A 115,343-nucleotide genomic window follows, 5' to 3' on the forward strand; every position below is an offset into this window, starting at 1 on the left:
TCTGTTCTTGTCTGAGCAATTGCTGATACTGCATGGAAGCTTGCTGTGTTTGTTGTGTCAGCTGTTGAGCCAGCTGAGTAATCTGCTGTGTTTGGGAAAATGGATTCATAATTGTTCCTCCTAAGTGTGTGAATTTACCTGTGTATTATGCTGAGAGGTTTAACGAAATATTCAGGGAGATGTTTTCGGTTGTTTAGGGAAGGCTATCTGTTGCGACGAATATAGATGGGAGAGGATTGACGAAATGGGTCAGGCTTCAGGAAAGTCATCGGATGAAAAAAAACTGAAATGGTGGCAGCTTAGTCTGCTGGGCGTTGCGGGCACCATTGGTACAGGCTATTTTCTCGGCTCCAGTCTAGCTATTAAGATTGGCGGACCCGCGGTAATTATAGCTTATGCACTTGCAGCGTTGGGTACATATGTTGTATTTGATGCATTGGCACGAATGACTTCAGATCACCCCGAGCAGGGGTCGTTTCGCTCTTATGCGAAGAAGGCCTTTGGCGCTTGGGCGGGTTTTGCCAGTGGATGGGTCTATTGGTTTGCCGAGCTTCTCATCATGGGCAGTCAACTGGCCGCACTATCCATTTTTTCACGCTTTTGGTTTCCTGCGGTGCCGCTGTGGATCTTTGCCGCGGGTTATGGCATTGTCGGTTTATGTATTGTTTTCTTTGGAAACAAAGGATTTGATCGGGTGGAAAACGTACTAGCGGTAATTAAAATAGCTGCTATATTCATGTTCCTTGTTCTCGCAATCGCACTGCTTGCAGGCTGGATTGGAGGCACAAAGTATGCACACAAAGTGCCGCTGGATATGGCCTCCATTTTCCCAAAAGGCGGTCTGGGGTTATGGGCTGCGTTCCTCTTTGCGTTCTATGCGTATGGAGGCATTGAGGTGCTCGGCATTATGTCGTACCGTTTGGAAAAACCAGAGGATGCACCTAAAGCGGGCAAGTTTATGCTTATTTCGCTGTCTGCCGTGTATGTCGTATCCATTGGACTTGCTCTAACGATGGTGCCGCTGTCTGCTTTTAATCCAAAAGAAAGTCCGTTTGTGCTCGCGCTGAGCAGCGATCATCTTGCTTTTGTGCCGCACTTGTTTAACGGTGTTCTCATTGTGGCCGGGTTCTCGACGATGACTGCATCGTTATATGCGGTAACTTCCATGATGATTACGCTGGCGCAGGAGGGGGATGCTCCAAAAATGTTTTCAAAGAAATGGAAGGAGAAATATCCGCTCTTCGCGCTTTCTCTTATCGGATGCGGTCTGATTGGAACGATTCTGATGTCACTGCTGCTGCCAGGGAAAGTCTATGAATATGTAACAACAGCTGCGGGTTTGATGCTGATGTATAACTGGCTGTTCATCCTGCTTTCGTCAGGAAGATTACTGAAATCAAGTACACTGGATGTGGTCAAACGATGGACCGGCCTAGTATTGATCAGCGCCGCTGTAACCGGTACTCTTTTTCACGGCTTAAGCCGGCCCGGTTTCTTTATCAGTCTGCTGCTTGTTTTCCTGATTGCTGTAAGTGATATCATCGTGCAGCGTGTGCGCAGGAAAAAACCATCCGCTGGAGGTAAAGGACAGCAAAAGAAGGCATCCTCGGAAGAGAGCAGCTTTTCGAAGCGAACCGGCTTTCACATTACAGGTATTCGCAAGCAGAAAAGCAAAATCAAGTGAAAAATAGAAACTGGAATGCTTTAAAACCGAAATAACATCCAAACGCAACCAGGGATAAGCCGGAAATAATCGCAAACCCTTTAAGTAATGATGGTGTAAGGTACTTCCGAAAAAAGCTGACGGCTGCTGCCATAAACAAATCCCACAACAGTACACCGAAAATAATGGCTGCACTGTAAAGAAGCAATTGATCCATTGTAGAGGTATGAACCGTTCTAGCCAGAACCGAGCCATAGATTCCCAGCCAAAACATGATGGAGAGAGGATTAAACAGCGACATCAGGAACCCCTGCAGGAAAGATCTGGACAGTTCCGAAGAGCCGCTGCGTATTGGCTCGGAGACCAGTGATCCTGATTTGACTATCCTTCGACCCCTGTATACAGCAATACAAAACTGCCGAACATCCATAAAAACACCTGCACATATGGAAGCTCCAGCAGATGAATGACCCCGAGATAAACGATCAATGTAGATGATAGCTGCTGCTGCGGCACCTAGTCCAATAAACCAGGCGGGCATGAAGCCTCCCCTTACACCTTTGTCCAATTGTGCGGCGTTAACGGGACCGATGGGGGCAGAAAGCGTTAATCCCAGAACAACATAGCCAATTAAAAAAGAAATAAACATGATCCTCCTTTCGTATAAACTATGTTAGTATGTTCAGCTTGCTGATTTTGTAGGACAAGAGCCAAGAAGCTGCTGAATCCGAGCTGGTGATATCGACGTCGACGGAAACGAGCATATTCCCATTGAAGTCGCTGATTTAGCGGCTTTTTATTTTATTGCCCTAAATTCTTGTCCCGAGCCAAGGACAAGAACTTGTACTGAACAGGACACAAGACCGCAGCCAATTAAAGATTAGATATATGTCTAATGATATTTATGGTTAATTGGAGAAGGTGCTTGATGAGCTGGAAAAGGCATCAACTGTTATATCATTCGATCAAACTCTTTTTATAATTAATTATGAGAAGATATTGTACAATTTCCTAAGGAGGTATGACAGATGCTGATTCATATTAATTTAGAAATTAGAGATGAGGAAGTTCCTTCTTTAAGAGAAGCAATTGGTTGGGAAAGAAGAGATGATGATTATCCAACCTTATTTCAGAGATGCAATTTTTGGGCTGGAGCGAGAGATCCTGAAGGAGTGCTCATTGCTTTTGGGTATATTGCTGGAACAGGCTTGGAACATGGGTATATGGAGGACATAATAGTACATCCAAAATATCAAAGGAGAGGAATTGGCCAACAGCTTGTAAACGAATTATTAAATGAGTCAACCGTACGAGGCTTAAGAATAGTAACTTTGACATACAGCAGGGTACACAAGGCGTTTTATGAAAAATGCGGATTCGCACCTACTCATGCTGGAATTTGGAAAGAGGACCCTATGTAGACTATCGGATAATAAAGACTTTGAAAGTTCTAATTTCAATCGCTATCATCCATATTGTTTTTTACCTTATATCTGGCCATCAGATCATCAAGGAAATTGTGGCTATATGGGGGAAACAATTCACCTTTTCCTGTTAGGTAGTTGGCCGACTTCGGTTAGTGTACAGATGGTGACGGAGGTGGAGATGTTGTGTTCATCAGCAGGTGGGGGACTCGGATAAAGAGACAAGGTTATGTGGATGAAGAATACTTGGATTACGAGTCTGGAAATGAGCTGCTTACTGAGTAAAAAAGGCAGAGATGAGGATTATCCCTGCCTTTTTAATGTTGTGTGTGTGTTGTGTGCCGTGTTAATACATTGTTAGATATCGCAATTACTAGTCTGACGATATTACGAACTTAAGGAAATCATCTTATTTACTTCCCATCCGGTCGTTTAACTTGCAGCGGAGGGGGAATGAGCCATCCTTTTTCTTTGCTCAATTGAAGGATTCGAACACCCAGTGCAGTCTTGGTAACATGATACTTGGCAAAAAGTGCACCGATATCCTCACGGATGGATTGACCAATGACTTGACTCGCAGCCACTAATCCAAGAGCTGTATCCGCCGCAATTTTGGCACCAATTTCCGGATCGGTGAATCTTGCACCGGGCGGAATATCTTCCAAAGCTACAGCAGGTCTCTCGGGAAGAGTTGGTGCGGGGGAGATGCCGTTTTCGGTAAGCAAAGCGTCACATTCCTTGATCTCCAGTCTGGCCTGATCGAGCATGTCATCCAGAATTTTCTTCAAATCTTTGTCTCCTGCATGATTCATATAAGCCTGATAACAAGAGACAGCGCCTTTAGCCGCCATGGAGCACTGCCAGACACTGAAAATTTCTCCATAATGCATTGGCTCATTTTTGGGATTACCGCTTAATATTCCCATTGATGATCCCTCCCCAGAAAGTAATTTTTTTCACTAGTTTAGGGTTCTCATGATCCACACATTTTATCCGGTTTGAAGTTAATATGAGTTAAGAATACATCATAATAATTATGTAAACTAATAACTGCTCGCTAGCTATTTGTATTTACAAATATGGAGCTGTCTAGATGCTGAAGTTTGCGTATAGGCGAAAAAGCCAGCAGTTTAGGCTGCTGACTTTTTCGATTAATGTAAGTTTTAAGCTTACGTAGAGGACGGAAACATAGGGTTGCCCTTCATTCCAATCCACAGTTCGGATGATTCGAGCTGCCCGGCCAGATGTAACAACCAATCTTCATGCCCTTTGGTCGCCATAACTTGCACACCCATTGGCAGACCTTCTGCAGTCAGATGCAGTGGAAGACTGATTGCAGGCTGACCTGTCAGATTCGCAAGCTGTGTAAAAGGGGTATAGGTCAGGCTGGGCTTGAACATATCATAGATCAGCTCTTGCTGCGCTGTTTTGCCCAGATCACTGACACACATCAATTGTTGGATTCGTTCTGCATGAGGTGTCAGTTCTCCTACCCGTGGTGCAGGATAAGCATTGACGGGTGAGATGTAAAAATCAAACCGTGCAAACAACGAGGACATCTGCGCAGCTGCTACGTCCCATTCTGCCAAGCTGTGCACAAATTCGGCAGCGGACACTTTTTTGCCGGCTTCAGCGAGTACCCATGATTCAATCTCCATATCATCCGCAGTGAGGGACCGTCCTAGGCCATGCTCCATAGAAGAGATCATCGCGGCCATCTCACCGCTGTTCATCATGTAATAATTCTCCATGAGCCGTACACCATTGACTGGACTTCGTTTTTCTTCCACATGGTGGCCCTGAGCGTCAAGGAAGTGAACAAGCTTCATTACGGCTTCTTTGGCGTCTTCGCTGACTGGTGTGCCAACCGGGGAGTCCGTAGTATAAGCAATCCGATATTTACGCTGATGCGGATAATTCATGTCCGCCAGATAACTTCCAGGAAATAACGGAGCTTGGAAGGCAGCCTCTGGTTGTATAACTTGCAGTGTATCGAGCAGTGCAGCACTGTCTCTCACCGAGCGGGATAAGGCAAAATCAATCGAGGCTCCCTGCCACTGCCGCCCTACACCTGGACCAACGGGAGTACGTCCCCGTGTCGGTTTCAGTCCGAACAATCCGCTGAATGAAGCGGGGATTCGAATGGAGCCTCCGCCATCGCTTGCGCCGGCAAGAGGTACGATGCCTGATGCTACAGCGGCAGCGGCACCGCCGCTTGAGCCGCCTGGGGAATGATTCACATTCCATGGATTGCGCGAAGGCCCATGCAGCCATGGCTCTGTTATATTTTTTAACCCGAACTCCGGCGTGTTTGTATGTCCTATCACAATAAAACCTGCTTCCTGCAGGCGGTTAACAAAATTGGAGCTTCGTTTCGCACGATGCTCATGGAATAGTCGAGAACCTGAAGTGAGTAACTCACCCTCCAGCGACTGAGAAATATCTTTAAGCAGCAGGGGAACACCCGCAAAAGGCTGTTCTCCGGGACGAACAGTGCCGGCTTGCTGCCGAGCACGGGTTTCATATGTACGAATAACCGCATTAAGCTGCGGATTCACTTCTTCCAGACGTGCAAAAGCCGCTTCGAGCAGTTCAACCGGGGATACTTCCCGGGAACGGATCAGCTCGGCCAAGCCAATCGCATCATAGGCTGTATAGGAGAATGAAGACATTAGTAATCGTTCCTCTCTAAAAATAGTTCCTGAATATTGTCCTCTGTAAATGTATGTTTCAAGTGCCATAAATCATCGTACCATCCTAAGAAGCAAAAGACAAAACAAGCCGGGAAGATCGTAAAAAAGCACTGCTCACCTCATAAGGTGAAACAGTGCTTTAGCTGCTTAAGCCGGGTGGTACGTCATGATTACTCCGTTCGAAGTTTTGGTGCGGCTTCTGCCATCGGTGCAGTACGTTCCTGCTGCTTCGAAATTGCAAACAGCGCAATCCAGATCAGGATAAAACCGAGGAGCTGCTCCCAAGTTACCAGTGTACGGAAAGCAATCCAGTTCACCAGCACGCCGGCCATCGGGAAGCTGAGCTCTGCAAGTGTGGCAACGGAAGCTTTCGTAGACGATAATCCTTTGTAGTACAGAAGCAGACTGAGCAAACCTGGCAATAGTGCCTGACCGAGAATGTTGAGTATAACGGCAGCTTGTGCCCCAGTACCTGCTGGAAGTGTCCACGGAGCGCCCTCGTTCCAGGTCATGAAAATCAGAAGTGGAAGTGCCACAACAAATCGGAGGGAGGTAACCGTTTCATACCTTGCCTGCCCCAGCATTAGTCGACCCATTACCGTAGATCCGCCCCATAAGGCTGCGGCACCAAGAGACAGCAGACTGCCTGCATGAATCCAGTTATTCCAACTGCCCAGCGGTAGTGAAAAGCCGAACGTAAGCAGGTATGTTCCTGCCAGCGCAATGATAAACAGTCCTCCGAAATGGCGCGGCAGTGTTTCTTTTAATAAAAGCTTTGCGAGAACAATCGCGAAGAGCGGCTGCATTTTTTGCAATAACAATACGGTGTTAGGATCATTATGGGTGAGCGCCAAAGTAAATAATACGGTCGCAAGTGCCGAACCACCCCATGAGATAAAGACGACAGCGATCCAGTGACGAGCACGCAGTTTTTTCAGATCATCTCGAAACTTCCAGAGTACCGGAATCGCGACAAGACTGACGATGATATGTTCGATCAGTACAATCTGTGTAGAAGTCATCGTTTTCAGCAAAATAATGCGAAATAACGGGTCTACCCCCCAAAGGGCTGCCCCTAGTACAACAAGCCAAAATCCGGTATTACTTCGTTCCTTGCGATACCTAGTTGGTGCTGATGATGTCTTTTCCATATTCAGGACTCCTTCGTCAGAACACGGAATCTTCAGTTGGCAAAATCGACAAAATCCCCCGTTCTGGCGTACGCCAAATAAACGGGGGACCATTCAAAGACAAGACGTCAGAGAAGAAAACTTCCCGTAAACGGCCTGCCATTGTGTTGATCTTCTCTCATCCGGACTGTACCGTCGGCCTTGGAATCTCACCAAGTCAGTCGCTGTCTGTAGTCATAACCACAAACAGCGAGTCGCGGGCTGGTTCTTCAAGAACATCACCGCCGGTCGGGAATTTCACCCTACCCCGAAGATCCTATTCAATTAATTAATATATAGTATTGAACAAGTTGTAACCTTATGAAGTCCATCTTATTCCTGTAAGCGCTAGCAGTTCAAGTGTTTTTTTAGAAAACGATACTCCAGCATCCCTGCTGTCTGCGGAGCAGCACGATCTGACCCGCATGATAAGCATCGTGCAGGACCCATCGGGCAAGGGTTTGAGCCCAGTTTTCTTCAGAATCCTTATAAGGTTCCTCAAGTTTAGACTCCTGTAATGCGGTAAGGTGATCACGCAGCTGCTCTGCCAGTGCACTGGTACGCCTCATGAGCATACTCCAGCCAGCATGGTTTGAAGGGTCGCCAGGTTCGCCAAACGTAGCTGCGTTCGATTCCGCAGCGGGTTCAGATGGAGTTTGGCCCTGAAGACGTTCCAGAATCAGCTGGTTGTAATAATACATATGATTGACCAGCTGCCATATGCTTAGTCCTCCTGGATAAGGAACCCAGGCTGCTTGCTCTGCGGTCAGCCCTTCAAGAGCCTTCGACAATGGAACGATCCAGTTACATTGATTCCAGGTATCTTCGTTCTGAATAACCAATACGTCTAATGCCGTTGTAACAGACTTTTTCAATGCGTTTCATTCCTCTCTTGTCGGACTCATCTCGTTCTTACGTCTTGATGCTTGTAACTAGCTATTATGAATTTAAATGGTTACAATTAATATAACACAATTCGAATAGATGTAACCATCTTATTGGTTTTAGATTGTTACTATTTTGATCGGAGGTACTCATGGATAGATTATGGACCGATTTTGTAAACAGCGATTACCATGATTGGCGCGGTGGGAACCGATCGGAAGACAGGCTGGGGAACGCAGGCTGGCAGCGGGATTTTCTGAATCGTTGGCAATTAGAAGCGCCAGTACCCGCATCGGCTGAAGAGGAATCCACCATGAGAAGATTCAGAGATGAACTGCAGTCTCTTGCGATTCGTGTGTCTGATGGAACTACCTTATCCGACCAGGATCAACAATGGTTGAATGATTTTATGCAGGCTGGCGGTGTTATCCGACAACTAGTCTCACAGAACCAAGGATTGAATGTAGTGCTGGTTCCCGTCCATACCCATTGGGTTCAAGTCCTGGCAGAGGTCGCTGCTGATTTTGCCATGACGCTGGTAGAGGGCGAAGGCAGGCGAATTCGAAGCTGTGATAACCCGGACTGTCGATGGATATTTTATGACGCTACTCGCAGCCGGACACAGAAATATTGTGATGATAAAATGTGCGGTAATTTAATGAAGGTAAGACGCTTCCGAGCTCAACGCAAAATGGATTCCAAAGAAGGTAAGTAGATAGCGGAATGATTTTCCACAATTTGATAATTATTTACACTTGATATATAATGTATATATACTAGCGAAATTATAGTCAAAAGAAGCAAGAAGCAAGAAGCAAGAAGCAAGAAGCAAGAAGCAAAGAAGAAACAAAGAAAGAAACAGTAAGCTGCGAATAGGAAAGAAAAAATGTACAGCAATGCGGATCAGATCATTTTACAAACCATTACGATTGGAGAGGTGTCTTATGGGGACAAGTTATCTATTGAAAAACGGTTGTGTATTATCGATGGATGCTCGTATTGGTCAGTATAACAGGGCAGACGTACTTATTCAGGGTAATTTGATTGCAGCCATTCAACCGAATATTGAGGCAGCAGCTGCAGATGTAGAAGTCATCGACGAGTCAGACATGATTATCATGCCTGGATTGGTGGACACACACCGACATATGTGGGAGTCACTTGTCAAAACCGCCGGAACCAACTGGTCGCTGCCCGTGTATCTGCAGAATCTGTACTATGGAGCCATGGGAAGTAAGCTCCGTCCTCAGGACAGTTACATCGCCAACCTGCTTGGATCATTGGAAGCGCTTAATGCTGGTGTGACAACGGTGCTGGATTGGAGCATGCCTTACTCCCCGGACCATACGGATGAGCTGATTCGAGGGCTGCAGGATGCAGGAATTCGAGCTGTGTTTGCCCACGGTGTTCCTGGAGAAACCGAGTATTGGAACCGGGAGAGCAGACTTTCCTATCCGGAAAATATCAGAAGCGTTAAAGAGCGATACTTCTCCTCCAACGATCAATTACTTACATATGGTCTTGCCATCCGTGGCCCGGAGTTCAGTCACTGGGATACCACGGTCAAGGATGTTCAGCTGGCAGAAGAACTGGACGCCATTTGTTCGATGCATGTCGGTTTTGGCAGTTGGGGGGCAGCCGATCGTTCAATCAGCCGAATGCATGAGGCGGGACTGCTGAGTCCCCGCATCAATGTTGTTCATGGAAATACGATGGGCATGGATGAATTCAAAATGCTGGCGGACAGCGGAGCATCCTTGTCGGTCACACCGGAAGTCGAGATGATGATGGGGCATGGCTACCCAGCCACGGGATATTTTCTGGAGCATGGGGGGACACCAACACTGGGGGTAGATGTAGTGACCTCGACTGGTGGAGACATGTTTTCACAGATGAAGTTCGCCCTGCAGGCGGAACGTTCCAGAACCAACGAACTGCTGCTGCAGCAGGGAGAGATGCCGGGTGAACTGAGCCTGCAGGCAAGTCAGGTACTGCGATTTGCAACGGCTGCGGGTGCGCGGGCTTTGGGACTGGAAAAGAAAACAGGCTCCCTTTCACCTGGAAAGGAAGCAGATTTGATCATGATTTGCTCAACAGATCTGAATCTGTTCCCTGTGCATGATCCGATTGGGGCGGTTGTGCAGTTTGCCAATCCATCGAATGTGGATACCGTTTTTGTCGCCGGGAAACCCGTGAAGCGAGATGGCAGGCTGCTGGATGTTGATCTGCATGAAATCCGCCGCAAAGGGATGCAGAGTACCGAATATCTGCTGACACAATATCGGATGTCTGACGCGGATCGGATTGTTTTTTCGTAAACAGGGTCAAGATAAAATAAAAAGAGTCGTCAATTCAAAACGGCTCTTTTCTTTAATAGATTATGCAAAGCGGCTATCTTAGATAACGAACGGAGTTAAATTTAGATATGTTGACAAATATAACGCTTTCCTCTAAGATAGCCATATAAGTTAATAATGAATTTAATCAGGATTGTTACTGATCAGCAGGCAAGACCGATTGATAATGCAAACATGAAGAATTGTATTTTTTCATGTCTGCATAATTAATGGTCTTTTTTTGTTGCTAAATTCTGTTAACGTTTCATTTTAAAAGGAGATTCCGATGAAGATCACACGAATTATTAACAATAATGTCGTCTGTGCAGTCAATGAACGGCGCCAGGAGATGATGCTTTTAGGCAGCGGTATTGGTTTTCAGAAGAAAAAGGGAGACGATGTGGACACAGTCAAGATTGAAAAAGAATTTTTTCTGAAATCCAAAAATGTTACAGGCAAATTATATGCCCTGCTGGCACAAATCCCGATGGAGTATATTCGTGTATCCGATAGTATCATTCAGTACGCCAAGCAGTCCTTAAACAAGGAACTTAATGAAAATATATATCTAACGTTAACGGACCATATTAATTTTGCAGTGGCACGTTATAAGCAAGGTATGAATTTCAATAATGCTTTATTGTCAGAGATTAAAGCGTTTTATTCCAATGAATTTCGCGTGGCTATGAAAGCCCGGGATATGATTAATGAGGAATTTAACATTACACTGCCTGAAGATGAGGCGGGGTTCATTGCGCTTCATATTGTCAATGCAGAACTGGGATCTGAAATGGAAGAAACCATGAAGATTACACAGTTCATTCATAAAGTTTTGAATATTATTCGGTATCAGTTTAATATACATTTTAATGAAAGTTCACTCCATTATTCCAGACTTGTTACTCATTTGAAATTTTTCGCCTATCGCTTGTTTAATCATACGGTTTTGAAAAGCGGTGACAGTGATTTTCTCCATATCATTAAAGAAAAGTATACAAATGAATATCAATGCAGTCTCCGAATTGCACAGCTGATTCGGGTCGATTATGGAAAAGAATTAACAGAAGATGAATTGGTATATTTAACGGTTCATATCAAAAGGGTCATTGATGAAGAGAAGGATTGATCCATCAGTCCACTATAATGAATATACTAGGATTGTTACTGGTGAGGCAGGCAAGACCTAGAGTTCCATCGTGTATAGAGCATATCTATATTCGATAGAATTCTAGGTCTTTTTTTATACCTAAAAAAGTTTGAGGGGGAGCAGTACATGAAACATGAAAGCACAGCCGCCGAGATTTTAAAACTGGTCGGCGGAGAAAAAAACGTAGATAGTGTAACACACTGTGCTACAAGATTGAGATTCAATCTGAAAGATGAAAAAGTTGCGAACAATGAAGCATTAAAAAATGTACAAGGTGTTGTGGGTGTTGCCAGCAGTGGCGGGCAGTATCAGGTCATTATTGGTAACGAGGTAAACAATGTGTATAAAGCTTTGACGAAGCTGGGGAACTTTGCAACGAACAATGATGCTCCTACTGTGAAAAAAGGAAAACTGACTACGCTTCTGGACACGATCTCCGGAATCTTTACACCGATCCTGCCAGCCATGATTGGTTGTGCGATGATCAAAGCCGTTCTTCTTATTTTGAAAACATTTGATCTCGTTGATCTGGATGGGCAATTCAATATGATTATGACCTTTATCGGTGATGCGGCTTATTACTTCTTGCCGATGCTGCTTGCCTGGAGTGCGGCTGTTAAGCTTAAAGCTAACGTGGGCTTTGCATTAACGATTGCTGGTGTTCTGCTGCATCCTTCCTTAGGAGCGTTGATGACTGCAGGTAAGCCAGTTGCTTTTTTGGGACTGCCTGTCACTCCGGCGACGTACACTTCGTCGGTTATTCCGATTATTTTAGCGGTATGGGTCTTGTCGTATGTTGAACGCTTTGCCGAGAAGTATTCTCCATCGGTTATCAAATCCATTCTCAAACCGTTGATTGTCATCCTTATTATGGCTCCACTTACGCTGATTGTCCTAGGGCCAATCGGTGCTATCGCGGGTAACTACCTTGCGACAGCCGTTTCTTTTGTCAATACACATGCAGGATGGTTAGTATCTGGTATTATCGGTGGGGCGTTCCCTTTCCTGATCATGACAGGTATGCATTATAGTTTGGGACCCGTTGTACTTACTGCCTATGCTCAGACGAAAACCGATAGCATCGTTGGTCCAGGTATGCTTGTGCACAATATTTCTCAGGGTGCCGCTGCGCTTGCAGTTGCTATGAGAACTAAAAATAAAGCATTTAAACAAGTTGCATATTCCACGAGCATAACTGCATTGCTTGGAATTACCGAGCCCGCTTTGTTTGGTGTAAATCTACGCTTGAAAAGACCGCTGATCGCTGTAATCGTTGGTGGCGCGGTAGCGGGTATATATGTCGGATTGTTCGGTGTAGCTCGATCGGCTCTTGGTATTGCAGGTATAGCTACGCTGCCGGCATTTATCACGGATCATCCATGGAATTTGATTCATGCCGCAATTGGCTGCGTCATTGCATTTGTAGTTACATTCATCATGACTCTTATCTTAGGATTTGAAGATGTACCTGAGGATGGAAAGAATCAAGCAGCACAAGAAAAATCATCTGCTGCGAGCAATCGTGTACCAGCAACCGGAGTTTCTGAACATGTTCTCACTGCTCCGTTGACTGGTAAAGTTTTGGAGTTATCCACGATTAGAGACGAAGCTTTTGCAACTGGCGCTATGGGAAAAGGAATCGCTATTGAACCTACGGTTGGAAAACTCGCAGCACCAGCAGATGGTGTGGTATCTGCGGTTTTCCCTACGTCCCATGCCATCGGTATTAGTTCAAATGATGGTGCGGAGCTTCTCATTCACATCGGAATGAATACGGTGAAGTTGAAAGGCGAACATTTCAAGGTCCACGTTCAAGAAGGGGATACTGTAAAAGCTGGAGATTTGCTTATTGAGTTTGACATGGATGCCATAGCGGCTAAAGGTTACGATCTGACTACACCAATTATCGTTACGAACTCCCATAATTTTGTAGATGTGATCAACACGGACAAGACATCGATTACGATTGGTGAAAAATTGATCAAAATTATTTAAAGGTGATTTAAGGAGGAATGATTCATGAATAACAAAAATGCTTTCCCTGAATCTTTCATGTGGGGCGGTGCAACAGCGGCGAATCAATATGAAGGTGCCTGGAACCTTGACGGAAAAAAAGCGAGTACAGCCGATATGATGACGGGCGGAACCCATACGGTTCCCCGTCGGATAACGATAACTACCGAAGAGGGGGTTCATTACCCTTCTCATGAAGCCGTAGATTTTTATCATCATTATAAGGAAGATATTCGGTTGTTCGCAGAGATGGGGTTCCGTTGCTATAGAATGTCCATCGCATGGTCCAGAATTTTCCCTAACGGAGACGATACAGCGCCGAATGAAGCAGGGCTTCAATTTTACGACAATGTGTTCAATGAATTGAAAAAGTATAATATCGAACCGATCGTTACGATTTCCCATTATGAAGCACCGTTTGCTTTAACCGAGAAATTCAACGCTTGGGCTTCCAGGGAAATGATCGATTGTTACGTAAAGTATTGCGACGCAATCTTTAATCGTTACAAAGATGTGGTGAAGTATTGGATCACCTTTAACGAGATTAATAGCCTGATTGTTCCCGCAGGTGCCTACTTGGCAGGAGGACTTCTGGTTGATAAAAATGGCGGTGTATTTAACAATACATCAGTCGACAGTACCCAGATGAGATTTCAAGCGCTGCACCATCAATTCGTGGCGAGTGCCAAAGCTGTCAAGCTTGCGCATGAGATCAATCCAGACTTCAAACTCGGTTGTATGATCAATTACAGTCATGGGTACGGAAGTACATGTAAACCGGAAGACATGTTGCAAGCGCTAAGAATGGATCAAATCAACAATATGATGAGCAGTGATGTACAAGTTAGAGGAGAATATCCTGACTTTGCCAAGAGATATTTTGCAGAGAAACATATTCACATTCAAATGGCTGAAGACGATGAAGAAGTTCTTAAACAAGGTTGTGTGGATTTCTATAGCTTCAGCTACTACAAATCTCATGTGGTAGGTACACGACCAGAGGGGGATGAGACGCAAGGTAACGTTTTTGGTGGATACAAAAATCCATATCTGAAAGCGACAGACTGGGGCTGGCAGATCGATCCGGTTGGACTTCGGTATGTGTTGAACCACGTCTATGATCGGTATCGCATTCCGATGATGGTTGTAGAGAACGGTCTGGGTGCAGTAGATGTCGTTGAAGAGGATGGCACCATTAACGATACGTACCGAATTGAGTTTTTGCGTGCTCACATTGAACAAATGAGAGAAGCTGTCCGTGACGGTGTTAACCTGATCGGTTATACAGCCTGGGGGTGCATCGATATTGTTAGTGCCTCTACAGGTGAAATGGCCAAGCGTTACGGATTCATTTACGTAGATAAGGATAACGAGGGCAAAGGCACGCTGAAAAGAAGTAAAAAGAACAGTTTCTACTGGTATAAAAAAGTAATCGAAACAAATGGGTCTGATTTGGACTGAGACTAAAATTTCATCGATTCATGGAAGCCGCTAAATTTTAGCGGCTTTTTTTGATGTTCTTAACGATTAGACCCATTAAGAGTTAAAATGACAGCAGAAAAAGACGAAAAAAAACGTCATTTGACTAAATTCATCTAACAACTATTTATCGTGTTATTTGCTATCTGCTAAGCCTTATAAAAACTGCGCATAATATAAATTATACGCAGTTTTCGTTTAAATCGATTTTCAATAAGAAGCGCGGGCAACAGATCATGATAAATTTCGCGAAAAAAGAACAAAATAAATGAGCCGCAAAAATAAATTTATTCTTTCACCGCGATAACGTGTAGAATTCGATAGGTTTTTATAGATGATCGATAAGATAGAACAAATGAGTTTTTCGTAGAACAGATGAAATGACCCTTCGTCTTTATTACGCGCAGCACATTCGAGGTTAATCATGAAAGGAACATGCCCATGCGCAGCAATGAAAACTTGAAATTATTATTCCGCAAGAAACCGATTGTCAGTGAAACGAATGAGGGCGGGGCATTGAAGAGAGCGCTTGGAGCTTTCGATCTAACTACGCTCGGAGTCGGAGCGATTATTGGGACAGGCATTTTTGTGCTGACAGGTGTAGCGGCTGCCAAGTATGCGGGACCCGGGCTTGTGTTATCCTTTTTACTGGCCGGTATCATCTGTGCATTTGCGGCCTTGTGTTACGCTGAATTTGCTTCGACAATTCCGGCATCAGGGAGTGCTTATACGTACAGTTACACCGCATTTGGTGAAGTTATCGCATGGATTCTGGGTTGGGACCTGATTCTGGAGTATGGTTTTGCCAGTGCAGCCGTCGCCAGCGGCTGGTCGGGATATTTCCAGACATTATTATCCGGATTCGGACTGGAGCTGCCTCATGCACTGTCGAGTGCGTTCAATCCGGATAAAGGTACGTATTTTGACATTACGGCCGCTGTGATCACCTTGATCATTACGTTTCTGCTCACTCGAGGAGTGAAAGAAGCCGCGCGAGCGAACGGTATAATGGTAGCGATCAAAATTGTCGTGGTCTTTATCTTCATTGGCGTAGGTGTGTTTTATGTTCAGCCAGCCAACTGGCATCCTTTTCTGCCCTTTGGTTTCTCGGGTGTAACAGCGGGGGCGGCGACGGTATTTTTTGCTTATATCGGATTTGATGCCGTATCAACCGCAGCCGAAGAGGTGAAGCGTCCGCAGCGGGATCTGCCCATTGGCATTATCGCATCCCTTGCCGTGTGTACTGTTCTTTATATCGTGGTATCTCTGATTCTCACGGGAATTGTGCCTTTCCATATGTTGAACGTCAGTGACCCGGTTGCTTTTGCTTTTGAATTTGTTCAATTAAACGGATTGTCCTGGATTGTGTCTCTCGGGGCGATCACAGGCATTACAACGGTATTGCTGGTGATGATGTATGGACAGACCCGTCTGCTCTACTCCATGTCTCGAGATGGGCTGTTGTCTCCGGTTTTCTCCAAGGTAAGCGGGAAAAGTCAGACCCCAGCCGTTGGAAGCTGGACTGCCGGTATTATCATTGCTTTGTTTTCCGGTTTTATCTCACTGGGGCACCTGGCAGAACTTACGAATATCGGAACGTTATTTGCATTTGCGGTAGTTAGTCTCGGAATTATCGTTTTGCGTAAAAATAACCCTGACCTCAAACGGGGATTCCGCGTTCCGCTGGTTCCCTTGATTCCGATTCTGAGCGCCCTCGGCTGCGTATATCTGATGACTCGCCTCGCGGCGCTGACGTGGATTACATTTTTCGGCTGGCTGATCATCGGATTAATGATCTATTTTGTCTATGGTCGTCACCATAGTCATCTGAACCCGCTAAGACGTAAATAATACGAAACGAGCGTGATTCGTCCCTGTTTCCATTCGCTGTGCGAAATGGACAGGGATTTTTTTTACTGTATTAAATCGGTGATCGGTAGGGGAACTAGTGTATGTAATAAGAAGTGATCCAAACCAGCAGTGGGGATTATTGAACGAACTTGAACGGGTTAGGCCTTTAATTTAAAGGGTAAGAGTTAGAGGATATATACTGAAAAATCAGGGAGAAAAGGCAGCTGGTCTACCGGGCTGGGGTTGCGGCAGAACGGAATATGAAATATATTGGGGTGGTGTGATATGACATCAGAACCGAAGAGAGGGGTTTACTTATGAATGAACCATTACATAACCATTTCAATGAAAAACTATCCCATTTTGGATTTGCACTTGCAGATTCAACCGTTCTCACAGAGGCGAAGCTAATCATATCACATGGGGATCGTGAAGAGGACTTACAGCTGGACATGGATCCGCAGCGGCATCTTGAGGACGGCCGCAAAGTATCTGTACTTGCACAGTACTTGCAAATGCCTGTGCAGCGAGAGGATGCAGTTATTTTATATGGACAGGAATTGTCTTACTTACAATATTCCGTTCACCTTGCCAAAGACAGCCGCATTTCTATTGCTTCAAATCGAGGGATAAGTCACCCTGTTGAACTGGACCTTGCACCTTATGAAGCAGGAGAGTATGAGTTACGTATAGCGCTGCACCGGAGAACGCCACGAATTGCTGAAGGGCCGTTAGAACCGGAGCAGCTCGCTATGGTAAAGTACGCGCAAGTGAATACAGTACACATCACTTTGTTCCCGGCAGCGGCTCCGCTGTTTGATGCGCCATCTACTGCAGCATGGACCCGAAATCATCATGTGTTTGACTCTTACGGCAGACGAGGATTCATCCTGGCAGACCTGCATCGGATGGCTGCACGAGTAGAGCAGCTGTTTGGGCCGGGTAATCATAATTTAATCGAATATTTCACAGAGGGTAAACTGGATGTATTGATGGAAGAAGGACTTATGATGGTCGTATGGGGGCTGACACCGTGGTGTTATTCCCTCTACTCTCCGCCAACCGAGCAGGCATCGGATATGCTCGCTTTGGACAAGCTCGGGGACGGACCTGAGCGGCAAGCGATATATTACATTGATCCGAAGGTACAGCAGTTAAGCATCGTTCCGGCGAACGAACTGGCAGTTTGGGCAGATTGTATACAGAAAGACTGGCCTGTTATTGATATTCCGGGCGAAGGGGAGACGCTGCATCTGGATTTGTATGTTCAAATTGCTGAATCGGTTAATGAGCTGCATGAAAATCCGATTCCGTCCTTTGTGCTCACACGCAGTACAGGCAAACCGGAGACGATTTTACTGATGGCCGATGTCGTGATTGTGGAAGAGGTTGATTTTCCACTGAGTTAAGTTCTATGAATGGAAATAGAGACGAAGATTGGGCTGGACAAGAGCAGTATTGGAGAAATCGACGGAGGTGACAAGTGCAGATGATCCACGAAGAGATTCGAGAGCAGTACGCTGATGAACTGGAGGCTTTTCATATCTGGATGAAAGATGCCGGATACACGGGACATACCGTCAAATCCTATACAGGAGATGTGTTGGAATTCCTCATATCGATCCAGGGGAAATCTTTGGAGCAGGTGAAAAAGCTGCATGTGCTGGCTTATCTTTCTCGCGCAAGGGAACGCGGCGTAAGTGACGCTACCCGGAATCGTAAACATGCGGCAGTCAACTGCTTCTACAAGTCCCTCATTGAACTGGAAGTGTTAACGAATAATCCGGCATCTGGCATCAAAAAGTCCAAAACGGAGAAAAACCGTGCCCCCGTCTTCCTGGATGAGGGCGGCTTGACCCGCTTTCTTCAATCGGTCGAGGGCAAGTACCGCACGCGTAATCTGGCCGTTTTTTTGCTTATGGGTTATATGGGACTCAGGGTTGGAGAAGTTCATGCACTCAACTGCAAAGACTACAACCCCGAGCGGCGCACGCTCGATGTGTTCGGCAAAGGGCGGAAATGGCGTTCAATCCCTGTACCCGAAACCGTCGCAGAAGTACTTTCTCGGGCTCTTCAAGAGCGTCTGAATCCATGGCGAGGAGAGAAAGAGGAAGCCCTGTTTGTATCGCAAAAAGGAAAGCGTCTATCCATTCGCAGCATTCAGCTCATCTCAACGGAAACGTTCGAACGCTTCCAACAGGAAGCGCCGGCTCATCAGCGCCAAAGCTATTCGAGTCATAAGCTGCGCCACTCGTTTGCCACGATGATGCTGCGGCGCGGGGCGGATCTACGCACCGTGCAGGAGCTGCTCGGACATGCTTCCATTCAAACGACAACGGTATACACGCATGTTACCAGCCGTGAGAAAGAAGAGGCGATGGCTTTGCTGGATGTAAAACTTCCCGTCAGTAAAATGGTGAATTAACCAAGAGCAGGAAATCGTACCTAACGGTATAGTGATTGTTTTTTTCGGGGTTTCCGTCATTATTATTATGTAAACTATAACAGAATCGAACGGCTTATCCGTACGGCAAAAGACCATTCAAAACTCTATGCAGAGTCTTGAATGGTCTTTCTGAATGTAAAGGAGATCTATTATTCCAGTCCAGCAATCTGTTCTTTTAATTTGCTCGCCGATGCCTGAAAAGCCAATTTTTCGGTTTCATTCAATGGCAGTGGCAGAATTTCACGCACACCATGGCGATCTACAACACAAGGTACGCCCAGATATACATCAGACACGCCGTTGTAGTCTTCGAGCAGTGTTGACACGTTCAGAACGGAGCCTTCATTACCCAGGATGGCAGCCACAATACGGTCTAATGCCAGAGCGATTGCATAGGATGTAGCACCTTTGGCATTAATAATTTCGTACGCCGCATTTTTGGTGCTGTTAAAGATCTCCTGTTGGGTTTCTTCGTCCAGTTCAAGGTCCGTGCCTGCAACGTTCGCTAGACTCCAGACAGGCACCTCGGAATCGCCATGCTCACCAATGATGTGCGCGTGAATGCTGCGTGGATCGATGCCTTTATTTTTACCAATGAGATAGCGGAATCGTGCACTGTCAAGCAAAGTACCGGAGCCAATGACCCGGGAAGCCGGCCAGCCGCTTTGTTTCCATGAAGTATAGGATAAGATATCGACAGGATTCGTAGCAATCAACAAAATACCGTGAGAGTTCACTTCCGTGATCCGATCAATAATATCTTTGAAAATGCTTGCATTTTTCTTCAGCAGATCAATTCGGGTCTCGCCTGGCTTTTGTGAAGCACCTGCCGTAATAATAATAATGTCGGCATCCTTACAGTCTGAATAGTCACCAGCCCATACCTTTACACCTCCGGTAAATGGCAGGCCGTGGTTCATATCCAGCATTTCGCCGGTTGCTTTATCATGATTCACATCCACGAAGACCAACTCGGACGAACGCTGTCTAAGCATAAGCGTGTATCCCGTTGTTGTTCCTACTGCACCCATACCGATAATAACGACACGGCTGGGCTTCAATGCTGCAATGGTTGTCATAATCTTATCCACTCCTTTTAGGGTATACTATGATCCATATTAAGGGATTCGGGCGTATAAAGCGAGTTTTGTCTATAACTTTTTTCACAGCATGTGCCAATTTACGAAAAAAGCCTCATAAAAAGATGAAAAAACAGATGCAGGACAAAAAATGTCATACATACGTATATCAAGGAAAATATTCAACAATATAACTCATTAATCTACAGGGATCGAGCAGGTATGAACCTTTAGGTCAGGGTTTGTGTTAGAATAGGAGCAGTGGATTCTGAAGAATCGTAAATACAGCTCCATCTTAGAGGCATGCGAGCCTTTCGGGTGGTTGAGAAAGGTGGAACCCACTTGCGTTCGCAATGGAAAAAAATCGCGCAGACAGCACTGCTGTCTATAGGTATCATCATTTTGCTGGCAGCTTGCAGCAAAACGGAACAGCCGCCGGCTGCAGAACCTCCGGACCAACAGGAGGATGGTGGGAACATTGGTCAGACACTCACCGTTGTACCCCCGACTAACAATAATGCTGAATCGACGGAGATGGCCAAATATCAAATTCAGACTCGTTTAACCGATTTTCAGCTGATTAATGATAACGGCGGATTGGCCTGGGGAGTTACACGTAATGCACTTCGACTGTATTATACTCAGGACCAAGGAAAAACGTGGATTAATATCTCGCCCTCAGAGAATGTGCAGTTCCCGGCTAATCCGAAGTATGGAGAAAGCATTTATTTTGTAGATCGTATGCATGGCTGGATTGTGCGAGAAGGAATGGGAGGCACAGATACCATTGTACTTCGTACCAATAACGGTGGCGTAAGCTGGAGTCTGTCGTCACTGTCCAAAACAGATAAAGTGACAGGCATATCCTTTGCTTCTCCTGAGAAGGGCTGGGTGCTGACAACGCTGGATACCGGAATCGGCAAACAGGATAAAAATCTATATCGTACAGAAGATGGGGGAATGACCTGGGAGCGAATGACTTCCAGCGATGAGAAGAATAAAACGACAACGGGAGAAATCTCAAGAAGAGGTTATACCACCGGCATGACCTTCGCGGATTCGAAACATGGCTTTCTGAGTGCCATCGAATTTAGTACACCCAAGCTGTATGTAACATCCGATGGCGGCGAGCAGTGGCGGATTAATTCCACCTTTTTCGACCGAGATAAGTTCAGTGCATGCGGTAACTTCAGTATTAGTGCTCCTCAATTTTTTGGACGTGAAGCCAAGTCCGCCTGGATGTCCATGTCTTGTGCTCGCGGAGAGAGTACGACATTCAGCGGTTTCTTTACTGCAGATGGCGGGGCAAGCTGGAAGCAGTACACGTTTGGTTTGGACAAACAATCAGGCATAAACCGCAATCTGGCACCTGTATTTTTGAGTCCGACAGAGGGCTGGGCAATGCAGAAGGGTGTTATGTATTATACGAAGGATACAGGAAAAACGTGGAAATCTTATGCTGCGAGCAGTGTTCTGCAGAAGATTTTCAAAGACTATCCTGAAATTGTGAAAATGCAGATGGTATCGCCGAAGCTCGGATGGATCTTGGTGGAGAATACAGATGCCAAACGATCGCTGCTGCTTCAAACGGTAGATGGGGGACAACAGTGGAAAGTGCTCTAGTCTGATGTCTGCTATGAGCTTATGAATATATTATACATCCATGCTTATGTCCAGTATGAAAGGTAAAGGGAAGATCTCTGAGAAGATTTTCCCTTTATTTTTATTTTATTTTTTCAATACATTGTGAAATTAATCACAAATAAATCATGCAGATGATGTTATATTTAACTCAAGAAGAAAAGGAGTGATGAAAATGAGAACCAACGGTCAAACTCAATTCACGCAGGCGGAAGAATTAACCAGATATATGCTCCACTTATGCTACACATGTGATGATGCCAATCGCTGCACAACCGAGGAAGCCGTAAGAGCCTGCATGGCTGCACATGCGGAGACAGAAGAGCCGGAACAGGCAGAAGGCGCAGATGTAACCCGAGGATTCATGGACATGATGTATGCTTAGTAGACAAATTCGAGCTAAAAAGGCTGTTATATCAACCAATTACCCCCGAAAGGGGGTTTTCTTTTTGCAAAAAAATCACATAAAAATTCACACATCCTGCGGTACCCTCATATTCAATACTTCAGCAAAGTGCTTTTTAAATTTTTGGTCAGCAATTCTTCTGCATTTTTGGAGTAACATGAATGTATATTCCGAGAGTTATTTTCTCATCTCCGTGACCTAATCTTTGCATAAGGTTTTTAAGTCAACACCTGCTTCAGCAAGCATACTAATGTAAGTATGTCTGAAAATATGGGGACTGAGGCCACTGTTGCAATCAGCACATACGTTCGCTTTTTATTGTGGAAGAAAAGCCCCGAAGGGCTTAACTGTTGTTTGTTTATTATTGAACTTTTTGAACTGTAGAAACAGCCAACATGATAGCATTGGTAGTCCCACCACTTATATTGTTAAAGGAATAGACAGCTGTAGGAACACCGCGCATAGTTACAGTATCACGATCAAGAATATCACCAGTTGAATTGTTGTAGTAACCTATTAATGAGTTACCGTTCTCGTCCAAAATATGTATAGACGCAACCGTACCAAAATCCGTTTCTTCCTCTTGTACTTGTACAACACTACCCGTTACTTTGACCATCTTATCGGTATATGGTGCAATATTTTTAAAAAGATGTCTTGACGTAATTTTGCTATCAACTTCTTTAGCTGCTGCTTTTTTTGTTTCTGCTGTGATGGCTGGGAATAGATCCGCGTGTTTCACAAGATAATCGTATGTTTTTTGATCTACAGAACCACCTTCAACAAGATTAGGAACGACCGTGCTCATCAATTCTGCAGTAACAGCAGTTTTTTGTTCCGGAGCACTTGCTGCGGTTGTTTGAACTTCAGGCTCTTTCTCTTCAGCAGCTTCTTTTTCAGCAAGTTCTTTCTTCAAAGCCTCAGCTTCTTCTTTTAACTTTTGGTTCTCAGCTTCAATTTCTTGCTGCTTAGTATCTGTTTGACTAGCTGGGGAAGCATTATCTTTGGAATCTCCGCAGCCTGACAAAACTGCTACAAGTGCAAACATCATTGTGAACAAAACTACTTTTTTCATTTTCTTTTCTCTTCTCTTTTCTAAGCTCCATCGGCTGGAGAATTTGCTTGAACATCTATGTATATATATGAACATCACAGCGTAAAAAAGTTATACGTAGTGATGGAGCTGCTAAATTGCAAGATAATGTTGATAATAGTCAGGAGATATCATAGGGGTTGTTACTGGTTGGGATTAATCCATAATAAAAGTAGCAGAAAGGTATTAGATCTACTTCAAGAAATCTTGAAGTTTTTTTCTGAATCGATTGTTCGCATAATCACTCAGCTGACTTTCAGGAATTCCAGTGATTATGTGAACCATTCGTTGAGTTATGCCTATTTGTTTGTAGAATTTCTTGAGTTGGCAACGATCCGGTTCGTACCGCATCACTCTGCTCCTCTTAGTTAGCATCACCAGATAGTTCTACTGCATTGAGAAATTTTGCTGCTTCATTTGTAAATTTAAAGAAGGCTCTCTTTCATAACATACTTATTGCATTTTCACTGAGCTTGAATATTTTCGCAAGCTTTTTTTGCGTCAAATTGTTTTCTGTGCGAATTGTACGTAACTTTTGCCCAAAAGGGGCCATTAAAATTTATCACCTACTCACAATAATAACACAGTACACTTTAAAAATAATTAAACAACACAGAATGTGTAAGTAATTTATGAAGATATAAAAAAGGGGTGTGACGTTGTGCAAAATCTTTTATCTCAATTTCGGGTGATACTTAATGTGAATAAATGGGAGAGACACGACCACCAAATATGAACTCCAGTAATTAAAATAAAAAAATCATTTTAAAAACACAAAAATAAAATCTAAAAGGAATGTCATATGTTGTCGATATAACTAAAGCGAGCATTCGCTGTAATTTATATCGGAGGGAACTAATTATGTACATCATGAAAGAACTAACCAAAAAACTGGCATCATCCATTATGGTGCTGACCTTGATGCTGTCAAGTTCAGGTGGAATGGCTTTTGCAACGCCGCAGCCTGATCAAGACACTCAAGTTTCAGTAACGTCTACTGAAGACGATTCAACAAACATGCCCTCGGATACCCCTGAAGACACATCGACTCCGCCTAGTGACGGAGAGCAAACGAATGCTTCATTGATTGCAAACGACGATATCCTTCCATCTACGATTAAGGGTAAAAATTATGTTCAGATATTATTTTCCGATCTTTTAAAAAATGATACTGCTATTCCCAGCGAGGGCAGCAATGAACTCAGCGTTATTGGGTTTAGTGATGCAGTAGGCGGAGAAGTAAAGCAATATGGTCAAATGTTTGATTTTGTACCTGATAAAAGTTTTTCGGGAACTGCTTCATTTAAATATATAATTAGTGATGGGCTTCAGACATCGACAGCATCAGTCAGTTTTGAGGTGATGCCTAGAACAACCGTAACTACTGTAACAAGTTCACCCAATTCGTCAAAACAAGGTGAGATGGTACGGATACAAGTGAGAATTGAATCTGATCCTAGAACAACTGGAGATTTACACGGTACACTTATCCTGAAAGATGATAATAAAGAATTAGCAAATCTCACAGTAAATCCGCATGGTATTTCTAACGGTTACACATTAGTGAACTATGAGACCAGCAGTTTAATTATTGGAGATCATCCTCTTACTGCTGAATATAACGGGGATGCTTTGTTTGAACCAAGCACTACAACTAAAGCATATATCCATGTCGTAACTGATGGCAGTGTGCCGAAACCTGCACCAATGCCTGACCCTACGCCAGCACCGACGCCGACACCAGGGCCGTCACCGACACCAGGGCCGTCACCGACACCAGCACCGACGCCGACACCAGAGCCGTCACCGACACCAGCACCGACGCTGACACCGGCACCAACACCGACGCCAGCACCAGCACCAACGCCAGCACCAGCACCGACGCCAGAAGAGGCTGCAGACAAATTCTTTAAAAAGACGGTATTTAAACCAGGTATTGATATTACGCTGACTCTGGAATCCAAAATCAAAGAGGCTCAAAAAAACAAAAGTATGGTATCAGCTCCGAAAGATACAAAAAATCATTGGGCTGAACAAACGATAGATGTCTTCACGAAACTGAACATCATTAAAGGTTACGAAGACAGTTCGATTCGGCCGGATCAAAATATGTCACGTGGGGAGTTTGTGGCAATTCTTTCTCGCATTTTTGAGGTTGAAGGAACAAACAAAGTTACTCTAAAAGATGTAAAAGGACATTGGGCTGAAGAGGCTATCTTACAATTTTCGAGAGCCGGAATTATATCTGGAAACAACAGTGGGACATTCCTGCCTAACAAATCAATAACTCGGGAACAAATGATCGTGATTTTATCAAGAATTGTTGACTTTCAAGAAGTCAATCAAAACTCTAATAAAGTCCAATCGGATGCCTTCCAAATGGCCGCGGAAGCAGGATTAATGAATCGCGATAAGCAGGGAGATTTAAATCTGCATGGAACAGCTTCGAGGGCAGAAGCGCTGCAGCTGATTCTGAACACACTCAAGCTTAACTCTAAAATTAAAACGATGCTGGAACTGCTGTAAATAGTCAAAACACAGTATACACACCGCCTTGAATAAGGCGGTGTTTCTTGTATCTTGTACTAAAAGTATTGTAGGTTTAACCAAGTAGGTAGACATTTATTGACGAAAGGATAATATATGTGATAGCTTCGTTTTAAATGGAAGATGAAGGAACGTATGAGCGGTGACTAGAAAGAAGGAAACCATATGGCTAAGTTAGGAATTATCCGGCATGGCGTAACCGACTGGAATGATCAATACAGGGCACAAGGACACACAGATATCCCGCTCAATGCAGAAGGACGAAGACAGGCGCAGCTGCTCTCAAACCGGATCGGTTCTGAGCAGTGGCATGTCATTTATTCAAGTGACCTGTCAAGAGCGCTGGAAACGGCAGCAATTATTGGTGAAGCTAATTCAATCGAAATTCGAGTGGATGAGCGATTGCGAGAAATGGACTGTGGACAGATTGAAGGTACAACAGAGCAGGAACGTGTCGATCGGTGGGGATACGGCTGGTCGAAGTTGGATCTTGGTATCGAGTCACAGCAATCCATTGTAAATAGAGGCAGACAGTGTCTGGCTGATCTGGCTGACCGCCATTCGAATCAGAACATATTAGTGGTGAGTCACGGGGCATTTCTCAGCTTCACGTTGAGAAGACTTCTTTCTCATATAGATATCACAGAAAATCTGTCTAACACGTCGGTAACCCTTCTGCACAGTGGGCAGCCTTGGTGGGATTGCTCCTTATATAACTGTACGAAACATTTATCAGCATTGTAAGAGCTGCGGGCAAGTTTCGATTCAAGCAGGCAGCAAATAGAGTTTAAGATTGTAAAGTTTATGATTTCATAGGTTCTTGCTAAAGAAGATATAAGTACATACGGAAGGGTGTCAAACTATGCAGATCGAAGATATTCCGTCCGAAATATTGGGGCAGATCGGTAATGTGAGGCATGTCATTTTACCGCGACAGGGACATACGTCTACTGTGGCTGTTCTGGATACATTCGATCGGAAATATGTGATTAAAAAAACGGAGCATGAACTCTACAATGAATGGCTATCGGATGAGTACAGAGCACTTCAGGTTCTAGAAGGCACAGGCCTGCCTGTTCCGAAAACGCATTCATTTTACGCGGATCAGCAATCCAGATGGCTGTTGATGGATCATCTGGAAGGAATCTCATTGAGGCAGTATCTTGCCAGTGATCCAGACCGCATGAACAGGGAGAGAGCCATTGCCAGCTTCGGACACAGCCTTAAACAGCTGCATGAATATCCGTGCCCCATGGAATGGCGGCAATCTGACCAAGATTGGCTTGACAGCATGCTCATCAAAGCAGCGAATAATCTGGCTCATTACTCCGTGGATGGAACTGAGGAACTGCTGTCCTCTTTGAGAAAGAATAGACCTAGTTCGGTCCAGCCGACCTTAATTCACGGGGATTTTACTATGGATAACGTGATCGTCCGTGACGGTGAAGTAATTGGAATTATCGACTGGGCCGGAGCTTCCTGCGGTGATCCCCGATATGACGTCGCTTTAGCCACGCGGCCTAAAGCGAATGCATTTGAGGATCAGTGGGACAAAGAGATCTTCTATGATGCCTATGGTAGGTTACGATTGACAGACGAAGAATATCGTTACTTCGAAGACGGGATATATAACTTTTTTTAAAATGTATAGAGGTAGGGCAGGAATGAATTTATGAAATTTCCGATAGTCGTTGTAGATTTGGATGGAACACTTTTGAAAGCCAACAAAGAAGTATCTGAGCGCAGCATCAAAGCCATTTTGAATTGTGCCAGCCGTGGTCTGAAATTTATATTTGCAACGGCGCGTCCGCCGAGGGCAGTGAAGGTTTTTTTACCGAAGCCCCTGCTTAAACTGGGGTCATTTGTTTATTACAATGGCGCATATATCGACTGTATACATACTGGTAATAACATTCATAAGGCGATTACACCTGCGCTGACTGCTGAAGTTCTGGATTATTGTCTGGCTTGCAATCCGGATCTGGACATCAGTTTAGAAGTGAGAGACGAATGGATGAGTTTGAAGCCTTATGATGCAGGGACGATGATGAATGTAAAAGGGCAGCCGATCGTCAGATCGTTGACGGAACTTAAGCAGCAGGAGGCATCCAAAATTCTGTTTACAGGAAATCTGGGCAGGGCTGCTTTTCAAAAAAGGTTTGAAGCAAAATTAAATATTTTGGTCACAGACGCAGGAGAACTTACGCAGGTCTCGGCGCTAAACGCTTCCAAAGAAGAGGCTGTTTCGCTAATATGTGACGCCATGGGAGCTTCGCTGCAGGATGTCATGGTGTTTGGGGATGATGTCAACGATATCGGTTTGTTTGATCGGTGCGGCTGGCCAGTCGCGATGGGAAATGCCATTGAAGCGCTCAAATGCAGAGCCAAAGAGATCACAGATACGAACGAACATGATGGAGTCGCTATCATTTTGGAGAGGCTGTGTCGTTAATGCTTAAACGAAAAGGGGAGGTTCAGCGCCATGAACTACATCATAAGACAAGCTGTGCTGCAGGACCTACCAGGGCTTTGTTCTGTCAGGAACAATGAGAAGTTATTTCGCTCATATTTGAATCAGCAGGAGAATAACAAAGTTATATTAGTGGCTGCAGCAGCAGAGGATATAGATCACGTTATTCTGGGGTTTGGTTTGCTTAAACTGCATGGTATGCAGGTCCCCAAATTAAGTGATTTGTACGTTAAGGAGGAGTTTCGCGGTCAAGGTGCTGGATCAGCAATGATAAAGTATAGAGAGAAGTGTGCCATAGGACTGGGGTTTAACGAAATATTTGTAAGCGTTGATCCTGTCGAAAATCCCAAAATGATTAAACTTATCACTTCTCACGGCTATCAGGCCATCACAGAACCGTATACGAAAGAGGCGGTCTACTACAATGAAGATGGTTCAGGCTATAAGAAAACGTACATACGAGTTGATCTGAAAAAACAGCTGCTGTAGTCTAATGACTTTACTAAGACATGTTCCTTAACTGAATTCCTCATTGTCTGAATAGATTACGAATGAATGTAATTATATAAGGGTGGTGCATGTATGGAACTCAAAATAAAAAATCTGATGAATGACCGCATTCTGGACGAAGCCGCGGCTAAATTTGGACTTAACTTGGGAGATGTTACTTCCATCGGTGGTTTTCAGAATTTCGTCTATGAATATATGAAAAAGGACAGGCCGTATATTCTCCGATTAACCCATAGTTCGCATCGAACCATCGACTCCGTATGCGGAGAAGTAGAGTGGGTGCAGTATTTGCATAATCACGGTTTATCTGTGAGTAAGCCTGTACCCTCTGTACAGAACAGCTTGGCCGAGGTACTGCATATGAAAGATTTCTATTTTACAGCTGTATCTTTCGAGAAAGCTCCCGGTCAGAAGATATTTTACCCCGAGTGCATGAACAATGATACGCTTGCGGAGAAATGCGGTGAGATCACAGGTCAGCTGCATCAGCTCTCTCGAAGCTTTGAACCCAGTAGTGAGGCATACACACGCCATGATTGGACGAAGAATTCGTATCTATCAACTATGAAAAAGTTCATTCCGGCTGATCAAGTCAACGTGTTTGAGAGTGCTGAGAGACTTATAAGACAGATTCATACTTTGAAAAAGGGTACTGCCTACGGCCTAATTCACGGTGATATTAATGTAGGTAACTTCCTGATAGATGAGAAGTGTTTAACTCTATTTGATTTTGATGAATGTCAGTACAGCTGGTACATAGAAGATATCGCTATTCAGATTTTTTACATGGTCTATGTAGTGCTCGATGATTCCATCCAAGAGCGTAACATGCAGGCGCGCAGATTTCTAAAGCATTTTCTCAAAGGTTATGAACGCTATAGCAAGGTGCATGAAGAATCTTTGCGGCAGCTTCATTTGTTTCTCAGATTAAGAGAATTCATCGTGTATGTCGGGATGTATCGCAGCTTTGATTTAGAACATTTGGATGACTGGACGGTAACCTATTTGAGCGAAAGCCGTGAAAGGCTGGAGAAAGGTATCCCGATTGTAGATGAGCTGTACTGAGATTGATAGAGAGGGGAGGGAGAGTGGAAATGCTGCGAGCTCATCTTCAAGCCGCTTACGTTAGAGGACGCGAGAGACATCACAGGCTGGCAGTACGAAGAGCCGTACACGCTGTACAGCTTTTCAAATTCAGATGAAGAGATTTTTGAATTAACGAGTGGAGATTATTTTTCGGCTGTAGATGATGAGAGAGGTACGGTTGGGTACCTGTGTTATGGCGGGGCAGCATGCGTCCCTGGCGGATTAGATGCTGGCATCTACGATGATAAAGAATACCTGGATATTGGACTTGGGTTAAAACCATCCCTGACAGGCAAAAGATTTGGGCTGCCTTTTTTGATACAAAGTCTGAAGTTCCTTGAAAAACAATGTGGTACTTCGAAGTTTCAACTCGTGGTCGCGACATTTAATCAACGTGCAATCCGAGTATATGAGCAGGCAGGGTTCAGGAGACAGCAGGAATTTGTTAGTGGAACAAACCAAGGAGCGATAGGGTTTATCCATATGAGGCTGGATACAGAAGGTATCATACAGACTAAAAATAATAGAATAGATAAGGTTCATCGTGCAGTTCGCGACATGTCTAATGAAGGCTTTTTAGGTCAAGAGGACGTATGGCTGCAGCTTGCAGGCGTCTCCAACTTCGCTTCTTTGCTTGCTGCTCGGAGAGGTAAGGATCGGGAGTTGGCTGCGATCACGGGTTTGCTTCACGGATGTTACCTCTATAGAACGGGAATGAAAGACTTTTCTGGACCTAACAGTGCAGATTCCGCAAGGCAGCTGCTTCGGGAGCTGCAGTTATTCAGTCAGGAAGAGCTATGTATCATACTGCAATCTATTTTTTATCAAGAGCAGTATGAGCAGATTCATGGACCGTATGAAGAGATTCTAAAAGATGCTGTTCTGATACAAAAAGTTTCCTCTCCTGGGGAAGCGCTCGTAAACCGAACAGAGAAAGACAGATTACATCATGTAATGCAGGAGCTTGGCATGACACATGAGGATTATGCTGCGGATTCAGAAGCTGACAATGAAGATTTGCAGGATGATTCGGAGGGAAGACGGACACTTCTTGCTGATTATGCAGAAAAGCTGGCTAAACAAGAGATTATCGGCATTCCAGAGGATGAACGCTTTCGGGAAATTTGCAAGTATTGGCCGGATACAGATATATACGCCGTTCTTAAAGCGAATTGGTGCGCAGCATTTGTGTATCATTGCTGTATGCAGGTGGGGATTAAACTGCCCATTCGTTATCCGAATCATACCTATCGACTAGCTGGAGTAGGGGCTTGGCTGGACTGGTCCAGATCATCTGAGACGGGATTTTTCCATAATGATCGAGAAGGCGGCTTTAAGCCAGGTCGTGGTGATTTGGTTATATATGAAAAGCTTCTGTCTGATGACTCACATGATCACATTGGCATTGTTTTGTCCTGCGAAGATGATTATTTGCTCGTCGCTGAAGGAAATGTCGATAATCAAAACTACTCGGGGATCATTAATCGATCCAGAGAACGTTGTATTCTCGGGTATATTCGAATCAGCGACGATTACCGATTTCATTTTCAAGGGGAATACAGTCCGTTCTAACAATGCTAACCGACGGAAGAGTGAATGATGTTTAAACATGCATTAGATGAAACGAATTCGGCCTACATATCGCTGTTTACTTCCAATGATGCGGCAGCGTTATTTCAACTCATTGATCGCAACAGGAAGCATCTCGGAGCCTGGCTCCGAATTCCTGGTATGACAGTAACAGAAGAGGATTCAAAAGGTTTCATTGAACGCACTCGTCTGCGTTACGCGAGAGAGGAAGGCTATTGGTTAGGGATTTGGTTCCGAGGTGAGCTGAGAGATTATGAGTTTTTGAATGGAAGATTTCTACATAGGGTGATGTATGGCCTAAGAGCTGAAGAATGGAAACGATCCATAGTACAGCAAAGGTAGGGTGGTTGAAATGTTAGGTTGGCTTTATCGGATATTGTTATTTCCCTCTCCAGCGATCAATTTTTCCGCTACTGAGATGGAGGCTTATGAGAAATTAGCCTTAAAAACAACGGAAGACGGCCTGATTGAATATAACTTGCCTTATGCTAAGTTTCGATTCTTAACTTATTTATCTTTACAAGGACTTTATGTATTTCACGGGTCAAATCACACCGCTATACATACCTTTGAACCACGAGAACAGACCTTATTTAACGGCCGATGGACCAATGCTGTTTTTGCTTCTTCCGATCCACACTGGCCGATGTTCTACGCTATTCTCAACCGCAGCAGACTGAAGGGCAGCTTTCGTAACGGATGCATTCTGGGACGCAGACAAAAATATCATTTCTATTCCCTTAATCAATCTACGATATCCAACGATCCCTGGACAGAAGGAATGGTCTATCTCCTGCCCAGGGAGCTGTTTAGTACACCAAAACCAGGGCTAATATCGTTCGATGAATGGATCTGTCATGATCCTGTCGTTCCTATCGCCAAGTTGAGGGTCAGCAAAGAGGATTTTTATTACCACAACAAAGTTGCAGCGCATAACGACGGAGAGCCATTGTTCAAAACATGGCTTTTCTATAAAGCAAGAACAACAGGAGGAAAAATAAAATGAGTAAACGACCTTTATTTGTAATTACAGGTGCGAGCGGTACTGGAAAAACAACGGTATCATCGCATGTTCGCCAGCTTTTGCCTGAATTTGACGTCTTTGATATGGATATCATCGATAACGTAGATTGGCAGATTGCCAAGGAGAACTGGCTGCGCGTTGCTTACAGCATATCATTAAGCGGGAGAGGTACTATTTTATGCGGCACAATGGTACCTGAAAATATTGCATCCTCCAAATATATTGATCAATTCGATCAGATTCACTACGTGAACCTGCACTGTGATGATCACGTACGCGAGGCCCGGTTACAAGCAAGAGGTTGGAACGAAGATGCGATTGAGGACCACCGTAACTTTGCGAACTGGCTGCTGCAGCATGCGGATACCGCCTTTAATCCGGCCATGCCGACAATCGATACAACGGATCTGTCTTCCGAAGAGGCGGCAAAACAAATCGAGCGGTGGGTTAGACAGAACTGGAAGTGAGCTGTATGTGGGAAACTTATAATCTTTGGGAAAAAGTAAAAAAAAGTGAACCGTATAGATGGAGGTAGGAGGCTCTGATGTTACCCTTTCAAGTGAATGATTCAATTGAGTTAAAATTAATTCAATCTCAAGATCGAGATGAGTTATATGCCTTAATTGATAAGAACAGAGCAGTTTTAAGAGAGTGGCTGCTTTGGGTTGATCGCCGGCAATCTCCTGACGATTTAGACGCTGTCATACAAGTCTGGTCACGTAATTACGAAGAGAGAAATGGTTTTGACGCGGGAGTCTGGTTCAATAAAACATTGGTTGGCATGTTGGGTTTACACTACATAGATTGGAAAAATAAAGCGACAAGCATTGGATACTTTTTATCGGAATCCGCACAAGGAAAAGGAATCATTACGACTTCCATTGAGAAATTGATTCCGTATTTGTTTAACGATCTGAAGTTAAATCGAATTATCATCCAATGTGCAGAGAGTAACATCAAAAGCAGAGCCATACCAGAGAAGATCGGATTTATAAGCGAAGGTACGTCCAGACAGGCTCAGTGGTTATACGATCACTATGAAAACATTGTGACGTACAGCTTGTTGTCCAGTGACTGGCAGGAAGGAATTTCGAGATGATACTTAATATTGTGCTGTGGCTGGTCATCATCTGGTTAATTTATCACTATTTTAGCATTCCGAAGAAAGATTACATCAACAGCGTGAATACACCTGCTTCATTTTTCATTACGTCTCCAAACAGGACCGAGGTACAAAAAAATGTGGAATGTGCTGCCTTTTCCAGTGCGTTTGTATTGAGGCATTTTGGCATCGAGTCAGATGGCAATCAGCTGTATCGAACGTATCCGCGAAAACTATTGGATGGCACCTTTTATCCCAAAGCGATCACTGTTTTTTTCAAAAAGCTGGGGTACCCGGCTGCGTATCTGCGCGGTGATGTACATACGTTAAGAAAGCAGATCAGCCGCGGTGTGCCTGTCATTCTATTTATCAAGGTCCATCCGGATAAGAGATTTCAGCACTTTGTGCCGGTCGTGGGATATGATGAAACTCATTTTTATCTGGCCGAGTCCCTGGATTTCAAGCGCAATTGTGACGAAGCACATTACAACCGAAAGATTAGCGTAAGCGAGCTGGAGTCATTGTGGAAAACATGGCTTCCTTTCAGTCGAAACTCCTATATGGTTATTGAGCCTAAACCTGATTCTCTAGGTCAATCTGCGTAAAGAGACTCCTTAAAGAATCAACATGAAGAATCGTTAAAGGCTCGCCTTCTTCAATAAACGATGTAAATATTTCAGCAGGTTAACAAGTTCTGTGTTCGTCTGCATATACATTACAGAAGACGGGTCAAGACTCCGGCTGTCCGAAGTGTATGAACGGAGGGGAGAGACATGGGCATTGAATCATCCTGGATGTTTGATTTGTTTGGAACCGTCTTTCCGGTGGCATTTGTCCTGATTCTGGGTATCGTGCTGTTATCAATGGGGAAAGAAGTATGGAGGTGGGGGCGCAACAATGCAGAGCCTCTGCTGACCGTACACTCACGAATTACCAGCAGACGGGTAAAGGTGAGTCAGTCAGATTCCAGTAGTGCGGCTGCCGCACGATCATTGTATTATGTCACCTTTGAAGTGGAGAGCGGCGATCGGTTGGAATTCAAAGTAAATGGTGAAGAGTACGGCATGTGCGCAGAGGGAGATGAAGGACGGCTATCGTTCAAGGGAACCCGGTATATTGGATTTGAACGAACCAATCGTCTGTATACCGAACGTCTGCGTGGTTAAACGTGGAACAGCTTACGTCCAAGTGGCGTGAGCTTTTTTTGTGAGCTAATAATCAAATATCACAGGCTCGCCTTCATTGTTGGTCAAGACTGAATTAAACCGACATATGGGCTTCTTCTGCCCAATTAGTCTGTTTCTTACTAAAAATCCGCTAGGTTTTTAATTGAAATGGTTGTTCGTCCACGCATCTGTTCATCTCTATACGTACGTTAAACTATGTCTATAGGGAGGTGTCCATACGGTGAGTCATTCAGAAATGAAGAAACGTTGGAAGAAAAAAAGGGGAATGGTCTACCCTTGTAAAGTCAAATGTAAAGCCAAAAAAAATGGGCGCAGAACGAAGATTATCAGAAAAATGGTGCAGGTAAAATGCCCTCCGCCTGAAGTGAATATTTCGACGCCTACTGTTATTGGGCCAACAGGGGCGCAAGGCCTTCAGGGTATACCGGGAATTCAAGGTATTCAGGGGAATCGTGGTACTCAGGGGGCAACCGGCCCAACCGGACCTGCAGGTGGCCCACCTGGACCACAAGGTCCGCAAGGACAGCCTGGTCCTGCCGGCGCGGTTGGTGCCCAAGGTCCTGTAGGGCCTGCTGGTCCTGCAGGGGCACAAGGGATTCCGGGAGAAGCTGGCAGTGTGGGGCCTCAAGGCCCGCAAGGGAATCCAGGACCCGCTGGTGCAATCGGACCCCAAGGTGTCCCAGGTCCAACTGGGGCGACAGGGGCAGCAGGTCCAACTGGAGCGACAGGTGCCGCCGGTGCCGCAGGAGCAGCAGGTCCAACTGGAGCGACAGGTGCCATAGGTGCTGCAGGAGCAGCAGGTCCAACTGGAGCGACAGGTGCCGCCGGTGCCGTAGGAGCAGTAGGTCCAACTGGAGCGACAGGTGTCGCCGGTGCCACTGGAGCAACCGGAGCAACCGGGGGTGTGCTGGGCTTTGCAGACTTTTTTGCACTGATGCCACCTGACAATGCGACCACAGTTGCCCCGGGTACGGATGTTAGCTTTCCACAGGATGGCCCTACAAGTGGAACTACAATTGCACGCACAGGTGTCAGCTCATTCAACTTGGCAGCGATTGGTACGTACCAGATTTTATTCCAAGTAAGCATTGATGAAGCGGGTCAGCTAATTCTAACGCTCAATGGAGCAGACTTGGCTGCTACTGTCGTCGGGAGAGCAACGGGAACCTCTCAGATTGTCGGTATCGCTCTGGTACAGACCACCGTTATTAATTCCATCCTCACCGTGCGAAATCCGGCAGGTAACGCAACTGCATTGACAATTACTCCGTTGGCAGGCGGAACCAGACCTGTATCGGCGCATCTGGTCATCACCCAATTGGCATAATTAAACGAATACATGCTGCCAATCCAGCGAGGTTTCCAAATCTCTGTGCTTCACATCGAACAGCTTGCGCCTGATGACGCGAGCTTTTTTCCATCGTTTGCGGGACAAGCGTTTCTTAAGGGGGAGATCGTGTTTGTATATAGGTATGGGGCAATGGAAATCCATGAATAATGTAATAAACTATAGTCATAACCAGACTGAACAAACCAATATATCAAACACAGAGATCATACCAGAGGAGGAAACCACGATGTCATTTACAGATCAGGTTGTTGTTGTAACGGGTGCTGCACAGGGGATCGGTCGAAGTGTTGCTGAAGCATACGCAGTCGCCGGTGCGAAAGTTGTGCTTGCCGATGTCCAGGAAGCCGAGGGGGCAGCGGCGGCGGCTTCAATACGCAATGAAGGCGGTGAAGCCATCTTTGTACATTGTGATGTGCGGAAGGAGCAGGATATTCTGCAGTTATTTGATATCGCAGTCAAAGAATTCAAGCAGATTAACGTATTGGTAAATAATGCTGGCGTGTCCAGATGGAAGTCGCCCTATGAGCTGTCCGTGGATGAATGGGACGATGTGCTCCATACCAACGTGAGAAGCTGTTTTCTGGCAAGTCGGGAGGCGGCCCGGTATATGAAAAAAAATGAACATGGCGGCGCCATCGTAAATATGGCTTCTACTCGTGCACTGATGTCTGAGCCGGATAGCGAGGCATATGCCGCCTCCAAAGGTGCAATTACTGCCCTGACTCATGCTATGGCAGTCTCACTTGGCAAAGACCAAATTCGGGTCAATTGTATCAGTCCCGGCTGGATTGAGACCGGAGATGTGTCCAAACTCAAAGCTGAAGACCATGCGCAGCATCCATCCGGCCGGGTTGGCGTGCCATCGGATATATCAAGAGCCTGTCTGTATTTGTCCGACCCTGCTAATACATTTGTCACTGGGACTAATCTCGTAATTGACGGCGGCATGACCCGAAAAATGATATATGAGGACTAGAACCGGGACGTTGACCCGAAGCAGCTCTAGCGAGATTCCTCGGAAGTGAAATAAGCCCAAGTTAAGCACTTGGGCTTATTTGTTTTTGATAAGTCGGTTGCTATAATGAATGTGATTTTACAACAGAACAGAATGGAGGGAGTATATGTTCGGGAAAACATCCCGGAAGGTATTTTGGCTGTTATTACTGATCGGAGGAATGATAATGATCGGGATCAAGTCACCTGCTCAAGCTGATGACGTGGATATACGGGCAGCCTGGGTATGGCAGGCACAGTCTGTTAAGAGTGCAGGAGATGAGCTGCTGACAAATGCGGCTGAACATAAGATTAACCGGCTGTATGTGAACGTAGACATGACAATATCCAAAGAGGTATACCGGACTTTTATTGCCAAAGCGAGTCGTGAAGGAATTGCGATTGAGGCACTGGGCGGTGATCCTTCCTGGGGTGTCGAAGGCCGTGAAGGTCCTATGCTTCGATTAGTTTCATGGGTAAAAGATTATAATCAGGCGGTGGAGCCGGAAGAACGGTTCGATGCAGTCCACCTGGATGTCAAACCATACGTGCTTCCTGCATGGAAGGAAGACGCTAAACCTTTGGTGCAGTCCTGGATCAGCAATATGAAGCTGGTATTGGATCAGTCCAAGCAGGAAGGTGGAATAGCTGTGCATGTCGATTTGCCTTTCTGGCTTGATTCTTACACAGTCAAGGGCAGCCGAACGGCAGATGATGCAGATAACGAAGCACTGTCACACTGGTTTATTCGAAACATGGATCATGTGACGCTGCTCGCTTACCGTGATAATGCACAAGGAAGTAACGGAATTATTCGTCTGACGGAACAGGAAATGCAGTGGGCAGACGCAAGTGGTACTCGTGTTACTGTTGGGGTGAACACCAAGCCGATGCCCGGTGAAGAGTTTACCAGTTTTGCGGGTAAAAGTTCTTCACAGCTGGAAAGTGCACTGCAGGAGGTTGCTGCTGCATTCCGGGAGCACAAGTCTTATGCCGGTACAGCTGTACATGATCTAACGTATTGGGGAGAACTGGAGCCAGAAGAACAGCCGATGCCTGAGAAACCTGTGAACCCGCCTGCGAGTTCACCTGGCATTCGCGGCACCTACATCTGGGAGGCTTCGCAGGTGACGGATGATGGAGGCGACCACATACTGGCCTTCGCCAAGGAACAGCAGATCAATTGGTTATACGTGCGCCTTGATCTGGATCAGCCTTACTCCAGCTACCGCAGCTTTGTAAAAAGAGCAAAAGCCCAGGGAATCGAAGTCCATGCGATGGGCGGACATCCAATCTGGGGTAAAAAAGAAAATCGTCCTCGCATCAAACGGCTGATTGATTATGTGAAAAACTATAACGCCGAAGTGGAAGCAGATGAGAGGTTTGAGGGTATTCATCTGGATATCGAGCCGTATACACTCCCCGAATGGCAAGCTAATCGGGATACCCTACTGACCGAGTGGGCGTCGAACATTGCCTATTTCCAGGAGGAGACCAAGAAGGACAGCAGCCTTGAAACCAGTGCGGATCTCGCAGTGTGGCTGGATACTTTTCCGCTGCCGGGCAGGGATGTCTCTGTGACTGAATTTATGATTGACACGCTTGATCATGTATCTCTGATGGCATTTCGCAACACCGCAGAAGGCTCCAACGGAATAGCTGCCGTGGTAAGTCAGGAAATGGAGATCGCAGACCGTCTGGGCAAACCTCTGCTCATTTCTGTGGAAATGAAAGAAAACTTTGAAGGCACACATATTTCATTTCATGAAAAAGGAGCTGATGAAATGGAGAGCCAGCTGAGCAGGCTTCCAGATCTGCTCTCCAAGTATAAGGCATATAAAGGCAATCTGGTCCATGCTTATGATTACTGGATTGAAGCCAAACGTTAACGGATTTTAGGAATATAGAACACGCAGCTGGGATCGCGATGTGATCAAAAGAGGCTCAAAAAGAGGTTGATGAAATCGCCCGGGACTTCACTTTATGTGAGGTTCCGGGCTTTTTTTATGGAAAAAATCTGGAATAGTGTCACCGAATAGGCTCCTGCACAATACGATGTACGGTGATGAACAGCTGCTGTAAAGGAGGGAACAGGCGATGGCAGTAATTAAGACTAACTCGGAAGACGTCAAGCTCTTGGCGAGACTGATGAGGGCAGAGGCCGAAGGTGATGGAGAGCAGGGCATGCTGCTGGTTGGGAATGTCGGCGTGAATCGTGTGCTGGCGGACTGTCTGGATTTTGGCAATATCCGTGACATGAATCGCATGGTCTTTCAGAATCCTGGGGGGTTCGAGTCCACACAGAAGGGATACTTCTATCAGCGGGCAAGACAATCCGAGATTCGGTTGGCGCAGCGTGTCATTAACGGGGAACGTTTCTGGCCGGCAAGCAACTCGTTATGGTTTTTCAGACCGGTTGGCGACTGCCCGGCGACGTGGTATAACCAGCCCAATACGGGACGTTTCAAAGCGCATTGTTTCTTTAGCCCGACAGGTGAAGACTGTCCGGACGTCTACTAAGGGGTTAACAACATTTTTATATTCAGGGAGGAATTATTATGATTAATCAGCCTTATCAACCAACTCAAACTATGGGTCAGCAAGCAAATGCAGTAATGAGTGCACAAGCGAATTCTCAAGTTCAGGGAACGTCTTACAAAATCGGCAACAGCATGCCGTCGATGTCTCCAACACCAGGCATGGTATCGCCAAGCTCCACCAGTGTACCTCCGCTGGTATCCAGCGGAAGTCCAATGACACCGACAGGTACAGTGATTTCTACAACAGCTCCGCAATTTGAGCAGTCGTACATCGAGAATATTCTGCGTTTGAACCTGGGTAAATTCGGTACATTTTACATGACATACGAAGGAAACAAGGAATGGAACGCTCGCATATTCCAAGGCATTATCGAAGCAGCTGGACGTGACCACATCATTATCAGTGATCCTAAAACCGGCAGAAGAATTATGCTGCTGATGGTTAACTTCGACTATGCAACGTTTGATGAGCCGCTGCTGTATCAATATCCAGGCGTTGTGGGCAACTTCCCGCAAGCACCCAGCAGACTTTAATTGGTTAAGAATTTCCCATGTTATCTGACATAAGGCCTGCCGGCCAACACATACGGTAATCCGGGCTGTCCTGAATGCAGTGGAATTTGCAGACAGGGCAGCTTTTGCAATATATATTAGAAACTAAAGTAAAGTCGAAAATAAAAGTAACCTGAACAAGAATTTACGGCACTTACATATGAAAAAGAAAAAAAGGTGAGCGTCAGCTCAAACAGATCAGACAGCTGAAGATGACAGAAGAAAGGAGTCACGGAGTTGAAATCTTGGATTGAAGGAGCATTAAAGGGAGAACCGGAAGCTTATGAGCAGCTGGTGGCCCATTACCGCGGGATGGCACTTGCTGTAGCCTATCAACGGCTGCAGGATGTGTATACAGCAGAAGATGTCGTGCAGGAAGCTTTTGCAGAGGCATTCAGCAATCTGGTCAAACTCGAGAAGCCGGAGGCTTTCCCTGGATGGTTTAAAGTTATTGTGGAAAGACAGTGTTATCGCTGGTTGAGAAGCAGGAGGCATGCAGTTGTCCCTATTCAGGAAATAGAGCATGTATTTCTTGAAGAAGATCAGGCGCGTGATCCGGAAGCCCAGGCGATACAGAAGGAACTGAAGCAGACGCTGCACAGTTCCATTGCCAAACTGCCCTCGTCGATGCAAATTGTCGTTGATTTATTTTATTTTCAAGGCTGCACGCTGAAAGAAATATCCGATTTCCTTGGGGTGAACGTACCGGCGTTAAAGAAAAGATTGTTTGATGCCCGAGCTAAACTTAAACGTTCCATACCTGTGCGAAATCTGGCATCCATGTTTAACGAGCTGTATGAGGGAGGAAAAAGTATGCTGCATATTATGAATGGAGACCACGCCGCTAATCGGCTGCGGGAGAGCGGTATCCAGGGAGATATCGTTGTGTGGCGTGAACTGTACACCTACGGCCCTGTAACAACGGATATGGCCGACCGGAAAGCAAGGCAGCATCGAGCATTTGTGCTGGAAGACGAGCTGGGCATACCGCAGCAGGAGTATTTGCAGATCGAAGCTCTGGAGAACAAGCTTCGTTCACTGCAGCCGGATCAAGAGGTCGTACTGTGGTTTGAGCATGATCTGTATGACCAAACGATGTTGAGCTATCTGCTGCACTTATGGAGCAGTAAAACCTTTCAGAAGTTCAAGCTGCATTTGCTGTGTATTGATTCTTTTCCGGAGGTAGAGGATTTCAGAGGGCTGGCACAGCTCACCGCTGCTCAAATGCAGACCTTGTCCGGAACATGGCATGTAATCCAAGATGAGGAGATTCAGGCGGGAAGAGCGTTCTGGAAAGCTTATTCTTCGTCAGACATTTGTCATCACGAGCAGTATATGAAACATGCTTCTGATGCACTTCCTTTTGCCCGTACTGCGTTTCAGGCTCATCTGTCCCGTCTGCCATCCAGTACGAACGGCTTGGGCTGCATTGAGCAGGTAACACTGGAAACGATAAGAGCTGGTGTGGATCGTCCATATGCCCTGTTTCAAAAGGTAGGAGACAAGCTGTCTATTCTCGGGATGGGTGATCTCGAATATTGGGCACATCTAAGAAGAATGTCGACAGGGAAGTATCCGCTCGTCCGGATGACTGGGGCAGCGGATTTGCCAAAGTACAATCAGCATAATCAGGCTTTTCGCGAAGCCGAACTTTCTTTAACGGAACTGGGAGCGCGTGTATGCGGCGGTGAAGAGAATTGGAACAGCTGGAGAGAGGACGAATATTGGTCCGGCGGCCTGCATATCAGGAAAGGTAAAGTTTAAGATCAAATGTAATCATGTGCAGGGTGTGACAAAATGCATATCGTATACCTTGAACATCTCTATAGGAGAATTGGACAAGAACGTCCATTCTCCTATTTTCTTTTGTTTAGTAAATGTAAAAAAAACAGCGCAATTGCTGCCTTTGTAAATGAATTGTACCGATTTGGCCTTTAGGTGTCATAGGACACGGATTGACTGTGTAGTGTAGAATTATATAATAAAAGAAGCATATGCTTGTTATTCGAGGATAAACGGCAGGAGGTGGAAGCATTGGGAAGTTGAAACTGCATTTGAACGGCATAATGGCTGATATCCTACATTTTCGAAGGAGGTGGACCTATTTGCCGAAAGATCACGGCAAATAGGAAGAACATTTGAGTGACCCCTTACCGAGTATTATGAGTTTGATTTTAATCGGTTTACTTGTATTAATGAATGGTTTCTTTGTCTCTGCAGAATTCGCAATGGTGAAAGTGCGGAGCAGCCGGATTGAGGCCTTAGTAGAGGCCGGTAATCGTAACGCGAAATACGCGTCTAACATTATACGTAATATGGATGCCTACCTGTCGGCTTGTCAGCTTGGCATTACGTTAGCTTCACTTGGGCTGGGATGGCTCGGTGAACCTGTCATCGCACGACTGCTTGCACCTGTTTTTACGGCATTTGGCCTGGGTCCGGTATATGTGCATGGCATTTCAATTGTGATTGCTTTTGTCATTATTACCATTTTGCATATTGTCCTGGGAGAACTGGCTCCCAAAACGATGGCCATTCGCAAATCTGAAGCGATCACACTGTGGTCTGCAGTGCTCCTGACGTTCTTTTACAAACTAATGTATCCCTTCATCTGGGTCCTGAACGGCATGGCGAATGGACTGCTCAGACTGTTTCGAATGGCGCCAGCCTCGGAACTTGACGATGCACATAGTGAAGATGAAATACGTATTCTTATGAAAGAAAGCAATAAGAGCGGTTTAATTGATAATACTGAATTAGCACTTGTTGATAATATATTTGATTTTACGGATACAACCGCCCGTGAGATCATGATTCCACGGACGGAAATGATCTGTCTTAACGCCAATCAGTCCATGCTGGAGAACTTGGAGATTGCAAGCGAAAGCATGCGTACACGTTATCCGGTGTATAACGGAGACAAGGATCATATTATCGGCTTCATTCACATTAAAGATTTGATGCGATCTCAATTAACGGACACGATATCCGTAATTCGTCCGATTCTGGCTGTGCCGGATACTACGCTAATTAGTGACCTGCTCAAGCGTATGCAGCGCAGCAAAACACAAATTGCTGTTCTGATCGACGAATACGGAGGAACCTCTGGTATGGTCACGCTTGAGGACATTATGGAAGAGATTGTTGGCGAAATTCAGGATGAATTTGACCAAGAGCGTCCGGTGATCGAACAAGTCAGCGAGCTGGAATATTCCATTGACGGATTAATGCTGATTGAAGAGGTCAGTGAACGATTCGGTATAGAGATGGACCGGGCTGATTATGATACGATCGGAGGCTGGTTATACTCCAGAGTAGAGGCTATTCCACCTGAGGTTGGTCAATCGGTTGAACATAACGGGTATCTGTTTGTGATTGAGGAAACAGAACACAAGCGGATTTCACGTGTGAATGTGGTGAAGCTTGAATTGCTTGTTGAAGGAGAGGGCGCGTAGTTCCTCAAGCGGTATTATTATAGGTGGTACACAGGAAAGCCGCTAATTCAGCGGCTTTTTTGCTGCACCGGAACAAATTGCTGATTCGGGTTGACGCTTGAAGAAGCTCATGGTATTATTCAACTCAATAAAAGAAGAGGGAGGCACGTTCCTATGACTCATTCCATGCGTCTTCGATAAGCAGGTCAAAAAAGCGAATTTCCACAATCGTGGGCTTTTTTGAACTGCTTATTTTACGTATGGAGAGAGATATAGGTTTCGATCGAATGGCTTATTTTGCTATGCTTCGATCGACGTGTCTCCATACGTTTATAATGCAGGTTCAAGTCCACGTGGTGGCTTGGATCTGCATTTTTGATTACCGTGATAAATTCAGAACTTAACGTCAAATAGAACCTCAAATAGAATTTAAGACCAGCATGGAACGCTCGCCTTAAAATTGAACCTGAAAGGAGCTGCCGGAATGAGTTGTTATATGCATTGGTATTTCTTTATATAATCCTCCCTTCTTGAATCGCAGGGAGATTCGTCCTGCGAGCATAACAACTGCGATTTTAGAAGGAGGAAATGAGATGAATGTATTAATTAACGCAAAAGAGATTGTTGTGGAATATGCCAGTCGTGAAGTGTTGGACATTGACCATCTTGAACTTTATGAATATGACCGAATTGGCCTGGTTGGAGCGAATGGTGCAGGCAAGAGTACACTTCTGAAAGTATTACTGGGCAGAACCCAAGTGTCGAAAGGAAACATCGTAAGGCACGGCAGCTTCGCTTATATCCCGCAGATGGAGCATGATATCGATCAGCAAAAAGTGAGTTCCGCACTTGCGGGCAAACTTGGCGTAAACAAAATCGATGCAGATCAGATGAGCGGTGGTCAGGAAACGAGGCTGAAAATCGCAGAGGCCTTGTCCGGCACGGTACATGGCATCTTGGCGGACGAACCTACGAGTCATCTGGATACCGAGGGGATTGATTTTCTGATCCATCAGCTCTCATTTTATACAGGGGCGCTGCTGGTCATCAGTCATGACCGGTATTTTCTTGATCAAGTGGTCGATAAAATCTGGGAGTTGAAAGATGGAAAAATAACGGAGTATTGGGGTGGATATTCGGAGTATCTGGCCCAAAAGAATGAAATTCAGAAAAAGCAGGAAATCCAATATCAGCAGTATATGAATGAACGAGAACGACTGGAAAAAGCCATCAATGACAAGCGGAATCAGGCTCGTAAAATGGATCATAAAGAAAAAGGGGCTTCAAGGAAAAACAGCTCGGATCATGGCGGGCGGCTTGCACATCAAAAATCGGTTGGAAGTAAACAGAAGAAGCTGCATCAAGCCGCAAAAAATATGGAGCAGCGCATCGAAGCACTGGGTGAACTCAATGCCCCTGCTGTGAATCGTACGATACACTTCCGTCAGAATAATCCGTTAGGACTTCACAATCCATTTCCGATTACAGCTAAAGAGATCAATAAAACGTTGGGTGATAAGGTAATTTTGCAGAAAGCTTCGTTCCAATTCCCGCTTGGCGGTAGGATTGCACTAACTGGTGCAAACGGTGCAGGAAAAACAACGCTTTTCAAAATGATCCTGGAGCGCGAGGAGGGCATCATCCTGTCGCCAAAGGCAGAGATCGGATATTTTGCACAGAATGTGTATACGTTTGACCACCATCAAGCTGTTATGACATTTATGCAGGAAAACTGTGATTATCAGGTGTCCGAGATTCGAGCTGTGCTGGCATCTCTAGGATTTTCACAGCATGATGTCCGTAAGAAGCTGGCGGTATTAAGCGGTGGTGAGATAATGAAGCTGCAGCTGGCGAAAATACTGCTTGGAAGATATAACATTCTGCTTTTGGATGAACCGAGCAATTTTCTGGACATGCCTGCCACGGAAGCACTGGAACAGATGATGAAAAGTTATGTGGGAACCATTATTTTCATTTCACATGATGCTCGTTTGGTCGAAAATGTCGCCGATCAGGTATATGCTGTAGAAAATAAACAAATTGTTCGAATCAGGTAGATAAATCCGATTCCGATAAATTTGACTATGTTCTTCATACGGGTTGGAAACATTTAGGTTTCAGAGATGTTAACCTTCCGAAACAATGAAAAGGACGCAGCCGATGGAACATCGGTGCGTCCTATTTTTTTGAAACCTGTCCTCCGTTCCGTCCGTTTAATAGATTACATGTCATTAAACCATAGAGTGAGGAGGAATGATGATGAAAAAGGCCCAACCATGGGACCAATCTATATACCGTAAGCCCATTTTGAAAATAACACTTGTTCTTGCTTTGATCACGCCAGTCTTTGTTGTACTGCCCGAAATTTCGTCAGCAGCTGGAAGTCCGCTGATAAATATAACGTCGGGTGCACGAACAGCTCCGCCGCCGCTGGAACCTTGGGATAATTTCATTCAATCACGAGCTGCCCAATCGAAACATATCTATCAGGCGATTTGTTCGTTAACGCGAGGAGAGAGGCTTCAAGCCGTTGTGAGAACAACTACAATGACCTATAAAGAAGTGAAAACCTTGTCCGTCAAATATCGGTTAGAGCGCTGGACCGGAACAGCCTGGGTCACATTCGCGGGCAGCTCTTCAACGGACACACAGACCAATGAACTTCGTTCAGGTTCTGATTGGGAAGTCCTTGCCGGTTATTATTACCGTGTCGTTAGTGTTCATACAGCATATGATGGAACCAAATCAGATCAGTCCACCCATACCTCACCTAGTGTGTTGTTTTGAGTTATTTGGATTGAACAGGAGCGTTTTGCTCCAGAAAATCATTGGCAATGGCAATCATTTCTTCTTCGGTCACCGTTCCAAACAGACTCATACTGAGTGTACCTGTCATCCACTGAATTGAATTGAAGGGTGGGCCTACATACACAAGAGCATCATTTCCATCTGTGAGCTTCACCGCTTTGCTCTTCTGCAGCGGTGTTTTCTCAAGAGACTGTCCGGGCCTAACATATTCATAGTTTATCTGTATAAGTTCTTCTGTATCACTTTTACCCTGGATGGAGTATCGAATTCTCATCATATCGGATTCATAATAGTCGTCAGGATTTACCGGATTCTCTGTATCCAGCAGCAGTTCATATTTCATCTTGTCAAAACGGGCAGGAATGGCTTTAGATAATATAAATTCTCCTAAAAACCCTTCACGAGCGATCTCTTCTGTCACAGCGACTGGTCGAAAAACATGTTTTTCGAGTTCAAAAACAGGAATACCTTCAGCATCAGCATGGAAACTGTAGTTTGACTCCATGTCAGGTGGTGGAGGTGTTTTGGCAGTAGAGGGATCGGGACTCAGATCCACAGACTTCTCTTCCACGATGATCGATTTCATGCCATTGCCCCAATTTTTAATCGATTGTACAAGAGGGGATACAGCTTGTGTTCCGGTTGGAAGGCTGAACAGAACGGCTCCAATCATTACGGAAGCAGCGACAAGGCCCGACAGTTTCAAGGTGCGTATTCTACGTTTATGTGCTCCAAGGATTTCAATCTCTCTTTGTACCTTGTGCCAGGATTGCTGCATGGATTGGGAACGGGAAGCAGAAGGGGCGGTGGCAGCTTGCTGGAAAGCTTCATCAAAAGCCTGTTCAAACGCCGCATCAAAATATTCATCTTCCAGGCCTGAATCTAGTGGTTCTTCAAGCTTATTTAGCCTGCCTCTGTTCAATGCTTCCACCCCATTCCTTATGTAATTTCTTCTTGATACTGCCGCGGGCTCGGAATAAACGCTGCTTCACAATGTCCTCGGTAGTATTCAATAATTCTGCAATCTCGCGATAAGAGAAACCTTCTTTCCAACGCAGCTCGACCAGCACGCGGTATTCAGGTTTCAACTGGGAGAGATAGTGTTCAATAGACTCCTGCATCATTTGTGTCTCGACCATACTTTCCACCGAAGCGGCTGTCTGATTCATGGTCTCTATATCTATAAAAACACTATCCGTATCCAATTGGTTACGATTTTTTTTGTTTTTTCTCAAATAATTAATTGCAGTATTCCGGGTCACCACCTTGAGCCAGGCTTTAAGTTTAACCTCGTCTTCGAAGAGGGGTTTGCTTTTAATAATTTTGATAAACGCTTCCTGAATAATATCCTCTGCCGCTGCGCGTTCCTTGATGATATATACGATCAGTCCATATACCATATTGTAATACTCATAATATATTTCTTCTTGAATTACAGGTCCTAATTGATGAAAATCGGATGCAAGTAAAAGCTGGAGCCGATTGGCCATGATGTTCTCCTTTCTGGTCAACAGTCCACAAACATTGGTATCATTACATTTTACAACAGATTATGGAAGCGATACAATGTCCGATAGACCTGATTACAGTTCTGAAAAGAGGGAGTTCTGACCCTGTTTGATGTTTGCTGAAAAAGAAAAAACAGGCGATCTTGCAAACCATGGAATCCATGGCAGCGAAAATCGACTGTTCAATTCAAAGTAACGCTGATTTAAAAATTTGAAATCGCGGCTGCACACATTTTTTTAAAATGCCCAATTTCCTTTCAGGAAAATCGGTTCACGGTCACCACTTGCTGTAATGCCATAGATGTCTGTCTCAGATGAACCCATCATGAAATCAACATGGGTTATGCTGGAGTTCATACCGCGTTCCGCAAGCTCTTCGGGAGACATCGTTTTGCCTCCTTCGATATTGGAAGCGTACGAACTGCCAATTGCCAGATGGCAGGACGCGTTCTCATCATACAGCGTAGTATAATACAGAATGCCGCTTTCCGAGATTGGAGAGTGGAACGGTACGAGCGCAACTTCGCCTAGGTAATGAGAGCCTTCATCCATAGAGATGAGACGCTCCAACGTTTCGTGACCTTCCTCTGCATGAAAGTCCACAATCCGTCCCTTCTCAAATGTGAGCGTAAACCGGTCAATGATGCTGCCGCCGTAACTTAGCGGTTTGGTACTCGACACTGTGCCGTTCACACCGTATTTTGCTGGAGCGGTATACACTTCTTCCGTTGGAATATTGGCTACAAAAGGGGTACCTCGCTCGTTTACGCTGCCAGCCTGAGCCCAAATATGCCCTTCAGGAAGCTCGATCGTGAGATCTGTGCCCGGGGAGATGTAACGCAGTGCGTGGTACTTTTTGTTGTTGAGCGCTTTGGCTCGTGACTCTAGTCGTTCGATATGCTGTTCCCACGCAGCAATCGGATCTTCAACATCCGCGTGCACAGCTGCAAATATCGCCTCCCAGAGCTGATTCATCTGCTCCGCTGGCTGAAGGTCCGGGAATACTTTGGCGGCCCAGTCTGGTGAAGGACAGGCGATACCGGTCCAGCTCATTTTATCTGCCTGCAGGTACTGACGGTATTTGGCCATGGCCTGTCCGAAGGCTCGCTGATTCGCCGATATTCTTGCAGGGTCGATGCCCTTCATCAGATCAGGACTGGAGGATAAAATGGTCAGAAAGACAGCATTGTTCTCCGCCAGAGCTTCCATCTCCGCAGCATGCCACTTGGGAGGCTCTTCGAAGGAGTCCTCGGGAGCCATTTCAAAGCGTAAACGGTTGACCGTCTCATCCGAATATTTAACGATAACCTGCTTAGCACCTGCTTCATAACCTTTACGGACAAGCAGCTGCACGAGAGGCGCGGCATCGATCATTGCGTTGATGACAAAAGTCTGTCCCGGCTGCACGTTTGCCCCAACCTTGACAGCGAGTTCGGCGTAACGATCCAGTTTTTGTTCAAAACTTAACATAGAATCTCCTCCGTAATGCTAGGTATTAGTATAGATCCAGACACAGCAAAAGAGAGGAGAAGTCTCCTCTCTCTATAACAGGGGAGTCATTAAAACGCCCAGTTTCCATTCACAAAGATCGGCTCTTCCGCACCTTCGGAAGTTACACCGTTGATATTCATCTCACCCGAACCAATCATAAAATCAACGTGGGTCAGACTGGAGTTCATACCGTGTTGGGCCAGTTCTTCCTTAGACATCGTTTTGCCGCCTTCGAGACAGAACGCATAGGCGTTTCCGATCGCCAAATGATTGGACGCGTTTTCGTCAAACAGTGTGTTGTAGAACAGAATATTTGTATCCGAGATCGGAGATTTGTGCGGAACAAGTGCTACCTCGCCGAGATAATGTGCGCCTTCATCGATCTCGATCAGGTTTTTCAGTGCATCCAGACCTTGTTCAGCTGTGTAATCCACAATTCGTCCGTTTTCGAATGTGAGGGAGAAGCCGTCAATCAGATTACCACCATGACTGAGCGGTTTGGTGCTGCGCACAGTACCATTTACTCCTGTCTTGAGCGGCGCAGTAAATACTTCTTCTGTCGGCATGTTAGCAATGAACACATGCCCCTGCTCATTCACGCTGCCGCCAGATACCCAGATATGGCCTTCTGGAAGTTCAATGGTCAGATCTGTACCTGGAGCGGTGTAGTGCAGTTTCTTGTATTTTTTACGATTCAGAAGATCAGCACGGGAGTCAAGGTTATGCAGGTGGGTTTTCCATTCTGCGACAGCATCCTTCTCACCTATCCGTACCGTCTGGAAAATAACATCCCACAGACGGTCCATTTGCTGAGCTTCAGGCAGATCCGGGAATACTTTAGCGGCCCATTCAGGGGAAGGGACGGCTACGATCGACCAGCTGAACTTGTCAGCCATTTGGTAAGCACGGTATTTCTCCAGCGCTTTCCCGCGAACTTTTTGACTGGTGACGATACGCTCCTGAGCAACACCGTTCAACAGATCCGGATTTTCCGCGATAACGTGCAGCACTGCTGCGCCTTCCTCAACAAGCTCGGTCATTTCACCTGCGAACCATTTCGGTTCGATGGAGAATGCCTCATCCGGGGCCAGATCATAATGAAGACGGGTAACCGTCTCGTCACTCCAATTGACTTTGACCAGCTTAGCACCAGTGCTGTAAGCAGCCTTGACAATTAAGCGTACAAAAGGAGCTGCTGTAATCGGGGCATTCACCACAAGCGTCTGGCCAGGGTGCACATTGACACCTACTTTGACAGCCAGTTCAGCATATTGCTGCAGATTCGATTCAAAATTGTTCATGCTATTTTTTCCTCCAATGTGTTATGAATGTCGTAGCTGGCGGTCTATAATAGTCCTCTTTGAAGTAAGGGAGGAGTCTGCATAGGGCCTTCATTGAATAATGTATACGATGCTACGATATATATTGTACAATTAACCAATAATAATTACCAAACAGCTTTGCCAGAAAGTTGGATAAAGCTGTAAACCCAAAGATTTTAGAGAATACTGCGGAGTGAAGAATTCCGTAGAAATGCTTTAAACGAGAGATTAAAAGGAGAGTATGAAGGTGACTGTTGAAATTATTCGCGCTGAAATGCGCCGTGAGGATGAAAAAAGTTTTGTTGGAAGTACGGTATTCAAAACGGCTGGGGATAAATCCGTCTATGAAATCACGTTTATGAGCAAGAACGGCAAGGATTGGGACTACAGTTTGCACTTTACGGAGCAATCCGGAGACGAGGAAGAACTGTTGAAAATGGACGAGCTGCTTGAAAATGATGATGATTTGTACAATCAGCTGCTCGATGCTGCTTTAGATGCTTATCCGGCTTGACCTGCTGCAGATGTTCTTGTTCTAATGTCTGTTTGACATGACTATACTAGACGGTGTGTGCCCTGAACGGGTACGCGCCGTCTATTTTATATTGAAATCCCGAATAGATGATCCAGAAAAGGGAAAGTCTACGAGATGAACAAACCAGAGAGACAATTCGCCTGATGGGGGGTAACCGTGAATGGCATTTGACAATCTGATTACTTCAGGAATGACCAGTTATGAGGAAGCTGCTCCTGATATTTTGAGCTTGCGTACCCTTTTTGTGAATGTCGTGTTCATTGGAGAACCGGGAAGCAGGAATTGGGTCCTTGTGGACACGGGCATGTCGAAATTCACGAATTGCATTGTTGATATGGCAGCTGAACGTTTTCCAGGTCCGCCGTCTGCCATTATACTAACCCATGGTCATTTTGATCATGTGGGAACAGTGATCGAACTGGAGCAATTCTGGGGCGTGCCGGTGTACGCACATCCACTGGAGATTCCATATTTAACGGGTTTGAAAAATTATCCCCCTGCAGATCCTTCTGTGGGCGGAGGATTAATGGCGCGTCTGTCTTTCACATATCCTAACGAAGCGATTAACCTGGATGATCGAGTGTTCAGTCTTCCGCAGGATCGTTCCGTGCCTGGTTTATCCGGATGGAACTGGCTGCACACACCAGGTCATACACCGGGGCATATTTCCTTGTTCCGTGAAGCGGATCGTTTACTGATTGCCGGTGACGCGATTGTCTCGGTAAAACAGGAATCGCTCTGGAGTGTCCTGCTTCAGGACAAACAGCTGCATGGACCTCCGGCCTATTTTACAACGAATTGGCAGGAAGCCCATCGATCTGTCCAGCAGATCAGACACCTGGAGCCAAAGATGGCCGTAACGGGACATGGGCATGTGTTGAGCGGAGAGATGCTCCGTGAATCCCTTCAAGCGCTTGATCAGCATTTTGAAGAAGAAGCGGTACCTAAACAGGGCGAATATGTGGACTGAAGCCGGATGCCTGTGTTTATAGGAGGCGCTGAATACTGAGCAGGTCTTATCAAGACAGCCGCTTAACGAGCAGCTGTCTCTTTGGTTTGTAATCCTGTTCTTCATTTGTTCTCGAACTCGGATTGTTATTTTATGCCCAATCATGATATAGTCGAGCCGTATAATATAACCTTAGTATGCAGGAGGTACATATAACGATGACACAACAGAATACAGCGTTTGAGGAACAATTTGGTGGTATTCCTGCGGTATGGCTGCGCTTTGGTCCATTTGAAGCCGCTGTCCTTCCTAGTGTTGGTGCGAATCTGGTTGCTTTCCGGGATACGGAAAAAGGGTACAGCTATCTGAGAGAGCCCGATCAGGATCAGATGGATGAATTCATGGCGGCTCCAGCCGTGTATGGTATTCCTGTTCTATCCCCGCCTAACCGCTATGAAGACGGTCGTTTCCCGTGGAATGGTAAAGTGTATCAGCTGCCGATTAATGAGCCTGCGACAGGCAACCATCTGCACGGATTTTTACATGATGCAGCGTGGACAGTAGAGGGGTACGGCACCAATGATCTGGAAAGTCATGTTACACTCAGCCAAAGTATCGGCGAAGGACATGCTTTTCACAAATATTTGCCATTTACATTCACTGTAACACTTCGCTATTCTTTGAGCAGTCAAGGGCTGCAGCAGCAGCTAATCGTAAACAATACGGGTGCTGAATTTATGCCGAACCTGTTTGCTTTCCATACAGCGATCAAAGTACCTTTTGCACCGGACAGCCAATCTTCGGACTACACGGCCAAAGTAACTATCGGTCAGCGCCGTGAACTGAATGAGCGCTCTCTGCCGACCGGACAATTTCAACCGCTTTCACCAGAAGAAGAGCAGCTTAAACAAGGCGGGGTTAGTCCGTTTTTTGCAGCGATGGATAACCACTATACTGCTGAGCCGCAGAACGGCCGCAATTATATGGAACTGACGGATCACCGCACGGGTGACAAGCTGGTATACGATGTCGGTACGTCCTATAAACATTGGATGATCTGGAACAACAATGCCTGCAATGAATTTTTCTGTCCGGAACCACAGATGAATCTGGTTAATGCCCCGAATGTGGAAGGCATTTCAGCGGAAGAGATGGGACTTGTCGGTCTGCAGCCAGGTGAACTGTTTGAACAAACGAGTCGTTTGTATCCGATTGCTGCTCGGAAATAAATGATGCGCATCTGAAGCTTCGTACGGTTAGTCTGTTTTGCGTTACGCTTACAATTTTGCCCGAAAAGGTGAAAACCTGCTCGTAAATCATGTATAATATGACGAGATACACAAGCTTTGTAGAGACCCAGACCAACTTTTTGGAGGAGGACAAGCAAGTGGAATACCGCATTGAGAGAGATACGTTAGGCGAAATGAAAGTACCAGCCGACAGGCTGTGGGGCGCTCAGACGCAGCGCAGCAAGGAGAATTTCCCGATTGGACGCGAGCATATGCCGATGGAAGTCGTGCGCGCGCTTGCCATCTTGAAAAAAAGTGCTGCGGCAAGTAACCATAAATTAGGAAAATTATCAGCGGCGAAAGCAGATGCGATTGCTTATGCGGCAGACGAGATTATCGCAGGGCGCATTGATGACCACTTCCCATTGGTTGTGTGGCAGACAGGCAGCGGTACGCAATCCAATATGAACGTGAATGAGGTCATTGCTAACCTTGGTAATCAGCTGCTGGAGCAAAAGGGTAAGGAAGAACGACTGCATCCCAATGACGATGTAAATATGTCGCAGAGCTCCAACGATACATTCCCGACAGCGCTGCATGTTGCGGGCGTTCTGGCTGTAGAAGATCAGCTGCTGCCGGCGATTGCGGTGCTGAAAGCGACTTTTGCCGCAAAAGTGGAAGCGTTTAAAGACATCATCAAAATTGGACGTACTCATCTCCAGGATGCAACGCCGATTACGCTTGGCCAGGAGATCAGCGGTTGGGAAGCGATGCTGGGCAAGAGTGAGCGTATGATTCGCGAGAGCGTAGAATATATGAAAGAGCTTGCAATTGGCGGTACGGCTGTAGGAACGGGAATCAACGCACATCCCGACTTTGGTGATCTTACAGCCAAAGAGATCGGTAAACATACAGGCAAAGATTTCGTATCTGCGCCAAACAAATTCCATGCACTGACAAGCCATGATGAAGTGGTCTATGCTCACGGGGCAGTCAAAGCGCTTGCAGCAGATCTGATGAAAATTGCCAATGACGTACGCTGGCTCGCGAGCGGTCCGCGCAGCGGTCTTGGTGAGATCCGAATCCCCGAGAATGAGCCGGGCAGCTCCATTATGCCGGGTAAAGTAAATCCTACACAGAGCGAAGCCATCACGATGGTTGTGACACAGGTGATGGGTAATGATGCTGCGATTGGATTCGCGGCCAGCCAAGGTAATTTTGAACTGAACGTATTCAAGCCGGTTATTATTTATAATTTCCTGCAATCCGTGCAGCTGCTTGCTGACTCTATCGTTGCTTTCAATGACAAGTGCGCTGTGGGGATCGAGCCGAATCTGGATCAGATCAAACATAACCTGGATAACTCGCTTATGCTGGTTACGGCGCTCAATCCTCATATCGGATATGAGAATGCAGCGAAGATTGCGAAGCTTGCGCATAAGGAAGGGTTGTCTCTGAAGGAGGCTGCATTACAGACAGGACTTCTTACAGAGGAACAATTCGATCAATACGTAGACCCGGCCAAAATGATTGCACCGAAGGCTTAATATCTATTATTTTTTATATGAATACGAATAAAGTCCCGGAACGGCCTGCGAATGCAGGTCGTTTTTCTTATTTGCGCAGCACATTTTGCTTGTCAGACGATACCTATACATATAAAATACTAATGCAGCAGATTTCAACGATATAATGCAGTATTCATCTATATTTTGGAGGGTTCCACGTTGTCTAAAACGAGAAGATTTACGATACGCTCCAAAATTGTTTTGGGCTATCTTGTAGTGGTTCTTTTATTTGGTGCAGTTCTGCTGGTACTTTCGGCCCAAATTAATGTGCTGCAGAAGGAAAATGACTTTATCAGTCATCATGATCTGGATGTACATAATCTGACCAATGCGATTGAAAAGAATGTGCTGGATATGGAAACAGGGCAGCGTGGTTATATGCTTACCGGTAAGGAAAGTTATCTTGAACCTTATGATCAAGGGCTTTCTGAGTGGAATTCCAATTATGATCAGTTATATGCTCTCATCAGCGATAACCCGACACAGCAGCAGCGGCTGCAGAATATTAAGTCCCATATTACCCGCTGGATCGAGATTGCCGGTGAACGATCTGTAGAGCTGAAGAAGGAAGGGGACCAGAGCAAGGTTCTCGCTTTCTTTGCAACCGATCCAGGTAAAAACGAAATCGACCTGCTTCGTTCCCAGCTCGCCGACTTCCGCAGCACAGAGATTATGCTGACAGAAGCAAGGGTGACGGATTTGGCGCACCGCAGCTCAACGCTGCTGACAATCATGTATACCCTGTGGGGCTTAATCGCAGCACTATCCATTGCCGCCGCTTTGATTGTTTCACGCAATATTGTAAGCACGCTTCAAGAAGTGAAACAGACGATAAGTGATATTTCGAGCGGTGGAAACCTGAAACAGCGGATACGTGTGCGAACTCGGGATGAAGTGGCTGATCTCGGTCATGAAACGAATAAGCTGCTGGATGAAGTTCAGGAGCAAAATCAAATTAAGGACAAGCTTACCGGCATTGCTGCACTTTTGCAAAATCCAACGACACTGGAAGGGTTATCCCGTTTGTTCCTGAACGAGCTTGCTGTGATGCTGGAGATTCCGTACAGTGTGCTGTATTACTGGAAAGATAACCGACTGCTGCGTGTGGCTGCTTATGCAGGAGAGGGTGAGAAAGAACGTTCTCTCGGAAAAATATCACTTGCACCTGGCGAAGGGTTAGTGGGCCAAAGTGCGGTTGAGCAGCGAGTGCTGCGAATGAATGATTTACCCCAGAATTACATCCGGATCTCATCCGGGCTTGGTTATGCCTCGGCCAATTCACTCACCGTTGTACCGATCCTGTTTGAAGGCAGGACCATCGCTGTTGTTGAACTGGCCTCGATGAAACCTATACCGGAGCGAGCAATGGAATGGATTAAGGAAATAGCGGTTATTTTCGGTGTTTCACTGCATTCCACCGTTACACGGATGGAGCTGCAGCACCTTTACGATGAATCACAGGTCTTGAACGAAGAGCTGCAGGCGCAGTCGGAGAAGCTGCAGCTGCAGGCGGAGGAGATGCAGTCTCAGACAGAAGAACTGCAGATGCAGACGGAAGAACTCTATATGTTGAACGAACGTTTGGAAAGTCAGAAAGGCGCGGCTGAGAATGCAGCTCAGGAACTTGAAGTCGTTGCCGATCAGCTGCGGACCAGTTCGGGGTACAAGTCTGAATTTCTGGCGAATATGTCGCATGAACTGCGTACACCTCTCAACAGCATGCTGATTCTGTCCGAGATTTTGGCTGAGAATAAACATCATCATTTGAGCAGCGAAGAGCAAAATTATGCTGCCGTGATTCACAGATCAGGTAAAGATTTGCTTCACCTGATTAATGATATTCTTGATCTGTCCAAGGTTGAGGCGGGACAGATGGAAGTCGAATTCGATGATGTTTATCTCGATACGCTTTCCGAAGTGATGAATCAGTATTTCTTAAAGACGGCAGAGCAGAAAAAAATCGACTTTCGAATACAGCTGCAGAGTCCCCTTCCCGAAACGATTGAAACGGATGAGATGCGGCTGCATCAAATTCTCAGAAATTTGCTCTCGAATGCATTTAAGTTTACGAGCGAGGGTGAAGTTGCTTTGACCATCTCACAGATGCGATTGTCTGACCCTGATCAAGCAGGTCGGGATACAGATGTGATTGCTTTTTCTGTAAGTGATACCGGAATTGGCATTGAGGAGAGCAAACTGCTCCAGATTTTTGAAGCATTCAAACAGGCTGATGGTGCTACCGCACGTAAATACGGCGGTACGGGATTGGGGTTGTCCATCTCGCAGTCACTTGCTTCATTACTGGGCGGCTCCATATCAGCAGCAAGCCGACCCGGACAGGGGAGTGTGTTCACGCTGTTCCTTCCTCTGCAGAGAGAGGGTGCGGCTGTCCAGGAGGAACCAAACTCCAGACTTTTCCTTCATGAAGCGGCAGGATCATTGGTAGAAAAACGAAGCATGTCTCCCTCAACTCAGACTGAGATGGACTTGAAGGATGGGGATATGCTGCTGACTCCGCTTGAGGCATCATTATTCAGCGATCGTCAGATTCTGGTTGTTGATGACGATATCCGTAACGTTTATGCGCTGGCGAATGCACTGGAGCGATACGGCATGAATGTGGTTTCGGCTCAAAATGGCACGGAATGCCTGGAACTGCTGGAACAGGGAACAATTAAACCGGACGTTATTCTCATGGATATTATGATGCCGGAAATGGATGGATACGAAACAACCCGTCAGATTCGGGAGCGTCTCGGGCTGACACAAATTCCAATCATTGCGCTCACTGCAAAAGCGATGAAAGAGGACCGGGAGAAATGTATCTCCGCAGGAGCAACGGATTATCTCAGCAAACCGCTGAATGTCAAAGACGTACTGTCCCGGATGAAATTATGGCTGAATCACACGAATGAGAAGATGGAGATATAAAATACAACCTTGTTGAACCTATGTCAATGACAGCATGATGTGATGTTGTCGGCAGGCATAGGTTTTATTTTTTTCATGTAAGCTTATTTTTGGAAAATGATGTTATAATACTTAACAAATGAATGGGGTTATTGATTTGATTATCCCGTTTTTTGATTAAGAAATCTGAATAGATCCATTTTATGAAGAGTTTCCGTCTTTTTAATGTTAATTATATGGGAGGTCATGTCCATGCAGCTTACCGTTCAAGAAGCTTTACAGGTATATCCGCTGTCCGAGGCCAAACTGGTTGCAGGCGGGGAAGGCACTTCACGAATGATGAAGTCTGTCAACGTCATGGACGCTCCTGATATTGCAGAGTGGATCAAATCTGGAGAGATGCTGTTTACAACTGCTTTTATGATGAAAGACAGTGAGACGGATGCGATCCGACTGATGCGGCGTCTGAATGAACGGGGATGTGCCGGTCTTGGCATCAAACTAGGACGCTTCTGGCAGTCCATCCCTGATGGTATTGTGGAGGAAGCTGACCGGCTTCGGCTGCCGCTGCTGGAGCTTCCGTTCCAATTTACTTTCTCCGATCAGATGAATGCCTTGTTTAGAGCGGAACATGAACGCAGTCATCGACTGCTGCACGAAGTGGTACGCAAACAGAAGAAACTGATGCAGTTTGCATTACAGCAGCAGCATCATCGTAATGTGTTTGCCGAAATAGCCCTAGTTCTCAACTATCCGATTGCAGTAATAGGTTCCCGCGGGCATGTACTCTATGGCAGTGATGCAATGTCAGACAGCGCAGTTACACAGGGGTGGCCCTGGAGGTCAGTGATGCACCGGGTGAAATGGAATCAGGGGAGCTGTCACCGTGTGCCAATCAAACAAAAGGACGAAGAGTACGGGTTCCTGCTCGTATACACAGAATCTGCCTTGTCTCTGCGTGCAGAGGAGGATTTGTTCCAGCAGGCGGCTGATGTACTCGCCTTCTATATGGATATGACTTACCGTGAGCACATCAATCCAACGGTTCAGGATGAGATGCGTACACTGCTTACCCAGTATGTGGACCAAAAATTGACGATACAGGAACTGATGACGTTAAGCGAAAATAAGGGTGTGCATCTCTTCCAGGGGACGTATCAGTGTGTGCTGACCACGCTTGAACCGAATCTCTTCGCAGAGGGCAAGCTGCTTAAACAGATTCATCGTGAGCTGCAGTACAATCCGCTGATGCAGTTTACATCTGCCCAGCATTTTCAATTGAATGAGGGAATCTTGTCCATCTACAGCTGTCCAACCGGCCGTGATTATGGGGAGGAGTTATCCGCTTTCCTGTTAAATCGGTTTGCTGACGTGTTCACCGCTCAAGACGTTAAGGGAGCACCGGGCCCGCGTTTCTGGATTAGTAAAATGAAGCACGAGCCCGTGTCGCTGCGCGAAGCGTACCATGAATGTCTCGACACACGTCAGCTGGCTCACAGGTTTGGCATGAAGGACCGTGCCCTGCAGTTTGAGATGTTGGAATTTGCGTATGTGTTCCAGCATGTGCCGGAGCAAATTATGGAGAATTACTGCAATAAAGTGCTTGAACCGCTGCTCACAAGAGATGGTGATCCCAATCAGGTACTTATGAACACATTGGAGTCATTTATTGAAAATGACGGGTTAATTAACGAAGCGGCCAAACAGCTCTATGTGCATCGCAACACGGTAACCTACCGTATGGAGAAAATCGGAAGTTTGCTGCAGATGGATTTCAAGAAGACCAACGATTTGCTTAAATTAAAACTGGTTTTCACCTTCCGTAAATTTGTGCAGGAGAAGACGCCTTCGGTCCGAGTTCGAATGTAAAAGATTGCCGCATGCTGGTCATACTCGTACGGTTGGTCATGTGCACACTGCATATATGCTTCAGTCTTAAAGCATGTATTTTTGAATTGAAATGTCTTCAATAACCGCACTTTCATAATGATGAAGTGCGGTTATTTAACATGAAAAGCATATTTGAAAGGTAAACTTCCGTGCACAAAGAACAATCTATTCGTTTCATGTTAGGTTATATTACAATTTTGCGCAGATATTGTTGCCGCAGATGAGGATGATGCTTATTATAAGGAACAATCATCGATAAGAGACCGGGGGGATTAACATGAGTAATCTGATAAATCTGGTTAACAGCTGGTCTAAACTCCAATTCGAACAGACATTTGGCCCTTTATTCGAACAATCCGCGTGGATTGCAGCACGCTCCGCCGTGCTTCGGCCGTTCTCTTCCTTCGAAGAGATGATGCAGGCTATGACACGACAGGTACTTGCCTCGGGCCAAGAAGAGAAGCTGGAACTGCTGCGCAAGCACCCGGATCTTGGAGCGAGAGTCAGTATGAGCAGCAGCTCAGTTCGGGAGCAGACCGGTGCCGGCCTTGATTCACTTTCACTTGAACAATATAACGAGCTGCAGCAGTTGAATCGCAGTTATACAGCGCAGTTTGGATTTCCTTTCATATTGGCGGTGAAGGGTCATACGGCCGAGTCCATTCTGGAATCGATGCGCGACCGACAGGCAAGGAGTCTGCAGGAGGAATTCGAGACCGCATTTAATGAGGTATTCAAAATAGCCGAGATCCGGCTGCAGCAGTGGCTTAAAGAGCAGGAACAGCATACAGGTCTTCATGGAATTTAAAGAGATGGGGGATGTCTGATGCAGCCAAACGCAGGCCGAATTACTACCCATGTGCTGGATACATCCAAAGGTGCTCCTGCCGCAGGGATGCAGATCGAACTGTATTTCATAAAAGGTTCGGGCAAAGAGGAGTCCAATATCCAAGTCGCAGCATCGTGGACCAACTCGGAAGGACGTCTGGATTCGCCTCTGCTTCATGATGGAAAGCTGACAGAGGGGGAATACGAACTGCGTTTCCATGTTGACCGATATTATGCACAAAGCGTTCATGCAGAACAGAACCCTGTTTTGTGGACAGTGGTGCCCATTCGTTTTGCCGTATTGGATGCCCGAAGTCATTATCATATTCCATTACTGATTGCTCCAGGGGGGTACAGCACATATCGGGGAAGCTGATCATGATGGACTAGCGAATAAATAAAGCAGTCAGACAAGATGGAACCGGATAGGGGAGATTCACATGGGAACGCTGCTGCTCAAAGGCGCGCGATTAGTCACAATGAATGCAGAAGAAGACGTATTTACGGGAGATCTGCTCATTGAAGATAACAAAATCAAGGACATTGCAGTGCATATCGATGAGATGCTGGCGGATCAAGTTATTGATGCGCATGGAAAAGTGCTGCTGCCTGGATTTGTCCAGACGCATATTCATCTGTGCCAGACGCTGTTTCGCGGCCGTGCGGACGATATGGAGCTGATGGACTGGCTTCGCCAGCGCATTTGGCCGCTGGAAGCGGCACATGATGAGGAATCCATATATTACTCTGCCATGCTTGGCATCGGCGAATTGATCTCCAGCGGTACAACGACGATTCTGGATATGGAGACGGTTCATCATACAGAATCGGCTTTCCAAGCGATGGCACAGAGCGGTATTCGGGTGATCTCTGGCAAAGTGATGATGGATCACGGGGACGAGGTTCCTGAACCTCTGCGTGAGAATACCCAAGAGTCGCTGCAGCAAAGCGTGGATTTGCTGGAAAAGTGGAATGGATTCGGCGGAGGCCGCATTCAATATGCTTTCTGTCCACGATTTGTTGTTTCCTGCACAGAGGAATTGCTGATGGAGGTGCGAGACCTCTCCAACCAATATCATGTAAAGGTCCATACCCATGCCTCCGAGAATCGTGGAGAGATCGAACTGGTGGAACATGAACGAGGTATGCGCAACATTATCTACCTGGATCATATCGGGCTGGCTACTCCCCGGCTCGTGCTTGCGCATTGTGTGTGGCTGAGTGAGGAAGAAAAGGAGATTATCCGCAAACGCGGGGTCAAAGTAACCCACTGTCCCGGTTCTAATATGAAGCTTTCCTCGGGAGTTGCGGAAATTCCCGATCTGCTGAACCGGCAGATTGCAGTAGGTATTGGTGCAGACGGTGCTCCGTGTAATAACAATCTGGATATGTTTCAGGAGATGCGTATGACAGCATTGATTCAGAAAGTACCGCATGGTCCTACGGTGATGGATGCCAGAACAGTACTGCGCATGGCAACGATGGGCGGAGCCGAGGTATTGGGAATGTCCAGAGAAATCGGCAGTCTTGAAGCGGGTAAGAAGGCAGATCTGCTGCTGCTGGACCTCGATGATTTTCACACATACCCGTCCTACGAGACGGATATTTATTCCCGCATCGTGTATTCGGCAACCCGCAGCTGCGTGGACACAGTCATTATTGATGGAAACATCGTACTGAGCAATCGTAAAATCCAAACCATTGACCGCAGTATCGTTCTGAGAGAGTCGGATAAAAGCATTGCCCGACTGATGAAACGTATGCAGCTCGACCATAGGAAGAGATCTGTCCCGTTTCATTGATCCCTTAGTCTGGTTTCATTGATCCTTTATGATGGAAGGCGGCGGTTCAAATGGAAATGCATGATCTGTGTGTCATTGCAGTCCGGGAAACACGAAGTGTGCTCGCTACTGTCATCAAGGTTGAGGGGCATGCGTACCGCAAGCAGGGAGTCTCGATGCTGCTTACGGAGGGCGGCAGCATGTACGGCAGTATCAGTCCGGGCTGTCTGGAGGATGATCTTCTGGCGCGGGTGGGCCGGGTGCTGGAATCGGAGACGATGGAATTAGCTTCGTATGACATGCGTCCCGAGGATGACTTGTCCTGGGGCGAAACGATCGGCTGCGGTGGTCTTGTCATCGTATTGCTGGAGCCTGTCATCCGGGAGTTGAGATTCGTTATGCAGCAGATGCAGTGCTTTTTTGATGCAGGAGAAACGGTTTCTTTTACCAGGTCCTTCGATGAAGGCTCCCTTCACGTTAAATACGACTTGGCAAGAATAAAGCCAGGCCAAGTAAATTTCAGTACACAGAAAGATTTCACTATACAGAAAGAAAAACCTGAAATGTTTAGAAAACAACATCTGTCACTGCTTTCGCCTAAGGGACATCAGGCAGAGACATGGAATTTTCCTCTACAGATCATGGCGCTCTATAGACCTAAACCGCGTTTGATTATCATCGGAGCAGGTAATGACGTTATCCCTGTTGCACGGCTGTCTCAATCTGCCGGATTCCGTGTCGTTATAGCGGACTGGCGGGCATCGTTATGTACATCAGAACGTTTTCCTGAAGCAGAGCTGGTGCAGGGTTTCCCGCGGGAGTTTTTCGCGCAGCTGTGCATCGATGAGCAGGATTACATCATCCTGATGAGCCACCAGTTCCTGCGAGAACGCGAAATGTTAGAACTGCTCACGGGCAGCAAATATGCCTATCTCGGTATTATGGGTTCACGTACCCGGACAGCTCGTCTGCTCGAAGGACTAACACCACCAGAACATGTGCATAGTCCAGTTGGTATGCCCATCGGTGCAGACGGACCGGAGGAAATTGCGATCAGCATTGCTTCGGAACTGATTGCATGCAGACGTAAGAGAAATTCAGAGTTTCCCGAATTAATGACAGGTAAAAGGAGCGGCGTCTATGCAAACGACAGGTATCCTTCTGGCGGCTGGTAGAAGCTGCAGGCTCGGCCGCGATAAACTTGCGGTAATGATGCCGGATGGAAGAGCACTTGCAGCCTGGACACTGCAGGCGGCTCTGAATGCTTCTCTTGATCAGATTATCTGTGTGGTTAAGCCGGAAGATTCCCTTGAATGGTTGCCTGCCGAGTGGCTTCGTACAGCAGCCCGCGCGTATCATCCTGACAACAGATTACGAATTGTAGTATGCAGAGATCATGCCGGCGGTATGGCCAACTCGCTGCATTGCGGTGTATCGGCAGCTATGGATTATAGGCCGCAGGGTGTGTTGATGCTGATGGCCGATCAGCCCCTTATAACAGCTCAGGACATGAATCGTGTCACGACAGCGCTGGCTTCTCACCCGCTGTGTGATTATGCTGCGGCTGCGGACTTGAACGATCGGAGCGGTAAACCACCGGTTGCTTTTCGCTCACATATGTTTGGTCCGCTGCTGTCCCTTCGTGGAGATGAAGGAGCCCGCAGGATACTTTGTAACGCGAAGTATCAAGGTATACAAGTGTCGTTACCTCAAGAGAGCTTCTGGGATGCAGATACAGAGCCGCAGGTGCAGCAGATTCTGAATTATGCAGAAAAACGGATGTGGAGAGAGGCATAATACTGCGGGATGTGGAGAGAGGCATAATACTGCGGGATGTGGAGAGAGACCATAATACTGCTGTGTGTCTGTACAGTTAGCCTCTACAGCCTTGGGTCACTTGGTATGTGACCACAACAAACAGAATATGCTGCTGAAAAGGAGGAGGAGCTATGGTTACACCGGGATATCACTCTGGTGCGCAGCCTTCTGTATGGCGGCCAGCTAGTTTGCAAGAACTGCAAATAATGAAAATGCAGCTTGCCGAAACATGGTGTTATGCTGCCGGGGGCACCTTACTGCGAACCCAGTGGGAGACGGAACAAAACGTTCCACCTGAACATCTGATCAGCTTGGACTGCATTCCCGATATTCGCGGAATAACGATGCAGCGGGATGAGATTGTAATCGGAGCTATGACTCGCCTGAAGGAATGTGCAGCCGACCGCTGCTGCGGCAGCTTCCCATCCTGCAGGATGCCGTGCTGTCTATTGCGGCTCCTTCTGTAAGGAATGCTGCGACCATAGGCGGGAATATCGCGTCCGGTATCGGGGATACGTTACCGGCACTGCTCGTATATGATGCGAAGCTTCAATGGCTGACTGACTGTGGAACCGAGGTTCAGAGTGTATCATCCTGGCTTCAGGGTGGATGTGATGGCAGCCGTCATTCAGATAATGTATTATTGTCCGTTCATATTCCATATGACGTGGTTAGAGATAACCTGACGCCTTATAAAACAGCGCACGAAATATCGGAAGGAAAACGTGAGATATCCTTTTACCGAAAATTAGGTCGAAGAGAGGTGTTCACGGCATCACTTGTTACTGTTGCATTCACCGGTGAAATTGATCCTGGAAATGAACGCTGGATACGAATTGGGATTGCTGCCGGGGGCGGGTCTGGCACAGCTCTGAGGTTAACTGAAACAGAGCAGTGGCTTCAATCTGGCAGAGCCGACGCTGCTCAGGCCTCCGGGCTTGCGGCCCGGGCTGCGGCCGAATTTTCGTCTTATACAGATGCTTTTGCAGCAGAAAGCTTCAGGAAACAGGCCGCGGGTAATATGCTTGGGGCCGGTCTATGGCAGGGTTTTCAATCGTAGGCGTACCTCTACGAACAAGAAAGGGGAGAACGATCATGCTGCTTAACCGGGAACAGAGTGGAAAACGCTGGCACCTGCGGCCTGATGGCCCTCCTAAAGTTACGGGTGAACTGAAGTATCTCACCGATCTGACGCTCCCTGACATGCTCTATGGAAAAGTGTTGCGAAGTGTCTATCCGCATGCACGGCTGTTGTCTATCGATATCTCGGAAGCCGAAGCAATGGAAGGGGTATATGCCGTGCTGACGGCGAGGGATGTGCCAGGACTTAATCGGTTTGGTATAGCAACTCCTGACCAGCCGGTGTTCTGTGAAGATACCGTTCGTTATATCGGCGATGCGATTGCGGCGGTTGCGGCCGATTCCCCTGAACGAGCGCTGCTGGCCCTGGAAGCCATTCGGGTGCAGTATGAAGAGCTTGAGCCGCTGGACAGCACGGATGCCGCACTCGCTTCAGGAGCGCCTGAACTGCATCCGCATGGTCCAGGGAATGTGCTGCATCGCACGGAGATTAAGCGTGGCGATCCCGAGCAGGCTTTTGCCAACTGTGCTCATGTCGTGACGGAGACTTATTATACACCTCGGCAGATGCATGCGTATATGGAAACCGAGGGCGGACTCTTTGTTCCCGACGAGACAGGACGTCTGAATGTATATGCGGCAACGCAGCATGGATACAAGGACCGCATGCAGCTGGCCCGTATTATTGGCTGCCCGGAAGAGAATATTCGAGTGGTGTCTTCACCGATCGGTGGTTCGTTTGGAGGAAAGGATGAGCTGAACGTGCAGCCTTATGGTGCGCTCCTTGCCTTAAAGTGCGGCCGTCCGGTCAAGATGCACAACTCGCGCAAAGAATCGGTGCGGGCAGGGTTAAAACGCCATCCGATGAAGATCGAGATGCAGACCGGCATAAGCCGTGAAGGCATGCTGCAGGCTCATCGCGTTCGGATTACCGCGGACACGGGTGCCTATGCGACCCTTGGTGCGCCTGTTTTAAATTTCTGCACCGAGCACTGCATGGGGCCTTATGTTATTCCGCATGTGGATGTTGAGGGTGTTTCCGTATATACGAATAACGGATTATCCGGAGAGTTTCGCGGTTTTGGCGGCAACCAGGCGATTTTTGCGATGGAAGGACAGATGGACCGGCTGGCACAGATGATAGATATGGACCCGTGGGAATTCCGCAGGCGAAATCTACGGCAAAAGCAAGATCCCGGACCGCTTAATCAGCAGATTTTGCCCACAGAAGGGTTATCGCAGGTGTGGGAGGCAGTGGATCGTTCAGAACTATGGCAAAAACATGTTCATCCCCAGCCGGAATCAACACGCCCCCCTTGGATTAAACGCGGAGTTGGTGCCGCTATAGCGATGCATGGTGCAGGACTGGGATATGGTATTCCAGATCCGGCAGGCGGACGTTTATCGCTGAATGCAGAGGGCAAAATCGAAGCGGCTTTCAGTTATGAGGAGTTCGGGCAGGGTCTGGTCGCCACGCTTGAGATCATGCTCTGTGATCTGTTTCAGTGTCATACGTCCGATCTGAGTATCGTTATTGGAGATACAGATCGTGTACCGCATAGCGGCTCCAGCACAGCATCCCGTTCTACCACGATGGCCTGGATGGCGCTGCAGCGCCTGCAGCATGTCTTCCGTAACAAGCTGCTTACCACGGCCTCGCAGATTTCCGGAATTCCGGCAGAGCGGCTGATAACAGGGCCTGCAGGAATATGGACAACGACAGATTCCTCCTCACCCGTTTCCTCCAGACTTGTGACTGCTTATAAGGAACTGGTGAGACAGGGTGAAGCCGAGGATTGGATTTTTGATACCACCTTTCATTACCCTACGACGCCTGACCATGTGGTGGGAGGTCATTATCTCTATACGTATGCTGCAGTGGTCGCAGAGGTGGAAGTCAATAGACTGACGGGAGAAACCAAAGTGCTGGATACACGGCATATTGTGGCCGCAGGACCGGTCATGAATCCGATGGGATATATAGGGCAGATTGAAGGCGGCAGTGTGATGGCTCTTGGATTCACACTGATCGAGGATGCTGTCATGCAGCAGAGTCGTTACTTGACGTCCAATCTGGATACGTATTTGATTCCGACAATCAAAGACATACATTCCCGGCTGGAAGTCGAAGCGATTGAAGAACTGCCAGAAGGTGATCCATTTGGCCCGAGAGGCATTGGCGAGATTGGCTCCGTAGCGCTTGCACCGGCTATTACGGCGGCCATTCATCAGGCGGTCGGGGTCTGGATTAACCGTCTACCTGTACCGCGAGAGGAATTGATGATGGGTCTGGATATGCTTTTGCCGGAGGGAGTGAAACCATCGTGATGAAACCGCCTGTACACCAGGAATGGAGCGCTGTAGTGAATGGTGAAACCAGACATCTCTATACGGCTCCCGGAACACGGCTTGTCGATCTGCTGCGAGATCAACTGCAGCTTACAGGGACTAAAGTTTCCTGCGAGGTCGGTCGATGCGGTGCGTGTATGGTCCTACTGAATGGTGAACCTGTTAACGCCTGTCTTGCCATGGCTTATCAATGTGAGGGTAGTGAGATTACCACCATTGAAGGAGTTCGCGGTGAGTCCGAAGGGGAACTGCATCCCATTCAGCGGGCCTTTGTGGAAGAAGGCGGATTCCAGTGCGGTTACTGTACACCGGGTATGATTATCTCAACTAAGGCTCTCCTCGATGAATATGCGAGCCCTTCTCAAGAGCAGATTGAAACCGGGTTATGCGGCAACCTCTGTCGATGCACAGGATATGGCGGCATTATACGAGCGGTAAAGAGGGCGAGCGAGCATTACAGCAGCGGAAAAACGGAATCCCCTGTGGTAAAAGCTGCATCCGGCACAGATGCATCCGAAGTTTGAAAGTATCCGCAGGTGAAGTGATGCTTACTCTGCATACTTGATTATGGTAATATTATAAATAATAGAGAATTTTCTGCGAGTGGAGATAAAGCTCTGTCCGCAGCAAATTCTTTTTTTGTGAAATTTTCGTTCGTAAGAGAGTCATTTTAGGATCGAAAGGAGGAGCAGTAGTGTGCGTCTGATTAGGATGAAGAGGAAACGTTTCATTGCTATTACTGCAGCAGCGCTGTTTGTGATTATGCTGTTCGTAAATTACCTAGGGAATGCTGAAGCTGTCGTAAATACCAGTCAGGTGGTAGAAAGTTACGGGGGAGATCACGGAACGTACAAGGCGGCTGTAACCTTTGATATGATTCGCATGAAAAAAGCAAGCCGTGTACAGGTGATGGTTATATATCCGAACGATACGGTTGAGTATCATGATGTGTCATCCACGGATGGGCATTACAGGTTGAATATAACGAAAAACGTGGAAGAATTCACCATGAACAATAGCAAAACGAAGTCACCAGAATTCATGATCACCTGGATTTCAGGTCATAAAAAGAGAATAAAGTATGTTTATTCTGACATTAGATGAATTGCCTTTTTACAATACATAGACCCGAAAAATAGAATGTAATCCGCCCTAAGTGAAGCGTTTTCGTTACAGTGCTGCAGAACATCTTTTATTTCACTGCATAGCAGTATTTTCTTGGTTAGTCAGGGTATACACCGCCTGATTTAACCATATATTTACAATCGTTTGCTCTCGTGATATGTTTACATATGAAAGCGCCATCATGAATAGATTTATGCACATTTCGCTCTCACATTTCAGATGGAAAGGGAGATGAAAATGAGGAACGGAATGAAGACGGGAATGAGGAGAAGGGTTCAAAAGGTGTTCGCTGTGATGCTGGCTTGTACACTGCTTTTTGGCATGCTGGCAGTAACGACGACGGCTCCGACTTATGCAGATGCTCCGCTGTTCACCATTGAAGGGGAAGATGCCGAACTAAGCCCGGAACTGCAGGTGGTTAACCAAATTTATGGACAACCCAAGCCAGGATACTCAGGAAGCGGATTTGTATGGATGCAGGGCTCGGGTACAATCACACTGAATGTGACGGTTCCCGAAACGGGCATGTACAGCATTTCCACGCGTTATATGCAGGAACTCAGCATGGATGGCCGGCTTCAATACCTGGCGGTTAACGGGATGACTAAAGGCTCTTATATGCTGCCTTACACAACGACATGGTCGGATTATGATTTTGGTTTTCATAAACTAAACAAGGGCAGCAACACGATTCAGCTGAAGGCTGGTTGGGGATACGCTTACTTTGATACGTTCACAGTGGATTACGCCGATCTTGATCCGCTGAACGTGGAGCCTGTGCTTACGGATTCTCAGGCCACACCGGAAACGCAAATATTAATGAACTACTTAACGGAGGTATATGGACACAACATCATTTCGGGACAACAGGAGATATATGGAGGAGGGAATGACGGAGATTCGGAACTGGAGTTTGAATGGATTCATGATCTGACGGGGAAATATCCGGCGATACGGGGTTTTGATCTCATGAATTACAATCCGCTTTATGGTTGGGAAGACGGCACGACCGATCGCATGATTGATTGGGTAAATAATCGTGGAGGCATTGCAACGGCATCCTGGCACATTAACGTGCCGCGGAACTTTAATACGTACCAGCTGGGCGATTTTGTTGATTGGAAAGAGGCAACGTACAAACCGACAGAGACTAATTTTGATACAGCAAAAGCCGTCATTCCCGGTACGAAGGAGTACCAGTACGTTATCATGACCATCGAAGATCTGGCTGAGCAGCTGCAGATTTTGCAGGATAACGATGTGCCGGTCATTTTCCGCCCATATCATGAAGCAGAGGGGAACGGAGGATTGAATGGAGAGGGAGCATGGTTCTGGTGGGCTTCTGCTGGAGCGGATGTGTACAAAAAGCTGTGGGATATGCTCTACACCGAGCTGACGGAAACCTATGATCTGCATAATCTGATCTGGACCTACAACAGCTATGTATACAGCACTTCTCCAGCCTGGTATCCAGGAGATGATCAGGTGGATCTGGTCGGTTACGACAAGTATAATACCATATACAACCGATATGATGGATTGTCAGGGGTACCTAATGAGGATGCAATTACCTCGATCTTCTATCAGCTGGTGAACCTTACGAATGGCAAGAAGATGGTAGCGATGACCGAGAACGACACCGTTCCAAGTGTGCAAAACCTCATGGACGAAAAAGCAGGCTGGCTCTATTTCTGTCCGTGGTACGGTGAACATCTGATGAGCGAAGCATTCAATTACGCTGCAACACTCAAAACGCTCTATCAAAGTGATTATGTCATCACACTGGATGAACTGCCCGATCTGAAAGTGAACCAGCCAAATCCCGATGCAGCAATCTCGCCTGTAACAGCCTCCTTTAATAAAGCGGAAACTGCCGCTAAGGATATAACCATCTCGCTTACTCTGAACGGGCATCAGCTTACGGACATTGCAAATGGAGGTGCAAAACTTGTATCCGGGCAGCATTATACGGCATCAGGATCAACGGTGGTGCTGCACCAATCCTACATGAGTACGCTGCCGTTAGGCCAAACGAGTCTAACTTTTCATTTCGATGGAGGTAAGGATGCGGTGCTTAAGTTGAATGTCTTGGATGATACCGTTGTTGTAGTGCCGACGGATAGTAAACTGACGATCCAGGCTTATAACGGCAATACAAGTGCTTCGACTAACGGAATTGCACCCAAATTCAAGCTGATTAATTCCGGCGATACCGCCATTAAGCTTAGTGATGTGAAAGTTCGCTATTATTACACCGTTGATGGAGAGGAAACCCAAACATTCTGGTCTGATTGGGCAAGTGTGGGGAGTGCTAATGTCACCAGTACTTTTGTCAAGATGACAGCGCCTGCCGTTGGTGCTGACTATTATGTTGAAGTAGGGTTCACCAGTGATGCTGGTACGCTCCAACCGGGAGAAAGTGCAGAGATACAGGGCCGTTTCTCTAAAAACAACTGGTCTAACTACAATCAGTCGGATGACTATTCTTTCATGGCAGCGGGGAATCAATATACGGACCATAACAAGGTGACCGGATATGTGAGCAGTCAGCTGGTGTGGGGAATAGAACCATAATCTAAGTTAGAAAACGAGGCCGAGTCCGTTACAATAACGGATGCGGTCTTGTTTATTTCTGTTTGAAGAGAATAAGTGTTAATCCCTGCCTTGGCCTGTAATAAACAGACAGAAAAAGAATGAATGGATGCCGCGTTTTTCGAAGCACGCAGGGTGATTCCGATAGAATACCAAGTTCAAATTTTAATAAATGGAATTAAGTGGGTAGATTCTCTTTATTTTAATTACGTAATTATTATTATGTAAACTTATATTTTTCGATAACCTTTATAGACACCATCTATGTCATTAATGAAAGCTAAAGTCCTGATTAATACTAAAATGAGGGCTTTGTTTTATTGAACGAAGATCAGAATGCGTTCTATAGAGCTCATGTGTTAATTCCATTTTATTAATCGATGAGAAGGCTAACATTATTCCCCGAAAATCGTTTTCGATTCTCGCCTAAATTAGGCGAGGGGAGGTGCTGTATTTTGCCCGGAAGTGCATCCAGACCTGAGTTATAAGAACTTAGCAGCCTATCATAGTGTCCAGACGGCCTTAGCAGGCAAAAGGAAAGAACTCTATACTGAGAATTGGAAAAAATATTAATATTCAGACGGAGAAGAAGCAGCTTTCTCGCTGCTGAATATGGCCCTCCAACGAGTGCAAATGATCTAATTAATAAATAGAAAAATAAGTAAAAAGTTGATACAAGGCTGCTGCTTCGCCGTTTCGTAGATTGAATTCATATGGATTTGCGATAGATTTCGGGTGACCTTCACGTTATGCTGTGAAAAACCGGAAGGGAAGTGGCAGCATGGAACGCGAACTGGCGTTGGAAATTGTACGAGTAACGGAATTGGCAGCTTTAGCTTCAGCACCCTGGATGGGCAGAGGCGATAAGAATAGTGCAGATGAAGCAGCTACCCTGGCAATGCGTGCCATGTTTGATTCTGTGTCCATCCGCGGCACAGTCGTGATTGGTGAAGGAGAGATGGATGAAGCTCCCATGCTGTACATTGGTGAAGAAGTAGGAAATGCAGAGGGGCCAGAGGTTGACGTCGCTGTAGATCCATTGGAGGGAACGGAGATTGTAGCCAAAGGGCTGAACAACGCACTTTCGGTCATTGCGGTGGCGGGAAAAGGCAATCTGCTACATGCTCCGGATATGTATATGGAGAAGCTGGCAGTGGGTCCTGCGCTGGTAGGCAAAGTCAGAATTGAAGACCCGGTTGAGGTGACCCTGGAAAAGGCTGCAGCTGCTCTGAATAAAAACATCTCCGATCTTACCGTCATGATTCTGGATCGTGTACGTCATGAGAACACCATCAAAACACTTCGCAAAGTTGGCGTGCGTATCAAATTCCTCAGTGACGGCGATGTCGCAGGGGCGATGGCACCTGCATTCCCGGAAGCGGGTATTGATCTGTATGTTGGATCAGGCGGAGCACCTGAAGGGGTGCTGGCTGCGGCGGCTCTGTCCTGCCTGGGAGGCGAGATTCAAGGCCGACTTATGCCTGCCAATGCAGACGAATTCCAGCGCTGCCTGCAGATGGGGATCGATAACCCTTACAAAGTGTTAACGATGGAGGACATGATCGGCACGGAGGACGTTATTTTTGCGGCAACCGGTGTGACACCTGGTGAAATTCTTGGCGGCGTGCGCTATCTAGCAGACGACCGGGCCGAGACGGATTCCATCGTGATGCGGGCCAAAACCAAAACGATTCGTTTTATTCGTTCCCAGCACTTTTTGCCGAACAAGGAGGTCCTGCATAAAGTGCGTAAGCTTCAGGCTTCCAGCGAGCCGCTGGGCCGTATTCGGAAAATCGATAAAGCGATGGAACAGGCCGAGTTCAGCCTATCTTCCAAGGAATCAGGCATCACATCAAACGCATGAGGTCTATGTTCATCTGTATATTATTTGATTTGAAAGTATAGATCATATGCTCTAATTATGGCTCTGCTCTGCAGCTAGATGAGTATCCGTTACAACTCTCTATTTATAATAGAAGGCATTGTGCGCTGTGTTATTGACAAAAAAAGAATGAGGAAAAGGTTAATCCTGAATTCCTCATTCTTTTTGTTGTTTTAGCATTGACAACGGTTACATGGCATGAGAAAATGTACGCGCGTACATAAACATGATTTACGAGTTGTTTTTACCTGCGCAGTTCTCCTGAAGGAGGTGAAAGGCATGGCTTCTCGCAGAGAAGTGGCCGAACTTGCGGGGGTGTCCGAGGCTACGGTATCCAGAGTGCTGAACGGCGTTGGACCGATCAGGGAGGAGACTCGCCGTAGGGTGCTTGAAGCGTCCGAGCGATTAGGTTATGTACCCAGTGCGCTTGCGCGCAGTTTTGCCAGAAGTAAGAGCGGTAATCTGGGCGTAGTGCTGCCTTACGTTCCGAAGGCACATTTGTTTTCGGCCTATTTTTTCTCGGAAATGTTGAGCGGCATTGGAAGCAAAGCACGAGACAACGGCCTCGATCTGCTTGTCATGTTTCAGACCGCCGGTGAAGTCATGAATTATACGGATCTGTTTCGAAGACAGAAGGTGGATGCCTGCATCATTCTGGGTGCGAGACATGAGCATAATGAGCTGGCTGCCATGCAGCAGCTGCATCAGGAAGGACATCCATTTTGCGTGATGAACCAGCATTTTGCAGGAGAGTCGTTCATGGAAGTGGATGCTGATCATGTCGAGGGCAGCAGGCTTGCCATACGCCATCTTACCGATCAGGGTTACCGCAAAATCGCTTTTTTGAATGGACCAGACCGCTATTCCAACAGCCAGGACCGGCTTGAAGGTGTGCGTCTGGGTCTGCATGAGGCAGGCATGGAGCTGGACCGGAGCCTGCTGCTCGAAGGCAATTACAGCAGACGCAGCGGGATAGCGGCAGCAGCCTTGATTGCTGAACGATTGCATGAGATCGATGCGGTATTTGCAGCAAATGACCGGATGGCTATCGGAGTAATGCATGGCTTGCGTGAACGGGGCGTGCGTACCCAGGATTTCCCGGCATTTGTTGGTTATGACGACTCTGATGCAGCCGAGATGGCCGTTCCGGCGCTGAGCAGTGTGAGGGTTCCTTTTTTCGAGATGGGCGAACTTGCTGTGTCCAAACTGATCCAGGGTACCCATGCTGCAGCAGATGCAAAGGAATACCATGGTGGGGTTCGTTACGACTCTTCACGGACTCTTTTGCCGACAGAATTGATTATTCGTGCCTCTTCCAGCCGGCGTACCTGAAATGAAGTACCGTTGAGCTGATAAAAGTAAGTGTTCTTATAAATTCTGTAGTACCTCATATATCTCATATTAAATGGTTATGGAATTGTTATGCTGACCGGTTATCTGGATTCTATTAAAGGAGGAAATGAACATGTCAAATCGTCTTCGTGTTGGAATGGTTGGTTACAAATTTATGGGTAAAGCTCACAGCAATGCATATCGCAGTTTGCCGATGTTTTTCCCGTCTGCCCCGCTGCAGCCTGAAATGTCCGTCATCTGCGGACGGAATGAGCAGGGAGTACAGGATGCGGCTAACCAGTTTGGATGGTCCGAGAGTGTTACGGATTGGCGTGAACTGGTGAAACGGGATGATATTGATCTCATTGACATTAATGCACCGAGTGATGCTCATAAGGAAATTGCGCTGGAGGCAGCTCGTCAAGGCAAGCATTTATTCTGTGAGAAACCGCTCGCACTCTCGCTTGCTGACTCACGTGAGATGCTTGAAGCTGCTGAAGAAGCTGGCATCAAACATATGGTTGGGTTTAACTATCGCTTCTCACCAGCGGTGCAGCTTGCGAAGGATCTGATCGAGAGTGGGCGATTGGGTAAAATTTATCATTTCCGAGCGTTCTTCCTTCAGGACTGGATTCTGGACCCGAACTTCCCGCTGGTATGGCGTCTGCAAAAAGAAGTTGCAGGCTCCGGTTCACACGGTGACCTCGGTGCACACTTAATTGATTTGGCCCGTTTCCTCGTTGGAGAATTCCAGGAGGTGATCGGTATGAGTGAAACCTTTATCAAAGAGCGCCCGCTCGCTTCCGAGATGACAGGTCTTAGTGCGAAAGGCAGTTCGAGTGCAGATGCCCCTAAAGGTGAGGTAACTGTAGATGATGCTACGCTATTCCTGGCAAGATTCGCAGGGGGAGCGCTGGGAAGTTTCGAAGCGACGCGATTCGCAGCCGGACATCGCAGTACGAACTCGTTTGAGATTAACGGCAGTCTGGGCAGTGTACGCTTTGACTTTGAACGCATGAACGAACTGGAAGTGTATTTCACGAAGGACGATGAGGATGTGCAGGGCTTCCGCCGCGTACTGGCTACCGATCCTGCGCATAAATACGCTGAAGCTTGGTGGCCTGCAGGTCATACGATCGGTTTTGAGCATACCTTCACTCATGAGATGCTGGAACTGGTGACAGCCATTTCGGAAGGACGTCAGCCATCGCCAAGCTTCCATGATGGTGTTGCGTGTCAAGCCGTACTTGAAGCCGTGGAGAGGTCCGTGTCAGAGCGCCGCTGGGTAACACTCGAAGAGATGTAACGAGGAAACAAGGATATAAATCAGTAGATGCAGGTGAGCTGCAATTCGATATTTTAGTCAGATAGTCAGTTTCAAGGAATGACCCAAATCGAATAATCGAAAGTGAGTGAACAGACGATGAGGAAAGCACTGATTGTGTGGGGCGGCTGGGATGGACATGAGCCGGAACAGGTAGCGGCTATTTTTGAACGTATTTTAAAGGAAGAGCAGTTCGAAGTTGAAGTCTCTGATACACTGGAATCCTATGCGGATGCCGAAAAGCTGATGGGTCTGGATCTCATTGTACCTCTGTGGACGATGGGGCAGATTGAACAGGAACTGGTGAACAACGTTTCGGCAGCTGTTCAGAGTGGTGTAGGTCTTGCAGGGCTGCATGGCGGGATGTGTGACGCGTTCCGAAATAACGTTGACTGGCAGTTTATGACGGGCGGACAATGGGTAGCTCATCCAGGCAACGATGGTGTTGAATACATGGTGAACATCAAACGCGGCTCCAGTCCACTATTTGACCATATCGAGGATTTTCAGGTGAAGAGTGAGCAGTATTACCTGCACGTGGACCCGGCTGTCGAGGTGCTTGCCACAACCCGCTTCCCGATTGTATCCGGTCCTCATGCGGCGAATGGACCTGTGGATATGCCCGTAGCATGGACGAAACGCTGGGGGGCAGGACGTGTATTCTATAATTCGCTGGGTCACCATGCAGATATTGTAGACATGAAGCCTGTAACCGAGATGATGCGCAGCGGGTTCCTCTGGACCGCAGCTGGCAAAGAGCTGGCGAAGAGCCGGAACGCGGGTGTGACCGAGGTGTACACCGGAATGGCAGATAACCAGACCTGATTTTTCTGGTGAGTTCAGGTAAGAGTGTACTTATTCGATATTTAAAGAGAGCTTAAACCACATATTTGATGCACGGCGAAGGGAGCAGGGGCATGAAAACAATGAAAGTAGGTATTATCGGCTGTGGTAAAATCAGCGGCATCTATATGGAGAACTGTCACCGTTTCGAGGTGCTGGAACTTAGTGCTGTAGCTGACCTGGACAGGAAACGAGCAGAGGAGCAGGCGGCGGCTTATAACGTTCCAAACGTATACACCGTAGACGAAATGTTCGCTGATCCCGAGATTGAGCTGATCATCAATCTGACGATTCCTGCCGTTCACGCCGAAGTATGCATACGTGCGCTGGAATCGGGTAAACACGTTTATGTTGAAAAACCGCTTGCAGTTACCCGCGAAGAAGGTCAGGCTGTACTCGAAACAGCCAAGCGGCAAGGACTGCTGGTAGGGTGTGCACCCGAAACTTTCTTCGGTTCAGGGATTCAGACAGCACTGCAGCTGGTAGAGGATGGTATTATCGGCAAACCGGTAGCGGCAACCGCCTTTATGATGAGCCGTGGGCATGAGTTCTGGCATCCAGATCCCGAGTTCTATTATGCCAGCGGCGGCGGCCCGATGTTTGACATGGGACCTTATTATCTGACCGCACTCGTGCAGTTGATGGGGCCGATCAAATCCATCGCCGGGATGACAGGTAAAGCGATGGAGGAACGGACGATTACAAGTGAGAAAAAAAGAGGCCAGATCATTCCCGTGGACATTCCAACACATGTCACCGGTCTGCTTCAATTCGAACAAGGAGCCATCGGTACGCTGATTACCAGCTTTGATGTGTTTGGTGGAAGCGCACTGCCGCCGATCGAGGTGTACGGGACTCACGGAACACTGCAGGTCCCTGACCCGAACACTTTTGGCGGTCCGGTGCGTTACCGCTTGATGGGTGAACATGAGTGGACGGAAGCTCCGCTTCTTCCGGGATATCAGGAAAATACCCGCGGCATCGGCGTGGCAGATATGGCCTATGCAGCACGCAGCGGTCGCGCACACCGGGCAAGCGGTGAACTGGCCTATCACGTGCTTGAAGCCATGTGGGCGTTCCATGACTCGTCTGATGAAAAGACGTTCTATACGATGAAGAGCACCTGTCAGCGTCCAGCGGCGCTGCCTGTTAACCTTCCGCTGTATACGCTGGATAAGTAAGCAGCAGGGTAGGATATGATGAGTTAAATTTACAACGAACAGCCTCTTTCCGTCTGATAAGGAAAGAGGCTGTTCGTTGTGCGTCCAGAATAACGTTTTTCTGTATTGAATTAAAGGATGAATCTGGGCTTCTGCCTGCATAATATCAAGGTTCGAAACCCGCCTGGCTGACAAAGAGTTCATGTGCTGCAAAATGCATCTCCATTTGCTGTAAAACCTGCTTATACGCATCGGGACGATACCACTGCTCTAGTCCGATCTCTTCATAAAGCTGCTCTATCCCAAGTCTGCGTGTTCGCTTACCTTCACTGCCATCGCCCATAAAATAGTCATCGATGCAGACACGCTCCACAAGGGGTCTTAGCGCAGCGGCGAACTGATCACTGCTTGGCAGCACGGGTGCTATCGCTGCCTGCGCCTGAATGCCGGCATCGCGCAGTGCCTTGAGCGCATGCAGTCGGCCTGCGATGGGCGGAGCAGACGGGGTGAAATGTTTACGTATATCGTCCAGGTCCGTTTCAACGGTCATACTTACCCGAACCCGATCACCAAGCTTCTGAAGCACATCGATATCACGCGTAACAAGCGGGCTTCGGGTCTGCAAAAGCACAAAATCAGGCGGATGCAGCAGCATGGTCTCCAGCAGGGAACGTGTAATCCGTTCCTGCACTTCAACGGGCTGATACGGGTCGGTGCTGGACGACATGAAGATGGTCACTTTTCCTTTCTTCCGGGCGCGCTCGCAGCTCTTTGGCAAGGAGGTCCGAAGCTTCTTTTTTCACATCAACCCAGCTTCCCCAGTCCTCCTTGCGAAATAAGGAGACCGGCATCTGTCTGACATAACAGTAGGAACATCCGAAGGTACAGCCTGTGTACGGATTCAAGGTATGGGTGTATCCGTTAAGGAAACCGGTGCCTTTATTTAATAATGATTTGGGTACTTTGTAATTGATTTGATTTTTCATGCTTCGTCGTGCCTTTCCCTGTAGTGTGCGGGGGTACAGCCGGTATATTTGCGAAATACGGATATGAAGTAGGCCGGGTTGGCTATGCCAACTTGGCGTCCAATCTGCGTAACGGTGAGATGAGTCGATTTAAGGAGTTTCTGTGCCTTGTTTATGCGTTTAGCCTGAATGTATTGAACGGGCGTTTGGCCTGTGATGCGTTTAAAGACCCGATGCAGATGGTATGGACTCCCATGGCTTACTGAAGCAAGTGCATTAAGCGTTAACGGTTCGGTATAGTGATTCTCAATATATTCGGTAATCCCGTAAATCCATTCCTGGTCAGGCACTCGTTCTCCAGTCGGTTTACAGCGCTTGCACGGTCTGAATTTGTGAGCCAGAGCTTGCTCGGCATCGCGGAAGATCAGCACATTGTCGTATTTTGGGGGTCTTGATCTGCACGAGGGTCGGCAAAAAATACCGGTTGTCTGTACTGCATAAAAAAACGTACCATCGTACGAGCTGTTATTCTGTATGATAGCGTCCCAATACTCAGCAGGAATAGGGTGCTGCAGGTTCAGGGCATCATCTTGCTGTGTATGTTTCATAGATTCACCTCTGCTCTTATTATACCCTTCATAATCAGGAAATTACGAGATTTCGAATCGAATCGCAAGATATCAATATTTGTGCATTAACCGCTCTGTACACATGCAGAAAAAGCTCTTTCTTCATTCCTGCTGCAATTTACGCTACAATGTACAAGACAGGTTATGAAGCAGCGATTCACCCTGATAAAGAACAATCTAAGAAGCAAACAATATCAGTCACAAAGAAAGAGGTAGATAGAATGGTTCGATTCGGTGTAGTAGGTACCAACTGGATTACAGAAAGGCTGCTGGAATCTGCTGTTCAGGTGGAAGGTTTCCAGCTTACGGCGGTATTCTCCCGGACAGCGGATAAGGCAAACGCATTTGCAGACCGGTATGATGCGCCCTATCGGTTCACGGATCTGGAGGAGATGGCGGCCAGCGACACACTGGATGCGGTATATATCGCCACGCCGAATACGCTCCATGCAGCACAGGCTGAGCTTTTTCTGAGAAACGGCAAGCATGTATTGTGCGAGAAACCCCTTGCAGCTAATAGTGCAGAAGTACAAAGCATGATCGAGACCGCACAAAAGCATAATGTGCTGCTGATGGAAGCGATGAAGTCGACACTCGTTCCCGTGTTCAAAAGTGCGGCACAGCATCTATCCAAAATTGGGCCTGTTCGCAAGTACATAGCAGGTTATTCGCAGTATTCTTCACGTTATGACAAGTATAAGGAAGGCATTGTGCTAAACGCATTTAAGCCGGAACTCGCGAACGGAGCGTTGATGGACCTGGGCGTGTATTGTTTATATCCGCTCATCACTTTGTTTGGGGCGCCGCAGCAGGTGCAGGCCCAGGCTATGATGCTGGAATCCGGCGTAGACGGACAGGGGAGCGTGCTGCTGCAGTATGACGGAATGGATGCGGTTGTAACGTATTCCAAGATCGCCAATTCGCACGTACCGAGTGAAATTATGGGTGAGCGCGGCAGCATGATTATTGATAAGATTGGTTCACCTGAACACGCCGAGATTCGTTACAATGATGGAACTGTAGAGACCCTAACGGTAGAGCAGCAGCATCCTGCGATGTATTATGAAGTGGAGGAGTTTGTCAATCTGGTACAGCAGGGGAAGAAGGAATCCGATATGAACACGTATGAACGCTCCTATCAAACGATGCAGGTGATGGATCAGATCAGACGGCAGATTGGACTTGTTTTTCCTAATGATTAATGGAAGGAAGCGAATGAGATGAGCCGAGACGAGCAGAGAAGTGTGAACGAGAATGAAGAGAGCAGCCTGGAGCTGGCACAGATTATTTTTATCGGTAGGACCTTTGAGGAATACATGAGCATGTTTCAACTGACAGAGCAGGAGCTTGGGGGCAGGGCCATTCTGGATTGTCCCGGAGGTGCATGTTCGTTCAGCAGTGAAGCTCGCAAGCATGGGGCTTATCCTGCAGCAGCGGATATCGTTTACCATTATGGCATTCATGAGCTGGAAACGAAGGGACTGCAGGATATTGAACACACGATGAAACAGATGCAGACTGCACAGGGAATGTATGTATGGGATCGCTTCGGTTCTATAGAGGGATTAAGGCAGGAACGGCTGCGTGCGATTACGGCGTGTGCGGCGGATATGAGACGTCATCCTGACCATTACGTGCCCGCTGTATTACCTGAACTGCCTTTTGATGATGAACAATTTGATCTGACTTTATCGGCGCATTTCCTGTTCACGTATGCTGACCGGTTTAATTTTGACTTTCATGTTCAAACGCTGCTGGAAATGCTGCGAGTAACCAGAGAGGAGCTGCGTATCTTTCCGACCGTTGACCTTACAGGCAGACGTTATGAACACATGGATGAACTCAAGCTTCTCTTGGAAAACAAGGGTTACTGCGTGTCTGAAGTCAGAACGTCATATGAATTCCAGCGAAATGCCCATACGATGCTTCGTATTTTGAAGCCGTCATAAACATAGGATTGGAGGGAAATAAGATGAAAAAAGTACTTATTCTCGGAGGTACGCGTTTCTTTGGCAAACGTCTCGTGGACCATCTGTTATGGGAAGGGAAGTCAGAGATCACGGTTGCTACACGCGGACAGACCGAAGCTGATTTTGGAGCGGAAGTAAAGCGAATCCGTATGGACCGGGAGAACCCGCAGTCCGTAGCAGAGGCGGCACAGTCGGATCAGTGGGATGTGGTGTATGATAATATCTGCTACTCACCGAATGAGGCGAAAGCTGCCTGTGAAGCGTTTGCAGGACGTACCAAGAAGTATGTGTTAACCTCTACGCTATCCGTGTATGGAGAACCGAGACCGGGATTTGTGGAGACCGATTTCGATCCGTATACGTATCCACTGCAGTACGGAAACAAGGAGGATTTTAATTACGGTGAAGGCAAGAGACTTGCCGAGGCTGTATTCTTTCAAACCGCTTCCTTTCCTGTAGCTGCCATGCGTATTCCGATTGTACTCGGAATAGACGATTATACCAAAAGACTTCATTTTCATATTAAACATGTGCAGAAGGGAAAACCGATCGGCATGCCTAATCCTGAAGCTGAGATTGGTTTCATTCATTCCACTGAAGCTGCAAGATTCCTTGCGTGGCTTGGGAATGTGCCTTTGACTGGACCTGTGAATGCAGCGTCCAAAGGCTCCATTACACTTACAGCCATGATGCATTTGATTGAAACGGTGACGGGGATGCAGTCCCAGATTTTGAAGCGGACCGTGGACGAAGACATGTCACCCTTTGGAGTGGAGCAGTCGTGGACTATGGACACCTCTAAAGCAGAACAGGCCGGATATACATTTGAAGCTCTGATGGATTGGTTTCCAGGCCTTGTGCGTGAGGTTGCGCTCGCTCTGCAGTCAGAACGATGAGCGGGAAGGCATAGGTGAAGCAGGATGAACCGGAAGTGATTGCCGGGACATCCTGCTTTTTGTACTTTTTGATGTGTATTCGTATGAAATATAAGTCAGTCACGAGGTGGGGGCGCAGCGGAAGCACGGATTCGCAGCTCGGAAGGGAGGATTATCGTTTGAACATCAGGAGGAAGCTTTCCTTCAATCCGATCCATCAGCATCTGCATTCCCTGATATCCGAATTCGTACGCAGGCTGTGCTCTAACGGTCAGAAAAGGATCAAAGGCGGAAGCCAGATCCAGGTCATCGAAGCAAACCACAGAGATGTCTTCAGGGACCTTAAGTCCACGCCTGCGCAGCAGGCGAATAACTCCAATCGCGAGCATGTTATTGGCTGCAAAAATGGCTGTAGGTTTCTGTGATCGAGACAGCAGTTTCCCCAGTCCTTCATCATCACTGAAATCCCGATAGTTGGTACGAAGGATCAGTGAAGGATCAGGAGCAATGCCAGCTTCAACAAGTCCCTCTATATAGCCTTCTTCACGGAGTCTGGCTGTAGAGACCTCAGACGAACCGTTGACCAGCGCGACGTATTGGTGACCTAGGCTAATGAGGTAGCGCATAAGCTCTACAGCGCCTTCACGGCTGTCTCCTGCAATCAGATCAGAAGTGATTTCAGGTACAGTTCGATCCAAAAACACAAACGGAATATGTCGCGCCTGTAATTGCTGTAGATGAATCAGTGAACGGTCTCCCGCAGGTGCAAACAGCACTCCATCCACACGTGTCGACAAGATGGCTTCCACATACTCTTTTTCTTTTCGGTAATCTTCATCACTGTTACCAAACAGAACGCGGTAGCCCCGAAGATGCGCAGCATCTTCAGCACCACGGGCGAGTGTTGTATAAAAAGGATTGGTGATGTCCGTTATAAGCAGTGAAAGCATCTGAGTTCGCTGCAGTACCAGACTTCTCGCGTTGGAATTCGGAATATAACCCAGCTCATCGATGACCTGCTGCACCCGCTCTCGTGTGGCCGTACTGATACGACCGGTGCGATTAATGACTTTGGAGACCGTCATTGCGGAGACATTGGCTTTTTTGGCGATATCATAGATTGTAATCAAAGGGATCGGACCTTTCCGCAGCATAGTCCTTCCATTCTATAGGATAAAGGCGATTGACAGCAAGATAGCCGCGTGCTATGTTAGGGTTACCGATAACCCTAATTGAGATTTAGGATGGAGTTTAACTTCAGTACTTAAATTAGGATGTTCTATATTCTTGATCAGAAAGTGATGTAATACACGTCGTTACTACGATAATCCGCAACATATTTATACATTGGCACAGCAGCCGTTCTCGTTATTTTCATGATTGTTCCATTGTCCCCGAGGTACAGTGAATGACATTTGATGATAATTAATGAGGGCGGTTTATTATTTTTGATACATGTAAACGCATTCAGATTTGGAGAAATTCAAACATAGTGGTTATCGGCTCCATCCCGCAGCATATGATTCCATTGCCCCCAACAGTACAGCTTATCGTTCAGTCAGAATATTCTCAATTCCACATGCATTTTGTTCAAAATGCACTAAAAGGAGGACGTTCTCGCATGACTCATCAGGATTATCGTTACAATCAGGCTTTTCCCAAAATTGGTATTCGTCCCACTATCGATGGCAGACGCAAAGGTGTGCGTGAGTCATTGGAAGAACAAACGATGCGGATGGCGACATCGGTAGCGGAACTGCTCTCGACTGAACTTTATTACGCAGATGGTTCGCCGGTAGAATGCGTTGTTGCCGAAACCTGTATCGGCGGTGCTGCTGAAGCAGCGCAGGCATCTGCACTGTTCAGTCGTTCTAATGTAGGCGTAACGATTACCGTAACTCCATGCTGGTGTTATGGTACAGAAACGATGGATATGTCACCATCCATTCCGACAGCGATCTGGGGTTTTAACGGTACTGAACGACCAGGGGCAGTATATTTGGCGGCTGTGCTTTCCGCTCACGCCCAGAAGGGCATCCCTGCGTTCGGAATCTATGGGGAGGATGTGCAGGACGGCGGGGACTCGACCATTCCAGATGATGTGCGTGAGAAGCTGCTTCGCTTCAGTCGTGCCGGTCTTGCGGCAGCGACGATGAAGGGGCAGGCGTATTTGTCCATCGGCTCTGTATCGATGGGGATTGCGGGTTCCATCGTGAATGATTCTTTTTTTCAGGAATATCTGGGCATGCGAAACGAGTATGTGGATATGAGCGAACTGACACGGCGGATTGAAGAGGAAATTTATGATCCTGAAGAATACAAGCTGGCACTTGCCTGGGTGAAGGAAAATTGCAAGGAAGGTCCGGATAACAATCCAGAGCATCTCCAGTCAGATCGGAAACGCAAAGACGCTGAGTGGGAAACGGTTGTGAAGATGACACAAATTGTACGTGATCTGATGGCCGGCAATCCGAAACTGGCGGAACTCGGATATGAAGAGGAGGCTATGGGTCACCACGCCATTGTATCCGGATTTCAGGGACAGCGGCAGTGGACGGATCACGCACCGAATGGAGATTTTCTGGAGTCCATCCTGAATTCCTCGTTCGACTGGAACGGTAAACGCGCCCCGTACCTTGTCGCAACCGAAAATGACAGTCTGAACGGTGTATCGATGTTGTTTGGCTCATTACTGACACATTCAGCTCAGATTTTTGCAGACGTGCGAACGTATTGGAGCCCTGATTCGGTCAAACGGGTGACAGGTCATCTTTTGGAAGGACACGCTGCATCAGGGATTTTACACCTGATTAACTCCGGTTCTGCCGCACTCGACGGTACCGGCGAGCAATCAAGGGATGGTAAGCCTGCGCTTAAGCCATTTTGGGAAATTACGGATGAAGAAATACAGCATTGTCTGAAAGCCACCTCCTGGAGACCGGCTTCCGTTGAATACTTCCGCGGCGGCGGATACTCGGCTGACTTTCTTACGAAAGGCGGTATGCCTGTGACCATGACTCGTTTGAATCTGGTGAAAGGACTCGGGCCGGTGCTGCAGATTGCTCAGGGTTACACGGTCGATCTGCCAGAGCACGTACATGACACGCTGGACCATCGGACCGATCCGACATGGCCTTCAACCTGGTTTGCGCCCATTCTGACGGGCTCGGGAGCGTTTACTTCCGTGTATGAAGTGATGAATCAATGGGGGGCGAACCATGGTTCGATCTCCTATGGACACATCGGTGCGGATTTGATCACGCTGGCATCGATACTGCGTATTCCAGTGAATATGCACAATGTGCCTGAAGCAGACATTTTCCGTCCGCGGGTCTGGGGAATGTTTGGTACAAGTGAGGCGGAGGGTGCGGATTATCGCGCTTGTCAAGTGTTCGGACCGTTATATCGTTGAACTGCTGTCTGAAGGAGGCTTTCAATATGGGCAATCAAGCTTCATATGTGCTTGCTGCCGATTTCGGCGCCGGCAGTGGCCGGGTAGTACGCGGAGCTTTGGACGGTCGCAGGCTGACGCTGCAGGAGGTCCATCGCTTCGCGAATGAACCTGTACAGCTTGGGGATGAATTGTGTTGGGACTTCCTTCGCCTGTTCCATGAGCTGAAGCAGGGCATTCAAAAAGGGGTGGAAGGCACGTCATCCCCGGTGCAGTCTATTGCTGTTGATACCTGGGGCGTCGACTACGCGCTGGTCGACGGTGCGGGAAGACTGCGCAGGAACCCGCGTCATTATCGTGATGCGCGTCATGCGAAATTCATGAACGACGTGCTTGCTGTGGTCAGTGAACGAGAACTGTACTCGATGTCCGGTGTACTGCCCCAGCAGATCAATACCCTATTTCAGTTATTTGGTCACCTTCAGGAAAGTGCAGCGGAAGCAGACGAAGACACACGTCTGTTATTCATGCCCGATCTGTTCCATTATTATTTATCAGGGGAACAAGCATGCGAATACACAATTGCAAGCACCAGCGGTCTGCTTCATGCCGGTGAATCCAGATGGAATGAAGCGTTGATAAGCCGTCTCGGCTTACCTGCATCGTTATTTCCGCGGTTGGTTCAGCCAGGGACTGTACTGGGTACGTTAACCGGTGATCTGATGAATGAATTTCGCACAGGACCGATGCAGGTTGTCTGCACAGGATCACATGACACCGCTTCGGCACTGGCCGCCATACCGGCGTTCGAATCTGATTTTGCTTTTATCAGCTGCGGCACATGGTCTCTCATGGGGGTTGAGAGGGAGCTTCCGGTATTAAGTGATCTGAGCCGTGAGTTGGGGTTCACGAATGAGGGGACCGTCAGCGGCAGGGTGCGCACGCTGAAGAATCGTTCGGGTTTATGGCTGCTTCAGGAATGCAGACGGCAGTGGCAGCGTGAGAATCGGTGGTACTCCCATGAAGAACTGATACAGTGTGCTTCAACCGTACGTTCGCATCAATCTTTACTGCTGCCCGGAGATGATGATTTTATAAGCCCGGGTGACATGCCCGAGCGGATCCGTCGGCATTGTCTAAACACAGGCCAGAAGGCACCCGAAACGGTGGGAGCTATCGTTCGCTGTATTCTGGAAAGTCTTGCACTGGAGTTCAGACAGACGCTCGATGAACTTGAACAGATTACGGGCACAAGACCCCCTGTTATTCATATGGTTGGCGGAGGTGTGCATAATCGCATGCTCTGTCAGTTTACAGCAAATGCGGCTGGGGTTCCGGTGATTGCGGGGCCGGTGGAGGCATCCTCGGCAGGCAATTGTCTGCTTCAATATGCGGCTCACGGGGAAGCAGGCAGCTTATCGGATGTCCGTGATATAGCAGCAGCTTCTTTTGATACAGAAACATACATGCCTCAAGATTCCGAATGCTGGGAAGAAGCTTACGGAAGGTACCGACAATTACCCCGGTTAAAAATCTAATTAAACCGTCGGAAATTATCGCAGATAAGGAGTGGTAGAGAGCATGTCTGAACAGAAGATAAGAGAAGAATTAACCAAATACGCCCGCAAGGCAGTAACTCAAGGGCTTGTTGTAGGACCTGGAGGCAATATAAGTGCACGCTCGGGCAGTACGATGCTGTTATCGCCAAGCGGCTATGCACTTGAGGACATTGAACCGGATGAATGGATTGCTGTTGACATCGAGACAGGAGAAACACAATCAGAATCCACACGGCCTTCCTCGGAAGTGCTGATGCATCTGTACAGCTATCGTGTGAACCCGGATATTCAGGCTGTTGTGCATACACACCCGGCATACACGATCGCGCTCAGTCTTGTTTTTGACCATCTTCCGCATCTGTTCCCGGATCAATCCGCTCTAGTGGGTGATATCGGATTTGTGCCTTACGTGCTTCCAACCACGAAACTTCTCGCTGATGTCTGCAGCCGCAAAAATCACCGAGCATACTGCGCTCATTCTTATGAATCACGGACTGGTGACAACAGGCAAAAATCTGCGTGAGGCCTATTACCGAACACAGGTGGTAGAGGAGAGTGCGAAAGTATACATGATTGCGAAGGCTGCAGGAGAACCTCGAATTTTGACAGCTGAGCAGTACAAAGAGATCCAATCACTGGAAAGCGAAGCCTATCGGGTACAGCTGCTGCAGCAGCAGATTAAGTGATAATCGGTCATAGGATGATAGGATTATGATAAGTATGAATTGGAAAAATAATAAAGAACGGTGCATTTATTTCATCAAAATGTGACATCGCGAATGCCAAGAGCTGCCTTTTTCTCGACAACTATTGCATATCCGAAAATACCGAGTATAATACTGGGTAAATAGAACGATAAGGGGATGCAGTAAACGATGAAAACATATGCTGAATTGAACTCACTTCTTGTTGACGATTATCTGGATCTCCTGAACATGGCAAAACAACTCGGGGACGAAGAATGGAAGGAAGCTATCCTGCAAGCATTGAAGGAAGAAGTCGATGCCAACCATCACATGGACTCAACTGAAGTAAGGCAGGATCTCTGGAATCAGTTCGAAGACATTAATGAGCAGATGCACGAGCTGCTGCTGCAGTTAAAACAAGCCGACCACCCCGAAGAGAAAGAACAGATTATTGAGATGATCTGGGGGCTGAAAATAGACCGTCATGCCATTACCCGAAAGCTTGAAACGATGAGCCGCGCCAGCGCTGGAACACATAAGCTGTAAGGTTAGAACGAAGAGTAAAGAGAACTACTGACGTAATTTATACAGAACAGGTATTTTGTTTGTTTTAAATAGAGAACTGTTTTATAGGATAGAAGCTGTATGTTTCAATTCTAGATGCTTATATGAAAGAACCCGCACACATCTTGAGATAATCAATCAGGACGTTGTGCGGGTTTGTTTATTTTATGAGCCTAAAATTGTTTGGCAAAACGCTGCGCTTCTTCGATTCCTTTTTGTTTGATCTCCTCGGCACGTTCCTTATACTGGTTATGTCCTTCCACAAAGATACCATCCAGTTTCGGCACACCCAGAAATGACATGATAATACCTAAGTACCGATGTCCTGACTCCATCTGAGCCGCAGGTCCTTCCGAATAAATGCCGCCCCGTGCTTGGATGTGCAGTGCTTTTTTGTTCGTTAGCAGTCCTACCGGTCCTTGTTCGGTGTAACGAAACGTTTTGCCCGCTACACAGATGGAATCGATATATGCTTTGAGCACAGGTGGGAAAGAGAAATTCCACAGCGGTGAGACGAAAACATACTTATCTGCACTCGCGAACTGATCGGACAGTTCATTCAGACGCTGGACTTTGGATTGTTCCTCAGAGGTGAGGTCGCCACCTGTCTGCAGTTTTCCCCATCCGCTGAATACATCCGCATCAATATACGGGATGTGTGAACGGTACAGATCGAGATGAATGATTTCGTCTGAGGCATGGCTTTCCTTGTAAGCGTCGATAAAAGCTTTACCGGCGGCCATACTGAAAGAGGTTTGATGATCATGCGGATGGGCAGTAATGTACAGTAAAGTAGACATGCTTGAGTTCCTCACTTTCGAATGGAATTTGATATCATAAAATCAAGGTGGTAAAAACTAAAGAGACACCTGAACAGCTCCCGTGACTGGAGTAGTATGATGTGCAGTGCCTTGTTTTATACATCCGTTGAAGCCCTGATGACGGAATCAGGAAGCAGAGTGAACACCATAATACAGGATGAGGAGTTCTCATGTTTTTGTTTGAATAGATAGAAAGCTGAGGCCGGATTTTGTTTTGGCAAAATATAGTGATGGAATACTTAATATATGTATAATATAAAAAACAGTATGCTTGCTTCTGCACTGTAATGAACCGCATTTCCGGGGTTGGCAGTGCGGGCGCTTCAGCATTCGTTCGTTAGCTGTAATGGAAGAATGGAACGTTTTATTTTTTGACGATAATGAAGATGAGTGAGATGAGCACATATGGGAATGGACCTGGAGAAACAGCGGTTAAGCATTGAAGCGGCAAAATTGTATTATCAGTCCGATTACAGCCAGCAGGACATTGCCTCAAGACTGGGCGTATCCCGCCCCACGGTATCGAGACTTCTTCAGTACGCCAAGGACCGAGGTTACGTGCGTATTGAAATTATGGACCCGCTGGAGGATATTGATATTATCGCCGGAGAGCTAAAGGTCAAATATAATCTGGAGACGGCTCTGGTATGTTTTGCACCTTTAAAGAGTGATGAGGAGATCCAGAAGCATATCAGCAAGAGGGCCGCGGACTACTTGCAGGAAACTGTGCAGGACGCCGATATTATTGGGGTCACGTGGGGAACGACAATGCATGCGGTTGCTCGCCAGCTAAGACCCAAGCAGGTCAAGGGTGTTGAAGTGGTACAGCTTAAAGGGGGAGTAAGCCACTCCCATATCAATACTTACGCCGCGGAGATCGTGCACCTGTTTGCAGAAGCTTTTCACACGGTTCCAAGGTATTTGCCGCTCCCGGTGATCTTCGATAATATCGAAGTGAAAAAAATGGTTGAGGCCGATCGCCACATTGGACGTATTGTCGAACTCGGAAGACAGGCTAACATTGCGATATTCACCGTAGGAACGGTGAAAGAGGATGCACTTCTGTTCAAGCTGGGATATTTTAATGAGCAGGAACAGCAGCTCCTGATGCATTCGGGTGCCGGTGATATTTGCTCACGTTTTTTTGATGCGGAAGGGCATCTGATCAGTGAAGAGATCAACAGCAGGACGGTCGGGATTGATCTGGCCGAATTAAGAAATAAGGAGAAGTCCATTCTTGTCGCGGGTGGCGGGCGCAAAATCGAAGCGATTCATGCAGCACTGAAGGGTCAGTATGCCAACATATTGGTTACGGACCAGTATACAGCGCAGGCTTTGCTTCGTTTATAAAGAAGGAGAAGGTAAGGTTTACTTGTCCCGGGCCTAAAATTCAATCTACAGATCAACAATGACAACATCTGCCACAGCACTTGGGCGGATGTTTTGCTATGTAAGGCAGAAAATAAGTATAGAAGGCAGTATTTTCGAGAGGTAACTTCGGAAGTGTAACAAAAAGTTCAACATTCTATCCTCAAACTCATTATGAACAAAGGTTCAAGTTGATTTTTACATATGTTCATGATAGTGTAAGGATATAAGTTCACAGTTCAGATAAGGGAGAGATTCAATTGACTACACCACAATTAGCCAAAATGATCGACCATACGCTGCTTCGTGCAGACGCAACTCGTAACGAGCTTACCAAGCTGACTGAAGAAGCGAAGGAGTACCAATTTGCATCTGTATGTGTGAATCCTGGCTGGGTATCCTACGCTGCAGAGCAGCTTAAAGGCACTGGCGTAGATATCTGCACGGTCATTGGCTTCCCTCTGGGGGCATCCACTTCCGAAACGAAGGCGTTTGAGACGAAAGATGCAATCGCTAAAGGTGCAACAGAAGTAGACATGGTCATTAATATCGGTGCGCTGAAAGATGGCAATGATGACGCGGTAGAGCAGGACATTCGCGCTGTTGTTGAAGCTGCGGCGGGTACACTGGTGAAAGTAATCATTGAGACTTGTCTGTTAACGGATGATGAGAAAGTACGTGCATGCCAAGCAGCTGTCAGAGCCGGAGCAAATTTTGTGAAAACATCAACTGGTTTCTCCACAGGCGGGGCAACTCCGGAAGATATCGCACTGATGCGTCGTACCGTTGGTCCTGACATAGGTGTTAAAGCTTCTGGCGGCGTACGCAGTCTCGAAGATATGCAGAAAATGATTGAAGCAGGGGCTACTCGAATCGGAGCAAGCTCAGGCGTGAAAATCATGCAGGGCGGTCAGTCCACTTCTTCTTACTAAACCAAGTCTATAATTCATGATCCTGAACTCTGCCTGAGATGCATGACAGGGTTCAGGGCCATTTTTTGCTTGAACATGAAACGTAATATATCCTGTTGTTTGTAAGCGCTTTATAAAATTTCTGAAATCATATGTTATGAAATGACACAAAATAAGATTCAGTAACCCTTTGAGCAGTTTATACAACGGGATTAACGACCTTCAAAGGAGAGATCACATGAAATACCTTATTGCCATCCTTGGCTTACTCGTTGTTTTTGGACTGGCTTATATCGCCAGTAACGGCAAGAAACAGATTCGATACCGACCGCTTGCGGTAATGATTGTTTTACAGATTATACTGGCCTATGCCTTGCTGAATACGGAAGTGGGAACATGGCTAATTGGCGGATTTTCCACCGTATTTAAGAACTTGCTTGATTATGCAGCCGAAGGGATTACCTTTGTTTTCGGTGGTTTGATCAACGTTGGAGCAGAAGGCGGGAGTGGTCCGTTTTTCCTGACGGTGCTGATGCCGATTGTGGTCATCTCTGCCTTAATTGGTATCCTGCAGTATATCCGAATCTTACCTTTTGTTATAAAATATATTGGTCTGGTACTAAGCAAGATCAATGGAATGGGCAAGCTGGAATCATATAACGCGGTTGCTTCGGCGATTCTGGGGCAATCTGAAGTGTTCATCTCCGTAAAAAAACAAATCGGGCTGCTGCCGAAACATCGGCTGTACACCCTCTGTGCATCAGCAATGTCCACGGTATCGATGTCCATTGTCGGCGCCTATATGACAATGATTGAACCGAAATATGTAGTGACAGCGCTTGTGCTTAACCTTTTCGGCGGTTTTATCATTGCTTCCATCGTCAATCCGTATCGGGTTACGGAGGAAGAAGATATATTGGAAGTGCGGGAAGAAGAGAAACAATCGTTCTTCGAAATGCTGGGAGAATACATTCTGGACGGATTCAAAGTAGCCATTGTCGTAGCGGCGATGCTGATCGGTTTTGTCGCCCTGATTGCCTTGATTAACGGAATATTTAGCGCTGTAATCGGTATTTCGTTCCAGGAACTGCTTGGGTATGTATTTGCACCTTTTGCCTTTGTTATGGGTGTCCCTTGGAAAGAAGCGATTCAGGCAGGCAGTATTATGGCTACCAAAATGGTGTCCAACGAATTTGTGGCGATGCTGAATTTGAGCGAGCAAACGGGATTGTCTGCCAGAACAACAGGAATCGTATCCGTCTTCCTCGTATCCTTCGCCAACTTCTCCTCCATCGGTATTATTGCCGGTGCAGTGAAGGGACTTCATGAGAAACAGGGCAATGTGGTGGCCCGCTTCGGTCTGAAGCTGCTTTACGGTGCATCGCTGGTCAGCGTACTGTCCGCGATCATCACTGGACTGTTCTTGTAAGCTGGATTAATGGAAGGAGTGCTTAAGTTATGTCAACATTCAAAAGAGTACATCTGATTGTAATGGATTCTGTAGGAATCGGCGAAGCGCCGGATGCAGCAGAATTTGATGATTTTGACGTCGATACGCTGGGTCATATCGCACGTGAGCGTGGAGGTCTGAAGATGCCGAATATGGCGAGTCTGGGACTGTCCAACATTAAAGAAATCCAAGGGATTCCTGCTGCGGATAAACCTAAAGCGTATTACACCAAAATGCAGGAGGCTTCACGCGGCAAGGATACAATGACTGGCCACTGGGAGATTATGGGGCTGTATATTGATACACCGTTCCGCGTGTTTGAGAACGGCTTCCCGGATGAGCTGATTCAGCGCATTGAGGAGAAGACAGGCCGTAAGGTGATTGGTAACAAACCAGCCAGCGGCACAGAAATTTTGGATGAGCTGGGTGCGGAGCATGTCGAAACAGGCGCTCTGATTGTGTACACCTCGGCTGACTCGGTACTGCAAATTGCAGCGCATGAAGACGTTGTGCCTTTGAAAGAATTGTATGAAATCTGTGAGTTCTGCCGTGAAATCACGCTGGAAGATCCGTACATGCTCGGCCGCATTATTGCACGTCCATTCGTTGGTGAAGCGGGGAACTGGAAACGTACGGCGAACCGTCATGACTATGCACTCAAACCATTTGGCCGTACGGTAATGAACGAGCTGAAAGACGGAGGCCTGGATGTCATTGCTTTGGGTAAAATCTCCGACATTTACGATGGCGAGGGTGTTACGAAAGCGGTACGTACCGTTTCCAATATGGATGGCATGGACAAGTTATCCGAAACGATGGACGAAGAGTTCACTGGACTCAGCTTCCTGAACCTGGTTGATTTCGATGCGCTGTATGGTCACCGCCGTGATCCGCAAGGGTATGCGCAGGCACTTGAAGATTATGACGCACGTCTGCCGGAGATCTTTGCAAAAATGACAAACGATGATCTGCTGCTGATTACAGCCGACCATGGTAACGATCCGACGTACCGAGGTACAGATCATACGCGTGAATATGTTCCACTGCTGGCATACTCCCCGCGTTTCAGCGAGGGGAAAGAGCTGGAGCTTCGCAGCACGTTTGCCGATCTTGGTGCTACGGTGGCAGAGAACTTTGGCGTGAAATTGCCGGAGTATGGAAAGAGCTTCCTGAATGATTTGAAGTAATTCAAAAGTCAATTTTAAAGTAATTATACAAGCCATTAGAATCATCAGAAATGATCTGGCCGTCGTCAGTGCAATTTACATGAAGTATTCGGATGAGAGATACGATTCTGTTTTTTCAGAAATAAACAGCGGTTTGTGATCCGTTTACTTGCTGTTGGTAAAAGGCTGCTGAGGATAACAAGGAAGCCTTCAGCGTACGGGAGCGACTGCAGAAAAAGCCCCTCCCGCGCTGGGCTGAATTCCATTGATAATTAATATATTGGAGGAAATGACATGAGCACACATATTGGAGCAAAACCCGGAGATATCGCAGAAACGATCCTTTTGCCGGGAGACCCGCTGCGCGCTAAATATATTGCTGACACCTACCTTGAAGACGTTGTATGTTACAACGAGGTTCGCGGCATGCTTGGGTTTACAGGTACATATCAAGGTCACCGGATTTCGGTGCAGGGTTCGGGTATGGGGATCCCATCCTTTGCAATCTATGCAAACGAACTCATCAGTGAGTATGGCGTAAAAAACCTGATTCGTGTAGGGACTTGCGGAGGAATGCAGGAGCATGTCCGTGTACGTGATGTGATCCTTGCTCAAGCGGCTTGTACGGATTCCAGCATGAACAAACACGTTTTCGGCGGATATGACTTCTCGCCAATTGCAACGTTCTCGCTGCTCAAAGAAGCGTATGACCGTGCCACAGCGAAAGGCATGAAAATCCACGTCGGAAACGTGTTCAGCTCCGATTCCTTCTACCGTGACGACCGTTCTGTGACTGAAAAATTGATGAAACACGGCGTTCTTGGCGTTGAGATGGAGACAACGGCACTGTACACGATTGCTGCCAAGTTTGGCGTAAATGCCTTGACCATCTTGACGGTAAGTGACCACCTGCTCACGGGTGAAGAAACCTCCGCTGAAGAGCGCCAAAAAACATTTAACGATATGATGGTCGTTGCTTTGGATACAGCAATTACCCTGTAAACACCGAAACTGGGTTTAGAGCACGGAGTGGAGGGGACGGAATCGATTCTGGAGAAGCGAAGCGAGCGCCTTTGTCTCCAAATTTCAACCATGGATAAGATGCTTCAGAGAAATTTGAGAGACAACAGCGCTCGGAAGAACGATCCGGAGCCGTAACGGTCTGCAGCGTCACGTGTTTTCTGAAGGCCCCTAATGAATTACACCGAAACTGGGTTTAGAGCACGGAGTGGAGGGGACGGAATCGATTCTGGAGAAGCGAAGCGAGCGCCTTTGTCTCCAAATTTCAACCATGGATAAGATGATTCAGAGAAATATGGGAGACAACAGCGCTCGGAAGAACGATCCGGAGCCGGAACGGTCTGCAGCGTCACGTGTTTTCTGAAGGCCCGCTAATGAATTACACCGAAACTGGGTTTAGAGCACGGAGTGGAGGGGGCGGAATCGATTCTGGAGAAGCGAAGCGAGCGCCTTTGTCTCCGAATTTCAACCATGGATAAGATGATTCAAGAAATTTGGGAGACAACAGCGCTCGGAAGAACGATCCGGAGCCGGAACGGTCTGCAGCGTCACGTGTTCTGTTTAATTCAATTTTAAAATAAGGAGAGATCATCATGAGAATGGTAGACATTATTGCCAAAAAGCGCGACGGAAAAGAATTGACAACGGAAGAGATTGATTTCGTCGTTCAAGGATATACGCAGGGAGAAATCCCCGATTATCAAGTCAGCGCGTGGGCCATGGCTGTGTTTTTCAAAGATATGACGGATAAGGAACGTGCGGATTTGACCATGTCCATGGTGAATTCGGGCGAAACAATCGACTTGTCTGCGATTGAAGGCGTTAAGGTAGACAAACACTCCACAGGCGGCGTGGGTGACACGACGACTCTGGTACTTGCGCCGCTTGTTGCTGCACTGGATGTACCTGTGGCGAAGATGTCCGGTCGTGGTCTGGGACACACGGGTGGTACTACGGACAAGCTGGAATCCGTTGCGGGCTTTCACGTTGAGCTGGAAAAAGAAGAGTTTATTCGTCTCGTAAACGAACACAAAGTAGCGGTTATCGGTCAAAGCGGCAACCTGACACCTGCGGACAAAAAGCTGTATGCTCTGCGTGACGTAACCGCAACGGTAAACTCCATCCCGCTGATTGCCAGCTCCATCATGAGCAAGAAAATCGCAGCAGGTGCGGATGCGATCGTACTGGACGTAAAAACAGGCGCGGGCGCGTTTATGAAAACAACAGAAGACGCCAAAGAACTGGCGCACGCCATGGTGAGCATTGGTAACAATGTAGGCCGTAAAACAATGGCGGTTATCTCCGATATGTCACAGCCGCTGGGTCTGGCGATCGGTAACGCTTTGGAAGTAAAAGAAGCAATTCTTACACTGCAGGGTAAAGGACCGAAAGATCTGGAAGAACTGTGTCTTGCACTTGGACGTCAAATGGTATTCCTCGCAGGCAAAGCCGATTCACTGGAGCACGCGGAAGAGAAACTCAAAGAAGTCATTCAGAACGGTAAAGCACTGGAGAAGTTTAAACACTTCTTGGCGAACCAGGGCGGCGATGCTTCGGTAGTAGATCATCCAGATCGTCTGCCGCAGGCAAAATATCTGATTGAAGTTCCAGCAGATCGTGACGGCTATGTTGCCGGAATCGTTGCGGATGAGATCGGAACGGCTGCGATGCTGCTCGGTGCAGGCCGTGCAACGAAAGAGTCCGAGATCGATCTGGCAGTAGGTTTGATGCTGAATAAAAAAGTCGGCGACCCGGTGAAAGCTGGAGAGTCTCTAGTAACTATTCATGCCAACCGTGAAGATGTGGATGCGGTTATCGCCAAAATCAAAGAGAATATTACGATTGCCGATCACGCCGATGCACCCGTGTTGGTCCATGATATCGTAACGGAGTAATGAGATAAACAGAATGTAAGGAACATAATATAACAAAGAAGACGGAGCAGATATTAATCTGCCCGTCTTTTCTTATGTTCGTAGGCTGCATGCATGTATGCTAAAGTACATGGATTACCACATGATGCGATTAACTCCGCAGCCCTACACGCACATTCTTATCCAGCATCCTCTCAGCACACTAATAAACCTCATTTCCGCTTACTTACGATCTTATCAAAGGCCGCTACGGAGTCAGCGTTGGTGTAGATGTAAGGCGAAGCTGGCTGATCCATCGGTGTTACGGCTGCTGCAAGAATCTCCATCGAATCTTTACCGTCGACTTGCGCGGAGCCAATAGTACCTCGAATCTGAACCCAGCTATCTTTCTCAAACTGGTTTGCATCGGGAATATGAATCATGACGCCGAAAGGAGCTGCATCTGCTGGACAGCACATCACGAGAAAACGTCCCAGGGCAAAATGAGATTGGTGCTCCATGCTGTCGTCCCGATATACAAATCCAGTAAGCATAATCTCTTTGCCCGTGAATTGGCGCTGGAACATATCAATCGTGCCGAGGGTTTCTGAGAATATTTCGGGATACACTTGGATGACAGGCTCGGCATATAACCTTTCCGCCAGTGCTGCGAATTCACGGCTGTATTCATCCGGCGGTACAAACTGCACACCAGCTGGTTTCGCTGACCATTCGTTTGTTTGAGATATTTGAGGTGCTTGTATTACTGGCGGTATGGTAAAATCCCGCACATTCAATCGGGGAGCGGCATCTGGCAGCGGCTCTTTCCGCCGAATTTCAGGGGGAGCATAGGTCAGGGACATCCCCTTCTGACTAGCCATCGAACTGCCCAAAGCTTGATCTGGAAGCAGAAATCCAAGCAATAGCGGCAGCGCAATCAAACTGTAGACCAGTGAGCTGCGAATCACGCCGGAAGGAGGGTGATGCTCACATTCGCAGCCCAGTTCATGTCGACCAAAAAGAGCGTGCCATACCATAATAACCGCAATAAACAGGAATGGAACCGCAGTGCCGAGAAGCAGTTTTTGCATCGTGGGAGCAAGATAATAATGCAGAGCATTGTTCGATTTGAGGTGCATGATATACACAGCAAGACTACCAATCCAGCCTGCACGAATAAGAGTATGCCGCTGGGCAGCTATTCTTTTTGCAAAAGAGTTCTGGTTCATCGCAAAATTGGCGGGACTCATGACCCTCACTCCTTTCTGTAATGGATTACTTTATCAGAACCCTTAGCCGGAAAATAATTCACGGCATTAATCATTAACAGCATGAATCAATCCTTCTTTTCATTCTCATAGCTCCTCTTCGCGTGAGCTGTCTTTCGTCTCCCTCGACTCAGCCTTATTGCATTCCTTGTTGTCACAAGTCATCCCCACAACCACAAGTTCACCACCCATGATCCTGCAAACACAAGTGCTATAATCGCCAGACTTAATCCAATCACGAAGCGGGTGCGGAAGGTGGAGAGCAGCATCAGCGTACTTTTGAAATCGAGCATCGGACCAAGCACAAGGAAGGAAATCAGCGGACCCAAAGCAAAGGTATGCGAGAATGCCGACGCCACAAAAGCATCGGATGTAGAACATAAGGACAGAACATAAGCAAAGCCCATCATAAATACATAGGACGCTGCAGGGCCGTTCCCCAGCGCAATCAGATCACTGCGGCTCACAAACGTCTGAATACACGCTGTAATCAGGGCACCAATCACCAAATATTTGCTCATATCGACGAACTCGTCTCCCGCATGAATGAAAAAGCTGCGCCAGTTTTTTGGGTGAGCATGATGATGGCCGTCGGAGATTCCGTGCGAGTGATCATGTGCATGAGTATGAGAGTGTGAGTCATGGTCAGGAGATAAAGCCATTTTAAAACCCGGATGTGTCTTCACCTCGGCTGCGGCAATTTTAGGTCCACGCAGCGGATTACGTTTAACAAACAGATAGACAAGCCCGCCAACAGCAGAGGCCACAGCAAAAGCCAGTCCCATACGAGCGATGGTGATCTCCGGATGATTCGGAAAAGCGAGCAGGGTAGCGGTAAACACAATCGGGTTCACAACAGGCCCGCTTAGAATAAAAGTAATCGCAATATACACAGGCATCCCTTTATGCATAAGCCGCCGTACAACAGGAATCATGCCGCATTCACAGATCGGAAAAATAATACCGAGCAGCCCGGCTGCAAGTACGCCGCCAACAGGATGTTTCGGTGTAAGCCTGCGCACCATTTCTTCGGATACAAACCACTGCATGAGCGAGGACAAGAATACACCCATCAGCAGAAAGGGGACAGCTTCGAGAAAGATACTGACAAACACCGTTTTTATATTTTGCAGTGCTTCGCTATGCCGGACCTGATTTAGATCAGGAGCAAGTGTGATGATAACCGGGACAAGGAAAGCACAGGGAACCAGAAAGGTTAGAACCTTCAGACTGGCTGCCATTCTCATATAAAAGACCTCCGTCACTTGAACTTTGCTAGAATATATGCTTGTACTTGCGGCTGCATACATCGTTCTTTCATGTAAATCAGTAAATTTACGATTAAACGACCGGCCCTCCATGATCCAAGTTGACAAGTAAAAGCGGAGTAAGCTATAGTTGTTGAAGTATTTAATAGTAACAATTACGATTAAATACTCATGAAAATCAATTCATTATCATGTTGTTCCCTGAGTCTGGAACAGAACCCGTCTATGTTTCAAAGAAATAGAAGAGAGCGGAGGAAATGAATATGTCCATGTCTGAGTTAATATCAGAGTTAGAGTCAGTGTCAAGATCAGAACAAGAGCAGCAGATGAACAAACGTATACCTGTCACGGTTCTTAGCGGTTATCTTGGAGCTGGTAAGACGACGCTGCTTAACCACGTGCTTCATAATCGGGAGGGTATGCGAGTGGCTGTCATCGTAAACGACCTGAGTGAAGTTAATATTGATGCTGGCCTGATCCGGGATGGAGGAGGTTTATCACGAATTGACGAGAAGCTGGTCGAGATGTCAAACGGATGCATCTGCTGCACACTTCGTGAAGATCTGCTGAAAGAGGTAGAGCGGCTTGCGCTGGATGGATCGTTCGATTACATATTAATTGAATCTACGGGCATTGGCGAACCGCTTCCTGTGGCTCAAACATTTACCTATATAGATGAGGAACTCGGCATTGATCTGACCCGGTTCACGCGTTTGGACACGATGGTAACGGTGGTGGATGCAGCTCAGTTTTGGCGTGACTTTTATTCAAAAGAGACGCTGAAGGATCGTGGACAGGAGGTTGGGGAAGATGACATGCGGGGCATTGTGCATTTGCTGACCGACCAGGTTGAATTTTGCGACGTTCTCGTATTGAACAAATGTGATCTGGTGTCCGAAGAAGAGCTGTCGAAGCTGGAAAAGGCACTGCACGCGATGCAGCCTGAGGCCAAGTTGATTCCTGCGACACATGGACAGATTGATCCGAGAGAGATTTTGAACACGGGACGGTTTGATTTTGAAAAAGCAAGCCAGTCCGCGGGATGGATCCGCGAATTAATGAAAGAAGAGCATACGCCTGAAACCGAGGAATACGGTATTCATTCGTTTGTATACCACCGCAAACGTCCGTTCCATCCCGAGCGCCTGCTGCGCTGGATCGCCAAGTGGCCGGAAAACATCATACGTTCCAAAGGTTTAATGTGGTTGGCGACCCGTAACCATATGGCCATTTCATTCAGCCATGCGGGAACTTCCAAACAGCTTGCGCCCGCGGGCATATGGGTTGGTGCGATGAGCGAGGAGGAGCGGCATCTGCATTTTGGCGGCACACTTCCAGCTATTCCGGATTGGGATGAAGAATGGGGTGACCGGGTTACCAAGCTGGTGTTTATCGGGATCGATATGGATCGGACGGCTGTTGAACAATCACTCGATGAGACACTGCTGACAGATGCAGAGATGCAGAAGAACTGGCGCGAGTTGAAAGATCCTTTTCCACAGTGGAGCTGATATATACATGTTGACAAAAGAAAAAGCATAGGCTACTATCATTAAATAGTAATTATTACGAATAAACATAAGGAGGCAGTACCATGAGAGTCATTGTAACTTTAGCCTGCACAGAATGCGGAGATCGCAACTATACCACAACAAAAAACAAGCGCAACCATCCGGAACGTCTGGAAATGAAGAAGTATTCACCTCGTTTGAAGAAGGTGACCATCCACCGTGAAACACGCTAAAAAAATTTGATTTCTTTAAATCGTAATATTTACGAATTGGAAAGAGGTAAACGCATGATTTTATCTTCCATGCGAGATGTCGTATTTGGATATGGCAAAGAGCCTGTCATTGATCAGCTGTCGCTGGATATTCTTGTGGGCGAATTTGTCGGCATCACGGGGCCGAATGGCTCTGCGAAGACAACCATGCTGAAACTGCTGCTCGGGCTCTTGAAGCCCTGGAGCGGTTCGGTACATATGAATACACAGCAGCTCCGAGGCAAAAAGCTGGAGATCGGTTACGTACCACAGCAAGTCGCCTCGTTTAATAGCGGCTTTCCCAGTACGGTGATTGAACTGGTGCGATCCGGTTGTTATCACAAGTTAGGTCTTTTTCGGAGATTCACCCCGGACAAAGAAGCGATTGTTGAAAGAAGCCTGCGTGAGGTCGGTATGTGGGAATATCGCAATGCACGCGTAGGAGAGCTTTCGGGCGGACAGAAGCAGCGAATCTGTATCGCACGAGCCTTGGCTGGACAGCCGCACGTGCTGGTGCTGGATGAACCCACGACAGGTATGGATCGGCGCAGCAGGGAAGGATTTTATAATTTAATGCGGCACTATGCGGATGTTCATGGTCTCACCATCATCATGGTTACTCACGGTCTTGAAGAAGTTGGCAACCGGTTAGATCGAACGATCACCTTGGAGCGACAAGAAAGTGAGGAATGGCAGTGTTTGAGTACGAATTCATGCAGCGTGCTTTCTGGGCTGGCGGATTAATCGGGATCATAGCTCCCATTCTGGGGGTATATCTGATGCTCAGACGGCAGGTGCTGATGGCAGATACACTTTCTCACGTTTCGCTGGCAGGGGTTGCGCTTGGTTCCATTATGAATCTGAATCCGGTTCTAAGCGGTTTTGCTGTTGCGATGATTGGTGCGCTGCTGGTTGAACAGCTGCGGCGAAGTTATCGGACATACAGTGAGGTGCCGGTTGCGATCATTATGACATCGGGTCTTGCTTTAGCGGTGGTGTTAATGAGTCTGAAAATGAATCTTTCCAAAACCTTCAGTTCTTATCTGTTTGGTTCCATCGTCGCGGTAAGTAATATCCAGCTGTGGATGATGGCAACGGTATGTTTGATCGGATTGACCTTTTTTATCGTTCTGCGAAGACCGCTTTACAATTTAACATTTGATGAAGAGACGGCCTCCATCGGAGGCATTCAAGTGAAAGGTTTATCCTTTGCCTTTGCGGTGCTAACCGGAATGACCGTGGCCTCTGCGATGCCGATTGTCGGTGTACTGCTCGTATCTGCACTAATTGTACTGCCGGCAGCTTTAGCTCTTAGAGTCGCACAGAGTTTTGCCGCAGCAGTCGTTATTGCTGTTATTACAGGTCTCACGGGCATTTTCAGCGGTCTGACCGCTTCATACGAGTGGAATACACCGCCGGGAGGAACCATTGCACTTATCCTGTTATTTTTCCTGTTGACTGGAATATCAGCCCAAAAGCTGGTTTCAATATACAACCGTAAACGTCATCGAGCCGTTAAGCAGCAGTATATATTCATACAAAAAGCAGCACATAAAGATGAAATGGGGAAAACACGATATGAAATTAAGTAAAATTTCCGCGCTGGGACTGATCCTCAGTTTGGCCCTTGCTGCAGCAGGTTGCGGTCAAAAAACAACAACTTCCAATCCGGATTCATCCGCAGCAGCCAGTACTTCAGCGACTTCGGAACAAAAATTAGATGTGCAGGTCAGCTTTTATCCGATGTATGATTTTACGAAAAATGTAGCTGGCGATCTGGCTGATGTACATACACTTATACCGCCAGGCATGGAGCCGCATGATTGGGAACCGACACCTCAGGACATCGCCAGCATTGAAAAAGCGGATGTTCTCGTCTACAACGGGGCAGGCATGGAATCTTGGATGGATCAGGTCAAAGACAGTCTGACTAATAGCAAACTTGTGCAGGTGGAAGCCAGTCAGGGAATTACACTTCACGAGGGTGGAGAAGAAGACCATGATCATGGCCGCGATCAGGACCATGCAGACCAAGCGACGAACACTGAAGATCATGATCACGCGGATGCTGATGCTGCGAAAGATCATAACCATGACCATGAAGCAGCGGCTGGCGAGGAGCATCATCATGACCATGATCACGATCATGGCGGGATTGATCCCCATGTATGGCTTTCTCCGGCACTGGCTGTGAAGGAAGTACGCAGCATTGAAGCCGGACTTGCAAAAGCAGCTCCCCGGCACGCTGACCAGTTTAAGCAAAATGCCGACGCATACATCGCCAAGCTGGAGGCGCTGGATCAGGATTTCAAGACGGCGGTGAAGGACAGTAAACGGAAGGACTTCATTACACAGCATGCGGCTTTTGGATACTTGGCAGCAGAATACGGTCTACAGCAGGTTCCGATCGCCGGGTTATCTCCTGAACAGGAGCCATCCGCAGCACAGATGGCGTCTGTTATTGATTTTGCCAAAGAACATAAGGTAAAAACCATTTTTTTCGAAACCCTTGTTTCCTCTAAAGTATCCGAGACTATTGCCAAAGAAGTCGGAGCCAAGACAGCTGTATTAAACCCGATTGAAGGTCTGACTGAGGATGAGGTGAAGGCAGGCAAGGACTACATTAGTGTGATGAGAGAGAATCTCGAATCGCTGAAGCTGGCATTGAACGAGTAGGAACTTTAATGAGAATTTGATGCTTTTCACTGAAAAAGGTACAATATAACAACATGCTGAGGAATGGATGTGGCCTGTTCCTCTGCCTTTTGCGAAGCAGAGAGCACAGTGATGTGCTCTTTTTCGCTTGAGATGACCGGACCGTGCAGAATAGGAGGACACGATGAATTCACATGATAAAGAGGGAGAACAGGAAGTACTGCTGAGTGAACAGCCTGCCCATCTGTGGCGAAGACGGAAACAGGAACTCCTGCACTGGACAGAGCGGGACAAACGGACCGTATCACCCAAACGAACAGCGATATGGAATGGGGTAGAGGTCGATGCGGAACTGGTTCACACACTGAGTCTGCTGCAGGGAGCAGGAGTGCAGACCGAGTATTCGTGTGCGGGTGTCAGCCCGCTGGACGAACCTGTAGATCATTCACTTTATGCATATGTAACGCTTATTCAGAGTCAGGCGGCAGAACAGTTTGTGTGCTGCGCACGCAGCCGGATGCGGAATCGATTACTTGTAACTTTTGAAGCGGAACGGGGCCGATATGATCTATCCTCATTTTTTATTGGACACAACCGAAGCTTCTGCTGGTGGATTGAACGGTGCGCACTTGATTTTAAAAGGCGAAACGAAGCAGGGCAGCCTGACGTAATATAATGGATAAGCTCGCTTACTTGAAGGCAAGGAGGTCTGACCCGAGTGAACAAGTGGCTCAAAACGATACTTTTTCTAGTGGCCTCTGTATTCCTGACCCGTTTTATCCCGTTCTCGTCGTTGTTTCGCAATCTGGATACGATGATCCATGAATTCGCTCATGCGCTGATGACGCTGGTTTTGTCGGGCAAGGTGCTGCGAATTGAACTGTATGCGGATCACAGCGGGGTAACATATTCGTCCATGCTGACAGCAGGCAGATCGATATTCGTCTCGCTGGCAGGTTACATCGGGGCTTCCCTTTTTGCCTGGCTTCTGTTTTACCTGTACCGCAAAGGGCGGCACATGTGGGGTTTGGGGATTATGACCGCTGTGGCACTTGTGTCGCTGGTGCTGTACGTCAGAGGTGAATTCGGCATGTTGTGGTTGACCGGGTTTATTGCGCTGAATGTCGTGATTATGATATTTGGTGTGAAAATCGCCAAGTACTACTATCTGCTCCTGGCCTTCATAACGCTGGAGGAGTCGGTTGTCGGTGCGATGTACATCGGCTGGTTGTCCTGGACTCGACCGTCTCAGGCTGGAGATGCAGCGAATCTGGCGCACCAGACGTTCATGCCTGCACTGTTCTGGGGTACGCTGTTTGCGTTGTTTGCCCTGTGGTGTGCAAGAGGAGCGCTCAGTCTCTTTTTTCGCAAGGAAGGCACAGCAAACGGCTCGAAGTCGAAATCCCGCGGCTTAAATCGTGCATAAGGATTAATGTGAATACGGTTCAACGAATATACAAAGAGCACCCCTTTTGCCGAAAAGGAGGTGCTTTTTGCTGTCGGTTTCCAGGCTGCATTGCAGCAGCTGTTTATATGTGTTCTGGTTTATAGGGAGCTAGTTCCCTAGATTGTCCCATAAGGCGTAAAAGTAATAAATCTCCTCCATGATCGCCTGATCATCTCGTGCAGTAATGCCTCCCTTGATTCGAGCGAGCGCACCCAGAATATCATAAATGCTTTCACGTTCCACGCTGAACTGAATCCGATTGACAATTCGATCCCATGCCTTCATGGCGTAATCGATTTGGGTTTTGGCTGGGGTCCACTGCTTGTTCTGAACCTGTTTCTCCAGTAATTGAATGGAGTCAAGTAATCGATCCTGTGTACCGAACGGTTTTTTCAGCAAAGGCCCGCTGACCATGACCATGATAAACAGCAGAAGCATAACGATAGGGATCGTATAGAGCAGCCATTTATGTTTTTTCATCTGCATACCTCCCGAGACAAGCCTGATTGGATCAGAATAAGCAGTCACTTATGTTTTGTCATTTACGACCTTTTTTATCATCATTTGTTCCAGCCTCGTCCGATATCTGATCCTTGTATAAATCAACATATAACTTGTCATTTGGCAGAATGGCAGCAAATGCAATGTCCTGGATGGTCAGATTTTGCTTTTTCAGCTGCTCTGTTAACCAACGTTGATCCTTATTTCGTTCCGCCAGTTTCTCCTTAATCAGCACACCGTCGATAATCAGCTCGGTCATGAGCTTCTGAGGCGGCGGGTGCATGTGCATGTCACTCGCGGTAACAGGCTGATTCTCTGGTTTCAATGCAATGGAGAGGGTACCGTCTGGTTCCAAAATCCCATAGTTGACCGTGGTTATGTCAAATACGTCCTTTTGCCGCAGCATCATGGTAAGTTCATCGAACTTTACTCGCATTTGATTCAGGTTTTGTTCCAGAATGCTGCCGTTCTGAATAACCAGTGTGGGGTCCGAATCCATGATTTTGGAGAAAGCACGACTTTTCAGCGTAATGTATTGAAAAATGATGGTGATCAACGTGAAGATGGTCAGCGCAACAAAATGAATCCATGCTTTGGAGGACAGATCCGTCGCGAACGTACCTGCAATGGAACCGATCGTAATGCCGTTAATATAGTCAAAATAGGTCAAGTTGCCCATCTGCTGTTTTCCCAGCACCCTTGTATAGATAATTAAAGTGAGAAAAGCGATAATCGCTCGCACAACAACGACCGTAGTTTCCTCCATCATATATGGATCACCACCTTTACACCCACAATCCTTGCCCACAACGAGGCAATTTATTCCTTATCACCTGAAGGTCAAATCAACGTCAAAAAAACCGAAGCCCGTGATCATATCACGAGGTTCGGTTTAAGTGTGAATCTGTTCCAGACAATCGATGTGTCCAAAACGAAGTCTATACGCCCGAATAGGCCATGAATCCGCCGTCTACAGGGACGACAATACCCGTCACAAAGCCGGACTGCTGTTCATCTGCCAGCCACATTAACGTACCCAGCAAATCTTCGGGTTTCCCAAAACGACGCATTGGGGTATGCGCAATAATTTTGCTGGAACGCTCCGTAGGTGAGCCGTCAGGCTGCAAAAGCAAGCTGCGGTTCTGCTCGGTCAGGAAGAAGCCTGGAGCAATTGCATTGACCCGAATTCCCGACTCTGCCAAATGCACAGCAAGCCATTGCGTAAAATTGTTAATAGCCGCCTTGGCAGCACTATACGCAGGTACTTTGGTCATAGGAGATGGGGCGCTCATGGACGATATATTGATAACCGCAGCCGGTACATCGCGCTCAATCATGTGTTTGGCAAAAATTTGAGTAGGGATGAGGGAGCCAACAAAGTTCAGATCCATCACCTGCCGAACCCCCTCTATACTTACATCAAAAAAGGTGGTTACGTCTGGATTAGCCAGATCCTCGGGTTTAAAAATTTCATTGGTTGTATTGGCACTGGCGTGATTACCGCCTGCACCGTTAATTAATATGTCGCATGGGCCGAGCTGTTCGCGAACGATATCGGCTGCTGCCTGTACACTTTCGGCCTGGGTAACATCACATGCTGCGGCAATGGCACGGCCGCCTGCTTTTTCAATTGCAGATGCAACTTCCTGTCCTTTGGACACCGTCCGGTTCAGAATGGCAATTTGCGCACCGTGTCTTGCGAGTTCTTCGGCCATTGCCCGGCACAATACGCCGGCGCCGCCGGTAATGACAACCGTTTTGCCTTGAAGACGGGAAGTGCGTTCCGGATTCAGGTTCGAATTGAGTTGACTCATACTTTTGCCCTCCTTTGCAGCGAATCCCAGACACCCCAGAGATACATTATACCAAGCGCGCGATCATACAGCCCGTAGCCCGGTCTGCATTGTTCTCCCCACAGATGCCGTCCGTGGTCCGGTCGCGCGTATCCTTCGAAACCAATATCGTGATAGGCTTCCACAATACCCGCGATATCTACACTTCCGTCCTGACTGCGGTGAGAAGTTTCGATAAAGTCCCCATTATCATATACCTTCACATTCCGAATGTGGGCAAATGGAATCCGATCTTTGAATTCATGGATCATGCCAATGATATCATTGCTCGGGTTGGCTCCCAGAGAACCGCTGCACAAGGTTACACTGTTAGCTGGACTATCATACAGATTCAGGTACCTGCGAACATTGTCTTGATTAATAATGATTTTCGGAAGACCGAAAATTGGCCAAGGCGGATCGTCCGGGTGAATAGCCATTCGAATGCCAAGCCGCTCGGCGGCCGGGATGATCTCCTGCAGGAAGTAGCGTGCATTCTCCCACATGTCTTCCTCGGTTACATCTTTATAGGCTTCAAACAAACCTGTCAGATACTGCAGTCGCTCCGGCTCCCAGCCGGGCATCGTCAGGTCAGTGTTTTCAGTAATTTTACGAACAAGCTCCAGCGGTTCGATGTTGTGCAGTCTGCTGCTTTCATAGAAGAGGGCTGTTGAACCGTCCTCCATCTCTTTGTGCATATCCGTACGCAGCCAGTCAAATATCGGCATAAAGTTGTAACAGATTACTTTTACGCCTACTTCAGCAAGTTTCTCCATTGTTTTAATGTAATTCGCAATATACTTGTCCCGGGAAGGCAGTCCTAGCTTGATATCCTCATGAATATTCACACTTTCTACGACATCCAGATGCAGCCCGGCTTTGTCTGCAGCGGCTTTGACCGCAAGTATTTTGTCCATTGGCCACTCGTCGCCAGCAGGAACGTCATGCAGCGCCCATACAATGCCTTCAACTCCGGGGATTTGCCGGATATGATCCAGTGATACTGTGTCATTGCCTTCGCCAAACCAGCGAAAAACCATCTTCATTCTATTCACCTCATCATGATTAGTGGAAGCAGCAGCATGCCTTGTGATGCACAAGCAGTAAAGTACAGCTCATTGAAAATAAGAAGGATATGTATCCCGCAGCACAGCCAGGTCCGTCACAGTCAAGTGCAGATGCTCTTGAGCCAGACGTTCTGCTTGTTCCGCATCCTGCTGCTTAATCGCCTGGACCATTGATCTATGCTGCTCAATCAGGTGATCCCAATGATGGTCTGAGGACAGACGAAGCATACGGCTTCGATTCAAATGTACACTCATCTGCTCAATCACCGTCCAGGTTTTGCTTTTGTTACAGCCTGCAAAAAGAGTGCTATGGAACTCCTCATCCAGTTGAAACATACGCTCGTCATCCGGTTCGTTCTGACACTGCTGCTGGAGTGTGAGATTCTGTTCAAGGGCAGACATCTGCTCCGCCGGAAAGTGTTCACATGCCAGCCGAATGACTGCACGTTCAAGATGTTCTCTCATGAATCGGGCTTCCTCAACGAGATCAACTTGAATGAGAGAAACATACGTACCGCGCTGCGGGTACACTTCCAGCAAACCTTCTTGAGCCAGACGGACAAAGCTCTCGCGGACAGGTGTCCGGCTGACTTGGAAGTCCAGCGATATTTCTTTCTCCGAGATGGCTGTGCCCGGGGGCAGATCCAGACTCAAAATCTGTTTTTTCAGCGTGTCATATACAAGATCTCGCGTCGAGTAGGACTGTTTATTCAGCGCTGACAGATGACTGGTGATCGGCGGCAAAGCGGTTTTGGATGACAACTTCGGAATTTGATCCACAACTTCAACTCCTTCTCCGCCATACTACCATACAAGTATGGTAGATTGGAAGCGTTTTATTTTTTGATTGCATAATTATGTCGGAGAACTGCGCCTGGGAACTTGACTTGCGATTTAATCCGAATAGAAGTACAATTTGAATGATTACGTTCGTTTGTTTAAACATTTGGAATTATAGAATGCGATGCTGTAATCTCAGAATGATAATGGAGGTGTAATCATGAGTCAGAAGGCAATGACGATTTTTCAAACTTGTATTCCACTGTTTCAGGTGCTCAGCGATCCTCATCGTCAGTCCATAGTGCTGATGCTGAGCGAGAAGGGCAAAATGACTGTGAATGAAATAACGGAGAAGTCGAATCTGTCCCGACCGGCCATCTCCCATCATTTAAAGCTGCTGCTGGAAAAAGGATTAATCTCGGTGGAACAGAAGGGGACACAGCGTTATTATTCAGCTTCCCTGCATGCTTCCGTTGATCGATTGAAAGAACTTGTCGCTGCGCTTGAAGAGGAATGCCTGTAGGCCGCAATGCTTCAAGTTCAAATGTTCGATGAATCTTATAAAGAGATAGAACGGCTGTATTGAGAATCATAAACATGCCTAGGCATGTCCTCTATAGGTTCGTCAGTTTAAACGTTTCATCTATAAATCTAATCAAAGGAGCATACCCGTCATGAGTGAGTTTCAAGAACTAACTACAGAAGATGTGCAGGAAATTCTGGATAAACAAAAGAAGTTTTTTCGTTCAGGAACCACACGATCGGCAGAAACCAGAATTGAGAGGCTGACTCGGTTAAAAGAAGGTATACAGAAATATGAATCCAGACTGATCGAGGCCTTATATCTGGATTTAGGCAAAAGCGAATTTGAATCCTACACTACGGAGATTGGCTTTATGCTGGACAGCATTTCACACACCATTCGTAAAATCAAAAAGTGGGTGAAACCTGTGAAGGTCAAAACACAAGTGGCGCTGCTCGGCTCCAAAAGTTATATCATGCCAGAACCCTATGGCGTCGTTCTGATTATCGGGCCGTTCAATTATCCTTTCCAGCTTCTTATTGAACCGCTTGTCGGGGCGATTGCAGCAGGCAATACGGCGGTGCTCAAAGCATCCGAGAATACGCCAGCGGTATCTGCCGCTGTACGTGAGTTAATTGCTGAGGTGTTTGAACCGGAATATGTGCATGTAGTGGAAGGGGCGAAGGATACAACCACCGCGCTGATTCATGCGCCGTTTGACTATATTTTTTTCACGGGCAGTGTGCCGGTGGGGAAAATTGTGATGCAGGCCGCAGCCCGAAATCTCGTTCCTGTTACGCTGGAGCTCGGCGGAAAAAGTCCTGTCATCGTCGATGAACAGGCCGATATTCAAGTCGCGGCTGAACGGATTATCTGGGGTAAACTGCTCAACACGGGGCAGACCTGTATTGCACCTGACTATCTGCTCGTACATGAACGCGTGAAGCAGCCCTTGATTGAGGCGATGAAAGCTGCGATCGTCACCTTTTTCGGGACGGACATTCAGAAAAACAAGGATTACGGGCGTATCGTGAACCATTCACACTTCAAACGCCTGACCACTCTGATTGAGCGGGATCGAAATCAGGTCATCTATGGAGGGGCTTCTGATGAAGGAGACCGTTTTATTGAGCCGACACTGATTGATGCCGAGTCGTGGGACGCGGCTGCGATGGAAGACGAGATTTTTGGACCGATCTTGCCGATTATCAGTTATGGTCATCTGGATGAGGCTGTAAACGAAATCGTAAAACGTCCGAAGCCGCTTGCTTTGTATCTGTTCACTTCTGATCAAGCCGTTCAGGATAAAGTGTTAACCGAGGTTTCCTTTGGCGGGGGCTGTATTAATGATACGATTACACATGTAGCCAATCCGCGTCTGCCGTTTGGGGGTGTGGGTCATTCCGGTATTGGCTCGTATCATGGACGGTACAGCTTCGAAACGTTCTCTCATATGAAGAGTATTTTGAAAAAAAGTACCAAGCTTAACCCGCCCGTTTTGTACCCGCCTTACGAGAACAAGCTGAAGCTGATCAAACGTTTGCTGAAATAACGGTACAATGATAACAGCCTGCTGCTGGAATTACTCCAGAGCAGGCTGTTCCTGTCTATATTGCGAAGGGGACATACCGGACCAGCGCTTGAATTGACGGCTGAAATGGGCAATATCCTTGTAACCGAGCATAACCGCAATATTTTGTACCGAGAGCTGCGGATTCCCCAACAGAACTTTGGCTTCATGCAGCACCATTTGGGACAAAACCGCACGCGGAGACTGCCCAAACACCTGCTTGAACACGCGATTGCAGTGCGAAGGACTAATGCCCAGTTCAGCAGCGATATCGTCGATGCCATAGTGACTGTCGGATTCGTGTCCCTGCTTGAACTGCTGACTCATCAACCCCTGCAGCCGGGTACGAATCTGATGAGCCAGTTCAATCCGCTCGTATCCGTCTGTAAACGTTTGAGCTGCTTCCTGGGAGACCGTCTCCCACAAATGTCCGAACAGTTCGAATACCGCCGACTGCAGCTGCATGCGCTGCACCATCGCGCTGGCGGATTGGCCGTGTGAAGAGGACATCAGCTTATGCAGTATGGGCTCGATCTGCAGAGTGACCGGATTGTCTGCGCTGAACAGTATCTGTTTGATTCGAGCCAGCAGGGAAAGGAACAGCTGATCATCAATATCGAAATGCATACAGAAGTAGGTGAACCCCTGTCCGTTTCGGCTCTGGCTGGAATGTACGCTTCCCGGAGGAATCAGGAGCAGTTCGCCCGTATTTTGCACATATAAAGTACCGTTTATCGTCATATACTGAACACCCTCTGTTACATAATTAAGCTCATACTGAGGATGCTCGTGCGCGGGGTAGTCCCAATTCGCTCCTACACTGCGCAGATGAATGGCGAACAGATTGACGGTAGTCTGTACATCTGGATAAAAAATTTCATGTACGCTTTCTCCCAAATCGGGAGGTAAATAGGTGGAAGACATTCGAATTCCTCCTTCTGTCCATTCATGTTTGTAGGTCTTCAGAACAAATTCCTTCAATTATAAATAAAGTGTAACCGCTTTATATTCTACCATACTCCAGCTTGATTTGGGTAAATATCCGATTGATTTGTTCATGGTCTGGACGGGCAGTGCGTGATAGGATGGGGCTAATGAAAACGTATGCATATCTTAATCTGAGAGAGGTTATTAAAGATGAGTACATCCAAATCCATTTTTTACAATGCACATCACGCACCAATTGGTGCATTTGCCAGTTTCACGCTGGGTTACAAAGGTGCAAAAGGAGGGCTGGGTCTTGAACTTGGCAAGCCGGCGGACCAGAATGTATATATCGGATTACAGGCTCGGGATGGAGAGCACTATCAGGCACTTCCTTTTTACGAAGCAAGTGAAGATGAGAGCAGCCGTTATGATGTGGAGAAGCTGGAAAACGGAAATCAGGCATCAGATGCAGGTTCACAACCGCTGATCTCGGCATTTCGCGATGAAGACATTACGCGTGAGTTCACATCAGGTACAGATACGTGGAATGCAGGTGATCTGAAGTTTCGCATCTATTCACCGGTTCGTTCTGTTCCAGATCCAACAAGTGCAGATCGGGAAGCACTGATGGATGCCCTTGTACCCGCTGTATTGGTTGAAATGACCATCGATAACAGTCAAGGTAAGCAAACGCGGAAAGGTTATTTCGGTTATCAGGGCAGTGATCCATATGCTGCGATGCGTTTGATTGGCGGACCAGAAGGCGGCTCACTGACAGGGGTTGGACAAGGTCGTCTGACCGCGATTGTGTCCAAAAATGAAGGACTCTGGCCGGCGCGCGGATTCACGCTGGAGAAGATTCTGGAGGAAAAACACCGGGACAATCTGGCTTTTGGTTTGGGGTCTGCATCTGTACTGCTGATGGAAGTACCAGCAGGTGAGAAACGGACATTCCAATTCGCGGTATGTTTCTACCGGGGCGGCATTGTAACAACCGGAATGGACACCACGTATTGGTACACGCGATATTTTGCCGATATTCTGGAAGCGGGAGAGTACGCTCTGAACCGTTTTGACGCATTAACCGCATCCTGTGCCGAAGTAGATCAGCGCCTTGGAACAGCAGCGCTCAGCGAGGACCAGTCATTCATGCTGGCTCACTCCATTCACAGCTATTACGCGAGCACACAACTGCTCGAAGCCGATGGCGAACCGCTCTGGATTGTAAACGAAGGGGAGTACCGGATGATGAATACGCTGGATCTGACTGCAGACCAGCTGTACTTTGAGCTTGCTCTTAATCCATGGACAGTGCGCAACGAACTGGAGTGGTTTGTGAAGCGTTACAGCTATACGGATCAGGTTCGTTTTCCGGGAGAAGAGAAGCTGTACCCGGGCGGTATTACGTTTACGCATGACATGGGTATTGCCAACGTATTTTCCCGTCCAGGCCACTCTGCTTACGAACTCGTAGGTATCGATGACTGCTTCTCGCAGATGAGTCATGAAGAATTGGTAAACTGGCTCTGCTGCGCGACGGTATACATTGAACAAACGAAGGATCAGGCTTTCGTCAAAGAGATGCTGCCTATCATTCAACAATGCTTCGAAAGCATGCTTAACCGTGACCATCCTGAAGAGGATAAACGCAACGGCTTGATGGGGCTTGACAGCAGTCGTACACAGGGTGGTGCTGAGATTACTACCTATGACAGTCTGGACGTATCCCTCGGACAGTCCCGTAACAACATCTATCTTGCCGGTAAATGCTGGGCTGTATATGTTGCACTGGAAAAACTGTTTGCAGCAGAGAAGCTGGCTGATTTGTCACATCAGGCAGGAAAACAAGCAGATCGCTGCGCGGCCAGTGTTGCAGCTCAGTTGACAGACGGAGGCTACATTCCGGCTGTTATCGCAGAAAATAATGATTCACGTATCATTCCGGCTATCGAGGGTCTGGTATTCCCTTATTTTACGGGCTGTGAAGCCGCTCTGGATGTCAACGGCCGGTTCGGACCATATATGAAGGCGCTGCACACGCATCTGAAAACGGTCCTTGTTCCAGGAACATGTCTGTTTGAAGACGGTGGCTGGAAACTATCTTCCACAAGCAACAACTCCTGGCTGAGCAAAATTTACCTGTCCCAATTCATTACTCGTGAAATTCTGGGCCTGGAGTGGGACGAGACAGGAAAAGCAGCAGACGCAGCACATGTGAAATGGCTGCTTCACCCGGAGGAATCCTACTGGTGCTGGAGTGACCAGATCTTGTCCGGTGTGGCTGTGGGCAGCAAATATTATCCACGCGGCGTAACTTCAATACTGTGGCTACTTGAGGGAAAAGGGAATCAACTGGCTGAAATATATGCAATTAAGGAGGCTGTACAATGAGTCAATCTACCATTCAATCTAGTCTGTCGGGTCCCCAATATGAAGCATGGCTTGGTTATCATGCTGCACTGCCAGGAGCGAACGGAGCT

General features: G+C 47.1%; 104 protein-coding genes, 1 pseudogene and 1 riboswitch (2 of these 106 cut by a window edge). Of the genes and pseudogenes, 81 read left to right on the forward strand and 24 right to left on the reverse strand.

Features of this window, described 5'->3' with window-relative positions:
- Positions 1-109: the beginning of an AMP-dependent synthetase and ligase gene (locus ABXS70_RS09820; RefSeq protein WP_342551393.1), read on the reverse strand. The gene continues 248 nt to the left of window position 1, outside the view; only the first 109 of its 357 coding nucleotides appear in the window; it begins with the start codon at positions 107-109; its stop codon lies beyond the left edge, outside the window.
- Between the two features lie 135 nt (positions 110-244).
- Here ABXS70_RS09820 and ABXS70_RS09825 point away from each other — a divergent pair, with 135 nt between their 5' ends.
- Complete coding sequence (locus ABXS70_RS09825; RefSeq protein WP_342551392.1) at positions 245-1,684, forward strand: amino acid permease; 1,440 nt, start codon at positions 245-247, stop codon at positions 1,682-1,684.
- Here ABXS70_RS09825 and ABXS70_RS09830 read toward each other — a convergent pair.
- Entirely contained in the window at positions 1,677-2,312 is a 636-nt protein-coding gene (locus tag ABXS70_RS09830; RefSeq protein ID WP_366295521.1) for a LysE family transporter, read from the reverse strand. The genes ABXS70_RS09825 and ABXS70_RS09830 overlap by 8 nt on opposite strands.
- A gap of 379 nt (positions 2,313-2,691) precedes the next feature.
- Between ABXS70_RS09830 and ABXS70_RS09835 the strand changes: the two genes are divergently transcribed.
- Positions 2,692-3,084 (forward strand): GNAT family N-acetyltransferase, encoded by a 393-nt coding sequence (locus tag ABXS70_RS09835; protein WP_342551391.1) that lies wholly within the window; start codon positions 2,692-2,694, stop codon positions 3,082-3,084.
- Positions 3,085-3,500: 416 nt separating this feature from the next.
- Here the strand turns inward: ABXS70_RS09835 and ABXS70_RS09840 are convergent, their stop codons facing one another.
- From ABXS70_RS09840 to ABXS70_RS09855, 4 genes are all read right to left on the reverse strand, one after another.
- Positions 3,501-4,013 carry a DUF3231 family protein gene (locus ABXS70_RS09840; RefSeq protein WP_342551390.1) on the reverse strand — a complete coding sequence of 171 codons (513 nt, stop codon included), beginning with the start codon at positions 4,011-4,013 and terminating at the stop codon, positions 3,501-3,503.
- A gap of 243 nt (positions 4,014-4,256) precedes the next feature.
- On the reverse strand, positions 4,257-5,759 hold the full coding sequence (locus ABXS70_RS09845) for an amidase (protein WP_342551389.1): 1,503 nt from the start codon (positions 5,757-5,759) through the stop codon (positions 4,257-4,259).
- A 191-nt stretch (positions 5,760-5,950) separates the two neighbouring features.
- Positions 5,951-6,931: a DMT family transporter gene (locus tag ABXS70_RS09850; RefSeq protein WP_342551388.1), complete on the reverse strand. Its 981-nt coding sequence runs from the start codon at positions 6,929-6,931 to the stop codon at positions 5,951-5,953.
- 145 nt (positions 6,932-7,076) lie between these two features.
- A riboswitch (FMN riboswitch) is annotated at positions 7,077-7,229 on the reverse strand.
- An 88-nt stretch (positions 7,230-7,317) separates the two neighbouring features.
- Positions 7,318-7,824, reverse strand: a complete 507-nt coding sequence (locus tag ABXS70_RS09855) for a DinB family protein (protein ID WP_366295524.1) — start codon at positions 7,822-7,824, stop codon at positions 7,318-7,320.
- A gap of 161 nt (positions 7,825-7,985) precedes the next feature.
- Between ABXS70_RS09855 and ABXS70_RS09860 the strand changes: the two genes are divergently transcribed.
- The 8 genes from ABXS70_RS09860 to ABXS70_RS09895 all read left to right on the forward strand — a co-directional run bounded on the left by ABXS70_RS09860 (position 7,986) and on the right by ABXS70_RS09895 (position 19,085).
- Complete coding sequence (locus ABXS70_RS09860) at positions 7,986-8,549, forward strand: ABATE domain-containing protein (RefSeq protein ID WP_342551386.1); 564 nt, start codon at positions 7,986-7,988, stop codon at positions 8,547-8,549.
- Between the two features lie 229 nt (positions 8,550-8,778).
- Positions 8,779-10,152, forward strand: a complete 1,374-nt coding sequence (locus ABXS70_RS09865) for an amidohydrolase family protein (protein ID WP_366295527.1) — start codon at positions 8,779-8,781, stop codon at positions 10,150-10,152.
- A gap of 304 nt (positions 10,153-10,456) precedes the next feature.
- Positions 10,457-11,296, forward strand: coding sequence for a BglG family transcription antiterminator LicT (gene licT / locus ABXS70_RS09870; RefSeq protein ID WP_342551384.1), 840 nt, complete (start codon positions 10,457-10,459; stop codon positions 11,294-11,296).
- 147 nt (positions 11,297-11,443) lie between these two features.
- Positions 11,444-13,312 (forward strand): beta-glucoside-specific PTS transporter subunit IIABC, encoded by a 1,869-nt coding sequence (locus tag ABXS70_RS09875; protein WP_342551383.1) that lies wholly within the window; start codon positions 11,444-11,446, stop codon positions 13,310-13,312.
- Between the two features lie 24 nt (positions 13,313-13,336).
- Entirely contained in the window at positions 13,337-14,791 is a 1,455-nt protein-coding gene (locus ABXS70_RS09880) for a glycoside hydrolase family 1 protein (protein WP_366295529.1), read from the forward strand.
- A gap of 459 nt (positions 14,792-15,250) precedes the next feature.
- Positions 15,251-16,660, forward strand: a complete 1,410-nt coding sequence (locus ABXS70_RS09885; protein WP_342551381.1) for an amino acid permease — start codon at positions 15,251-15,253, stop codon at positions 16,658-16,660.
- A 317-nt stretch (positions 16,661-16,977) separates the two neighbouring features.
- Positions 16,978-18,069: a hypothetical protein gene (locus tag ABXS70_RS09890; RefSeq protein ID WP_366295532.1), complete on the forward strand. Its 1,092-nt coding sequence runs from the start codon at positions 16,978-16,980 to the stop codon at positions 18,067-18,069.
- 80 nt (positions 18,070-18,149) lie between these two features.
- Positions 18,150-19,085 (forward strand): tyrosine-type recombinase/integrase, encoded by a 936-nt coding sequence (locus ABXS70_RS09895; RefSeq protein WP_366296591.1) that lies wholly within the window; start codon positions 18,150-18,152, stop codon positions 19,083-19,085.
- Positions 19,086-19,255: 170 nt separating this feature from the next.
- On the opposite strand, the gene ABXS70_RS09900 is transcribed toward ABXS70_RS09895, so the two are convergent.
- Complete coding sequence (locus ABXS70_RS09900) at positions 19,256-20,185, reverse strand: L-lactate dehydrogenase (protein ID WP_342551379.1); 930 nt, start codon at positions 20,183-20,185, stop codon at positions 19,256-19,258.
- Positions 20,186-20,527: 342 nt separating this feature from the next.
- On the opposite strand from ABXS70_RS09900, the gene ABXS70_RS09905 reads away from it, so the two are divergent.
- Together ABXS70_RS09905 and ABXS70_RS09910 are read left to right on the forward strand one after the other, a co-directional pair.
- A complete protein-coding gene (locus tag ABXS70_RS09905) occupies positions 20,528-21,808 on the forward strand; it encodes a hypothetical protein (RefSeq protein ID WP_366295534.1) in 1,281 nt (426 codons plus the stop codon).
- A gap of 193 nt (positions 21,809-22,001) precedes the next feature.
- Positions 22,002-22,211, forward strand: coding sequence for a hypothetical protein (locus ABXS70_RS09910; RefSeq protein ID WP_342551377.1), 210 nt, complete (start codon positions 22,002-22,004; stop codon positions 22,209-22,211).
- 382 nt (positions 22,212-22,593) lie between these two features.
- Here ABXS70_RS09910 and ABXS70_RS09915 read toward each other — a convergent pair whose 3' ends face one another.
- Entirely contained in the window at positions 22,594-23,307 is a 714-nt protein-coding gene (locus ABXS70_RS09915; protein WP_366295536.1) for a hypothetical protein, read from the reverse strand.
- Positions 23,308-24,186: 879 nt separating this feature from the next.
- Here ABXS70_RS09915 and ABXS70_RS09920 point away from each other — a divergent pair.
- The 22 genes from ABXS70_RS09920 to ABXS70_RS10025 all read left to right on the forward strand — a co-directional run bounded on the left by ABXS70_RS09920 (position 24,187) and on the right by ABXS70_RS10025 (position 46,498).
- Positions 24,187-25,851 carry an S-layer homology domain-containing protein gene (locus ABXS70_RS09920; protein WP_366295538.1) on the forward strand — a complete coding sequence of 555 codons (1,665 nt, stop codon included), beginning with the start codon at positions 24,187-24,189 and terminating at the stop codon, positions 25,849-25,851.
- 186 nt (positions 25,852-26,037) lie between these two features.
- Positions 26,038-26,616 (forward strand): histidine phosphatase family protein, encoded by a 579-nt coding sequence (locus tag ABXS70_RS09925; RefSeq protein ID WP_366295540.1) that lies wholly within the window; start codon positions 26,038-26,040, stop codon positions 26,614-26,616.
- A gap of 118 nt (positions 26,617-26,734) precedes the next feature.
- Positions 26,735-27,514, forward strand: coding sequence for a phosphotransferase (locus tag ABXS70_RS09930; protein ID WP_342551372.1), 780 nt, complete (start codon positions 26,735-26,737; stop codon positions 27,512-27,514).
- A 30-nt stretch (positions 27,515-27,544) separates the two neighbouring features.
- Positions 27,545-28,324, forward strand: coding sequence for an HAD family hydrolase (locus ABXS70_RS09935; protein ID WP_342551371.1), 780 nt, complete (start codon positions 27,545-27,547; stop codon positions 28,322-28,324).
- Positions 28,325-28,354: 30 nt separating this feature from the next.
- Positions 28,355-28,831: a GNAT family N-acetyltransferase gene (locus ABXS70_RS09940; protein WP_366295542.1), complete on the forward strand. Its 477-nt coding sequence runs from the start codon at positions 28,355-28,357 to the stop codon at positions 28,829-28,831.
- A gap of 93 nt (positions 28,832-28,924) precedes the next feature.
- Positions 28,925-29,917: a phosphotransferase gene (locus ABXS70_RS09945; protein WP_342551369.1), complete on the forward strand. Its 993-nt coding sequence runs from the start codon at positions 28,925-28,927 to the stop codon at positions 29,915-29,917.
- 504 nt (positions 29,918-30,421) lie between these two features.
- Entirely contained in the window at positions 30,422-31,510 is a 1,089-nt protein-coding gene (locus tag ABXS70_RS09950) for a CHAP domain-containing protein (protein ID WP_366295544.1), read from the forward strand.
- 24 nt (positions 31,511-31,534) lie between these two features.
- On the forward strand, positions 31,535-31,870 hold the full coding sequence (locus ABXS70_RS09955) for a hypothetical protein (protein WP_366295546.1): 336 nt from the start codon (positions 31,535-31,537) through the stop codon (positions 31,868-31,870).
- 10 nt (positions 31,871-31,880) lie between these two features.
- Positions 31,881-32,534 carry a hypothetical protein gene (locus ABXS70_RS09960; RefSeq protein WP_366295547.1) on the forward strand — a complete coding sequence of 218 codons (654 nt, stop codon included), beginning with the start codon at positions 31,881-31,883 and terminating at the stop codon, positions 32,532-32,534.
- Positions 32,531-33,019: an AAA family ATPase gene (locus tag ABXS70_RS09965; protein ID WP_366295548.1), complete on the forward strand. Its 489-nt coding sequence runs from the start codon at positions 32,531-32,533 to the stop codon at positions 33,017-33,019. Before ABXS70_RS09960 ends, ABXS70_RS09965 begins: the two co-directional genes overlap by 4 nt.
- A 77-nt stretch (positions 33,020-33,096) precedes the next feature.
- The gene (locus ABXS70_RS09970; RefSeq protein ID WP_342551364.1) at positions 33,097-33,651 is read left to right on the forward strand and encodes a GNAT family protein; all 555 of its coding nucleotides are present in this window, start codon (positions 33,097-33,099) and stop codon (positions 33,649-33,651) included.
- Complete coding sequence (locus tag ABXS70_RS09975; RefSeq protein WP_342551363.1) at positions 33,648-34,259, forward strand: C39 family peptidase; 612 nt, start codon at positions 33,648-33,650, stop codon at positions 34,257-34,259. Before ABXS70_RS09970 ends, ABXS70_RS09975 begins: the two co-directional genes overlap by 4 nt.
- Positions 34,260-34,427: 168 nt before the next feature.
- A complete protein-coding gene (locus ABXS70_RS09980; RefSeq protein ID WP_342551362.1) occupies positions 34,428-34,820 on the forward strand; it encodes a DUF2500 domain-containing protein in 393 nt (130 codons plus the stop codon).
- A 241-nt stretch (positions 34,821-35,061) separates the two neighbouring features.
- The gene (locus ABXS70_RS09985; protein ID WP_366295551.1) at positions 35,062-36,168 is read left to right on the forward strand and encodes a collagen-like protein; all 1,107 of its coding nucleotides are present in this window, start codon (positions 35,062-35,064) and stop codon (positions 36,166-36,168) included.
- A 250-nt stretch (positions 36,169-36,418) separates the two neighbouring features.
- The gene (locus ABXS70_RS09990) at positions 36,419-37,168 is read left to right on the forward strand and encodes a glucose 1-dehydrogenase (RefSeq protein WP_342551360.1); all 750 of its coding nucleotides are present in this window, start codon (positions 36,419-36,421) and stop codon (positions 37,166-37,168) included.
- 205 nt (positions 37,169-37,373) lie between these two features.
- On the forward strand, positions 37,374-39,074 hold the full coding sequence (locus tag ABXS70_RS09995; RefSeq protein ID WP_342551359.1) for a hypothetical protein: 1,701 nt from the start codon (positions 37,374-37,376) through the stop codon (positions 39,072-39,074).
- A 208-nt stretch (positions 39,075-39,282) separates the two neighbouring features.
- Positions 39,283-39,705 carry a cell wall hydrolase gene (locus tag ABXS70_RS10000; protein ID WP_251503986.1) on the forward strand — a complete coding sequence of 141 codons (423 nt, stop codon included), beginning with the start codon at positions 39,283-39,285 and terminating at the stop codon, positions 39,703-39,705.
- A 152-nt stretch (positions 39,706-39,857) separates the two neighbouring features.
- Positions 39,858-40,259 (forward strand): spore coat protein GerQ, encoded by a 402-nt coding sequence (gerQ, locus tag ABXS70_RS10005; protein ID WP_342556359.1) that lies wholly within the window; start codon positions 39,858-39,860, stop codon positions 40,257-40,259.
- Between the two features lie 255 nt (positions 40,260-40,514).
- Positions 40,515-42,041, forward strand: a complete 1,527-nt coding sequence (locus tag ABXS70_RS10010) for a sigma-70 family RNA polymerase sigma factor (protein ID WP_342551358.1) — start codon at positions 40,515-40,517, stop codon at positions 42,039-42,041.
- 398 nt (positions 42,042-42,439) lie between these two features.
- Entirely contained in the window at positions 42,440-43,732 is a 1,293-nt protein-coding gene (locus ABXS70_RS10015) for a hemolysin family protein (protein WP_366296593.1), read from the forward strand.
- Positions 43,733-44,304: 572 nt separating this feature from the next.
- The gene (locus ABXS70_RS10020; protein ID WP_366295554.1) at positions 44,305-45,768 is read left to right on the forward strand and encodes an Msr family ABC-F type ribosomal protection protein; all 1,464 of its coding nucleotides are present in this window, start codon (positions 44,305-44,307) and stop codon (positions 45,766-45,768) included.
- 196 nt (positions 45,769-45,964) lie between these two features.
- Positions 45,965-46,498: a hypothetical protein gene (locus tag ABXS70_RS10025; RefSeq protein ID WP_342551356.1), complete on the forward strand. Its 534-nt coding sequence runs from the start codon at positions 45,965-45,967 to the stop codon at positions 46,496-46,498.
- Position 46,499: 1 nt separating this feature from the next.
- Here the strand turns inward: ABXS70_RS10025 and ABXS70_RS10030 are convergent, their stop codons facing one another.
- The 4 genes from ABXS70_RS10030 to ABXS70_RS10045 all read right to left on the reverse strand — a co-directional run bounded on the left by ABXS70_RS10030 (position 46,500) and on the right by ABXS70_RS10045 (position 50,819).
- Entirely contained in the window at positions 46,500-47,441 is a 942-nt protein-coding gene (locus tag ABXS70_RS10030) for a hypothetical protein (protein ID WP_342551355.1), read from the reverse strand.
- Positions 47,419-48,009: a sigma-70 family RNA polymerase sigma factor gene (locus ABXS70_RS10035; RefSeq protein ID WP_342551354.1), complete on the reverse strand. Its 591-nt coding sequence runs from the start codon at positions 48,007-48,009 to the stop codon at positions 47,419-47,421. The genes ABXS70_RS10030 and ABXS70_RS10035 overlap by 23 nt, the downstream gene beginning before the upstream one ends.
- Before the next feature lie 255 nt (positions 48,010-48,264).
- Positions 48,265-49,497: an aminopeptidase gene (locus ABXS70_RS10040; RefSeq protein WP_366295557.1), complete on the reverse strand. Its 1,233-nt coding sequence runs from the start codon at positions 49,495-49,497 to the stop codon at positions 48,265-48,267.
- A gap of 89 nt (positions 49,498-49,586) precedes the next feature.
- The gene (locus ABXS70_RS10045) at positions 49,587-50,819 is read right to left on the reverse strand and encodes an aminopeptidase (RefSeq protein WP_366295559.1); all 1,233 of its coding nucleotides are present in this window, start codon (positions 50,817-50,819) and stop codon (positions 49,587-49,589) included.
- A gap of 262 nt (positions 50,820-51,081) precedes the next feature.
- Here ABXS70_RS10045 and ABXS70_RS10050 point away from each other — a divergent pair, with 262 nt between their 5' ends.
- From ABXS70_RS10050 to ABXS70_RS10155, 22 genes are all read left to right on the forward strand, one after another.
- A complete protein-coding gene (locus tag ABXS70_RS10050) occupies positions 51,082-51,354 on the forward strand; it encodes a hypothetical protein (RefSeq protein WP_342551351.1) in 273 nt (90 codons plus the stop codon).
- A 181-nt stretch (positions 51,355-51,535) separates the two neighbouring features.
- Positions 51,536-52,345 carry an MBL fold metallo-hydrolase gene (locus ABXS70_RS10055; protein ID WP_366295562.1) on the forward strand — a complete coding sequence of 270 codons (810 nt, stop codon included), beginning with the start codon at positions 51,536-51,538 and terminating at the stop codon, positions 52,343-52,345.
- 197 nt (positions 52,346-52,542) lie between these two features.
- On the forward strand, positions 52,543-53,553 hold the full coding sequence (locus ABXS70_RS10060; RefSeq protein WP_342551349.1) for an aldose 1-epimerase: 1,011 nt from the start codon (positions 52,543-52,545) through the stop codon (positions 53,551-53,553).
- Between the two features lie 158 nt (positions 53,554-53,711).
- Positions 53,712-55,100 carry a class II fumarate hydratase gene (gene fumC / locus ABXS70_RS10065; RefSeq protein WP_342551348.1) on the forward strand — a complete coding sequence of 463 codons (1,389 nt, stop codon included), beginning with the start codon at positions 53,712-53,714 and terminating at the stop codon, positions 55,098-55,100.
- Between the two features lie 180 nt (positions 55,101-55,280).
- The gene (locus ABXS70_RS10070; protein WP_366295565.1) at positions 55,281-58,052 is read left to right on the forward strand and encodes a CHASE3 domain-containing protein; all 2,772 of its coding nucleotides are present in this window, start codon (positions 55,281-55,283) and stop codon (positions 58,050-58,052) included.
- A 231-nt stretch (positions 58,053-58,283) separates the two neighbouring features.
- Complete coding sequence (locus ABXS70_RS10075) at positions 58,284-59,900, forward strand: PucR family transcriptional regulator ligand-binding domain-containing protein (RefSeq protein WP_342551346.1); 1,617 nt, start codon at positions 58,284-58,286, stop codon at positions 59,898-59,900.
- 298 nt (positions 59,901-60,198) lie between these two features.
- Positions 60,199-60,729 carry a 2-oxo-4-hydroxy-4-carboxy-5-ureidoimidazoline decarboxylase gene (gene uraD / locus ABXS70_RS10080; protein ID WP_342551345.1) on the forward strand — a complete coding sequence of 177 codons (531 nt, stop codon included), beginning with the start codon at positions 60,199-60,201 and terminating at the stop codon, positions 60,727-60,729.
- 18 nt (positions 60,730-60,747) lie between these two features.
- A complete protein-coding gene (gene uraH / locus ABXS70_RS10085) occupies positions 60,748-61,125 on the forward strand; it encodes a hydroxyisourate hydrolase (protein WP_366295568.1) in 378 nt (125 codons plus the stop codon).
- Positions 61,126-61,189: 64 nt separating this feature from the next.
- The gene (locus ABXS70_RS10090) at positions 61,190-62,551 is read left to right on the forward strand and encodes a 5'-deoxyadenosine deaminase (protein ID WP_342551343.1); all 1,362 of its coding nucleotides are present in this window, start codon (positions 61,190-61,192) and stop codon (positions 62,549-62,551) included.
- Positions 62,552-62,601: 50 nt separating this feature from the next.
- Positions 62,602-63,705: an XdhC family protein gene (locus tag ABXS70_RS10095; RefSeq protein ID WP_342551342.1), complete on the forward strand. Its 1,104-nt coding sequence runs from the start codon at positions 62,602-62,604 to the stop codon at positions 63,703-63,705.
- A complete protein-coding gene (locus ABXS70_RS10100) occupies positions 63,671-64,327 on the forward strand; it encodes an NTP transferase domain-containing protein (RefSeq protein ID WP_366295571.1) in 657 nt (218 codons plus the stop codon). Before ABXS70_RS10095 ends, ABXS70_RS10100 begins: the two co-directional genes overlap by 35 nt.
- A gap of 152 nt (positions 64,328-64,479) precedes the next feature.
- Positions 64,480-64,815, forward strand: a complete 336-nt coding sequence (locus ABXS70_RS10105) for an FAD binding domain-containing protein (protein WP_366295573.1) — start codon at positions 64,480-64,482, stop codon at positions 64,813-64,815.
- The gene (locus tag ABXS70_RS10110) at positions 64,740-65,408 is read left to right on the forward strand and encodes an FAD binding domain-containing protein (protein ID WP_366295575.1); all 669 of its coding nucleotides are present in this window, start codon (positions 64,740-64,742) and stop codon (positions 65,406-65,408) included. The genes ABXS70_RS10105 and ABXS70_RS10110 overlap by 76 nt, the downstream gene beginning before the upstream one ends.
- A gap of 35 nt (positions 65,409-65,443) precedes the next feature.
- Entirely contained in the window at positions 65,444-67,756 is a 2,313-nt protein-coding gene (pucD, locus tag ABXS70_RS10115; RefSeq protein WP_342551339.1) for a xanthine dehydrogenase subunit D, read from the forward strand.
- A complete protein-coding gene (locus tag ABXS70_RS10120) occupies positions 67,756-68,301 on the forward strand; it encodes a (2Fe-2S)-binding protein (protein WP_342556357.1) in 546 nt (181 codons plus the stop codon). The genes pucD and ABXS70_RS10120 overlap by 1 nt, the downstream gene beginning before the upstream one ends.
- A 172-nt stretch (positions 68,302-68,473) precedes the next feature.
- A complete protein-coding gene (locus ABXS70_RS10125; RefSeq protein ID WP_342551338.1) occupies positions 68,474-68,881 on the forward strand; it encodes a hypothetical protein in 408 nt (135 codons plus the stop codon).
- A gap of 282 nt (positions 68,882-69,163) precedes the next feature.
- Positions 69,164-71,476 (forward strand): glycosyl hydrolase, encoded by a 2,313-nt coding sequence (locus ABXS70_RS10130; protein WP_366296595.1) that lies wholly within the window; start codon positions 69,164-69,166, stop codon positions 71,474-71,476.
- A 799-nt stretch (positions 71,477-72,275) separates the two neighbouring features.
- A complete protein-coding gene (gene glpX, locus ABXS70_RS10135; protein ID WP_366295578.1) occupies positions 72,276-73,358 on the forward strand; it encodes a class II fructose-bisphosphatase in 1,083 nt (360 codons plus the stop codon).
- A 297-nt stretch (positions 73,359-73,655) separates the two neighbouring features.
- Complete coding sequence (locus ABXS70_RS10140) at positions 73,656-74,708, forward strand: LacI family DNA-binding transcriptional regulator (RefSeq protein WP_342551336.1); 1,053 nt, start codon at positions 73,656-73,658, stop codon at positions 74,706-74,708.
- 133 nt (positions 74,709-74,841) lie between these two features.
- Entirely contained in the window at positions 74,842-76,014 is a 1,173-nt protein-coding gene (locus ABXS70_RS10145) for a Gfo/Idh/MocA family oxidoreductase (RefSeq protein WP_342551335.1), read from the forward strand.
- A gap of 117 nt (positions 76,015-76,131) precedes the next feature.
- A complete protein-coding gene (locus tag ABXS70_RS10150) occupies positions 76,132-76,857 on the forward strand; it encodes a ThuA domain-containing protein (RefSeq protein ID WP_342551334.1) in 726 nt (241 codons plus the stop codon).
- Between the two features lie 92 nt (positions 76,858-76,949).
- A complete protein-coding gene (locus tag ABXS70_RS10155) occupies positions 76,950-78,056 on the forward strand; it encodes a Gfo/Idh/MocA family oxidoreductase (RefSeq protein ID WP_342551333.1) in 1,107 nt (368 codons plus the stop codon).
- 145 nt (positions 78,057-78,201) lie between these two features.
- Here ABXS70_RS10155 and ABXS70_RS10160 read toward each other — a convergent pair.
- Together ABXS70_RS10160 and ABXS70_RS10165 are read right to left on the reverse strand one after the other, a co-directional pair.
- Positions 78,202-79,021, reverse strand: a pseudogene (locus ABXS70_RS10160) (radical SAM protein).
- Entirely contained in the window at positions 79,018-79,608 is a 591-nt protein-coding gene (locus ABXS70_RS10165) for a bifunctional transcriptional activator/DNA repair enzyme AdaA (RefSeq protein ID WP_342551331.1), read from the reverse strand. The pseudogene ABXS70_RS10160 and the gene ABXS70_RS10165 overlap by 4 nt, the downstream one beginning before the upstream one ends.
- A gap of 242 nt (positions 79,609-79,850) precedes the next feature.
- Between ABXS70_RS10165 and ABXS70_RS10170 the strand changes: the two genes are divergently transcribed.
- From ABXS70_RS10170 to ABXS70_RS10180, 3 genes are read left to right on the forward strand one after another with little or no spacing between them, the layout of a single operon-like run.
- On the forward strand, positions 79,851-80,831 hold the full coding sequence (locus ABXS70_RS10170; RefSeq protein ID WP_342551330.1) for a Gfo/Idh/MocA family oxidoreductase: 981 nt from the start codon (positions 79,851-79,853) through the stop codon (positions 80,829-80,831).
- 18 nt (positions 80,832-80,849) lie between these two features.
- The gene (locus ABXS70_RS10175; RefSeq protein WP_342551329.1) at positions 80,850-81,578 is read left to right on the forward strand and encodes an SAM-dependent methyltransferase; all 729 of its coding nucleotides are present in this window, start codon (positions 80,850-80,852) and stop codon (positions 81,576-81,578) included.
- A gap of 23 nt (positions 81,579-81,601) precedes the next feature.
- The gene (locus ABXS70_RS10180; RefSeq protein WP_342551328.1) at positions 81,602-82,495 is read left to right on the forward strand and encodes an NAD-dependent epimerase/dehydratase family protein; all 894 of its coding nucleotides are present in this window, start codon (positions 81,602-81,604) and stop codon (positions 82,493-82,495) included.
- Between the two features lie 95 nt (positions 82,496-82,590).
- On the opposite strand, the gene ABXS70_RS10185 is transcribed toward ABXS70_RS10180, so the two are convergent.
- Positions 82,591-83,604 carry a LacI family DNA-binding transcriptional regulator gene (locus tag ABXS70_RS10185; protein WP_366296597.1) on the reverse strand — a complete coding sequence of 338 codons (1,014 nt, stop codon included), beginning with the start codon at positions 83,602-83,604 and terminating at the stop codon, positions 82,591-82,593.
- Positions 83,605-84,095: 491 nt separating this feature from the next.
- Between ABXS70_RS10185 and ABXS70_RS10190 the strand changes: the two genes are divergently transcribed.
- From ABXS70_RS10190 to ABXS70_RS10210, 5 genes are all read left to right on the forward strand, one after another.
- Positions 84,096-85,886, forward strand: coding sequence for an L-fucose isomerase (locus tag ABXS70_RS10190; protein ID WP_366295582.1), 1,791 nt, complete (start codon positions 84,096-84,098; stop codon positions 85,884-85,886).
- Positions 85,887-85,912: 26 nt separating this feature from the next.
- Positions 85,913-87,403: a rhamnulokinase family protein gene (locus tag ABXS70_RS10195; RefSeq protein ID WP_366295584.1), complete on the forward strand. Its 1,491-nt coding sequence runs from the start codon at positions 85,913-85,915 to the stop codon at positions 87,401-87,403.
- A 43-nt stretch (positions 87,404-87,446) separates the two neighbouring features.
- Entirely contained in the window at positions 87,447-87,947 is a 501-nt protein-coding gene (locus ABXS70_RS10200) for a class II aldolase/adducin family protein (RefSeq protein ID WP_366295586.1), read from the forward strand.
- Entirely contained in the window at positions 87,922-88,110 is a 189-nt protein-coding gene (locus tag ABXS70_RS10205; RefSeq protein ID WP_366295587.1) for a hypothetical protein, read from the forward strand. Before ABXS70_RS10200 ends, ABXS70_RS10205 begins: the two co-directional genes overlap by 26 nt.
- 189 nt (positions 88,111-88,299) lie before the next feature.
- The gene (locus ABXS70_RS10210) at positions 88,300-88,656 is read left to right on the forward strand and encodes a hypothetical protein (protein ID WP_366295589.1); all 357 of its coding nucleotides are present in this window, start codon (positions 88,300-88,302) and stop codon (positions 88,654-88,656) included.
- A 191-nt stretch (positions 88,657-88,847) separates the two neighbouring features.
- On the opposite strand, the gene ABXS70_RS10215 is transcribed toward ABXS70_RS10210, so the two are convergent.
- Entirely contained in the window at positions 88,848-89,474 is a 627-nt protein-coding gene (locus ABXS70_RS10215; RefSeq protein WP_366295591.1) for an FMN-dependent NADH-azoreductase, read from the reverse strand.
- 432 nt (positions 89,475-89,906) lie between these two features.
- Between ABXS70_RS10215 and ABXS70_RS10220 the strand changes: the two genes are divergently transcribed.
- The 6 genes from ABXS70_RS10220 (at position 89,907) to ABXS70_RS10245 (ending at position 97,305) form a co-directional block, all read left to right on the forward strand.
- The gene (locus ABXS70_RS10220; protein ID WP_342556354.1) at positions 89,907-90,845 is read left to right on the forward strand and encodes a sugar-binding transcriptional regulator; all 939 of its coding nucleotides are present in this window, start codon (positions 89,907-89,909) and stop codon (positions 90,843-90,845) included.
- A 302-nt stretch (positions 90,846-91,147) separates the two neighbouring features.
- Positions 91,148-91,795 carry a deoxyribose-phosphate aldolase gene (gene deoC / locus ABXS70_RS10225; protein WP_366296599.1) on the forward strand — a complete coding sequence of 216 codons (648 nt, stop codon included), beginning with the start codon at positions 91,148-91,150 and terminating at the stop codon, positions 91,793-91,795.
- Positions 91,796-92,012: 217 nt separating this feature from the next.
- The gene (locus ABXS70_RS10230; RefSeq protein ID WP_366295594.1) at positions 92,013-93,203 is read left to right on the forward strand and encodes a NupC/NupG family nucleoside CNT transporter; all 1,191 of its coding nucleotides are present in this window, start codon (positions 92,013-92,015) and stop codon (positions 93,201-93,203) included.
- A 29-nt stretch (positions 93,204-93,232) separates the two neighbouring features.
- Positions 93,233-94,411, forward strand: a complete 1,179-nt coding sequence (gene deoB / locus ABXS70_RS10235; protein ID WP_366295596.1) for a phosphopentomutase — start codon at positions 93,233-93,235, stop codon at positions 94,409-94,411.
- A 273-nt stretch (positions 94,412-94,684) separates the two neighbouring features.
- Positions 94,685-95,392, forward strand: a complete 708-nt coding sequence (gene deoD, locus ABXS70_RS10240; RefSeq protein WP_056691414.1) for a purine-nucleoside phosphorylase — start codon at positions 94,685-94,687, stop codon at positions 95,390-95,392.
- Between the two features lie 611 nt (positions 95,393-96,003).
- Entirely contained in the window at positions 96,004-97,305 is a 1,302-nt protein-coding gene (locus ABXS70_RS10245; RefSeq protein WP_366295598.1) for a pyrimidine-nucleoside phosphorylase, read from the forward strand.
- A 191-nt stretch (positions 97,306-97,496) separates the two neighbouring features.
- On the opposite strand, the gene ABXS70_RS10250 is transcribed toward ABXS70_RS10245, so the two are convergent.
- Positions 97,497-98,513 carry a TIGR03943 family protein gene (locus tag ABXS70_RS10250; RefSeq protein ID WP_366295600.1) on the reverse strand — a complete coding sequence of 339 codons (1,017 nt, stop codon included), beginning with the start codon at positions 98,511-98,513 and terminating at the stop codon, positions 97,497-97,499.
- Between the two features lie 179 nt (positions 98,514-98,692).
- On the reverse strand, positions 98,693-99,778 hold the full coding sequence (locus ABXS70_RS10255; RefSeq protein WP_366295602.1) for a permease: 1,086 nt from the start codon (positions 99,776-99,778) through the stop codon (positions 98,693-98,695).
- Between the two features lie 347 nt (positions 99,779-100,125).
- Between ABXS70_RS10255 and ABXS70_RS10260 the strand changes: the two genes are divergently transcribed.
- The 7 genes from ABXS70_RS10260 to ABXS70_RS10290 all read left to right on the forward strand — a co-directional run bounded on the left by ABXS70_RS10260 (position 100,126) and on the right by ABXS70_RS10290 (position 105,642).
- Entirely contained in the window at positions 100,126-101,310 is a 1,185-nt protein-coding gene (locus ABXS70_RS10260) for a GTP-binding protein (RefSeq protein ID WP_366296601.1), read from the forward strand.
- An 83-nt stretch (positions 101,311-101,393) separates the two neighbouring features.
- The gene (gene rpmG / locus ABXS70_RS10265) at positions 101,394-101,543 is read left to right on the forward strand and encodes a 50S ribosomal protein L33 (protein ID WP_153978553.1); all 150 of its coding nucleotides are present in this window, start codon (positions 101,394-101,396) and stop codon (positions 101,541-101,543) included.
- Positions 101,544-101,597: 54 nt separating this feature from the next.
- Entirely contained in the window at positions 101,598-102,305 is a 708-nt protein-coding gene (locus ABXS70_RS10270; protein ID WP_342551317.1) for a metal ABC transporter ATP-binding protein, read from the forward strand.
- Positions 102,251-103,153 carry a metal ABC transporter permease gene (locus ABXS70_RS10275; protein WP_366295605.1) on the forward strand — a complete coding sequence of 301 codons (903 nt, stop codon included), beginning with the start codon at positions 102,251-102,253 and terminating at the stop codon, positions 103,151-103,153. The genes ABXS70_RS10270 and ABXS70_RS10275 overlap by 55 nt, the downstream gene beginning before the upstream one ends.
- Complete coding sequence (locus ABXS70_RS10280; protein ID WP_342551315.1) at positions 103,140-104,237, forward strand: metal ABC transporter substrate-binding protein; 1,098 nt, start codon at positions 103,140-103,142, stop codon at positions 104,235-104,237. Before ABXS70_RS10275 ends, ABXS70_RS10280 begins: the two co-directional genes overlap by 14 nt.
- Before the next feature lie 163 nt (positions 104,238-104,400).
- Positions 104,401-104,892, forward strand: a complete 492-nt coding sequence (locus tag ABXS70_RS10285) for a hypothetical protein (protein WP_342551314.1) — start codon at positions 104,401-104,403, stop codon at positions 104,890-104,892.
- 42 nt (positions 104,893-104,934) lie between these two features.
- Positions 104,935-105,642: a M50 family metallopeptidase gene (locus tag ABXS70_RS10290; RefSeq protein WP_342551313.1), complete on the forward strand. Its 708-nt coding sequence runs from the start codon at positions 104,935-104,937 to the stop codon at positions 105,640-105,642.
- A gap of 129 nt (positions 105,643-105,771) precedes the next feature.
- On the opposite strand, the gene ABXS70_RS10295 is transcribed toward ABXS70_RS10290, so the two are convergent.
- From ABXS70_RS10295 to ABXS70_RS10315, 5 genes are all read right to left on the reverse strand, one after another.
- Positions 105,772-106,143 carry a DUF4363 family protein gene (locus ABXS70_RS10295; protein ID WP_366295608.1) on the reverse strand — a complete coding sequence of 124 codons (372 nt, stop codon included), beginning with the start codon at positions 106,141-106,143 and terminating at the stop codon, positions 105,772-105,774.
- Positions 106,144-106,201: 58 nt separating this feature from the next.
- Positions 106,202-106,933: a DUF421 domain-containing protein gene (locus tag ABXS70_RS10300; protein WP_342551311.1), complete on the reverse strand. Its 732-nt coding sequence runs from the start codon at positions 106,931-106,933 to the stop codon at positions 106,202-106,204.
- Between the two features lie 169 nt (positions 106,934-107,102).
- A complete protein-coding gene (locus ABXS70_RS10305; protein WP_366295610.1) occupies positions 107,103-107,978 on the reverse strand; it encodes an SDR family oxidoreductase in 876 nt (291 codons plus the stop codon).
- Entirely contained in the window at positions 107,975-109,042 is a 1,068-nt protein-coding gene (gene uxuA, locus ABXS70_RS10310; protein WP_342551309.1) for a mannonate dehydratase, read from the reverse strand. Before uxuA ends, ABXS70_RS10305 begins: the two co-directional genes overlap by 4 nt.
- A gap of 69 nt (positions 109,043-109,111) precedes the next feature.
- Entirely contained in the window at positions 109,112-109,786 is a 675-nt protein-coding gene (locus tag ABXS70_RS10315) for a GntR family transcriptional regulator (RefSeq protein ID WP_342556351.1), read from the reverse strand.
- Positions 109,787-110,063: 277 nt separating this feature from the next.
- Here ABXS70_RS10315 and ABXS70_RS10320 point away from each other — a divergent pair, with 277 nt between their 5' ends.
- Complete coding sequence (locus tag ABXS70_RS10320) at positions 110,064-110,366, forward strand: metalloregulator ArsR/SmtB family transcription factor (protein WP_342551308.1); 303 nt, start codon at positions 110,064-110,066, stop codon at positions 110,364-110,366.
- 151 nt (positions 110,367-110,517) lie between these two features.
- Positions 110,518-111,918 carry an aldehyde dehydrogenase gene (locus ABXS70_RS10325; protein WP_342551307.1) on the forward strand — a complete coding sequence of 467 codons (1,401 nt, stop codon included), beginning with the start codon at positions 110,518-110,520 and terminating at the stop codon, positions 111,916-111,918.
- Between the two features lie 30 nt (positions 111,919-111,948).
- On the opposite strand, the gene ABXS70_RS10330 is transcribed toward ABXS70_RS10325, so the two are convergent.
- A complete protein-coding gene (locus ABXS70_RS10330; RefSeq protein ID WP_342551306.1) occupies positions 111,949-112,860 on the reverse strand; it encodes an AraC family transcriptional regulator in 912 nt (303 codons plus the stop codon).
- 213 nt (positions 112,861-113,073) lie between these two features.
- Here ABXS70_RS10330 and ABXS70_RS10335 point away from each other — a divergent pair, with 213 nt between their 5' ends.
- Positions 113,074-115,254 (forward strand): glycoside hydrolase family 52 protein, encoded by a 2,181-nt coding sequence (locus tag ABXS70_RS10335; RefSeq protein WP_342551305.1) that lies wholly within the window; start codon positions 113,074-113,076, stop codon positions 115,252-115,254.
- Positions 115,251-115,343: the 5' end (the start) of an alpha-glucuronidase family glycosyl hydrolase gene (locus ABXS70_RS10340; protein ID WP_342551304.1), read on the forward strand. The gene runs 2,055 nt beyond the window's last position; only the first 93 of its 2,148 coding nucleotides appear in the window; it begins with the start codon at positions 115,251-115,253; its stop codon lies off the right edge, out of view. The genes ABXS70_RS10335 and ABXS70_RS10340 overlap by 4 nt, the downstream gene beginning before the upstream one ends.

The sequence above is a fragment of the Paenibacillus sp. AN1007 genome (assembly GCF_040702995.1).
Taxonomy (GTDB): domain Bacteria; phylum Bacillota; class Bacilli; order Paenibacillales; family Paenibacillaceae; genus Paenibacillus.

Coding starts and splice junctions, on each gene's coding strand:
- ABXS70_RS10210 (WP_366295589.1), top strand. CDS start 88,300: ATGAAAACATATGCTGAATTGAACTCACTTCTTGTTGACGATTATCTG.
- ABXS70_RS09915 (WP_366295536.1), bottom strand. CDS start 23,307: ATGAAAAAAGTAGTTTTGTTCACAATGATGTTTGCACTTGTAGCAGTT.
- ABXS70_RS09920 (WP_366295538.1), top strand. CDS start 24,187: ATGTACATCATGAAAGAACTAACCAAAAAACTGGCATCATCCATTATG.
- ABXS70_RS10255 (WP_366295602.1), bottom strand. CDS start 99,778: ATGAGAATGGCAGCCAGTCTGAAGGTTCTAACCTTTCTGGTTCCCTGT.
- deoC (WP_366296599.1), top strand. CDS start 91,148: ATGATCGACCATACGCTGCTTCGTGCAGACGCAACTCGTAACGAGCTT.
- ABXS70_RS09975 (WP_342551363.1), top strand. CDS start 33,648: ATGATACTTAATATTGTGCTGTGGCTGGTCATCATCTGGTTAATTTAT.
- ABXS70_RS10230 (WP_366295594.1), top strand. CDS start 92,013: ATGAAATACCTTATTGCCATCCTTGGCTTACTCGTTGTTTTTGGACTG.
- ABXS70_RS10120 (WP_342556357.1), top strand. CDS start 67,756: ATGAAACCGCCTGTACACCAGGAATGGAGCGCTGTAGTGAATGGTGAA.
- ABXS70_RS10320 (WP_342551308.1), top strand. CDS start 110,064: ATGAGTCAGAAGGCAATGACGATTTTTCAAACTTGTATTCCACTGTTT.
- ABXS70_RS09895 (WP_366296591.1), top strand. CDS start 18,150: ATGATCCACGAAGAGATTCGAGAGCAGTACGCTGATGAACTGGAGGCT.
- ABXS70_RS09980 (WP_342551362.1), top strand. CDS start 34,428: ATGGGCATTGAATCATCCTGGATGTTTGATTTGTTTGGAACCGTCTTT.
- ABXS70_RS10025 (WP_342551356.1), top strand. CDS start 45,965: ATGATGATGAAAAAGGCCCAACCATGGGACCAATCTATATACCGTAAG.
- ABXS70_RS10015 (WP_366296593.1), top strand. CDS start 42,440: ATGAGTTTGATTTTAATCGGTTTACTTGTATTAATGAATGGTTTCTTT.
- glpX (WP_366295578.1), top strand. CDS start 72,276: ATGGAACGCGAACTGGCGTTGGAAATTGTACGAGTAACGGAATTGGCA.
- ABXS70_RS10110 (WP_366295575.1), top strand. CDS start 64,740: ATGTGCAGCCGACCGCTGCTGCGGCAGCTTCCCATCCTGCAGGATGCC.
- ABXS70_RS10105 (WP_366295573.1), top strand. CDS start 64,480: ATGGTTACACCGGGATATCACTCTGGTGCGCAGCCTTCTGTATGGCGG.
- ABXS70_RS09875 (WP_342551383.1), top strand. CDS start 11,444: ATGAAACATGAAAGCACAGCCGCCGAGATTTTAAAACTGGTCGGCGGA.
- ABXS70_RS10055 (WP_366295562.1), top strand. CDS start 51,536: ATGGCATTTGACAATCTGATTACTTCAGGAATGACCAGTTATGAGGAA.
- uraH (WP_366295568.1), top strand. CDS start 60,748: ATGCAGCCAAACGCAGGCCGAATTACTACCCATGTGCTGGATACATCC.
- ABXS70_RS09860 (WP_342551386.1), top strand. CDS start 7,986: ATGGATAGATTATGGACCGATTTTGTAAACAGCGATTACCATGATTGG.
- ABXS70_RS09930 (WP_342551372.1), top strand. CDS start 26,735: ATGCAGATCGAAGATATTCCGTCCGAAATATTGGGGCAGATCGGTAAT.
- ABXS70_RS10275 (WP_366295605.1), top strand. CDS start 102,251: ATGGCAGTGTTTGAGTACGAATTCATGCAGCGTGCTTTCTGGGCTGGC.
- ABXS70_RS09990 (WP_342551360.1), top strand. CDS start 36,419: ATGTCATTTACAGATCAGGTTGTTGTTGTAACGGGTGCTGCACAGGGG.
- deoB (WP_366295596.1), top strand. CDS start 93,233: ATGTCAACATTCAAAAGAGTACATCTGATTGTAATGGATTCTGTAGGA.
- ABXS70_RS10095 (WP_342551342.1), top strand. CDS start 62,602: ATGGAAATGCATGATCTGTGTGTCATTGCAGTCCGGGAAACACGAAGT.
- ABXS70_RS10285 (WP_342551314.1), top strand. CDS start 104,401: ATGAATTCACATGATAAAGAGGGAGAACAGGAAGTACTGCTGAGTGAA.
- rpmG (WP_153978553.1), top strand. CDS start 101,394: ATGAGAGTCATTGTAACTTTAGCCTGCACAGAATGCGGAGATCGCAAC.
- ABXS70_RS10060 (WP_342551349.1), top strand. CDS start 52,543: ATGACACAACAGAATACAGCGTTTGAGGAACAATTTGGTGGTATTCCT.
- ABXS70_RS09900 (WP_342551379.1), bottom strand. CDS start 20,185: ATGACAACCATTGCAGCATTGAAGCCCAGCCGTGTCGTTATTATCGGT.
- ABXS70_RS10090 (WP_342551343.1), top strand. CDS start 61,190: ATGGGAACGCTGCTGCTCAAAGGCGCGCGATTAGTCACAATGAATGCA.
- ABXS70_RS10220 (WP_342556354.1), top strand. CDS start 89,907: ATGGACCTGGAGAAACAGCGGTTAAGCATTGAAGCGGCAAAATTGTAT.
- ABXS70_RS09945 (WP_342551369.1), top strand. CDS start 28,925: ATGGAACTCAAAATAAAAAATCTGATGAATGACCGCATTCTGGACGAA.
- ABXS70_RS09960 (WP_366295547.1), top strand. CDS start 31,881: ATGTTAGGTTGGCTTTATCGGATATTGTTATTTCCCTCTCCAGCGATC.
- ABXS70_RS10245 (WP_366295598.1), top strand. CDS start 96,004: ATGAGAATGGTAGACATTATTGCCAAAAAGCGCGACGGAAAAGAATTG.
- uxuA (WP_342551309.1), bottom strand. CDS start 109,042: ATGAAGATGGTTTTTCGCTGGTTTGGCGAAGGCAATGACACAGTATCA.
- ABXS70_RS10270 (WP_342551317.1), top strand. CDS start 101,598: ATGATTTTATCTTCCATGCGAGATGTCGTATTTGGATATGGCAAAGAG.
- ABXS70_RS10295 (WP_366295608.1), bottom strand. CDS start 106,143: ATGAAAAAACATAAATGGCTGCTCTATACGATCCCTATCGTTATGCTT.
- ABXS70_RS09995 (WP_342551359.1), top strand. CDS start 37,374: ATGATCGGGATCAAGTCACCTGCTCAAGCTGATGACGTGGATATACGG.
- ABXS70_RS10045 (WP_366295559.1), bottom strand. CDS start 50,819: ATGAACAATTTTGAATCGAATCTGCAGCAATATGCTGAACTGGCTGTC.
- ABXS70_RS10305 (WP_366295610.1), bottom strand. CDS start 107,978: ATGAGTCAACTCAATTCGAACCTGAATCCGGAACGCACTTCCCGTCTT.
- ABXS70_RS09830 (WP_366295521.1), bottom strand. CDS start 2,312: ATGTTTATTTCTTTTTTAATTGGCTATGTTGTTCTGGGATTAACGCTT.
- ABXS70_RS10170 (WP_342551330.1), top strand. CDS start 79,851: ATGGTTCGATTCGGTGTAGTAGGTACCAACTGGATTACAGAAAGGCTG.
- ABXS70_RS09925 (WP_366295540.1), top strand. CDS start 26,038: ATGGCTAAGTTAGGAATTATCCGGCATGGCGTAACCGACTGGAATGAT.
- ABXS70_RS09845 (WP_342551389.1), bottom strand. CDS start 5,759: ATGTCTTCATTCTCCTATACAGCCTATGATGCGATTGGCTTGGCCGAG.
- ABXS70_RS09885 (WP_342551381.1), top strand. CDS start 15,251: ATGCGCAGCAATGAAAACTTGAAATTATTATTCCGCAAGAAACCGATT.
- ABXS70_RS09965 (WP_366295548.1), top strand. CDS start 32,531: ATGAGTAAACGACCTTTATTTGTAATTACAGGTGCGAGCGGTACTGGA.
- ABXS70_RS09955 (WP_366295546.1), top strand. CDS start 31,535: ATGATGTTTAAACATGCATTAGATGAAACGAATTCGGCCTACATATCG.
- ABXS70_RS09850 (WP_342551388.1), bottom strand. CDS start 6,931: ATGGAAAAGACATCATCAGCACCAACTAGGTATCGCAAGGAACGAAGT.
- ABXS70_RS09935 (WP_342551371.1), top strand. CDS start 27,545: ATGAAATTTCCGATAGTCGTTGTAGATTTGGATGGAACACTTTTGAAA.
- ABXS70_RS10150 (WP_342551334.1), top strand. CDS start 76,132: ATGAGGAAAGCACTGATTGTGTGGGGCGGCTGGGATGGACATGAGCCG.
- ABXS70_RS09910 (WP_342551377.1), top strand. CDS start 22,002: ATGAGAACCAACGGTCAAACTCAATTCACGCAGGCGGAAGAATTAACC.
- ABXS70_RS10140 (WP_342551336.1), top strand. CDS start 73,656: ATGGCTTCTCGCAGAGAAGTGGCCGAACTTGCGGGGGTGTCCGAGGCT.
- ABXS70_RS09825 (WP_342551392.1), top strand. CDS start 245: ATGGGTCAGGCTTCAGGAAAGTCATCGGATGAAAAAAAACTGAAATGG.
- ABXS70_RS10280 (WP_342551315.1), top strand. CDS start 103,140: ATGAAATTAAGTAAAATTTCCGCGCTGGGACTGATCCTCAGTTTGGCC.
- ABXS70_RS10050 (WP_342551351.1), top strand. CDS start 51,082: ATGAAGGTGACTGTTGAAATTATTCGCGCTGAAATGCGCCGTGAGGAT.
- ABXS70_RS10200 (WP_366295586.1), top strand. CDS start 87,447: ATGTCTGAACAGAAGATAAGAGAAGAATTAACCAAATACGCCCGCAAG.
- ABXS70_RS10330 (WP_342551306.1), bottom strand. CDS start 112,860: ATGTCTTCCACCTATTTACCTCCCGATTTGGGAGAAAGCGTACATGAA.
- licT (WP_342551384.1), top strand. CDS start 10,457: ATGAAGATCACACGAATTATTAACAATAATGTCGTCTGTGCAGTCAAT.
- ABXS70_RS10195 (WP_366295584.1), top strand. CDS start 85,913: ATGGGCAATCAAGCTTCATATGTGCTTGCTGCCGATTTCGGCGCCGGC.
- ABXS70_RS10145 (WP_342551335.1), top strand. CDS start 74,842: ATGTCAAATCGTCTTCGTGTTGGAATGGTTGGTTACAAATTTATGGGT.
- ABXS70_RS10190 (WP_366295582.1), top strand. CDS start 84,096: ATGACTCATCAGGATTATCGTTACAATCAGGCTTTTCCCAAAATTGGT.
- ABXS70_RS09890 (WP_366295532.1), top strand. CDS start 16,978: ATGAATGAACCATTACATAACCATTTCAATGAAAAACTATCCCATTTT.
- ABXS70_RS10000 (WP_251503986.1), top strand. CDS start 39,283: ATGGCAGTAATTAAGACTAACTCGGAAGACGTCAAGCTCTTGGCGAGA.
- ABXS70_RS10075 (WP_342551346.1), top strand. CDS start 58,284: ATGCAGCTTACCGTTCAAGAAGCTTTACAGGTATATCCGCTGTCCGAG.
- ABXS70_RS10215 (WP_366295591.1), bottom strand. CDS start 89,474: ATGTCTACTTTACTGTACATTACTGCCCATCCGCATGATCATCAAACC.
- pucD (WP_342551339.1), top strand. CDS start 65,444: ATGCTGCTTAACCGGGAACAGAGTGGAAAACGCTGGCACCTGCGGCCT.
- ABXS70_RS10175 (WP_342551329.1), top strand. CDS start 80,850: ATGAGCCGAGACGAGCAGAGAAGTGTGAACGAGAATGAAGAGAGCAGC.
- ABXS70_RS10165 (WP_342551331.1), bottom strand. CDS start 79,608: ATGAAACATACACAGCAAGATGATGCCCTGAACCTGCAGCACCCTATT.
- ABXS70_RS10035 (WP_342551354.1), bottom strand. CDS start 48,009: ATGGCCAATCGGCTCCAGCTTTTACTTGCATCCGATTTTCATCAATTA.
- ABXS70_RS10130 (WP_366296595.1), top strand. CDS start 69,164: ATGAGGAGAAGGGTTCAAAAGGTGTTCGCTGTGATGCTGGCTTGTACA.
- ABXS70_RS10250 (WP_366295600.1), bottom strand. CDS start 98,513: ATGAGTCCCGCCAATTTTGCGATGAACCAGAACTCTTTTGCAAAAAGA.
- deoD (WP_056691414.1), top strand. CDS start 94,685: ATGAGCACACATATTGGAGCAAAACCCGGAGATATCGCAGAAACGATC.
- ABXS70_RS10040 (WP_366295557.1), bottom strand. CDS start 49,497: ATGTTAAGTTTTGAACAAAAACTGGATCGTTACGCCGAACTCGCTGTC.
- ABXS70_RS10180 (WP_342551328.1), top strand. CDS start 81,602: ATGAAAAAAGTACTTATTCTCGGAGGTACGCGTTTCTTTGGCAAACGT.
- ABXS70_RS09940 (WP_366295542.1), top strand. CDS start 28,355: ATGAACTACATCATAAGACAAGCTGTGCTGCAGGACCTACCAGGGCTT.
- ABXS70_RS09835 (WP_342551391.1), top strand. CDS start 2,692: ATGCTGATTCATATTAATTTAGAAATTAGAGATGAGGAAGTTCCTTCT.
- ABXS70_RS10300 (WP_342551311.1), bottom strand. CDS start 106,933: ATGATGGAGGAAACTACGGTCGTTGTTGTGCGAGCGATTATCGCTTTT.
- uraD (WP_342551345.1), top strand. CDS start 60,199: ATGAGTAATCTGATAAATCTGGTTAACAGCTGGTCTAAACTCCAATTC.
- ABXS70_RS09950 (WP_366295544.1), top strand. CDS start 30,422: ATGAGGCTGGATACAGAAGGTATCATACAGACTAAAAATAATAGAATA.
- ABXS70_RS10100 (WP_366295571.1), top strand. CDS start 63,671: ATGCAAACGACAGGTATCCTTCTGGCGGCTGGTAGAAGCTGCAGGCTC.
- ABXS70_RS10325 (WP_342551307.1), top strand. CDS start 110,518: ATGAGTGAGTTTCAAGAACTAACTACAGAAGATGTGCAGGAAATTCTG.
- gerQ (WP_342556359.1), top strand. CDS start 39,858: ATGCCGTCGATGTCTCCAACACCAGGCATGGTATCGCCAAGCTCCACC.
- ABXS70_RS09840 (WP_342551390.1), bottom strand. CDS start 4,013: ATGGGAATATTAAGCGGTAATCCCAAAAATGAGCCAATGCATTATGGA.
- ABXS70_RS09880 (WP_366295529.1), top strand. CDS start 13,337: ATGAATAACAAAAATGCTTTCCCTGAATCTTTCATGTGGGGCGGTGCA.
- ABXS70_RS10260 (WP_366296601.1), top strand. CDS start 100,126: ATGAACAAACGTATACCTGTCACGGTTCTTAGCGGTTATCTTGGAGCT.
- ABXS70_RS09970 (WP_342551364.1), top strand. CDS start 33,097: ATGTTACCCTTTCAAGTGAATGATTCAATTGAGTTAAAATTAATTCAA.
- ABXS70_RS09865 (WP_366295527.1), top strand. CDS start 8,779: ATGGGGACAAGTTATCTATTGAAAAACGGTTGTGTATTATCGATGGAT.
- ABXS70_RS10335 (WP_342551305.1), top strand. CDS start 113,074: ATGAGTACATCCAAATCCATTTTTTACAATGCACATCACGCACCAATT.
- ABXS70_RS10020 (WP_366295554.1), top strand. CDS start 44,305: ATGAATGTATTAATTAACGCAAAAGAGATTGTTGTGGAATATGCCAGT.
- ABXS70_RS10155 (WP_342551333.1), top strand. CDS start 76,950: ATGAAAACAATGAAAGTAGGTATTATCGGCTGTGGTAAAATCAGCGGC.